Origin of the sequence: Actinoplanes sp. NPDC051470, from assembly GCF_040682035.1 — a bacterium.
In the GTDB taxonomy this organism is placed as follows: domain Bacteria; phylum Actinomycetota; class Actinomycetes; order Mycobacteriales; family Micromonosporaceae; genus Actinoplanes.
In genome coordinates this window covers 228,048-325,789 of record NZ_JBFBAA010000001.1, presented here as the reverse complement: position 1 = coordinate 325,789, position 97,742 = coordinate 228,048, and the positions used below count along the sequence as shown (strand labels likewise).

The 97,742-nt window shown below is 71.0% G+C and carries 98 protein-coding genes (1 of these 98 only partly in view); 61 read left to right on the top strand and 37 right to left on the bottom strand.

Annotation, left to right across the window (positions count from 1 at the left end):
- Together rsgA and aroA are read right to left on the bottom strand one after the other, a co-directional pair.
- The coding region (gene rsgA, locus AB0M54_RS01560) for a ribosome small subunit-dependent GTPase A (protein WP_364469168.1) at nucleotides 1-1,029 on the bottom strand (1,029 nt) is incomplete at its 3' end.
- Between the two features lie 3 nt (nucleotides 1,030-1,032).
- Nucleotides 1,033-2,355, bottom strand: a complete 1,323-nt coding sequence (gene aroA / locus AB0M54_RS01555) for a 3-phosphoshikimate 1-carboxyvinyltransferase (RefSeq protein WP_364468547.1) — start codon at nucleotides 2,353-2,355, stop codon at nucleotides 1,033-1,035.
- Nucleotides 2,356-3,408: 1,053 nt separating this feature from the next.
- Here aroA and AB0M54_RS01550 point away from each other — a divergent pair.
- The 6 genes from AB0M54_RS01550 to AB0M54_RS01525 all read left to right on the top strand — a co-directional run bounded on the left by AB0M54_RS01550 (nucleotide 3,409) and on the right by AB0M54_RS01525 (nucleotide 6,878).
- Complete coding sequence (locus AB0M54_RS01550) at nucleotides 3,409-4,080, top strand: SOS response-associated peptidase (RefSeq protein ID WP_364468545.1); 672 nt, start codon at nucleotides 3,409-3,411, stop codon at nucleotides 4,078-4,080.
- 232 nt (nucleotides 4,081-4,312) lie between these two features.
- Nucleotides 4,313-4,708, top strand: coding sequence for a WhiB family transcriptional regulator (locus AB0M54_RS01545; protein WP_364314521.1), 396 nt, complete (start codon nucleotides 4,313-4,315; stop codon nucleotides 4,706-4,708).
- A gap of 4 nt (nucleotides 4,709-4,712) precedes the next feature.
- Entirely contained in the window at nucleotides 4,713-5,321 is a 609-nt protein-coding gene (locus tag AB0M54_RS01540; RefSeq protein WP_364469166.1) for an alpha/beta family hydrolase, read from the top strand.
- 78 nt (nucleotides 5,322-5,399) lie between these two features.
- On the top strand, nucleotides 5,400-6,173 hold the full coding sequence (locus AB0M54_RS01535) for a sigma-70 family RNA polymerase sigma factor (protein WP_364469164.1): 774 nt from the start codon (nucleotides 5,400-5,402) through the stop codon (nucleotides 6,171-6,173).
- 5 nt (nucleotides 6,174-6,178) lie between these two features.
- On the top strand, nucleotides 6,179-6,436 hold the full coding sequence (rsrA, locus tag AB0M54_RS01530; protein ID WP_364317087.1) for a mycothiol system anti-sigma-R factor: 258 nt from the start codon (nucleotides 6,179-6,181) through the stop codon (nucleotides 6,434-6,436).
- Nucleotides 6,437-6,659: 223 nt separating this feature from the next.
- Nucleotides 6,660-6,878: a biotin/lipoyl-binding carrier protein gene (locus tag AB0M54_RS01525; protein ID WP_364314523.1), complete on the top strand. Its 219-nt coding sequence runs from the start codon at nucleotides 6,660-6,662 to the stop codon at nucleotides 6,876-6,878.
- Nucleotides 6,879-6,882: 4 nt separating this feature from the next.
- Here the strand turns inward: AB0M54_RS01525 and AB0M54_RS01520 are convergent, their stop codons facing one another.
- The gene (locus tag AB0M54_RS01520) at nucleotides 6,883-8,487 is read right to left on the bottom strand and encodes a tetratricopeptide repeat protein (protein ID WP_364468543.1); all 1,605 of its coding nucleotides are present in this window, start codon (nucleotides 8,485-8,487) and stop codon (nucleotides 6,883-6,885) included.
- A 222-nt stretch (nucleotides 8,488-8,709) separates the two neighbouring features.
- On the opposite strand from AB0M54_RS01520, the gene AB0M54_RS01515 reads away from it, so the two are divergent.
- From AB0M54_RS01515 to AB0M54_RS01490, 6 genes are all read left to right on the top strand, one after another.
- On the top strand, nucleotides 8,710-9,744 hold the full coding sequence (locus AB0M54_RS01515; protein ID WP_364469162.1) for an SIS domain-containing protein: 1,035 nt from the start codon (nucleotides 8,710-8,712) through the stop codon (nucleotides 9,742-9,744).
- A 26-nt stretch (nucleotides 9,745-9,770) separates the two neighbouring features.
- Complete coding sequence (locus AB0M54_RS01510; RefSeq protein WP_364468541.1) at nucleotides 9,771-11,300, top strand: histidine kinase N-terminal domain-containing protein; 1,530 nt, start codon at nucleotides 9,771-9,773, stop codon at nucleotides 11,298-11,300.
- Nucleotides 11,301-11,596: 296 nt separating this feature from the next.
- Nucleotides 11,597-13,291 carry a nitrite/sulfite reductase gene (locus AB0M54_RS01505; RefSeq protein WP_364468539.1) on the top strand — a complete coding sequence of 565 codons (1,695 nt, stop codon included), beginning with the start codon at nucleotides 11,597-11,599 and terminating at the stop codon, nucleotides 13,289-13,291.
- 151 nt (nucleotides 13,292-13,442) lie between these two features.
- Nucleotides 13,443-14,180 carry a phosphoadenylyl-sulfate reductase gene (locus tag AB0M54_RS01500; RefSeq protein WP_364468537.1) on the top strand — a complete coding sequence of 246 codons (738 nt, stop codon included), beginning with the start codon at nucleotides 13,443-13,445 and terminating at the stop codon, nucleotides 14,178-14,180.
- Entirely contained in the window at nucleotides 14,162-14,914 is a 753-nt protein-coding gene (locus AB0M54_RS01495; protein ID WP_364468535.1) for a CbiX/SirB N-terminal domain-containing protein, read from the top strand. The genes AB0M54_RS01500 and AB0M54_RS01495 overlap by 19 nt, the downstream gene beginning before the upstream one ends.
- Before the next feature lie 10 nt (nucleotides 14,915-14,924).
- Nucleotides 14,925-15,839: an LLM class flavin-dependent oxidoreductase gene (locus tag AB0M54_RS01490; protein ID WP_364468533.1), complete on the top strand. Its 915-nt coding sequence runs from the start codon at nucleotides 14,925-14,927 to the stop codon at nucleotides 15,837-15,839.
- On the opposite strand, the gene AB0M54_RS01485 is transcribed toward AB0M54_RS01490, so the two are convergent.
- The 3 genes from AB0M54_RS01485 to AB0M54_RS01475 all read right to left on the bottom strand — a co-directional run bounded on the left by AB0M54_RS01485 (nucleotide 15,836) and on the right by AB0M54_RS01475 (nucleotide 18,054).
- Complete coding sequence (locus tag AB0M54_RS01485) at nucleotides 15,836-16,216, bottom strand: MerR family transcriptional regulator (RefSeq protein ID WP_364314542.1); 381 nt, start codon at nucleotides 16,214-16,216, stop codon at nucleotides 15,836-15,838. The two genes, AB0M54_RS01490 and AB0M54_RS01485, sit on opposite strands and share 4 nt — an antisense overlap.
- 204 nt (nucleotides 16,217-16,420) lie before the next feature.
- Nucleotides 16,421-16,675 carry a WhiB family transcriptional regulator gene (locus AB0M54_RS01480; protein WP_364314545.1) on the bottom strand — a complete coding sequence of 85 codons (255 nt, stop codon included), beginning with the start codon at nucleotides 16,673-16,675 and terminating at the stop codon, nucleotides 16,421-16,423.
- Between the two features lie 428 nt (nucleotides 16,676-17,103).
- The gene (locus AB0M54_RS01475) at nucleotides 17,104-18,054 is read right to left on the bottom strand and encodes a diacylglycerol kinase family protein (protein ID WP_364468531.1); all 951 of its coding nucleotides are present in this window, start codon (nucleotides 18,052-18,054) and stop codon (nucleotides 17,104-17,106) included.
- A gap of 52 nt (nucleotides 18,055-18,106) precedes the next feature.
- On the opposite strand from AB0M54_RS01475, the gene AB0M54_RS01470 reads away from it, so the two are divergent.
- The gene (locus AB0M54_RS01470) at nucleotides 18,107-18,496 is read left to right on the top strand and encodes a hypothetical protein (protein WP_364468529.1); all 390 of its coding nucleotides are present in this window, start codon (nucleotides 18,107-18,109) and stop codon (nucleotides 18,494-18,496) included.
- A 70-nt stretch (nucleotides 18,497-18,566) separates the two neighbouring features.
- Nucleotides 18,567-19,253: a FadR/GntR family transcriptional regulator gene (locus tag AB0M54_RS01465; protein WP_364314554.1), complete on the top strand. Its 687-nt coding sequence runs from the start codon at nucleotides 18,567-18,569 to the stop codon at nucleotides 19,251-19,253.
- Between the two features lie 2 nt (nucleotides 19,254-19,255).
- Here the strand turns inward: AB0M54_RS01465 and AB0M54_RS01460 are convergent, their stop codons facing one another.
- Together AB0M54_RS01460 and sodN are read right to left on the bottom strand one after the other, a co-directional pair.
- Nucleotides 19,256-19,669: an ATP-binding protein gene (locus AB0M54_RS01460; protein ID WP_364314556.1), complete on the bottom strand. Its 414-nt coding sequence runs from the start codon at nucleotides 19,667-19,669 to the stop codon at nucleotides 19,256-19,258.
- A 125-nt stretch (nucleotides 19,670-19,794) separates the two neighbouring features.
- Nucleotides 19,795-20,199: a superoxide dismutase, Ni gene (gene sodN, locus AB0M54_RS01455; RefSeq protein ID WP_364314559.1), complete on the bottom strand. Its 405-nt coding sequence runs from the start codon at nucleotides 20,197-20,199 to the stop codon at nucleotides 19,795-19,797.
- An 86-nt stretch (nucleotides 20,200-20,285) separates the two neighbouring features.
- Here sodN and AB0M54_RS01450 point away from each other — a divergent pair, with 86 nt between their 5' ends.
- The 3 genes from AB0M54_RS01450 (at nucleotide 20,286) to AB0M54_RS01440 (ending at nucleotide 22,891) form a co-directional block, all read left to right on the top strand.
- A complete protein-coding gene (locus tag AB0M54_RS01450) occupies nucleotides 20,286-20,594 on the top strand; it encodes a S26 family signal peptidase (protein WP_364314562.1) in 309 nt (102 codons plus the stop codon).
- Between the two features lie 178 nt (nucleotides 20,595-20,772).
- The gene (locus tag AB0M54_RS01445; RefSeq protein WP_364317091.1) at nucleotides 20,773-21,930 is read left to right on the top strand and encodes an NADP-dependent malic enzyme; all 1,158 of its coding nucleotides are present in this window, start codon (nucleotides 20,773-20,775) and stop codon (nucleotides 21,928-21,930) included.
- Between the two features lie 10 nt (nucleotides 21,931-21,940).
- Complete coding sequence (locus AB0M54_RS01440; protein WP_364468527.1) at nucleotides 21,941-22,891, top strand: zinc-binding dehydrogenase; 951 nt, start codon at nucleotides 21,941-21,943, stop codon at nucleotides 22,889-22,891.
- Here the strand turns inward: AB0M54_RS01440 and AB0M54_RS01435 are convergent, their stop codons facing one another.
- The 3 genes from AB0M54_RS01435 to AB0M54_RS01425 form a co-directional block, all read right to left on the bottom strand.
- Nucleotides 22,892-23,815, bottom strand: coding sequence for a chlorophyllase (locus tag AB0M54_RS01435; RefSeq protein WP_364468526.1), 924 nt, complete (start codon nucleotides 23,813-23,815; stop codon nucleotides 22,892-22,894).
- A gap of 87 nt (nucleotides 23,816-23,902) precedes the next feature.
- Entirely contained in the window at nucleotides 23,903-24,484 is a 582-nt protein-coding gene (locus AB0M54_RS01430; protein ID WP_364468524.1) for an HD domain-containing protein, read from the bottom strand.
- 8 nt (nucleotides 24,485-24,492) lie between these two features.
- Nucleotides 24,493-25,419: a hypothetical protein gene (locus AB0M54_RS01425; RefSeq protein ID WP_364468522.1), complete on the bottom strand. Its 927-nt coding sequence runs from the start codon at nucleotides 25,417-25,419 to the stop codon at nucleotides 24,493-24,495.
- Nucleotides 25,420-25,527: 108 nt separating this feature from the next.
- On the opposite strand from AB0M54_RS01425, the gene AB0M54_RS01420 reads away from it, so the two are divergent.
- Together AB0M54_RS01420 and AB0M54_RS01415 are read left to right on the top strand one after the other, a co-directional pair.
- Nucleotides 25,528-25,692 (top strand): hypothetical protein, encoded by a 165-nt coding sequence (locus tag AB0M54_RS01420; protein WP_364314577.1) that lies wholly within the window; start codon nucleotides 25,528-25,530, stop codon nucleotides 25,690-25,692.
- A gap of 171 nt (nucleotides 25,693-25,863) precedes the next feature.
- Nucleotides 25,864-27,522, top strand: coding sequence for an FkbM family methyltransferase (locus AB0M54_RS01415; protein WP_364468521.1), 1,659 nt, complete (start codon nucleotides 25,864-25,866; stop codon nucleotides 27,520-27,522).
- On the opposite strand, the gene AB0M54_RS01410 is transcribed toward AB0M54_RS01415, so the two are convergent.
- The 9 genes from AB0M54_RS01410 to AB0M54_RS01370 all read right to left on the bottom strand — a co-directional run bounded on the left by AB0M54_RS01410 (nucleotide 27,519) and on the right by AB0M54_RS01370 (nucleotide 38,974).
- On the bottom strand, nucleotides 27,519-28,622 hold the full coding sequence (locus AB0M54_RS01410) for an acetate kinase (RefSeq protein ID WP_364468519.1): 1,104 nt from the start codon (nucleotides 28,620-28,622) through the stop codon (nucleotides 27,519-27,521). The two genes, AB0M54_RS01415 and AB0M54_RS01410, sit on opposite strands and share 4 nt — an antisense overlap.
- Complete coding sequence (gene pta, locus AB0M54_RS01405; RefSeq protein WP_364314587.1) at nucleotides 28,619-30,688, bottom strand: phosphate acetyltransferase; 2,070 nt, start codon at nucleotides 30,686-30,688, stop codon at nucleotides 28,619-28,621. The genes AB0M54_RS01410 and pta overlap by 4 nt, the downstream gene beginning before the upstream one ends.
- Nucleotides 30,689-30,697: 9 nt before the next feature.
- A complete protein-coding gene (locus AB0M54_RS01400; RefSeq protein WP_364468517.1) occupies nucleotides 30,698-31,831 on the bottom strand; it encodes a hypothetical protein in 1,134 nt (377 codons plus the stop codon).
- The gene (locus tag AB0M54_RS01395; protein WP_364314593.1) at nucleotides 31,828-32,334 is read right to left on the bottom strand and encodes a SigE family RNA polymerase sigma factor; all 507 of its coding nucleotides are present in this window, start codon (nucleotides 32,332-32,334) and stop codon (nucleotides 31,828-31,830) included. Before AB0M54_RS01395 ends, AB0M54_RS01400 begins: the two co-directional genes overlap by 4 nt.
- Before the next feature lie 54 nt (nucleotides 32,335-32,388).
- On the bottom strand, nucleotides 32,389-32,982 hold the full coding sequence (locus tag AB0M54_RS01390; RefSeq protein WP_364468515.1) for an AAA family ATPase: 594 nt from the start codon (nucleotides 32,980-32,982) through the stop codon (nucleotides 32,389-32,391).
- A gap of 118 nt (nucleotides 32,983-33,100) precedes the next feature.
- Nucleotides 33,101-33,280, bottom strand: a complete 180-nt coding sequence (locus AB0M54_RS01385; protein ID WP_364314598.1) for a DUF6104 family protein — start codon at nucleotides 33,278-33,280, stop codon at nucleotides 33,101-33,103.
- A gap of 124 nt (nucleotides 33,281-33,404) precedes the next feature.
- The gene (locus AB0M54_RS01380) at nucleotides 33,405-37,127 is read right to left on the bottom strand and encodes a multifunctional oxoglutarate decarboxylase/oxoglutarate dehydrogenase thiamine pyrophosphate-binding subunit/dihydrolipoyllysine-residue succinyltransferase subunit (protein ID WP_364468513.1); all 3,723 of its coding nucleotides are present in this window, start codon (nucleotides 37,125-37,127) and stop codon (nucleotides 33,405-33,407) included.
- 108 nt (nucleotides 37,128-37,235) lie between these two features.
- Nucleotides 37,236-38,063 (bottom strand): ABC transporter permease, encoded by an 828-nt coding sequence (locus tag AB0M54_RS01375; protein WP_364314603.1) that lies wholly within the window; start codon nucleotides 38,061-38,063, stop codon nucleotides 37,236-37,238.
- Nucleotides 38,060-38,974 (bottom strand): ABC transporter ATP-binding protein, encoded by a 915-nt coding sequence (locus AB0M54_RS01370; RefSeq protein ID WP_364468511.1) that lies wholly within the window; start codon nucleotides 38,972-38,974, stop codon nucleotides 38,060-38,062. The genes AB0M54_RS01375 and AB0M54_RS01370 overlap by 4 nt, the downstream gene beginning before the upstream one ends.
- Nucleotides 38,975-39,109: 135 nt before the next feature.
- Here AB0M54_RS01370 and AB0M54_RS01365 point away from each other — a divergent pair, with 135 nt between their 5' ends.
- From AB0M54_RS01365 to AB0M54_RS01320, 10 genes are all read left to right on the top strand, one after another.
- Nucleotides 39,110-39,871 (top strand): GNAT family N-acyltransferase, encoded by a 762-nt coding sequence (locus AB0M54_RS01365; RefSeq protein WP_364468509.1) that lies wholly within the window; start codon nucleotides 39,110-39,112, stop codon nucleotides 39,869-39,871.
- A complete protein-coding gene (locus tag AB0M54_RS01360; protein ID WP_364468507.1) occupies nucleotides 39,868-40,641 on the top strand; it encodes a lysophospholipid acyltransferase family protein in 774 nt (257 codons plus the stop codon). Before AB0M54_RS01365 ends, AB0M54_RS01360 begins: the two co-directional genes overlap by 4 nt.
- 121 nt (nucleotides 40,642-40,762) lie before the next feature.
- The gene (locus AB0M54_RS01355; protein ID WP_364314615.1) at nucleotides 40,763-41,476 is read left to right on the top strand and encodes a response regulator transcription factor; all 714 of its coding nucleotides are present in this window, start codon (nucleotides 40,763-40,765) and stop codon (nucleotides 41,474-41,476) included.
- Nucleotides 41,477-41,486: 10 nt separating this feature from the next.
- Nucleotides 41,487-43,106 (top strand): HAMP domain-containing sensor histidine kinase, encoded by a 1,620-nt coding sequence (locus AB0M54_RS01350; RefSeq protein ID WP_364314617.1) that lies wholly within the window; start codon nucleotides 41,487-41,489, stop codon nucleotides 43,104-43,106.
- Between the two features lie 72 nt (nucleotides 43,107-43,178).
- Nucleotides 43,179-44,813, top strand: a complete 1,635-nt coding sequence (locus AB0M54_RS01345; protein WP_364468505.1) for a trypsin-like peptidase domain-containing protein — start codon at nucleotides 43,179-43,181, stop codon at nucleotides 44,811-44,813.
- 222 nt (nucleotides 44,814-45,035) lie between these two features.
- Nucleotides 45,036-48,251 (top strand): M50 family metallopeptidase, encoded by a 3,216-nt coding sequence (locus AB0M54_RS01340; protein ID WP_364468503.1) that lies wholly within the window; start codon nucleotides 45,036-45,038, stop codon nucleotides 48,249-48,251.
- A gap of 27 nt (nucleotides 48,252-48,278) precedes the next feature.
- Nucleotides 48,279-48,494, top strand: a complete 216-nt coding sequence (locus AB0M54_RS01335) for a hypothetical protein (RefSeq protein WP_364314624.1) — start codon at nucleotides 48,279-48,281, stop codon at nucleotides 48,492-48,494.
- A 43-nt stretch (nucleotides 48,495-48,537) separates the two neighbouring features.
- Complete coding sequence (locus AB0M54_RS01330; RefSeq protein ID WP_364314626.1) at nucleotides 48,538-49,290, top strand: hypothetical protein; 753 nt, start codon at nucleotides 48,538-48,540, stop codon at nucleotides 49,288-49,290.
- A 20-nt stretch (nucleotides 49,291-49,310) separates the two neighbouring features.
- A complete protein-coding gene (locus AB0M54_RS01325) occupies nucleotides 49,311-49,988 on the top strand; it encodes an ATP-binding cassette domain-containing protein (RefSeq protein ID WP_364468501.1) in 678 nt (225 codons plus the stop codon).
- Between the two features lie 18 nt (nucleotides 49,989-50,006).
- Nucleotides 50,007-51,359 carry a glycosyl hydrolase family 18 protein gene (locus AB0M54_RS01320; protein ID WP_364468499.1) on the top strand — a complete coding sequence of 451 codons (1,353 nt, stop codon included), beginning with the start codon at nucleotides 50,007-50,009 and terminating at the stop codon, nucleotides 51,357-51,359.
- Here AB0M54_RS01320 and AB0M54_RS01315 read toward each other — a convergent pair.
- Complete coding sequence (locus tag AB0M54_RS01315) at nucleotides 51,356-52,609, bottom strand: serine hydrolase domain-containing protein (RefSeq protein WP_364468497.1); 1,254 nt, start codon at nucleotides 52,607-52,609, stop codon at nucleotides 51,356-51,358. The genes AB0M54_RS01320 and AB0M54_RS01315 overlap by 4 nt on opposite strands.
- 252 nt (nucleotides 52,610-52,861) lie before the next feature.
- Between AB0M54_RS01315 and AB0M54_RS01310 the strand changes: the two genes are divergently transcribed.
- From AB0M54_RS01310 to rocD, 3 genes are all read left to right on the top strand, one after another.
- Nucleotides 52,862-53,476, top strand: a complete 615-nt coding sequence (locus AB0M54_RS01310) for an ATP-dependent Clp protease proteolytic subunit (protein WP_364314636.1) — start codon at nucleotides 52,862-52,864, stop codon at nucleotides 53,474-53,476.
- 109 nt (nucleotides 53,477-53,585) lie between these two features.
- Nucleotides 53,586-54,176, top strand: a complete 591-nt coding sequence (locus AB0M54_RS01305; RefSeq protein ID WP_364468495.1) for a hypothetical protein — start codon at nucleotides 53,586-53,588, stop codon at nucleotides 54,174-54,176.
- Between the two features lie 282 nt (nucleotides 54,177-54,458).
- Nucleotides 54,459-55,661 carry an ornithine--oxo-acid transaminase gene (gene rocD, locus AB0M54_RS01300; RefSeq protein ID WP_364468493.1) on the top strand — a complete coding sequence of 401 codons (1,203 nt, stop codon included), beginning with the start codon at nucleotides 54,459-54,461 and terminating at the stop codon, nucleotides 55,659-55,661.
- Here rocD and AB0M54_RS01295 read toward each other — a convergent pair.
- Nucleotides 55,658-56,803, bottom strand: a complete 1,146-nt coding sequence (locus tag AB0M54_RS01295; protein WP_364314643.1) for an FHA domain-containing protein — start codon at nucleotides 56,801-56,803, stop codon at nucleotides 55,658-55,660. The genes rocD and AB0M54_RS01295 overlap by 4 nt on opposite strands.
- A 154-nt stretch (nucleotides 56,804-56,957) precedes the next feature.
- Between AB0M54_RS01295 and AB0M54_RS01290 the strand changes: the two genes are divergently transcribed.
- Complete coding sequence (locus AB0M54_RS01290; protein WP_364468491.1) at nucleotides 56,958-57,746, top strand: hypothetical protein; 789 nt, start codon at nucleotides 56,958-56,960, stop codon at nucleotides 57,744-57,746.
- Here AB0M54_RS01290 and AB0M54_RS01285 read toward each other — a convergent pair.
- Nucleotides 57,722-58,762, bottom strand: a complete 1,041-nt coding sequence (locus tag AB0M54_RS01285; protein ID WP_364314647.1) for a 1-acyl-sn-glycerol-3-phosphate acyltransferase — start codon at nucleotides 58,760-58,762, stop codon at nucleotides 57,722-57,724. The two genes, AB0M54_RS01290 and AB0M54_RS01285, sit on opposite strands and share 25 nt — an antisense overlap.
- Nucleotides 58,762-59,601: a patatin-like phospholipase family protein gene (locus AB0M54_RS01280; protein WP_364314649.1), complete on the bottom strand. Its 840-nt coding sequence runs from the start codon at nucleotides 59,599-59,601 to the stop codon at nucleotides 58,762-58,764. Before AB0M54_RS01280 ends, AB0M54_RS01285 begins: the two co-directional genes overlap by 1 nt.
- A gap of 1,418 nt (nucleotides 59,602-61,019) precedes the next feature.
- Here AB0M54_RS01280 and AB0M54_RS01275 point away from each other — a divergent pair.
- Complete coding sequence (locus AB0M54_RS01275) at nucleotides 61,020-62,279, top strand: polysaccharide deacetylase family protein (protein ID WP_364468490.1); 1,260 nt, start codon at nucleotides 61,020-61,022, stop codon at nucleotides 62,277-62,279.
- On the opposite strand, the gene AB0M54_RS01270 is transcribed toward AB0M54_RS01275, so the two are convergent.
- Entirely contained in the window at nucleotides 62,209-63,063 is an 855-nt protein-coding gene (locus AB0M54_RS01270) for a DNA-formamidopyrimidine glycosylase family protein (protein ID WP_364468488.1), read from the bottom strand. The genes AB0M54_RS01275 and AB0M54_RS01270 overlap by 71 nt on opposite strands.
- Nucleotides 63,064-63,212: 149 nt before the next feature.
- On the opposite strand from AB0M54_RS01270, the gene AB0M54_RS01265 reads away from it, so the two are divergent.
- The gene (locus AB0M54_RS01265) at nucleotides 63,213-63,500 is read left to right on the top strand and encodes a hypothetical protein (RefSeq protein ID WP_364468486.1); all 288 of its coding nucleotides are present in this window, start codon (nucleotides 63,213-63,215) and stop codon (nucleotides 63,498-63,500) included.
- A 270-nt stretch (nucleotides 63,501-63,770) separates the two neighbouring features.
- Here AB0M54_RS01265 and AB0M54_RS01260 read toward each other — a convergent pair whose 3' ends face one another.
- The 4 genes from AB0M54_RS01260 to AB0M54_RS01245 all read right to left on the bottom strand — a co-directional run bounded on the left by AB0M54_RS01260 (nucleotide 63,771) and on the right by AB0M54_RS01245 (nucleotide 67,672).
- Entirely contained in the window at nucleotides 63,771-64,295 is a 525-nt protein-coding gene (locus AB0M54_RS01260; protein ID WP_364314659.1) for a GNAT family protein, read from the bottom strand.
- Nucleotides 64,296-64,306: 11 nt separating this feature from the next.
- Nucleotides 64,307-65,080 (bottom strand): alpha/beta hydrolase-fold protein, encoded by a 774-nt coding sequence (locus AB0M54_RS01255; protein WP_364468485.1) that lies wholly within the window; start codon nucleotides 65,078-65,080, stop codon nucleotides 64,307-64,309.
- Nucleotides 65,081-65,156: 76 nt separating this feature from the next.
- Nucleotides 65,157-66,521: an FAD-dependent oxidoreductase gene (locus tag AB0M54_RS01250; RefSeq protein ID WP_364468483.1), complete on the bottom strand. Its 1,365-nt coding sequence runs from the start codon at nucleotides 66,519-66,521 to the stop codon at nucleotides 65,157-65,159.
- Complete coding sequence (locus tag AB0M54_RS01245; protein WP_364468481.1) at nucleotides 66,518-67,672, bottom strand: glutamate--cysteine ligase; 1,155 nt, start codon at nucleotides 67,670-67,672, stop codon at nucleotides 66,518-66,520. Before AB0M54_RS01245 ends, AB0M54_RS01250 begins: the two co-directional genes overlap by 4 nt.
- Nucleotides 67,673-67,784: 112 nt before the next feature.
- Here AB0M54_RS01245 and AB0M54_RS01240 point away from each other — a divergent pair, with 112 nt between their 5' ends.
- From AB0M54_RS01240 to AB0M54_RS01230, 3 genes are all read left to right on the top strand, one after another.
- Nucleotides 67,785-69,161 (top strand): carbohydrate-binding protein, encoded by a 1,377-nt coding sequence (locus AB0M54_RS01240; protein ID WP_364468479.1) that lies wholly within the window; start codon nucleotides 67,785-67,787, stop codon nucleotides 69,159-69,161.
- Between the two features lie 81 nt (nucleotides 69,162-69,242).
- Nucleotides 69,243-70,475, top strand: coding sequence for a glycosyl hydrolase family 18 protein (locus AB0M54_RS01235; RefSeq protein ID WP_364468477.1), 1,233 nt, complete (start codon nucleotides 69,243-69,245; stop codon nucleotides 70,473-70,475).
- A gap of 93 nt (nucleotides 70,476-70,568) precedes the next feature.
- Nucleotides 70,569-71,771: a chitinase gene (locus tag AB0M54_RS01230; RefSeq protein ID WP_364468475.1), complete on the top strand. Its 1,203-nt coding sequence runs from the start codon at nucleotides 70,569-70,571 to the stop codon at nucleotides 71,769-71,771.
- A 20-nt stretch (nucleotides 71,772-71,791) separates the two neighbouring features.
- On the opposite strand, the gene AB0M54_RS01225 is transcribed toward AB0M54_RS01230, so the two are convergent.
- On the bottom strand, nucleotides 71,792-72,439 hold the full coding sequence (locus AB0M54_RS01225; RefSeq protein WP_364314677.1) for a DedA family protein: 648 nt from the start codon (nucleotides 72,437-72,439) through the stop codon (nucleotides 71,792-71,794).
- A gap of 76 nt (nucleotides 72,440-72,515) precedes the next feature.
- On the opposite strand from AB0M54_RS01225, the gene AB0M54_RS01220 reads away from it, so the two are divergent.
- The 6 genes from AB0M54_RS01220 (at nucleotide 72,516) to AB0M54_RS01195 (ending at nucleotide 77,755) form a co-directional block, all read left to right on the top strand.
- Nucleotides 72,516-72,866, top strand: coding sequence for a PadR family transcriptional regulator (locus tag AB0M54_RS01220; protein ID WP_364314680.1), 351 nt, complete (start codon nucleotides 72,516-72,518; stop codon nucleotides 72,864-72,866).
- A 7-nt stretch (nucleotides 72,867-72,873) separates the two neighbouring features.
- A complete protein-coding gene (locus AB0M54_RS01215) occupies nucleotides 72,874-74,520 on the top strand; it encodes an alpha-amylase family protein (protein WP_364314683.1) in 1,647 nt (548 codons plus the stop codon).
- A 16-nt stretch (nucleotides 74,521-74,536) separates the two neighbouring features.
- Complete coding sequence (gene fabG, locus AB0M54_RS01210) at nucleotides 74,537-75,286, top strand: 3-oxoacyl-ACP reductase FabG (protein WP_364314686.1); 750 nt, start codon at nucleotides 74,537-74,539, stop codon at nucleotides 75,284-75,286.
- Between the two features lie 108 nt (nucleotides 75,287-75,394).
- A complete protein-coding gene (locus AB0M54_RS01205; protein WP_364468473.1) occupies nucleotides 75,395-75,814 on the top strand; it encodes a hypothetical protein in 420 nt (139 codons plus the stop codon).
- Between the two features lies 1 nt (nucleotide 75,815).
- Nucleotides 75,816-77,270: a glutathionylspermidine synthase family protein gene (locus AB0M54_RS01200; protein ID WP_364314691.1), complete on the top strand. Its 1,455-nt coding sequence runs from the start codon at nucleotides 75,816-75,818 to the stop codon at nucleotides 77,268-77,270.
- Nucleotides 77,271-77,281: 11 nt separating this feature from the next.
- Nucleotides 77,282-77,755, top strand: coding sequence for a pyridoxamine 5'-phosphate oxidase family protein (locus tag AB0M54_RS01195; RefSeq protein ID WP_364314693.1), 474 nt, complete (start codon nucleotides 77,282-77,284; stop codon nucleotides 77,753-77,755).
- A 60-nt stretch (nucleotides 77,756-77,815) separates the two neighbouring features.
- Here AB0M54_RS01195 and AB0M54_RS01190 read toward each other — a convergent pair whose 3' ends face one another.
- Together AB0M54_RS01190 and AB0M54_RS01185 are read right to left on the bottom strand one after the other, a co-directional pair.
- Nucleotides 77,816-78,238 (bottom strand): hypothetical protein, encoded by a 423-nt coding sequence (locus AB0M54_RS01190; protein WP_364468471.1) that lies wholly within the window; start codon nucleotides 78,236-78,238, stop codon nucleotides 77,816-77,818.
- Entirely contained in the window at nucleotides 78,231-78,596 is a 366-nt protein-coding gene (locus tag AB0M54_RS01185; RefSeq protein WP_364314697.1) for a hypothetical protein, read from the bottom strand. The genes AB0M54_RS01190 and AB0M54_RS01185 overlap by 8 nt, the downstream gene beginning before the upstream one ends.
- A 43-nt stretch (nucleotides 78,597-78,639) precedes the next feature.
- Here AB0M54_RS01185 and AB0M54_RS01180 point away from each other — a divergent pair, with 43 nt between their 5' ends.
- From AB0M54_RS01180 to AB0M54_RS01160, 5 genes are all read left to right on the top strand, one after another.
- The gene (locus AB0M54_RS01180) at nucleotides 78,640-79,527 is read left to right on the top strand and encodes a Gfo/Idh/MocA family oxidoreductase (RefSeq protein WP_364468469.1); all 888 of its coding nucleotides are present in this window, start codon (nucleotides 78,640-78,642) and stop codon (nucleotides 79,525-79,527) included.
- A 238-nt stretch (nucleotides 79,528-79,765) separates the two neighbouring features.
- On the top strand, nucleotides 79,766-80,362 hold the full coding sequence (sigK, locus tag AB0M54_RS01175) for an ECF RNA polymerase sigma factor SigK (protein ID WP_364314703.1): 597 nt from the start codon (nucleotides 79,766-79,768) through the stop codon (nucleotides 80,360-80,362).
- Complete coding sequence (locus AB0M54_RS01170; RefSeq protein WP_364314705.1) at nucleotides 80,359-81,099, top strand: anti-sigma factor; 741 nt, start codon at nucleotides 80,359-80,361, stop codon at nucleotides 81,097-81,099. The genes sigK and AB0M54_RS01170 overlap by 4 nt, the downstream gene beginning before the upstream one ends.
- A 3-nt stretch (nucleotides 81,100-81,102) precedes the next feature.
- The gene (locus tag AB0M54_RS01165; protein ID WP_364468467.1) at nucleotides 81,103-81,699 is read left to right on the top strand and encodes a cadmium resistance transporter; all 597 of its coding nucleotides are present in this window, start codon (nucleotides 81,103-81,105) and stop codon (nucleotides 81,697-81,699) included.
- Nucleotides 81,700-82,441: 742 nt separating this feature from the next.
- On the top strand, nucleotides 82,442-83,617 hold the full coding sequence (locus AB0M54_RS01160; protein WP_364468465.1) for a cytochrome P450: 1,176 nt from the start codon (nucleotides 82,442-82,444) through the stop codon (nucleotides 83,615-83,617).
- Here the strand turns inward: AB0M54_RS01160 and AB0M54_RS01155 are convergent.
- A complete protein-coding gene (locus AB0M54_RS01155; RefSeq protein WP_364468464.1) occupies nucleotides 83,594-84,136 on the bottom strand; it encodes a TetR family transcriptional regulator in 543 nt (180 codons plus the stop codon). The two genes, AB0M54_RS01160 and AB0M54_RS01155, sit on opposite strands and share 24 nt — an antisense overlap.
- A gap of 52 nt (nucleotides 84,137-84,188) precedes the next feature.
- Between AB0M54_RS01155 and AB0M54_RS01150 the strand changes: the two genes are divergently transcribed.
- The 3 genes from AB0M54_RS01150 to AB0M54_RS01140 are packed head-to-tail and all read left to right on the top strand — an operon-like array spanning nucleotide 84,189 to nucleotide 85,469.
- Nucleotides 84,189-84,674, top strand: a complete 486-nt coding sequence (locus AB0M54_RS01150) for a GNAT family N-acetyltransferase (protein ID WP_364468462.1) — start codon at nucleotides 84,189-84,191, stop codon at nucleotides 84,672-84,674.
- 40 nt (nucleotides 84,675-84,714) lie between these two features.
- Nucleotides 84,715-85,113, top strand: a complete 399-nt coding sequence (locus tag AB0M54_RS01145) for a helix-turn-helix domain-containing protein (protein WP_364314718.1) — start codon at nucleotides 84,715-84,717, stop codon at nucleotides 85,111-85,113.
- Entirely contained in the window at nucleotides 85,110-85,469 is a 360-nt protein-coding gene (locus tag AB0M54_RS01140; RefSeq protein WP_364314720.1) for a DUF4180 domain-containing protein, read from the top strand. Before AB0M54_RS01145 ends, AB0M54_RS01140 begins: the two co-directional genes overlap by 4 nt.
- Nucleotides 85,470-85,516: 47 nt before the next feature.
- Here the strand turns inward: AB0M54_RS01140 and AB0M54_RS01135 are convergent, their stop codons facing one another.
- Nucleotides 85,517-85,807 carry a hypothetical protein gene (locus tag AB0M54_RS01135; protein ID WP_364314722.1) on the bottom strand — a complete coding sequence of 97 codons (291 nt, stop codon included), beginning with the start codon at nucleotides 85,805-85,807 and terminating at the stop codon, nucleotides 85,517-85,519.
- A gap of 423 nt (nucleotides 85,808-86,230) precedes the next feature.
- On the opposite strand from AB0M54_RS01135, the gene AB0M54_RS01130 reads away from it, so the two are divergent.
- Nucleotides 86,231-86,575, top strand: coding sequence for a hypothetical protein (locus tag AB0M54_RS01130; protein ID WP_364468460.1), 345 nt, complete (start codon nucleotides 86,231-86,233; stop codon nucleotides 86,573-86,575).
- Nucleotides 86,576-86,579: 4 nt separating this feature from the next.
- Here the strand turns inward: AB0M54_RS01130 and AB0M54_RS01125 are convergent, their stop codons facing one another.
- Nucleotides 86,580-87,485, bottom strand: coding sequence for an AraC family transcriptional regulator (locus tag AB0M54_RS01125; protein ID WP_364314728.1), 906 nt, complete (start codon nucleotides 87,483-87,485; stop codon nucleotides 86,580-86,582).
- Between the two features lie 337 nt (nucleotides 87,486-87,822).
- On the opposite strand from AB0M54_RS01125, the gene AB0M54_RS01120 reads away from it, so the two are divergent.
- Together AB0M54_RS01120 and AB0M54_RS01115 are read left to right on the top strand one after the other, a co-directional pair.
- Nucleotides 87,823-88,179, top strand: a complete 357-nt coding sequence (locus AB0M54_RS01120; RefSeq protein ID WP_364314730.1) for an STAS domain-containing protein — start codon at nucleotides 87,823-87,825, stop codon at nucleotides 88,177-88,179.
- 18 nt (nucleotides 88,180-88,197) lie between these two features.
- Complete coding sequence (locus AB0M54_RS01115; protein ID WP_364468458.1) at nucleotides 88,198-88,530, top strand: YnfA family protein; 333 nt, start codon at nucleotides 88,198-88,200, stop codon at nucleotides 88,528-88,530.
- A gap of 1,180 nt (nucleotides 88,531-89,710) precedes the next feature.
- On the opposite strand, the gene AB0M54_RS01110 is transcribed toward AB0M54_RS01115, so the two are convergent.
- Nucleotides 89,711-91,279, bottom strand: a complete 1,569-nt coding sequence (locus tag AB0M54_RS01110) for an MDR family MFS transporter (RefSeq protein ID WP_364468456.1) — start codon at nucleotides 91,277-91,279, stop codon at nucleotides 89,711-89,713.
- The gene (locus tag AB0M54_RS01105) at nucleotides 91,276-91,899 is read right to left on the bottom strand and encodes a TetR/AcrR family transcriptional regulator (RefSeq protein ID WP_364468454.1); all 624 of its coding nucleotides are present in this window, start codon (nucleotides 91,897-91,899) and stop codon (nucleotides 91,276-91,278) included. Before AB0M54_RS01105 ends, AB0M54_RS01110 begins: the two co-directional genes overlap by 4 nt.
- Before the next feature lie 60 nt (nucleotides 91,900-91,959).
- Here AB0M54_RS01105 and AB0M54_RS01100 point away from each other — a divergent pair, with 60 nt between their 5' ends.
- From AB0M54_RS01100 to AB0M54_RS01075, 6 genes are all read left to right on the top strand, one after another.
- Nucleotides 91,960-92,382, top strand: a complete 423-nt coding sequence (locus AB0M54_RS01100; RefSeq protein ID WP_364468452.1) for a VanZ family protein — start codon at nucleotides 91,960-91,962, stop codon at nucleotides 92,380-92,382.
- A gap of 34 nt (nucleotides 92,383-92,416) precedes the next feature.
- On the top strand, nucleotides 92,417-93,544 hold the full coding sequence (locus tag AB0M54_RS01095; protein WP_364468450.1) for a serine hydrolase domain-containing protein: 1,128 nt from the start codon (nucleotides 92,417-92,419) through the stop codon (nucleotides 93,542-93,544).
- Nucleotides 93,541-93,903: a nuclear transport factor 2 family protein gene (locus AB0M54_RS01090; protein ID WP_364314743.1), complete on the top strand. Its 363-nt coding sequence runs from the start codon at nucleotides 93,541-93,543 to the stop codon at nucleotides 93,901-93,903. Before AB0M54_RS01095 ends, AB0M54_RS01090 begins: the two co-directional genes overlap by 4 nt.
- Nucleotides 93,904-94,071: 168 nt before the next feature.
- Nucleotides 94,072-95,640, top strand: coding sequence for a protein kinase (locus AB0M54_RS01085; RefSeq protein ID WP_364468448.1), 1,569 nt, complete (start codon nucleotides 94,072-94,074; stop codon nucleotides 95,638-95,640).
- 67 nt (nucleotides 95,641-95,707) lie between these two features.
- The gene (locus tag AB0M54_RS01080; protein ID WP_364468446.1) at nucleotides 95,708-96,733 is read left to right on the top strand and encodes a LacI family DNA-binding transcriptional regulator; all 1,026 of its coding nucleotides are present in this window, start codon (nucleotides 95,708-95,710) and stop codon (nucleotides 96,731-96,733) included.
- A 167-nt stretch (nucleotides 96,734-96,900) separates the two neighbouring features.
- A protein-coding gene (locus AB0M54_RS01075; protein WP_364468444.1) for a sigma-70 family RNA polymerase sigma factor crosses the window boundary here: on the top strand, nucleotides 96,901-97,742 show its 5' portion. Its footprint extends 91 nt past the window's final position; the window shows 842 of its 933 coding nt (coding positions 1-842); the start codon lies at nucleotides 96,901-96,903; its stop codon lies off the right edge, out of view.

Sequence of the window (97,742 nt, the reverse complement as noted above, 5' to 3'; positions counted from 1 at the left end):
CGAACCGGCCGGCTCACCCGCTCGCGACGACAGGAGGCGGCGGTAGGAGGCCAGCCGCCGAGGGTCGGCGTTACCCGCGGCCACCCACTTCTCCAACGTGCAGTCGGCGCTCATGTGGTCGCAGTGCGGCTGGTCGTCGAGGGTGCCTTCGACCAGGTCGGGGAAGCCGTGCAGGAGGCTCTCGGCGCTCACATGGGCCAGGCCGAAGCTGCGGATGCCCGGGGTGTCGATGATCCAGCCCGGGTCGTCCTTGCGGCGGCCGACCCGGGGGAGCCGGAGCGCCACCGCGCTGGTCGACGTGTGCCGGCCCTTGCCGATCGCGCTGACCACGCCGACCGCCCGCAGCGCGGCCGGCACCAGCCGGTTGACCAGGGTGGACTTGCCCACACCGGAGTGGCCGACGAGCACCGACATCCGTCCCGCGAGGCGGGCGCGCAGGTCGTCCAGGTCGCTGTCCGGCCGCAGCAGCACGTAGGGCAGATCGAGCTCGGCGTAGTAGTCCAGCACCTGCTCCGGCCCGGCCAGGTCGTTCTTGGTCAGGCACAGCAGCGGTTCGATGCCGGCGTCGTACGCGGCGACCAGGCACCGATCGATGAACCCGGTCCGCGGCGGCGGGTCGGCCAGCGCGCTGACGATGACCAGCTGCTCGGCGTTGGCGACGACGACCCGTTCCAGCCGCCCCTCGGGCGTGGTGTCGTCATCGTCGGCGGTGCGCCGCAGCACCGACGTGCGCTCGGCGATCCGCACGATCCGGGCCAGCGCTCCCGCCGCGCCCGAGGTGTCGCCCACCAGCGCCACCCGGTCGCCCACGACGACCGACTTGCGCCCCAGCTCCCGGGCCCGCATGGCGACGACGATGTCGTCGTCCCCGCCTTCACGCACACACCCGTAGCGCCCGCGGTCCACGGTGATCACCAGGGCGTCCACCGCGTCCTCGTGCTTCGGCCGGGTCCGGGTGCGTGGGCGCGACGACCGCCCCGGGCGCACCCGGACGTCGTCCTCGTCGTACTCCCGCTTACGTGCCGGCAGGGTTCAGCTCCTCGCGTTCACGACATCGGCCCAGAGTTCCGGGAACTCCGGCAGCGTCTTCGCGGTACAACCTACGTCGTCCAGGCTGATCCCCTCGACGGCGAGCCCGAGCACCGCCGCCGCGTGCGCCATCCGGTGATCGTCGTACGTGGCCCAGGCCACCGCCCGCAGCGGCCCCGGCGTGATGTCCAACCCGTCGTGGTGCTCGGTGACCCCGGCGCCGGCCTTGCCGAGCTCGGTGGCCAGCGCCGCCACCCGATCAGTCTCGTGCGACCGGATATGCGCCACCCCGCGCAACCGCGACGGCGAGTCGGCCAGCGCGGCCAACGCGGCCAGCACCGGCGTCAACTCACCCACCTCGGACAGGTCGGCATCGATCCCGTGCAGCGACCCCGTCCCGCGTACGGTCAGCCCTTCGGAGCCGCTGACCACCGCCCCGCCGAGCTGACCCACCAGCTCAGCCAACCGCTCCACCGGCTGCCAGCTCTCCGCCGGGAATCCCCGCAACGTCACCGACCCGCCGGTGACCAGCGCCGCCGCGAAGAACGGCGCCGCACCGGACAGATCCGGCTCGATCACCCATTCCCGCCCGCGCAGCTCACCCGGCTCGACCGCCCACACATCCGGAACACTCTCATCCACGACGCCCCCCGCGGCCCGCACCATGTGCGTGGTCATCCGCAGATGAGGCGCCGACGGAACCGGCGGCCCCTCATGCCGGAGCACCAGCCCCTTCTCGAACCGGGGCGCCACCAGCAGCAGCCCCGACACGAACTGACTGGACCCCGAAGCGTCGATCACGGCCTCGCCGCCCTCGACATGCCCCGTCCCCCGAACCGTCAACGGCAGCCCGCCCGTACCCGAGGCATCAAGATCAACCCCCAGCGCCCGCAACGTGTCGACAATCGGCCGCAACGGCCGCCGCCGGGCCTGCGGATCCCCGTCAACAGTCACCGTGCCCTCAGCCAGAGCAGCCAACGGCGTCCCGAACCGCATGACCGTCCCCGCCTGCCCCACATCAATGGTCGCCGGCCCCCGCAGCCGCCCAGGCGTCACCGTCCACACCTCGTCATCCGTGGTGTCGACCCGAGCCCCCAGCGCGGTCAGCCCCGCCGCCATCCGCATCGTGTCATTGGCCCGCAGCGGCCGCACAACGCGAGACTCCCCGCCGGCCAGCGCACTGAGCACCAGAGCCCGAGCAGTCATCGACTTCGACCCCGGCAGCCGCACCGAAGCAGAAACAGGCCCAGTCCCCACCGGAGCATCCCAAGACGTCACCCACCCATTCTGCCGTCCCCCACCGCAGCGCCCGCGAGAGGCGGCCATCTCCCGCGGGTCGGGACCGGGGCGACCGCCGACGGAGTGGCAGGCGCCCCCCGGCGGCGGCCTGCCGCCAAGCGCAAGACGCCCTGACACCGCCGGCGGTCGTCATCGAGGACGAAAACGATCTTGAGCAGGTCGCGGCCACCGCCACCGCCCCCACCCCTCTGGGCGGGCAGGAATGTAGCTCGGGGATCTGGCCGGGCGCCGTCGCTGTCCACAAGACGTGTGTGCTGTGGAAAAGCGAGGCCAGGTCGGAGCCGAGATCAGCACCCGAGAACGGCCGGCCGCTGGCTGGGCGCTGGGAGTTGCCACGGCCCGGTCGGGGGCGAAGGTCAACACATGAGGACACCGGGCCGTCGGTGAGGGGGCCGTCCGAGCCGTCAGGCCGCCCACGCCGGCGCTGGGCGTTGCGGTGAGGTCAAGGGCTTCACCGGCGGGAGGGGAGGGTGCAGGCGCGGGGCTGGGCTTTGACTCCCGCCGGTGGGTCGTTTGCGTTGCGGTTCAGGTCAAGCCCGGGGCACTGCGACGGCTTCCAATGGTGGGGCGCGGCGGCATTCGCAGTGCGGGTTTGTGGTGGGGCGCGGGGGCAAGCCAATCGCCCTAGCTGCTTTGGAGTCCTGCCGTTGTCGGGTACGGCCCTCGGCCTTGAGGTGGTGGGTTGGCTGCGCTGCGGTGGCGGGTCGCGCCGGAGAGGTGGCGGTTGGTTGCGGCCGGAGGAGGCGGGAGGAGGCGGGAGGAGGCGGGAGGAGGCGGGAGGAGGCGGGGCCGCAGAGGAAGGGTCGCAACGGCCTGACGCGAATGCCCGGTCCTCCGAGCCGCGCGGCATGTCACCCGAGGCGCGCGGCATAACACCCAGGGCGCGGCGGCGTGTCGCGCGGGAAGACGTGCCGACCGCGTCGGTCGGCATCACGGGAGCGCCGGCGAGCCGCCCGAACCGACACGAAAGACGCCCTGACGCACCCACCCAGACGTCGCGCGGAGGGTCGTCGCCAGCCCGGAACCGGGGAGCGTGGGCATGCCCCCACGGAGCGTCGTCAACGGCGTACTGTCCACGGCATGTGCGGCCGGTACGCGACAACCAGGAGCGAGACCGACCTGACCCTGCTCTTCGAAGCCGACGACGTGACCGACGGCTTCGCCCCGAGCTGGAACGTGGCCCCCACCGACCCCGTCCCGGTGATCCGGCTGTCGGCGAGACGAAACAATGCCCGGGTGCTGGATCGCGCAAAATGGGGCCTCATCCCCGCCTGGTCGGACGATCCGCGGGCCGGATCCAAGATGATCAACGCTCGGGCCGAGACGGTGGCCACCTCGCCGGTGTTCGGGCCGGCCTTTGCCAAGCGGCGCTGTCTGGTGCCGGCTGACGGCTGGTTCGAGTGGGTGCGGGACGGGAAGCGTAAGCAGCCCTATTTCATGGCGCCCGCGGACGGTTCGGTGCTGGCCTTCGCGGGGCTCTGGAGCATGTGGCGCAAGGACACCCTGACCAGCACGATCATTACCACCGAGGCCACGGGTGAGCTGGCCCGCGTCCATCATCGGATGCCGTTGATCCTGCCTCGCGACCGCTGGCGGGAATGGCTCGGGTCGGAGAGTCCGCGGCTTGATCCGGTGGATGCCGCCGAGATCGAGATTCGGCCGGTGGGGTCGGAAGTCGGGAAGGTTCAGAACAATGGGCCTGGATTGATTGAGCGGCACGTGCAAGAAGTGGAAATTCAGACACTCTTCTGACTCCCGATTCGCGACGTTGATCGGGATATGTCGTGACTGCTGACTGTGAAGTTTGTTTCGAGATCGACACGAACCCTTGCCTGGATCTTGTGTCTCGGGATAGAAACCACCGCCGGTTGTGGTGCCGTCTGCACGGGGTGGATGGCGCAAGAGTCGGTCCGCCGCGCCCGAGAGGGGGCGGGGGACGGGCGCTGACCACGGGTTAAACCGGTCCCACGGGGGAGGTGGGCTGATGACACGGGCACGTATGCCGCGTCCGCACGAGGTCGCCATTGCACGAAGCGATCCGAGGCTGCTTGGGGCGATCGACCAGCGCAGGTCCGACGAGGCCTGGCGCGTTCGCGGCGCCTGCCGCACGGTCGATCCGGAAACGTTCTTCCCGGCTCCGAACGAGCCGACCGAAAGCGCCGTCACGCTGTGTGGCTCCTGCGTTGTGCAGGGGCCGTGCCTGGCGTGGGCGCTCCAGGTGGGCGACTGCCACGGCGTCTGGGGCGGCACCACGCCGCGCGAGCGCCGGGCGATGCTGGTGGCCTGGCGCGAGCGCGTCCAGCCCAACGGCGAGGCGGTCGACGACGGAGCGGACGAGGAGGATCGCAAGCTTCTGACGCTGATTCCGATCAGCAGGTAGCAGGATTGGGGCTGTGAAAAGCCTCGTCATAGATACGCCGCGCGGGCCGGCGGAGGTCGAGATCAGCGACCCCGCCGGCCCGCCCGTCTCCCTGCTGGTCCTCGGCCATGGCGCGGGCGGCGGAGTGCATGCGCCCGACCTGACCAAGGTGCACGACGTCGCGGTCGCCGCGGGTGTTCGGGTCGCGCTGGTCACTCAGCCCTATCGGGTGGCCGGGCGGCGCGCGCCGGCGCCGGCCGATCAGTTGGACGAGGCTTGGGTCCATTGCGTACGCGAGCTGGCCGACGGCCTTCCGCTGGTGGTGGGCGGCCGGTCGAGCGGGGCCCGGGTCGCCTGCCGGACGGCCGGCGATCTCGGCGCGGCGGGCGTGCTGTGCCTGGCGTTCCCGCTGCATCCGCCGGGGAAGCCGGACCGGACCCGGGCGGGTGAATTGCCCGTGGACCTGCCGACCCTGGTCGTCAACGGGGATCGCGATCCGTTCGGCGTACCTTCGCCCGAGGGTTTGATCGAGGTTGTCGTGCGGCCGGGGGCAACCCATGACCTGCGCAAAGACCTCGTGGGCACGGGCGCCGTGGTGTCTGCCTGGCTGGCCCGCAACGGCTGGGCCGGCTAGCGGAATGCCGACCGGTGTCCCGCCGTTACACCACCCGGACGACCCTACGTCGGAAGAGGTGGAAGAGTGCCAGCCGGAATGGTGGAACTCGATCGGGACGGCCGGCAAGTGAACCGGGTGCGTAATCTTCTGAGATCCCCGGAGTGGCCGGCCGCGGAGCAGACGGTGAGCGTCAGCACACCCGCGGTTTTCGAGCCGGTTCCCGGGGCACTAGCCGTATCCTCGGCGCAGCGGTCGAGGGGAGAGGAACGCGTGGCCCAGAGAGAACGTACTGACGAGCGCCGCACCCGCTTCGAGCGGGACGCGCTGCCGTTCGTTGACCAGCTCTACGCCGCCGGCCTGCGGATGACCCGCAACCCGGCCGACGCGGAAGACCTGGTGCAGGAGACGTTCCTGAAGGCATATGCGGCATTCCACCAGTTCGAAGAGGGCACGAACCTCAAGGCGTGGCTGTACCGCATTCTGACCAACACCTACATCAACTCGTACCGGAAGAAGCAGCGCCAGCCCGTGCAGGCGCCGACCGAGGAGATCACCGACTGGCAGCTCGCGTCGAGCGAGTCGCACACGTCGGTGGGTCTGCGCTCGGCCGAGACCGAGGCGCTCGACCGCCTTCCGGACAGCGACATCAAGGAAGCGCTGCAGGCGCTGCCGGAAGACTTCCGGCTCGCCGTCTACCTCGCCGATGTCGAGGGGTTCTCCTACAAGGAGATCGCCGACATCATGGGTACGCCGATCGGCACGGTCATGTCCCGTTTGCACCGTGGCCGGCGTAGCCTTCGCAGGCTGTTGGAGAACTACGCCGTGGACCGGGGTATCACCCGGACCGCGACGGAACCCCAGGAGGCGTGAGCGGGATGGGCGACGAGGAGAAGAAGGCCGACTGCGGCACCGTTCTCTCCGAGGTGTATCTCTACCTCGACCTGGAGTGCAGCGAGACCCGGCGGACTCTGATCAAGCAGCACATCGACGACTGCACCGACTGCTTCCACGAGTACGACATCGAGTACGAGGTGAAGGCCCTGGTCGGCCGGTGCTGCGGCGAGGAGACCGCCCCGGCCGAGCTGCGCGCCCGCCTCCGCGCGAAGCTGCTGGAAGTGTCGAAGGAAGTCTGAGGCGATACCGAAGAAGCGAGCCCGGTCCGATCGGACCGGGCTCGCTCTGTGTCTAGCTGTTCGGACGCTTGCCGTGGTTGGCGCTGCTCTTCTTACGAGCCTTCTTCTTGCGTGCCTTCTTAGCCATAAGTGACTCCTCTCGACGCGACGATGGTAGTCGCCCCGTTCGCTCAGATCATGATGGGATACTCACCGACGGTTGGGTCGGACGAAGGGGAGTGCCATGGCTGAGGAAGTCCGCGCCGAGATGGTGGCGAACGTGTGGAAGGTCGTGGCCGCCACCGGGGACACCGTCGCCGAGGGTGACACGCTGGTGATCCTCGAGTCGATGAAGATGGAGATCCCGGTTCTGGCCGAGTCCGACGGCACGGTTTCCCAGCTCGCGGTGAACGAGGGCGACGTGGTGCAGGAGGGCGACCTGATCGCCGTCATCGACGGCTAGGTCGCTAGCGGGTCAGCCAGCGCAGCAGCAGGCGGCGGTCCCGCTTCGGCTTGCGGGAACGCTGACGGGGGATGCGCGGGCGGCTGCGCTCCTCTTCGGCGCGGGCCACGGCGGTGGCCAGCTCGCGGGTGTCGTCGCGCAGGTCGGGCGTGGCGAGCGCGAGCCGCGCGACCGACCAGGCGATCGGCGGCCGGTTCTTGCGGGCCGGCCCGGCCAGGTTCATCAGGCGGCCGGTGACCAGGCCGGTCACATCGGTCCGGGCGGCGGGATCGACCCAGGCGTACGCGATCAGCGCGAACATCGCCGCCTCGGTGATCGCGTCGGCGCCGCCCACGGCCAGTTCGACCAGCCGGCGGCGGCGCACGGAGGTCATCCAGGGCTCGTCGGTGTCGTGATGGAGCAGCCCGAGGCAGGCCCAGACCCGGGACGCGCGGCGTTCGTCCTCGGTGCTGCCGGGCGGGTCGGTGAGCAGGGCCATGAGCTGCTCGGGCGGGACCAGCACCAGGCCCAGCGCGGCGTCGTAGGCGGCCGGCGGGTGGGGCCAGTTGACCCGGGCGATGCGCAGCAGCCGTTCCACCGACACGGCGGTCGCCGGCTCGGTCGACGGTGGCCGGCGGCGCGGGTCGTCGTCGCCGCGGGCGGCCTCGGGCACCCCGCCCAGCCACGGCGTGTTCACGCAGCACTCGGCCAGGTCGGTGTGCTCGTGGGTGTCGTCGGGGTGGTCGGCGGCGAAATCGGCCAGGGCGACCAGGTGGCTGAGCTTGCCGTCGGCGCGGAACCGCAGCCGGTGGGCAGTGTGCACGGCGCAGTCGAAGTCGGGGTCCTTGGCCAGCGCGCGCTCGACCCAGGCCAGGGCGTCCTCCATGCGGCCGGCGTCGGCCAGGGTGGCTGCGATGTCGGCGTACACCGACAGGTCTTCGGGGTCGTGGGTGACGGCCCGGCGCAGCGCCGCCAGGGCCTCACCGACGCGGCCCGCGCTGCGATAGGCGTAGCCGAGCCAGATCTCGGCGAGCTTGGACGGCCTGGCCCGCGCGCCGCGCTGGGCCCACTCGACCGCGGTCTCGGGTTCGCCGACCCGGCGGGCCAGCGCCGACCCGGCGCCCAGCAGCAGCGCGTGTTCGGGGTGGGCGGCGATCGCGTGCCGGAGCACGGTCAGGTAGGGGCGCAGCATCGAGCGGGTGTTCCCGGCGTCGGGGTCGCCGATCGCGGTGCACAGCTGCATGACGTTGCGGGCGAGCAGGCCGGGCTCGACCCGGACGCCGAGCGAGGGCTCGGTGACCCAGGGGACGCCGGCCCAGTCGCGACCGGGGGTGTGTCCGCTCGCGGCGAAGAGCAGCGGGAGGCCGTCTTCCGGGCGGCCGGCGGCGGCCAGCAGGTGGGCGCGGGCCACGACGGTGCCGACGAACGCGTTCTGCTCCAGCGGGAAGAGCTCGAGCGCGCCCCCGGACCGGGCAGCCAGGCGGCTCAGCAGCTCGTGGGTCTCCGGCAGCGTGGGCGCGAGTGCGATGGCCCCGGCCAGGTGGTCGGCGGCATGACGCATCTCACCGCGCTCGATCGCCGCACGCGCCTGCTCGAGGTCGCGGTCGGCGGAACGCCGGGGCTCCTCCATGTCGGTCGTGGGCCTTTCCCTCCGAAGATGTGCCAACGCGTGCAATTTGCGCGCCGCCACGCGCCCGAGCGAAGCCTAGGCGACGATCGTGAATATGTCAGTCCCTGACCGGTGCGCAGAGATGCTCGAAACATTGCGGCCAGATGCTCTTTCGTGCAGGATTGCGCATGGACTGAGCAGGATATGCGCGAGGAGGACGTTGTGGCGGATCTTGGCGCGGGCATGGCCGCGGACATCGCGGAGCAGCCCGAGGGGTACGCACGGCTCCTCGAAGGCGAGCACGCGGCGGCGATCGCCGAGGTCGCGAGGCGGGTGGCCGAGCGCCGCCCGAGACACGTCGTCTTCGTCGGCCGGGGCACCTCCGACCACGCCGCGCTGTACGGCGCCTACCTGACCGAGATCCGGCTGGGAATTCCGGTCGGGCTCGCCTCGCCGAGCGCGATCACCCTCTACGGCGCACGGCCCAACTTCTCCGACGCGCTGGTGGTCGGGGTCAGCCAGAGCGGCGGCTCGCCCGACCTGACCGGGGTGCTCAAGGTGGCCCGCGAGAGCGGCGCGCTGACCCTGGCGGTCACCAACAACCCCGATTCGGTGCTGGCCACCGCGGCCGAGCTGTCCCTCGACGTGGCGGCCGGCCACGAGCGGGCGGTCGCCGCGACCAAGACCTACACGGCCGAGCTGCTGGCCCTGCTGCTGCTCGTCGAGGGGGTCCGCAACGGCGACGGCACGCTGCCGGCCGAGGAGCGGGCGGCGCTGGGCGAGCTGCCGGGGCTGGCCGAGCAGGTGCTGGCCGACCGGGGCGCCGACGACCTGGCGCAGCGGTACCGGTTCGCGTCGCGGATGGTCACGACCGGGCGGGGGTACGCGTACCCGACCGCCCGCGAGACCGCCCTCAAGCTGATGGAGACGTCGTACCTGCCGGCCCTCGCCTTCTCCGGCGCCGACCTGCTGCACGGGCCGCTCGCGATGACCGACCCGGACGTGCCGGTTCTGGCCGTGGTCGGCGCCGGGCCGGGCGGGCAGGCGATGAGCGACGTGGTGCACCGGCTGGGCGAGCGGCGGGCCGACGTGGTCACCATCGGGCCGGCGGACGCCATCGGCGCCTCCGGGCGGCTGGCCGTGCCCCCGGTCGACGAGCGGTACGCGCCGCTGCTCGACATCCTGCCGCTGCAGCGCCTGGCCATGGCCCTGGCGCTGGCCCGCGGCGGCGACCCGGACGCCCCGCGCGGCCTCAAGAAGGTCACCACAACGCTCTAGAAACAAGACCATGGCAGGCTTGGTGCGTGTCCACCCTGCGTGATCTGGCCGAGGAGCACACCGGCCTGGGCCCGGCCGACATCGATCAGCTGCACCGGCTGGCCGGCGACTGGCAGCTGCTGTCCGACCTGTCCTTCGCCGACCTGCTGCTGTGGGTGCCGGTGCGGTCGGACGGCGGGCCGCGCTCGTTCCTCTGCGTGGCTCAGGTGCGGCCGGTCACGGCGCCGACCGCCTATCAGGACGACCAGGTCGGCAAGATCGTCGGCGGGCCCGAGGTCGCCCACCTGGACGTGGCGTTCGCGCAGGGGCGGATCTGGCGGGAGGGCGACCCGGTCTGGTACGGCGACACCCCGGCCCGGCACGAGGCGATCCCGGTACGCCGGCACGAACCGCCCGCCCCGGACACGTACCCCGAGGTGATCGCCGTCATCGGGCGGGACACCAACCTGTCCACCGCGCGTACTCCCAGCCAGCTCGAACTCAACTACCTGACCACGGCCGACGACCTGGCCCAGATGGTCACCGACGGCACGTTCCCGCCGCCGCGGGTGCCCGGCGAGACCACGTCCGCGCCCCGGGTCGGCGACGGCCTGATCCGGCTGGACGCGGCCGGCAAGGTCACCTACGCCAGCCCGAACGCGCAGTCCGCGTACCGCCGCCTGGGTTTCAACGCCCATCTGGTCGGTGAGGAGATGTCGGCGCTGTTCACCCGGCTGGCCGCCGACCCGCTGGAGGGCACCGACGCGGCCGAGCGGATCCTGGCCGCGCTGCGCGGTGAGTCACCACCCCGGCAGGAGGTGGAGGCGCGCGGCGCGACCGTGCTGATGCGGGCGCTGCCGCTGCTGCCGGCCGGGGTGCCGATCGGCGCGCTGGTGCTGGTCCGGGACGTCACCGAGGTACGCCGCCGGGACCGCGCGCTGATGACCAAGGACGCCACCATCCGGGAGATCCACCATCGGGTGAAGAACAACCTGCAGACCGTGGCCGCGCTGCTCCGCCTGCAGGCCCGCCGGGTCGACGTGCCCGAGGCCAAGAACGCGCTGGAGGAATCGGTACGCCGGGTCGCCTCGATCGCGCTGGTCCACGAGACGCTGTCGATGTCCAGCGACGAGGCGGTCGAGTTCGACGGCATCGTGGACCGGGTCGCCACCGCGGCCATGGAGGTCGCGTCGACCGAGGTCTCGGTGAAGATGCGCCGCGAGGGCTCGTTCGGCGTGCTGCCCGCCGAGATCGCCACGTCGCTGGTCATGGTGCTCAACGAACTGCTGATCAACGCGGTCGAGCACGGCTTCAACGACGAGGGCGAGGGCGCGCGGCCCGAGGCCGGCGCCGAGGTGGTGGTCACCGCACATCGGTTCCGCAAGCAGCTGCACGTGACCGTGGCCGACAACGGCCGGGGGCTCCCGGACGACTTCCAGCCGGACGCCGGCGGGCGGCTCGGCCTGCAGATCGTGCGCGCGCTCGCCACCGGTGAGCTGCGCGGAACCATCGAGCTGCGCAACCGGTCCGACAGCGGAACCGAAGCCGTGCTGGTGGTGCCGCTGGGGAAGCGGTGAGTACCTGTGCCGTGACGCACACTCCCGGAATCTGGACTGCTCTGGCCGAGATTGGTTCGGCGTGGCAGGCTAGGCCGCATGACCGCTGCAGTTGACCGCCGCTTCGTGGCTCGACGCCACGTCGACTACGGCCGCGTCCGCAGCGCCATCTGTCCGGCTTCCTGACGCCCCGACCTTTTTCGTCGGGCGCGAATGACGCGCCGGCCTTCTCCTGACACTGAAGTCACGAGCCTCCCACCTGAGAGTGGCCGTGCAGCGATCCGCCGCGCCCACCACCAGCAGGAGGAACGCCAAGCATGGCGATCGACAGCACCCCGGCACGACCCGCCGCCCGGCCGCGCAAGGCCCGGGGCGAGGGGCAGTGGGCGCTCGGTCACCGCGAGCCGCTGAACCCCAACGAGCGGATCAAGAAGGACGACAACCCGCTCAACGTGCGCGCCCGCATCGAGAATATCTACGCCCACGCCGGGTTCGCCTCGATCGACCCGCAGGACCTGCGGGGCCGGTTCCGCTGGTGGGGCCTCTACACCCAGCGCAAGGCCGGGATCGACGGGGGCCGCACGGCCGTCCTGGAGCCGCACGAGCTCGAGGACGAATACTTCATGCTCCGCGTCCGCATCGACGGCGGCGCGCTGAACCTCGACCAGCTGCGGACCATCGGCGGGATCGCCACCGAGTTCGCCCGCGGGTCGGCCGACGTGACCGACCGCCAGAACATCCAGCTGCACTGGATCCGGGTCGAGGACATGCCGGAGATCTGGCGCCGGCTCGAGGCGGTCGGGCTGCAGACCACCGAGGCCTGCGGCGACTGCCCCCGGGTGGTGCTGGGCAGCCCGGTCGCCGGTGTCTCGGCCGACGAGGTGCTCGACGCGACCCCGGCCATCGACGAGATCCTGCGGCGCTACGTCGGCGACCCGCGATACTCGAACCTGCCGCGCAAGTTCAAGACGTCGATCGGCTGGCTGGCCGACAGCCCGTACGAGTCGAACGACTTCTCGCTGGTCGGCGTGGTCCACCCTCAACACGGCCCGGGCTTCGACCTGTGGGTCGGCGGCGGGCTGTCGACCAACCCGCGGCTGGCCGAGCGGCTCGGCGTGTGGGTGCCGATGGACGACATCCCGGACGTCTGGGAGGGCGTGGTCGGGATCTTCCGCGACTACGGCTACCGGCGGCTGCGCAACCGGGCCCGGCTGAAGTTCCTGCTCGCCGACTGGGGCGTGGCCAAGTTCCGCGAGGTGCTCGAGAAGGAATACCTGGGCCGGGCGCTGATCGACGGGCCGCCGCCGGAACTGCCGGCCAAGCCGCTCGACCACATCGGCGTCCACAAGCAGCAGGACGGTCGCAACTACGTGGGCGCGGCGCCGGTCGTGGGCCGGTCGTCCGGCAAACAACTGACCGAGCTGGCCGACCTGGTCGAGGCGGCCGGCTCCGATCGGGTACGCCTCACCGCGTACCAGAAGCTTCTCGTCCTTGACGTGGCCGACGAGAACGTGGAGGGGCTGATCCGCGGGATGCGCCAGATCGGCCTGGAGGCGCGGCCCTCGGCGTGGCGGCGCGGCACCATGGCCTGCACCGGCATCGAGTACTGCAAGCTCGCGATCGTCGAGACCAAGGCCCGCGGCGAGGAACTGGTCGCGCGGCTCGAGGAGCGGCTGGCCGACTTCGACGCGGACATCTCGATCCACATCAACGGCTGCCCCAACGCCTGCGCGCGGACCCAGGTCGCGGACATCGGCCTCAAGGGCCAGCTGGTCATGAACGCGCACGGCGAGCAGGTGGAGGGCTTCCAGGTCCACCTCGGCGGCGGCCTCGGCATGGCGCAGGGCCAGACCGCCGGTTTCGGCCGCAAGGTGCGCGGCCTCAAGACCACGGCCGAAGAGCTTCCCGCGTACGTCGAGAAGCTCGCCCGCCACTACCTGGACGGCCGGTCGTCGAAGGACGAAACCTTCGCCACCTGGGTCGTCCGCGCCGACGAGGGGCTGCTGACATGAGCGACGCGCGATCGGCCCCGCTGTACTGCCCCTACTGCGGGGAAGAGGATCTGCGGCCCAACGAGGCGTCGCACGGCGCGTGGGAGTGCCACTCCTGCGCCCGAGTTTTCACGGTCAAGTTCAACGGGTTGCTATCTAAGGGTGTGAACCGATGACGGTCGTGACCGCCACTTCTCTCGGTCTGGTGTCCCTGGGGGCGCCGGCCGCCCCCTCGTTCGAAGCGATCGCTCTGGAGGCGGCGGCCAAGCTCGAAGGCGCGCCCGCCGAGGAGATCGCCAAGTGGGCGACCGACACCTTCGGCGCGCGCTTCTGTGTGACCAGCTCGATGGCCGACGCCGTGGTGGCGCACCTGTTCTCCCGGGTCTCGCCCGGCGTCGACGTGGTCTTCCTCGACACCGGCCTGCACTTCCCCGAGACGCTGAAGGTGCGTGACACGGTCGCCCGCACGATGAACGTGAACGTGCGGTCGATCCGGCCGCTGCGCACCGTCGGGCAGCAGGACGGCGAGTACGGCCCCCGGCTGTTCGCCCGCAACCCCGACGAGTGCTGCTTCATGCGCAAGGTCGAGCCACTGGAGCGGGCCCTCAGCGACTACGACGCCTGGGCCACCGGGCTGCGCCGGGACGAGTCGCCGACCCGGGCCAACACGCCGGTCGTCACCTTCGACGCCCGCAAGGGCAAGGTGAAGGTCAACCCGATCGCGGCCTGGAACCAGCAGGACGTGGACAGCTACATCTCGCGCTGGGACGTGCCGGTCAACGAGCTGTTCAAGAAGGGGTACGGGTCGATCGGCTGCTGGCCGTGCACCCGCCGCACCAAGGCCGGCGAAGATCCGCGGGCCGGCCGCTGGGCGATGTTCGAGAAGACCGAATGCGGCCTTCACGTCTAGGGCGCCTGCCGTCGAACTCTCCTGTCGCCACGCCGGGGGTCATCCTCGTCGCGCACGGCAGCCGGGATCCGCGGGCGGCGGCGGCGACCACGGCTCTGGCTTCGGCGGTGGCGGCCGCGCACCCCTCGTGGGCGGTGCACGCCTCCTATCTGGACCACGCCGGGCCCCGGCCGCTCGACGTGCTGCGCCGGCTGTCCCGGTCGGGGTGCCGCCAGGCGGTCGTGGTGCCGCTGTTGCTGACCGCGGCCTACCACGGCAAGGTGGACATCCCGGCGGTCCTCGACGAGGCCGCCTCGCTCGATCTGGACGTCGCCCTGACCGACGTCCTCGGACCGGTGTCCGATCTGCTCGTTGATGGTCTGGTCCGGCGGTTGCCGTCGACGGAACTGGACGCGGTAGTGCTGGCGGCGGCGGGAACTCGCGACGCCGCCGCCCGCACGACCGTCGCCGACGCGGCGGACGCCCTGGGTGCCCGGCTCGGCCTCCCGTCCGCCGTGGCGTACGCTTCGGCGGCCCCGCCCACGGCCGGCGAGGCGGTCCGGTCCCTGCCCGGCCGGGTCGGCGTGGCCTCGTACTTCCTGGCCCCCGGCCTGCTCTACGACAAGGCCGTCGAGTCGGCGCTGGAGGCCGGCGCGGTCGCTGTGGCCCCGCCCCTGACCGACGCGCCGGAAGTGGTGTCACTCATCGAAGGCCGCGTCCGAGCGGCCCTCAACGTGGGGCTGCTCGCCGCTTAGGGTTGGTGGCATGACCGTTGGCGTGATGCTGCCCCGCGACCTGCCCGCCTCCTCCGTGCTCGACTATGCGCGGCGGGCCGAGGAGCTCGGGTTCGAGTCGTTGTGGGTGGTCGAGGATCTCGGCTTCCGGGGCGGCGTGGCCCAGGCCGGCGCGGTGCTGGCGGTCACCTCGCGGATCACCGTCGGCATCGGCATCCTGCCCGCCGGGGCGCGGAACGCGGCGTTCGCGGCCATGGAGCTGGCGACGCTGGCGCAGCTGTTCCCGGGGCGGCTGATCGCGGGCCTGGGGCACGGGATGCCGGGGTGGATGCGGTCGGTGGGGGCCTGGCCGGGTTCGCCGCTCACGCTTCTGCGGGAGTACGCCGTCGCGGTGCGGACGCTGCTGCGGGGCGAGCCCGGGCCGGCCGCGGGACGGTACGTCTCGGTGCCGGACGTGGTGATCGCGGAGAGCCCGTCGGTCGTCCCGCCGGTGGTCCTGGGCGTACGCGGCCCGAAATCGCTCGCCCTGGCCGCTGAGGTGGCCGACGGGGTGCTTCTGGCCGAGCCGGCCACGCCGGCCTACATCGCGGCTTCGGCGACCGGGCCGGCGGTCATCACCTACGACGCGGCCATCGTGGACGGCGACGGCCGGGCGGCGCGGGAGCGGGCCCGGCCGGGACTCGCCTGGGTCGGTGAGCCGGACTGGGCGCCCCACCTCGCGCCGCTGCCGTTCGCGTCGGAGATCGCCGAGTTCCGCGCGCGATGCGCATCGCGCGACGAGTTCGCCGCCACCATGCCGGCCGAGTGGGTGGACGCGCTGGCGCTGGCCGGCACGCCGGACGAGGTGGGCGCGAAGATCGCCGCCCGGCACGCGGCCGGCGCCACCGGCGTGGTGCTGATCCCGGCCGACCCCGGCCGTCTCGACGACCTGGCCCGAGTTCTCTAGGCCGAGGCCTGCTGGCGCTCGGGGATGGCGACGTCGCGGTACCAGGCGATCTTGTTGCGGATGTACTGGCGCTGGTCCTCCAGCTCGGCGATGCGCCGGGTGACCTCCTCGTCGTGCTCCTGGAGGATGCGCATGCGTTCGTCCTCGGTGTCGGCCACCCGGGTCAGCTCGGCGTAGCGCTGCATCCGGGAGATCGGCATGCCGGTGTCGCGGAGGCAGCGGAGCGTGCCCAGCCACTCCACGTCGTTGTCGGTGAAGGCCCGCCGGCCGCCGGCCGTCCGCCCGATGTGGGCGAGCAGCCCGATGCGCTCGTAGTAGCGGAGGGTGTCGATGCTGAAACCGGTTTTCTCGGCCACCTCGCCGGGGGAGTAGGTCATGCTCCCATCTTCCTCTCAGGATCCACTGCGGACGGTGCGCGGATCGAAACTAAACGCTGTCGCGAGCATTTTCGAGATCATTTCGCGAACGTATAGGTGATCGAATTTCTCCGCAGTCGCGCTGTCACGCACAGCAGGGATCCCTAAACAGCAAGCGGCCCCGGAACCGATGGGTCCGGGGCGCAAATGCTGTGTAGTTGGGAATCAGGCGGTAGGAGCGCCGACCCGAAGGCCACCGCGACGCTTCACGGCACGCCGTTCGTCCTCGCTCATACCGCCCCAAACGCCGGCGTCCTGACCGGACTCGAGGGCCCAAGCCAGGCACGCCTCGGTCACGGTGCACCGCCGGCAGACGGCCTTGGCCTGCTCGACCTGCAGGAGTGCGGGGCCAGACGTCCCGATCGGGAAGAACAGCTCCGGGTCCTCGTCGCGGCAGATCGCATGGTGACGCCAGTCCATGGCGGCAACACTCCTTGTTTCGGGTGGGTGATAAACAATTGCCGTGCGGTCTTACTCATATGCGTACGCGATTGGCGACCCGACGGACTGCATCCGCCCCATCACCCATGCGTTAGCAAGCTTTGGGTTCGGCTTCCGTTGCTGCGCTTCTTGATTAGGAACGCGCGCGAGCGGTTGCCGGTTACTTCTTATCGCTTGTGAATGCTTTCACGAACTCTCGCGATGTCAAGGGTAGCGCCGGAAGTTTCTCCGAGTGGGTGAGCTGGCCCACAGCCCCTATGTCCGGTTCTGCCCGCTATCCGCAGGACCGGATGACCAACGCCTCCATCAATGTAGTACGGTCCCGGCCCTAAAGCCGAGTGTTCGACCGAATTTTTGTAACGGATCGTGATGATCGCTCGATCTCGTTACTCCCCGGTACCCCGTACTCAGCAGATCACACGCAGGGCTTCCGGAACGGACACGAAGTGCACCTTCTGGCGCTCACCCAGGTAGTCACCGTCCAGCTGGAACGGTTGGGGGCGGCTGGACAGCACGGTGAACTCGTCCTGGTCGTGCAGCTTGAGCACCTGCTTGCCATGCGGATCGCCCTTGCGGGAGGCCATCTGCGTCACTGTCCGTATCGTGCTCGGGACATAGAGCTGCCGGGTGGCCAGCACGTCAAGCCCCCGGTCGAAGGATGCGTCCGGGTTGGGGTTGATCGGGCGATCGCCCAGGTATGTCCACGGTGCTGTGTTCTGCACGATGACCATGCTGAGTTCGGGCTGGGTGTCCTCGCCCGGGCGCTCCACCGCCAGGGGCGGCGTCCGGCGGTCCTCGCCGCTGAGGAACTGCGCCACGATGGAGCGGACGTAGAGACCGTGCGTCGAGGTGCGGCCGCGGCGGCGGGCCTGCTCGACCCGGCGGACCACGGCGGCGTCCAGGCCCATGCCCGCGCAGAAGGTGAAATAGCGGTCGTCGGCCCGGCCGAGCCCGATGGTGCGGTGCCGGCCGTCGCGCAGCCCGTCGAGGATCACGCTGGTGCCGTCGGCCCAGTCGTGCGGCAGGCCCAGCGCGCGGGCGAAGACGTTGGTCGAGCCGCCCGGGACCACGCCCAGGGCGGGCAGCCGGTAGCAGGACGCGGCATCCGGATCGCCCAGCGCGGGGTCGGCGGTCATCAGCCCGTTCACGACCTCGTTCACGGTGCCGTCCCCGCCGAGCGTGACCACCACATCGACGCCGCTCTCGGCGGCCGCGCGCGCGAGGGCGGTGGCGTGACCCCGGCGCAGGGTGTATTGCACCTCGAGGTCGACCGCGCTGCGCAACGCCCGGACCAGCACGTCGCGGCCGCGTTCACTGGTCGTGGTGGCTTTGGGGTTAACCACCAGTAACGCACGCATGGGCGGCACTGTACATCGCGAGCGCCTACGGGGCTGTCGGTATGGTGCTCCGGTGACCGGTGCCGAATCCGACATTCCCGGGGCGTTGACCTGGGCCATCCGGCTGCTCTATGTGCAGGCGGCCGGACTCGCCGTGCTCACCGCGTACCTCATCGTCGAGCTGGTGACGACCGACGACGTGCAGGTGGGTGTGGCGATCTCCCTGATCGTGCTGGCCGCCCTGGGCGCCGCGGCGATCGTCGTGGTGGCGCGTGCGCTGGGCCGGCGGGCGCGCGGGGCTCGGGGACCGGCCATCGTGGTCCAACTCTTCGTGATCGCCTCGGGCGGCTTTCTGGTACAGACCGGTCCGGCCTGGGCCGGCTGGGCGCTGATCGCCTGGGGGCTGCTGATCGGCGTGCTGATCATCCTGCCGGCGAGCACCCGGGCCCTGGGCGTCGACTGAGCCGGCCAGGTTCCCGAGTTGGCCTGCGCTAAAGGCATCCCAACTGCGGTTTTCGCCTTACCCTGAGCCTGTGACCGGATCAACGGTACGGCCGCCGGCGTACCAGCTCCTGGCCGACGAGCTCCGCAACGAGATCACCTCGGGCCGGCTGCAGCCCGGCGAACGGCTCCCGCCCGAGCCGGAGTTGTGCGTGCGCACCGGGGTGAGCCGCAGCACCGTCCGTGAGGCTCTGCGCCTCCTGGCCAGCCAGCACCTGATCGTGACGACCCGCGGGGTGACCGGCGGCAGCTTCGTCGCCCACCCGGACACCACACAGATCGCCGAGGCGCTGACCACCGGGTTGACGCTGCTCAACAACTCGGCCGAGATCGGCCTGGCCGACCTGCTGGAGCTGCGCCGGGCGCTCGAGGTGCCGGCCGCCGGACTGGCCGCGGCCCGCCGCACCGACCAGCACCTGTGCGAGATCCGCGCGGCGCTGTTCGACCCGGACCTCGACGAGCCGGGCGTGATGCTCCGGGCGCACGGCGACTTCCACGGCGCCGTCGCCAAGGCCACCGCGAACCCGCTCTTCGAACTGGTCACACGGCCGCTCTACCAGGTGTCCTTCGGGACCGAGCTGATCGAGACGGCGCCGCTGGGCTATTGGCAGCGGATCGACGCCGACCACCGGGAACTGCTGGCGATGATCGAGGCGCGCGACCCGGCCGGGGCCACCGAAGCGGCCCGGCGCCACCTTGACTTCCTCGCGTCGCTCTAGGCCTAGTTCTCGGTGCGTCGGGTCAGCAGCCGGATCGTCGCGGTCTGACCGTTGGTCTCGGCCTCGGCCGAGGTGGTGAGCGCGGTCAGCACCTTCCAGGCGAAGGACGACTCGGACGGCAGCCGCGCCCCGCGCACCGTGCTCACCGCCACCTCGACGGTCAGCGCGTCGTCGGTCACCGCGAACCGGCATTCCAGCTCGGCGCCGCGGGTGGCGATCGCCAGCAGCATGGCGCAGGCCTCGTCGACCGCGATGCGCAGGTCTTCGATCTCGTCGAGCGCGAAATGGAGCCGCGCGGCCAGACCGGCCGTCGCCGTGCGGAGCACACCGAGGTAGCCCCCGTCGGCGGGCACCGTGAGCAGCACAACATCGTCGCCGATGGTCGGCTCCTGATGGGCCTGAGTCGCTTGAGTCACCGTTGCCATCCTCCCGATGGACGAGACTCTAGCCGCTGATCGTCCGATGCGGGGAGGCCCACAAAGGTGGGCGCGCCCCCACACGGAGGCGCGCCCACCTTCAGGACCTATGTCCGTCTTGTGACTCAGGCCTGCTTGGTCTCCCAGAAGATCTTGGAGATCTCCTCGATCTTGCCCAGCAGCTGGTCGGCCACGGCCGGGTCGAGCGAGCCCTTCACGCCGGAGGCGCCGGCCAGCTTGGTGGCCTCGTTGAAGAGCTGGTTGAGGTTCGGGTACTTCTCGAAGTGCGGCGCCTTGAAGTAGTCGGTCCAGAGCACCCACAGGTGGTGCTTGACCAGCTCGGCCCGCTGCTCCTTGATGAAGATCGCCCGGGTCCGGAACTCCGGGTCGGTGTTGGCCTGGTACTTCTCGGCGATCGCCTTGACCGACTCGGCCTCGATCCGGGCCTGGGCCGGGTCGTAGACCCCGCACGGCAGGTCACAGTGGGCGCTGACCACGGTGCTAGGCATGAGGAAACGCGGAAGTCGCATCAGGACCCCTCCATTGGAATTTGCGATGATCCGTGGACGACAGTACCCCTTACCGAACGCGCGTAACGCAACGGAAGACTGATGCCGTGAGGTTGCAACTGCCACTGTTCGCGGCACTGGTCCGCGGCCCGTCCATGACGCCGGCGCTGCGCGACGGAGACGCGATTCTGGTCCGTCGCGGCGGACGCATAAACGCAGGTGATGTGGTCGTGGCCCGATTCCGTTCCGGTCCCGGCCTGCTCGTCGTCAAACGGGCCGCGCACGAGCAGGACGGTGGCTGGTGGGTAAGGGGCGACAACGAGTTCGTGACCGACGACTCCCGCGCGTTCGGAGTGGCGGATGTCATCGGGAGGGTTTTGTGGCGTTACTGGCCGCGACCGGGACGGCTCCAGTAAGGTCCTTTGAATCCGGGTGACCCCCGCATCGCATGCCGCCGCCGCGCAGACTCGCGCCGCCGACCGGCTGCCTTCTTCCACAGATGCCTTTCCGGGAGTCACCGTGTCCTACTTCAGTTTTGAACTCGATCCTGCCCTGGCCGCCGATCCCGTCTTCGACCTGCACCAACGCGGCAAGATGGCGATCACGGCGACCGTCCCGCTGGAGAGCCGCGACGATCTGTCGCTGGCCTACACGCCGGGCGTGGCCCGGGTCTGCGAGGCGATCGCCGCCGACCCCGGCCTGGCCGCCGACTACACCTGGACCAGCAACGCCGTCGCGGTCGTCACCGACGGCTCGGCCGTGCTGGGCCTCGGCAACATCGGCCCGCGGGCCGCGATGCCCGTGATGGAGGGCAAGGCGGTGCTGTTCAAGCAGTTCGGCGGCGTCGACGCGGTGCCGATCTGCCTGGACACCCAGGACACCGACGAGCTGATCGCCATCGTCAAGGCGCTGGCCCCGTCGTTCGGCGGCATCAACCTCGAGGACATCAGCGCGCCCCGCTGCTTCGAGATCGAGCGCCGGCTCGACGCGGCGCTGGACATCCCGGTCTTCCACGACGACCAGCACGGCACCGCGGTCGTGGTGCTGGCCGCGCTGCGCAACGCCACCAAGCTGCTCGGGCGGCGGTTCGCCGACCTGCGGGTGGTCATCAGCGGCGCGGGCGCGGCCGGGGTGGCCATCGCCAAGGTGCTGGTGGCGGCCGGGGTGGCGGGGGCGAACATGATCGTCTGTGACTCGCGCGGCATCGTGCACGCGGAGCGTGCCGACCTGAACCCGGCCAAGGCCGAGCTCGCCGCCTTGACCAACTTCTCCGGGCGCACCGGCGGCGTCACCGAGGCCCTGATCGGCGCCGATGTGCTGGTCGGCGTCTCCGGCGGCACGATCGGCGAGGACGCGCTGGCCGGCATGGCCCCGGGCGGGATCATCTTCGGCCTGGCCAACCCGACGCCCGAGGTGATGCCGCACGTCGCCCACCGGTACGCCGCGATCGTCGCCACCGGGCGCAGCGACTTCCCCAACCAGATCAACAACGTGCTCGCCTTCCCGGGCATCTTCCGGGGCGCGCTCGACGCCCGGGCGACCACGGTCACCGAGGGCATGAAGGTGGCCGCGGCCGAGGCGATCGCCGAGGTGGTCGCCGACGACCTGCGGCCCGAGGCGATCGTGCCGTCGCCGCTCGACCCGCGGGTGGCGCCGGCCGTGGCCGCCGCGGTGGCCGCGGCCGCCGAGCGCGAGGGGGTGGCCCGGCGGTTGTCCACAGGCTCCACAGCCGTCGCCGCCCAACCGGTCTAAGTTCGAAGGCATGCGAGCTGCGTACGCCACGAAGGCGAATCCTGAGGACCCGCTGTCCGCGCTGACCGTCGGCGACCTGCCGGAGGCCACGCCACCAGAGGGCTGGGTGACCGTCGACGTGCGGGCCAGCTCGCTCAACCACCACGACCTCTGGTCGCTGCGCGGGGTCGGCCTGCCCGCCGACCGGCTGCCGATGGTGCTGGGCTGCGACGCCGTGGGTGTCGACCCGGCGGGCGACGAGGTGGTCGTCTACGCCGTCGTTCCCGACCGGGCCGACCCCCGGGGCATCTCGCTGCTCTCCGAGCACTTCCCGGGCACGCTGGCCGAGCGGGTGTCGGTGCCGGCCGAGAACCTGATCCGCAAACCGGCGGGCATGTCGGCGCTCGAGGCGGCCTGCCTGCCGACCGCCTGGCTCACCGCGTGGAACATGCTGACCACGCGGGGCCGGGCCGCCGAGGCCGAGGCGGTGCTGGTGCAGGGCGCCGGCGGCGGGGTGGCGACGGCCGCGGTGGTGCTCGCGGTGGCGATGGGCAAGCGGGTCTACGCGACCAGCCGCGAGGAATGGAAGCGCGAGCGGGTGACGGCGCTCGGGGCCACGGCCGTCGAGCCTGGGGCGCGGCTGCCCGAGCGGGTCGACCTGGTGATCGAGTCGGTCGGCGCGCCGACGTTCGACCACTCGATGAAGAGCTCCAAGCCCGGGGCGCGCATCGTGGTGTGCGGGGCGACCGGCGGCCACCAGGCCACGATCGACCTGCGCCGGGTCTTCGCCATGCGGCTCGAGATCCTGGGCGCGACGATGGGCTCGGCCGACGAGATGCGGTCGCTGCTGGCGTTCCTCGACGAGCAGGGGGTGCGCCCGGTGATCGACGCGACCTACGGCTTCGCCGAGGCGGCGGCGGCCTTCGAACACCTGCACTCGGGCAAGATCTTCGGCAAGGTGGTGCTCGACCACTCCCGCTAGCTAGAGCTTGTCGGTCAGCGTGGCCAGGCCGCCCTTGGTGGCGTCCCGCTTGAGGCGGCCACGGGCGGTCGCGTCGCCGTAGAGGGTATAGCGCAGGAAGTCGGTCGTCGTGGCGATCACCGGGGCGAAGTCCTTGGTGAGGGCCACGTGGCCGCCCTCGGTGACGGTGAGCAGCGCTTTCGGCCAGCGCACGGCGTCGTAGGCGGCCTTGCCGTCGGCGTAGGGCACGGTCTTGTCGAGCTTGCCGTGCACGAAGAGCATCGGGGCGGCCCTGCCCTGGAACGGCACCGGCAACACCTGGCGGCCGGAGAGCACGACGCCCGCGACCAGCCGGGCGTCGCGGGTGCCGCTGAACAGGCCGACGGTCGTGATGCCGCCGGCCGAGTGGCCCGCGGCGGCGATCCGGGCCGGGTCGATCAGGTCGCCGTGCTCCTTGCCGTAGGCCAGCATCCGGGTGATCACCTCGGAGACGTCGGCCGGCTGGTTGATCACGTCCAGCGGGTCGTAGTCGCGGGCCCGGTACCTGGTGTGCGGGAAGGCCGGCGCGGCCACCACGAAGCCGGCCTTGGCCCAGGCTCTGAGGATGGTGGCGTAGGCCTCCGGCTCGGAGGTGAGGCCGTGGCTGAAGACGATCAGAGGGAACGGCTTCTCGCCCGAGGTCGGATACCAGACCGTGGTGGGGAGCGGGCGGTCCTTACCGCGCTGGAGGTCGAGTTCCCTCGTGGTGATCGGCAGCGTCTCGGCCGGCGCCCGGCGCGGTGCGTCTGATTTGTCGGGTAGGGCGGGCGCCGAGGATGGCGCGACGGGGGCTGACGTGGCCCGAGTTGGTGGGTCGGTGGGCCCGTCGGCGGGCTGGTCGCCCGGTGAACAAGCCGCGGTCAGCGCGAGCAGGACGATCAAGATCAGGTGGGTACGCCTCGGCACGCGGCAATTGTGCCTGGTCGCCGGAGGTGGATGCCGTAGTCGGGCGCGCCCGGGGAACAAGGGCGGCCGGCGGTCAGGCGGGGCGTGTCAGGCGGCGGGGCGGGAGCGGATGACGGCCAAGCGGCGTTCGACGCGGTCGACGGCGGCGCGGAGCAGTGGGGCCCGGCGGGTGTGGGCCTCGGCGTTGGGTGAGTCGGGACCGTGCCGGTCGAGCATGTCGGCCAGGCGCTGGTCGAAGCTCATGGTGCGGCCGTTGGGGCCGACGGTCTGGTCGGCGTAGGTCAGGACGTCGCTCACCACCGACGTCTCGCGCGGGAACCGGCCCAGTTCCTCGGCGAGGCCCCGCACCTCGGCGACGCAGAACGCGCCGGAGTGGTGCCCGACCAGCCCGGCGATCCGGTCCGACCAGCCGGTGGAGCGGAGGTGGCGGGCGCCGTCGAGCGGGTGGAAGCCGGAATCGAGCAGCTCAGGGGCGTACCCGATGTCGTGCAACCAGGCCGCGGCCTCGAGCACCTCGCTCTCGGCGGGGCCGACCGTGGCGCCGATCTGCTCGGCCCGGCGGGCCACGCCGATCGTGTGCCGCCAGCGCTCCGGGAGGCCGGTGAGCAGGATCTGGGCGACATCGCGCGCCTTAAGGACCAGCCGGGCCGGCCCGGGGATGGTGCTCATGGCATGGATCATCTCCCGGTGAGTGTCAATGGGGAAGGACTGTTCAGGGTCCTGCGAAGGAACGCCGTCACGGTCCGGTCCATCGCGGCGTACCCGGGTTTGTCCGGGCGCATGAAGGCGGCGTGGGTGGCGCCGGGCAGCACGACGAAGCGTTTCGGCCACGGCGCCTCGGCGTACGCGGCCCGGCCGTCCGCGATCGGGATGACCTTGTCGTTGTCGGCGTGCAGGAAGAGCAGCCGGGCGGGCGGGCCGCCGAACCGGCCGGGCGCCATCCAGCCCGCGATCACCACGCCGGCCACCAGGCGCCGGTCGTGGCCCGGGCGGAACAGCCCGGTCGTGGTGAAGCCGCCCGCCGAGTGGCCGACCGCGGCGATCCGGGACGTGTTGATGTGCCCGTACAGCGGGTCGCTCCGGGTGCCGGCCAGCGCGATCACCTTCCGGAGCAGGTAGGCCGCGTCCGCGGGCTGGTTGACCATGTCGGTGCGGACGTACGGGTCGGCCTTCCGGTTCGTGTACGGGTACGCCGGCGCCGCCACCACGAAGCCCGCCGCGGCCCAGCTGGCCACCGCGGGGGTGTTGCCCTCCGGCGACCCGTGCAGCCCGTGGCTGAACAGCACCAGCGGGAAACGGCCCGGCCGTGGGCGGGCGTCGCGACGAACGGTGATCCAGGCGGGCGCCGGGGCCGGGTCGGGGTTGTCGGCGGTGGTCACGGCCGGGAAGAACAGCACTGTTCGCAGCGGCCGATCCCGACCGCGGGCCCAGGTCACCTCCCGGGTGCCGACCGGGTAGCGGGCCGGCGCGAGCGAGGCCGTGGCCGCCGGCGGAGGCGAGGGGGTGGCCGAGGGCGCCGGCGGCGTGCCGGTGGGGGGCGGTGAGTCGCACGACGCCAGCCCCAGAACTGCGCAGAGTGCCACGGCGATCACAGCCCGTCCCATGAGTAAACGGTAGGCCGACACGCCCACGAACGAGGGAAAATGTCCATCTGACCGGTATCACCTGGGACTTCGTGACGCGGGATGCGCAGCTTCGCTAGGGTGTCGCGCATGTCTGACGAGACCGTTGATCCCAGTGGTAACACCGAGGCGTTCCGCGCCTTCTCCAACACCCCGCCCGAGCCGGAGCCGGCCGCGAGCAAACTCCCGCTGATCATCGGCGGCATCGTGGCCGCCGTCATCGTGGTCGGCCTGGTCGTCTGGCTCGCCCTCTAGGGCGTAGTCGGGCTCGCCCTCGCCGCTGTGGCAGCGCTCCACAGAGGATCTTTTCCCGAGTTGTTTCTTGATCTGTAACGTGACCGGTGCCACATTGATGCGGCACCTCTGCGGTTCGGCGGGGGTCGATCCAACGTTCCCGCCCTGCCGCAGAGAAGGACCGGTCGTCAGATGCTCGTGCGTAACCTGTTATCCCAGGTCAAGGGCGTGACCGGGGTCGTCGACGCCACCGCCGGGGCCGAGGACCTGCGCCGGCACCTGATGGTCCCCGACGACCTGCCGTTCTCGGCCGACGTCGCCGATGCCACCCCGGACAGCCTGCTGGTCTGCATGCTCGGCCCGCAGGGCGGCACGCACACCGCGCCCGAGGACCTGGCCCGGACGCTGCGGGCGGTTCCGGCCGGTGTCACGGTGCTGATCCTCGCCGGGTGGCCGCCCGACGCGTTCCCCGACAACGTGGCGCTGGCGACGTTGGCCGACGGCCACTGCCAGCTCACCGACGCCGTGACGCTGACCTCGACCGGCCGCTACGGCATGCACGTCGCCCTGCTCGCCGAGCGGGTCGAGACCGTGCGGCCGCGCCGGGCGCAGCTGTCCGCGGTCCCCGACGCCGAGCCGCCGACCCTGCCGGACGGGTCGCTGGCGACCCGGCTGTGGCTGGTCAACCAGCCGGTGCTGGCCGAGCGGACCACCGGCCCGCTGCGCCGGCAGGTCCGTGCGCTCACCGACCGGGTCACCCAGCTGTCGGCCGAGCTGACCGACGCGCAGAAGGACACCGGCGAAGCGCGGGCCGAGCTGAAGGCGCGGGGCAAGGAGCTGGCCCGGGCCGAGAAGCGCATCACCGCGCTGGAGCGCTCGGTGTCGTTCCGGCTGGGCAAGACGCTGGTGGACGGCGCCCGGCACCCGGGCAAGGGCGTGCTGGCCGTGCCGATGACCGTGGCGAGCATCTGGCGGGACCGCCGGGCCCGGGTCAGCGTCGTCGCCGCGCCGCGACCGGAGCCGGCCACGCCGCCGGTCGAGGCCACCCACCGGGCGGTGCCCATCCCGGTGCCCGGTTCGCCGGGACGGGTCGTCACGATGACCGCGCCGAGCGCGTTGATGGTGCCGCGCTACCTCGACCAGGACGGGCTGGCCGGGTACGAGCCGACGTCGATCCCGTGCTTCCTGGCGGCGATCGAGACCGCCGGGCCGGGCGCGGTGCTCGACATCGGCGCGAACGTCGGGCTCTACGCCGCCCTGGCCGCGGCCGTCTCCGACCGGGACGTGGTGGCCTTCGAGCCGTTCCCGACGCTGGCCGAGGTGGCCGAGCGGCTCACCGCCGACAACGACCTGAAGATCCAGGTCGAGCGGATCGCCCTGAGCGACCACATCGGCACGGCCGCCTTCTACCTGTCGGACTCGTCGGACAGCTCCAACTCGCTGGCGGCCGGCTTCCGCGACTCGACCCGGCAGATCGACGTCGCGGTCGAGACGCTGGACGCGTACGTGCGGCGGACCGGCATCGTCCCGGCCGTACTCAAGATCGACACCGAGAGCACGGAACCGGACGTGCTGCTCGGCGCGGCCGAGACGCTGCGCGAGCACCGGCCCTGGGTGCTCTGCGAGGTGCTGCACCGCCGCGGCGAGGACCGGCTGATGGAGGCGATGGCCCCGCACGGCTACCGCTGGTACCACATCACCGATCGGCTGCCGTACGCCGAAGCGCAGGTCATCGCCGGCGACCGCACCTATCAGGACCTGATGTGGCTGTTCGCGCCGGAGGAGCCGGACGACTCGTTCTGGGCCCGCGTCGCGGCCCAGCGCACCGCGGTCGAGAAGACCCGGGGTTAGCCGAGCGCCGTCCAGGTCTGGGTGGCGATCTCGCGTTCCTCGTCGGTGGGCACCACGCAGATCGCGGTCGGCGACGCGTCGGTCGAGATGATCGGGTCGCCGGCCGCGTTGCGGGTCTCGTCCAGGGTCAGGCCCAGGGCGGTCAGGCCGGCGACGGCGGCGGCGCGCACGGCGGGGCTGTTCTCGCCGACGCCGCCGGTGAAGGTGACCGCGTCCACCCGGCCGAGCACGGCCGCGTAGGCGCCGACGTATTCGCGGATGCGCCGGGCGTAGACGTCGAAGGCCAGGGTCGCCTGCTCGTCACCGTCGGCGCGGCGGCGCAGGATCGTCCGGACGTCGTTGTCGCCGGTCAGGCCGAGCAGACCGGCGCCGCGGGTCAGCGAGCGTTCGATCTCGTCCAGCGGCATCCCGGCCACCCGGTGCAGGTGGAAGACCACCGTGGGGTCGAGGTCGCCGCTGCGCGTACCCATCACCAGGCCGCCCTGCGGCGACATGCCCATCGACGTGGCGACGCTGCGGCCGGCCTCGACCGCACAGGCGGAGGCGCCGTTACCGAGGTGGAGCGTGATCACGTTGACCTGGTCGGGGCGCTTGCTCAGCAGGGCGGCGGTCTGCCGGGACACGTAGGCGTGCGACGTGCCGTGGAACCCGTACCGCCGGATCTGCCACCGCGAGGCCAGCTCGGCGTCGATCGCCCAGGTCACGCCCTCGGGCGGGATCGTCGCGTGGAAGGCGGTGTCGAAGACCGCGACCTGCGGTACGCCGGGCAGCAGCTTGCGGGCCACCGCGATCCCGGCCAGCGCCGGCGGGTTGTGCAGCGGCGCCAGCGGCACCAACCGCTCGATGGCCGCGACCACCTCGTCGTCCAGCCGCGTTGCCGCGGAGAAGTCGGGCCCGCCGTGCACGACCCGGTGCCCGACCGCGTCGAGACCGTCCAGGTCGAGGTCGGACATGATCGACCGCAGCGCCGACTCGTGGTCGGGCGCGTCACCGTCGGCCTCGCCGATCCGTTCGACCAGCCCCTTGGCGACCGTGCCGAGGTCGTGGGAGAACAGCCGATATTTCACCGACGACGAGCCGGTGTTCAGCACGAGAATCATGAGGCCGCCTGGATCGCGGTGATCGCCACCGTGTTGATGATGTCCTTGACGGTCGCGCCGCGGGAGAGGTCGTTCACCGGGCGGCGCAGGCCCTGCATGACCGGGCCGACCGCGACCGCGTTGGCCGACCGCTGCACGGCCTTGTAGGTGTTGTTGCCGGTGTTCAGGTCGGGGAAGACGAACACCGTCGCCTGGCCGGCGACCGTGCTGCCGGGCAGCTTGGTCGCCGCCACCGCCGGGTCGATCGCCGCGTCGTACTGGATCGGGCCCTCCACCGGCAGGTCGGGCCGGCGTTCCCGGACCAGCTTGGTGGCCGCCGCCACCTTCTCGACGTCGGCGCCCGCGCCCGAGCTGCCGGTCGAGTAGGACAGCATCGCGACCCGGGGCTCGATGCCGAACGCGGCCGCGGTCTGCGCCGACGACAACGCGATGTCGGCGAGCTGGGCGGCGTCCGGGTCGGGGTTGACCGCGCAGTCGCCGTAGACCAGCACCCGGTCGGCCAGCAGCATGAAGAACACACTGGAGGCCACCGTCACGTCGGGCACGGTCTTGATGATCTCGAAGGCGGGCCGGATCGTCGCCGCGGTCGTGTGGTTGGCCCCGGACACCATCCCGTCGGCCAGCCCGGCGGCGACCATCATCGTGCCGAAGTAGTTGACGTCGCGGACCACGTCATAGGCCAGGTCGAGGGTCACGGCCCGGTGTTTGCGCAGCTCGGCGTAGCGCGAGGCGAAGTCGTCGCGCCACTGCGAGGTCTCCGGGTCGACCAGCCGGGCCGCGCCGATCTCCACGCCCAGCTCGCGGGCCCGCCGGGTGATCTCGTCCGGGTGGCCGAGCAGGGTCAGGTCGGCCACCCCTCGGCGCAGCAGGCTCTCGGTGGCGCGCAGGATCCGTTCCTCGGCGCCCTCCGGCAGCACCAGGTGGCGCCGGTCGGCGCGGGCGCGGTCGATCAGGTCGTTCTCGAACATCAGCGGCGTCACCCGGGACGACCGTGCCACCTCGAGCACCTCGGCCAGCGCGGTCGTGTCCACATGCTGCTCGAAGGCGCCCAGCGCGGCGTCGATCTTGCGCGGGGTGGTCGCGGTCAGCCGCGCCTCGATCCGGGCGGCGGCGGCAATGGTGTGGTAGCTGTCGGTCGGCACGACCAGCATGGCCAGCCCGGTGTTCAGCCGCTCGATCACCCGGACCGCGCGCGGGTCGGGGTGTTCGCCGATGGTCAGCACCAGGCCGGCCAGGGTGACGTTGCCGGCCGCGTGCGCCGCGCTGACCGCCACCAGCACATCGGCCCGGTCGCCCGGGGTGATCACCAGCGCGCCGTCGACCAGGTGGTCGAGCACGGCCGGCACGTGCGCGCCACCGACCACGTAGTCGAGCACGTCCCGGTCGAGCGCCGCGTCGCCGCCGCTGACCACGGTCGCGTCGAGGGCGGCGGCCACCTCGGCCACGGTCGGGGCGGCCACGGCCGGCACCTCGGGGATGGCCCAGGCCGGCACGTCGAGTCCGGCCGGCGCTTCGACGCCGACGGGCACACGGTTGGCGATCAGCGCGATCACCGTCGCGTTCAGATCGGTGATCGAGTGGTACGCGCTCCGCGCGGCCGCCGCCAGCGCCTCGGTGCTCCGGTGCTCGCCGCTGATCACCGGGATCACCACGCTGCCGAACTCGGTGGCCAGCCGCGCGTTGAAGGCCAGCTCGCGGGGGAGTTCGTCGCGCCCGTCGTCGTGGTGCCCGTCGGCGAAGTCGCTGCCGATCACCACCACCGAGGCGCAGCGCCGCTCGACCTCGCGGTAACGCTCGACGATCCGGCTGATCAGCTCTTCCCGCTTGCCGTCGGCGACCAGCGCGGCCGCCTCGGCGTAGGTCACGCCGTAGGCCTCCGCGTAGGGCGCGACCAGGGGGTAGCGCGTGGTCAGCAGGGTGAGGAGCGGATCCTCGCGATCCGGCACGAGGGGCCGGAACACCCCGATCCGGGCCACCTGCCGGGACAACAGCTCGACGAGTCCGAGTGCGACCGTGCCCTTGCCGACCCCGGGCCCCAGCCCGGCCACGTACACGCTGCTCGCCACGCCCCCAACCTAGTCGGTGTCCCGGAGGTAGGCGTGGTGAGCAGCGCCGTTGCACCCGGCGCCGGTCTTCTCCCGCCAGCCGTAGTGCAGCTCGCCGGCGAGACGGGTCGGCGTCTCACCGCACAGCGGGTCACGGGAGGCGACGCCGAGCTTGCCGCGGAGCGGGTCGAGCAGCGTTCCCGGCCGGAGCAGCAGCAGGTCGCCGACCAGCCGGGGGGCGCCGGGATAGGGCAGGGCGGTCCGGGCCGAGCCGTCGGGGCGTTGCAGGAACCAGCCGGCCGGGTCGTGACCGAGGCAGTACGCCGCCACGCAGTCCAGCTTGTCCGCGCCGGCCGGCCGGATCACCTGCCGTTCCTCGCCGGTGACGAGGTTGCGGAACCGGGTCCGATCGGCGCTGTGGGCCCACACCGTCCCGTCGATCTGCATCCGGTCGTACACCCGCAGGATCGTCGAGGAGGAGGAGGTCGCGCCGGTGAACCGGATGACGAAGTCCTGGTCCGACATGTATACGGCGTCCGCGGTGGCGTACACGCCGGTGATTCCCGGTGGGCCGGTGGTGTCGCCGGCGAGCTGTTGGAACAGTCCACCGGCCGCCGGCGAGGTCATCAGCTCGGCGTTGTCCTTCTCCCGCTGGACCCAGGCGATCGTGGTCGAGGAGATGGAGGCCGCGGTGACGGAGGCGCGGCCGCGGAGCGAGTCGACCAGCAACCGGTACGTCCTGTCGGCCACCGCATAGCTCCAGAACGCCGTCGAGGCGTCGTCGGTCCCGGGCAACGGCCGGCCGAACACCAGCAGGTGCCCCTGGTCGATCCGGCCGACGACGGTGGCCGCACGACCCGGCGCCGGATCCGGCGGGTTGCCGGTCACGGTCGCGCCCGGCCAGGTCTCGGTGATCAGCGGCGGCCTCGCGGGCAGTGCCGGGAGGAGGAAATCGGTGGTCGGCAGCGCCCGCTCGACCGGTGGCCGCAGTACCACCCACCCGCCGACGGCCAGCACCAGCACGGCCGCGAAGGCCGCGGTGATCGTCTGCGTGCGCCGCTGCCGCCGGTGTCCGGCTTCGACCCGCTCCAGCAGATCGGCCGGGGGTACGGGTGCCCGCTGGGCGATGTCGCGCATCGCCTCGTGCAGATCGGTGTTCGTCATGAGGTCACCTCTTCCAGGGCCGCGATGCCGGTCTCGCGAAGCTTGGCCAGGGCCCGGGAGGCCTGGCTGCGCACGGTCCCGTGGCTGATGCCGAGCACCGCCCCGATCTCCAGGTCGGTGAGGTGCTCGTAGTAGCGCAGGACGAGGACCGCGCGCTGCCGTGACGGCAGGGTGGCGAGCGCGGCCCAGATCTGCCGGGCCTGGCCCGACGCCTCGGCCCGATCGAGCCCGCCGTCGCTGAACGGGAGGTCGGGCAGGACCGCGCTAGGCGTCTCCCGCCGCCTGCGCCAGCGGGCTATCTGCAACCGAGCCATGGTCGTGCGCACGTACCCCGTGGGGTCGTCCTTGCGCACCACCCGCGACCACTTCGCCCGCAGTTTGATCAGCGCTTCCTGCACCAGATCGTCCGCGTCGTGGTGGTTGCCGCTCAGCAGGTAGCCGTACCGGTACAGCGCCGGCCCCCGATTGCGGACGAAGTCCGCGAAGAGCCTCTCGTCCCCCATGGGCCCGCCCTCCCTCCGATCCAGGACGCCGAATCGGCCGGAGGTGTTGCACGGTCAGTCGGCGACAAGCGCCCGGAGGTAACCATCGGGCCGGGCCAGGAATGATCGCCAGTGCGTGACCAGCTCCAGTTCCTCCCACGCCACACGCCGGATCCCATGCGCGCCGAGCTCCAGAATGGTCGCTCCCGGCAGCGCCGTCAGCACCGGCGAGTGCGTGGCCACCACCACCTGCGCGCCGCTCATCCGCAACACGTCGAGATGCGCCACCAGCCGCAGCGTCGAGGTGAACGACAGCGGCGCCTCGGGCTCGTCCATCAGATAGAAGCCGTACCCCCGGAACTTCCGTTCCAGCAGCTCCAGAAACCCTTCGCCATGACTTCGGTCATGCAGATCGGCGTCGACCGGCGAAGGCAGATTCTCCAGGTACGTGTACAGGCCGTGCATGGTTTCGGCCCGAAGAAAGTACGAGTTCACGCGGCGCCCAGGCGTCCGGATCACGCGTAGTGAGGCGCCCAGTGGGGACTCGGAGCTTCGGGTGCTGTGCATGGCCCCTTTGGAGCCGCCCTCAACGTTCAGCCCATGCGCCTGAGCCAGCGCCTCGACCAGCGTCGACTTCCCCGACCCGTTCTCACCGACCAGAAACGTCACGCCGGCCGGAATGTTCAGCCCGCTCTCCAGGATCGCCGCGACAGCCGGGATCTTGGCCCACCAGGCGTCACGATCAACCTCGGCCCCGGCCTCCAGCTCAACCCGCCGAACAGGCCGATCAGTCCTCATCATCCTCTTCGCCGCGAGCCAGGAACGTGGCGAACCGCTCGATGGCCGTCTCGAACTCCGGATTGATGTCGACGAAGCTCTGCAGCTGAGAGGCGACCCACTCGAGGGTGACGCTCTCCTCGCCGCGCCTCTCGACCAGCTCTTCGATCCCGCGATCGGTGAAGTACATGGCCCGAATCCTAGGCACCGAGAAAAAGCACAACGGGCTCTGGGGCGGGGATGGACCACGGAGGGACCAAGCCTGACCGCCCGGAGTGGATCATCCCCGCCCCAGAGCCCTACAGCGCAACCAACTACGGCCTGGGCAGAGCCGCTTCGGCCAGAGCCGACTGCTCGGCCTCGTGCATCTTGGCCGACCCGACGGCCGGAGCCGCCGCAGCCGGACGGGAGATGCGGCGGAGCCGGACCCCTTCGAGGTGCTCCAGCAGGTTCAGGGCCACGAACGACCAGGCCCCCTGATTGGCCGGCTCCTCCTGCACCCACGCGAAGTCCTCCGCGTTCGGGTACTGGCTGAGCACCGCCTTCAGCTCCTCCACCGGCAACGGATAGATCTGCTCCATCCGGATCACCGCCGTGTCGGTGATGCCACGCTCGGCCCGCGCCTGGAACAGGTCGTAGTAGACCTTGCCCGAGCACAGCAGCACCCGCTTGACGTCGGCCGGGTTCAGCGGCGTGCCGTTGACCCCCGCGTCACCCATCACCGGCTGGAACGTGCCCTCGGTGAAGTCGGCGACCGACGACACCGCCAGCTTGTGCCGGAGCAGCGACTTCGGCGAGAACACCACCAGCGGCTTGCGCTTCGGCGACAGGGCCTGGCGGCGCAGCAGGTGGAAGTAGTTGGCCGGGGTCGTCGGGTTGGCCACCCGCATGTTGTCCTGCGCGCACATCTGCAGGAACCGCTCGGGCCGGCCGGAGGAGTGGTCGGGTCCCTGGCCCTCCTGGCCGTGCGGGAGCAGCAGCACCAGCGACGACTGCTGGCCCCACTTGACCTCGCCCGAGCTGATGAACTCGTCCACGATCGACTGGGCGCCGTTGACGAAGTCGCCGAACTGCGCCTCCCAGAGGACCAGCGCGTCCGGGTTCTCCACCGAGTAGCCGTACTCGAAGCCCATCGCGGCGTACTCGCTGAGCAGCGAGTCGTGCACGAAGAACCGGGCGTTGCCGCTGGTCAGCGAGCTCAGCGGGAGGAAGTCCTTGCCGGTCTTGTTGTCGACCAGGGACGCGTGCCGGGAGACGAACGTGCCGCGCCGCGAGTCCTGGCCGGCCAGCCGTACGGTCACGCCCTGGGCCAGCAGCGAGCCGAACGCGACCAGCTCGCCGAAGGCCCAGTCGATGCCGCCCTCGGCCGCCATCTTGGCCCGCCGCTCGAGCAGTTGCTGGACGCGCTTGTGCGGGGTGAAGCCCTCGGGCAGGTCGATGTGGGCCTGGCCGACCGACTGCACGGTGGCCGCGTCGACCGCGGTCTGCACCTCGGGTTCGGGCTCGTCGGCGGCCGGGCGGGACCGGTTGGTCGAGCCGGCCGCGTCGCGGGTCGCCTTGAACACCTGCTCGAGCTGCTGCTGGTAGTCGCGCAGCTGTTCCTGGGCGTCGTCCACGGTGATGTCGCCGCGGCCGATCAGCTCCTCGGTGTACAGCTTCCGGACGCTGCGCTTGGTGTCGATGATCTCGTACATCCGCGGGTTGGTCATCGACGGGTCGTCGCCCTCGTTGTGGCCGCGGCGGCGATAGCAGACCAGGTCGATGACCACGTCCTTGTTGAACGCCTGGCGGTACTCGAAGGCCAGCCGGGCGACCCGGACGACGGCCTCGGGGTCGTCGCCGTTCACGTGGAAGATCGGCGCCTGGATCATCCGGGCCACGTCGGTGGAGTAGAGCGACGAGCGGCTGTACTCCGGCGCGGTGGTGAAGCCGACCTGGTTGTTGACGACCACGTGCACGGTGCCGCCGGTGCGGTAGCCGCGCAGCTGGGACAGGTTGAGCGTCTCGGCGACCACACCCTGGCCGGCGAACGCGGCGTCGCCGTGCACCAGCACCGGCAGCACGGTGTAGCCGTGCAGGCCCAGGTCGAGGCGGTCCTGCTTGGCCCGGACGATGCCCTCGAGCACCGGGTCGACGGCCTCCAGGTGGGACGGGTTGGCGACGACGCTGACCGTGGTCGAGTGTTCGCCGTCGGGCGTCGTGTACTTCCCGGTCTGACCCAGGTGGTACTTGACGTCGCCGGAACCATGCGACGACCGCGGGTCCATCTGACCCTCGAACTCGTTGAAGACCTTCTCGTACGGCTTGCCGACGATGTTGACCAGCACGTTGAGCCGGCCGCGGTGGGCCATGCCGATGACCATCTCGTCGAGCCCGCCCTCGGCCGACGCCTTGAGCACCTCGTCCAGCAGCGGGATCAGCGACTCGCCGCCCTCCAGCGAGAACCGCTTCTGCCCGACGTACTTGGTCTGCAGGAAGGTCTCGAACGCCTCGGCCGCGTTCAGCCGGTTGAGCACGTGCTTCTGCTCGTCGGTGTCGGGTTTGGCGTACTTGATCTCGATGCGGTCCTGGATCCAGCGCCGTTCCTCGGGGCCCTGGATGTGCATGTACTCGATGCCGATCCGGCGGCAGTAGGTGTCACGCAGCACGCCGAGCACGTCGCGCAGCTTCATCCGCTGCTTGCCGGCGAAACCGCCGACCGGGAACACCCGGTCGAGATCCCACAGGGTCAGCCCGTGTTGCAGCACGTCGAGGTCGGGGTGCCGGCGGATCTCGAACTCGAGCGGGTCGGTGTCGGCCATCAGGTGACCGCGCACCCGGTAGGCGTGGATCAGCTCGACCACCCGGGCGGCCTTGTCGATCTGGCCCTCGGAGGTGCGGGCGACGTCGCGCACCCAGCGCACCGGCTCGTACGGGATCCGCAGTGAGGTGAAGATGTCGTCGTAGAAGCTGTGGTCGCCGAGCAGCAGCTCGTGCATCACCTTGAGGAACTCGCCGGACTGGGCGCCCTGGATGACCCGGTGGTCGTAGGTGCTGGTCAGCGTGGTGACCTTGCTGACGCCATGCTCGGCCAGCGTCTCGTCGGACATGCCGGAGTACGGCGCCGGGAACTCCATCGCGCCGACGCCGACGATGGCGCTCTGGCCGGTCATCAGCCGCGGGATCGAGTGCACGGTGCCGATGCCGCCGGGGTTGGTCAGCGAGATCGTCGTGCCGGCGTAGTCGTCCATGGTCAGCTCGTTGCGCCGGGCCCGCCGCACGACGTCCTCGTACGCCTGCCAGAACTTGCGGAAGTCGAGCTTCTCGCAGTTCTTGATCGACGGCACGACCAGGGTCCGGGTGCCGTCCTTCTTCTGCAGGTCGATCGCGATGCCCAGGTTGATGTGCTCGGGCTGGACCAGGGCCGGCTTGCCGTCGATCTGGGCGAACGAGTTGTTCATCTCGGGGTGTTCGCGCACCGCCCGGACCAGCGCCCAGCCGATCAGGTGGGTGAAGCTGACCTTGCCACCGCGGCCACGGGCGAGGTGGTTGTTGATCACGATGCGGTTGTCGACCATGAGCTTGGCGGGGATCGCGCGCACCGAGGTGGCGGTGGGCACCTCGAGCGAGGCGTCCATGTTCTGCACGATCCGGGCGGCGACACCACGGAGCGTGGTGACCGCGGCCCCCTCGGGCGCCTTGCCGTTCGAGGCGGCCTTCGGGGTGGGCGCGGCCTTCTCGACCGGCGCCGCCTTGGCCTGGGGTGCGGGTGCGGGCTTCGCGGGCACGGTCGGCTTCGCCGCCGCCATCGTCTTCGCGGCCGGCGCGTCCGTGCCCGCCTTGGCCGCCGAGGCGGTGGCGTTGGCCGCGGTCGCCTCGTCCGGCGAGACGATCGACCCGGTGGCGGACGCCGGCTTGTAGTCGGCGAAGAAATCGTGCCAGGCGGGGTCGACGCTGGAGGGATCGGCGAGGTAGCGCTGGTACATCTCGTCGACGATCCACTCATTGGGGCCGAAGTCGGCGAGCGGGTTGTCCTGCGAAGTCTGCTGGGTCGACACTTGCGTGTTCGCCTCTTTCACCGTTTGTCAGCACGCGCGTCCGTCATCGCGCGGACGGGAATGAACGGTGTCAAGGTTACGCTGCGCGTGAACCTTGGGGGGCTCGGCCTAGCTGACGTCCCGGCGGCGCATGATCAATGTCCCGATCAGGCCGGTCACCAGGGCATAGCCGATCAGCACGACGGCGCCTACCCAGCGTGGTGGGTTACCGGGGAGGTCGGTCCCCGAGATCATCAGTTGTGACGCGGTGGTCGGCTCGATCACCCGCAGCTTCTCGAACACCTGGGCGACGTACTCGGTCAGCAGGAAGAACACCGCCTGCGCGCCGAGCGGGCCGATCAGATAGCCGATCGAGAGGGTCAGGGTGGCGGCGATCTGGCTGCGGATCAGCACGCCGGCGCCGACGCCGAGCACCGCCCACAGCACGAAGGCCAGCGCGTTCAGCCCGATCGCCCGCCACACGCCGGCCTCGCCCAGCTGCACCGGCAGGTCGAGCTGGCCCAGGAAGAACGGCACCACGGCCAGGTTGAGCAGTGTGGTGATCAGCCAGAACCCCAGGGCCAGGAGCATCGCGGCGGCCAGCTTGGCCAGGATCACCCGTTCGCGGTGGGGAGTGACCAGGAACGTGGTGGTCGCGGTCAGGTGGAAGAACTCGTTGGTCACCAGGATCGCGCTGAGCAGCACGACCAGGAGCACGCCGAAGAACTGCCCACTGGTGTAGAGGCTGGTGGCGACATTGATCGCCTGATTGGTGGCGTCCAGCAGCGCGGCCGACTCGGGGTCGACGTTCGCGTCGGCGGGCAGATTGCTGGTGACGTTGGTGGTCCCCCAGTTGAAGAGGACCGACATCGCCCACAGCGGTACGAGGATGACGGTGAAGATCCACCACAGCGAGGTGGTGAAGATCTTGGTGAGCTCGGCCTGGATGAGCCTCATCGAATTCCCGCCTGTCCGGCCGTGAGCTGCAGGAACACCTGTTCCAGGTCGGCGCGTTCGCTGGTCAGCTCATGCAGCTCGACCTGCGCGGTGAACGCGGCGTGCCCGATCTGGGCCGCGTCCAGCCCGGTCACCATCAGCGCGCCGTCCGGCAGCGGGGTGATCGCGGGATGGAGTGCGGCCAGCGCGGTGGTCAGTTTCGCCGGTTCGGGGGTCCGCACCCGCACCTGCACGGCGGCGCCCATCGAGCCGAGCACGTCCTCGACCGGGCCCTGCCGGATCAGCTTGCCGGCCGCCACGATCACCACGTCGTCGGCGAGCTGTTGCATCTCGCTCAGCAGGTGGCTGGAGACCAGCACCGTGCGGCCCTCGCCGGCGAGCGTCTTGAGCAGGTCGCGCATCCACCGGATGCCCTCCGGGTCGAGACCATTGGCCGGTTCGTCGAGGATCAGCACCCGGGGGTCGCCCAGCATGGCCGCGGCGATGCCCAGCCGCTGCCGCATGCCCAGCGAGTAGCCCTTGAACTTGCGCTTGGCGGCCGGGGTGAGCCCGACCAGGGCCAGCGCCTCGTCGGCCCGGGAGGCCGGCAGGCCCGCCGCCCGGCAGATGACCCGGAGGTGGTTGCGGCCGGTGCGCCCGCGGTGGGCGCTGGACGCCTCCAGCACCGCGCCGACATGGCGGATCGGGTCGGTCAGGTCGGCGTAGCGCTGCCCGCCGATGGTGGCCGTGCCGGCCGTCGGCGCGACCAGGCCGAGCAGCATCCGCAACGTGGTGGTCTTGCCCGCGCCGTTGGGACCGAGGAACCCGGTCACCCGGCCCGAGCGCACCGTGAACGACAGGTCGTCGACGGCTCTCAGCCGCTTGTACTGCTTCGACAACCCTTGGACTGCGATCTCCACGCCCCCGGTCACCGCGCCAACATACTGGTTCGCCGCCCGCCGTGGTGCCCACGCTCCGGCGCCACCTTCCACGTGTTCACTTCGTGGACACATCAGATCACCGGATCGGTCATTCCATCGGAAGTTGTGGCCCTTACACAGAGGGGTATGACAGTACTTCTGACCGCCGACGCATCCACCGGGACCAGTGGGTACACCCTGCTGATCGCGGACAGCGCGGATCAGGTGGAGGCGGCACAGCGCCTCCGGCACGACGTCTTCGCCGGTGAGCTCGGCGCCACGCTGCACGGAGCGGTGGACGGGCGGGACATCGACGATATCGACGACTACTGCGACCACCTGATCGTCCGCGAGGACGGGACGGGCACGGTGGTCGGCACCTACCGGATGCTGCCCCCGGCCGCCGCCGACCGGGCCGGGCGGCGCTACGCCGACGGCGAGTTCGACATGAGCCGCCTGCACCCGCTGCGCGACCAGCTGGTCGAGACCGGCCGGTCCTGCGTGCACCCCGACCACCGCGGCGGCGCCGTGGTCAACCTGATGTGGGCCGGCATCGCCCGCTACCTGCATCTGAAGAACCTGCGCTGGCTGGGCGGCTGCGCCTCGATCCCGCTGGACGACGGCGGCGACCTCGCGGCCGGGGTCTGGGCCCGGGTATCCGGCAAGCACATGTCACCGCCGGCGCTGCGGGTCACGCCGCGCACCCCATGGCTGAACCCGGAGCGGCCGGCCGGCGACAAGTCGATCGCGGTGCCCCCGCTGCTGCGCGGCTACCTGCGCCTCGGCAGCTGGGTGTGCGGCGAGCCGGCCTACGACGCCGACTTCCACTGCGCCGACCTGTACGTGCTGTTCTCGCTCGACCGGATGGACCCGCGGTACCGCCGGCACTTCTTGGGCGGGGCGCGATGACCTTCTGGCAGCCGACCTCCACCTGCGGCGACGAGTGCCGGCTGGGCGGCGACCACCGGGTCGCCGGGATCCGCGTGGTGCTCCGGATGACCGCCCTGTTCGGGGTGCTCCTGGCCGCGCTGGTGGTGGTGGTGCCGATCCGCCGCGGCGGCTCGGTCCAGCTGATCGCCCGCGGCATGCTCGGCGCCCTCGGCGTACGCATGAGGTGGCGCGGCCCGGCCCACCGCCCCGGCAGCCTGCTGGTCGCCAACCACGTCTCCTGGCTGGACATCCTGGTGCTGCTCGCGCTCGAGCCGGTGCGCCTGGTGGCCAAGCACGACGTCGAGGCGTGGCCCGGCATCGGCGGCCTGGCCTCGATGCTCGGCGCGATCTTCGTGGACCGGACCAGGCCCAAGCGGCTGCCCGGGACGGTGGACGAGGTCACCGGCGCGCTGCGGGCCGGGCGGTCGGTCGCGGTGTTCCCGGAGGGTACGACGTTCTGCGGCCCGGAACGCGGCCGGTTCCGCCCGGCGATGTTCCAGGCGGCGGTGGACGCGGGCGCTCCGGTCGTACCCATCACGATCCACTACGGGACGACGGCCGCCGCCTTCATCGGGGACGAGACGCTGTTCTCCTCGGTCCGCCGGGTGGCGGCGCTGCGCGGGCTGACCGTGACCGTGGTCGGCGCGCCCGCCCTGCGGCCCGACATCGGCGCCGACCGTCGTACCCTGGCCCGGGCCGCCCAGGCCTCGGTCGGCACCAACCCGATGGCCTTGGGGCTGGCGGCCTGAGCTCAGCCTTTAGTCCGTTTTAGGGTGGCGGGTGGGGCGGCGGACGTCAATCACGCGGCTCACAGAAAACTTTCAGCGTCCATGCAGGCAGAGTGCAGTCGCTGGGAGAAAGATGTGGGGCATGGCCACTCAGACCCAGCCCAAGCAGAGCGAGGCGAAGCTGCTCGTCGTCGAGGACGATGCGAACATTCTCGAGCTGCTCTCCGCCAGCCTGCGGTTCGCCGGGTTCGATGTGAGCACGGCGACCAGCGGCAGCGCCGCGGTGACCGCCGCCAAGAGCGCGAACCCCGACCTGGTCGTCCTCGACGTGATGCTGCCCGACCTCGACGGCTTCGAGGTGATCCGGCTGATGCGCGAGGGCGGCGCGCGTACCCCCGTGGTGTTCCTCACCGCGCGGGACGGCACCGACGACAAGATCCGCGGCCTCACCCTGGGCGGCGACGACTACGTCACCAAGCCGTTCAGCCTGGAAGAGCTCACCGCCCGGATCCGCGCGGTGCTGCGCCGTACGACGGCCGGCGACGAGGCCCCGTCCCGGCTCACCTTCGCCGACCTCGAGCTCGACGAGGAGACCCACGAGGTCTACCGGGCCGGCCAGCGGGTGCAGCTGTCGCCGACCGAGTTCAAGCTCCTGCGCTACCTGATGCTGAACGCCAACCGGGTGCTCTCCAAGGCGCAGATCCTCGACCACGTGTGGAAGTACGACTTCCGCGGTGACGACAACATCGTCGAGTCGTACATCTCCTACCTGCGGCGCAAGGTCGACAACGTCCAGCCCCGCCTGATCCACACCCTCCGGGGGGTGGGTTACGTCCTCCGTAAGCCCGCGGCCTGACGATTCCCCGGTGTCCGTCACCGTTGTTCCCCAGTCACCGGCGCCCGAGACGCCACCGCCCTCGCCGCGGAGCGCGAGCCGGCTCCGCACCACGCCGCTCCGGATCAAGCTGATCGCCTCGGTGCTGGCGCTGGTGTTCGCCGCGCTCACCCTGATCAGCGTGTCCAGCACGTTCGCGCTGAAGTCCTACCTCGTCGGCCGGATGGACGACGAGCTCGCGGCGTACACCGAGCAGACCCGGATGGACTTCCGCGACATCACCTTCGCCCAGATCGGCACGCTGCAGACGGACACCAGCTTCCCCAGCGACTACATGCTGTCCATCCGCTCGACCTCGGGCATCGGGCGGACGTTCTACAACAACGACAAGCTGTCCGACGACGACATGCCGCCGTTCCTCACCAACGCCGAGGACATCGAGGGCCGGTTCGAGGAGCAGCCGTACACGGTGACCTCGCTGAACAAGCGGGAACACTGGCGGATGCGGATCACCTTCACCGACTCCGGCCAGGTGATCTACGTCGGGCGGAACATGGGCGAGATCGACTTCGCGATGACCCGGCTGGTCTGGATCGACTCGCTGGTCGGCTTCGGGGTGCTGATCGCGCTGGCCGCGGTGGGCGCGGCGATCGTACGCACCAGCCTGCGCCCGCTGGTCGAGATCGAGCAGACGGCCGGGGCGATCGCCGCCGGTGACCTGAGCCGGCGGGTGCCCGACCCCGAGCCGGACAGCCCCGAGCCGATGACCGAGCTGGGCCGGCTGTCCCGCGCGCTGAACGCGATGCTCACCCAGATCGAGGCGGCCTTCACCGCCCGCGCCCAGTCCGAGACGGCGGCCCGTGCGGCCGAGTCGGCGGCCCGGGACGCGGCCGACTCGGCCCAGGCCTCCGAGTCGCGGGCGTTGCGGTCCGAGGGCAAGATGCGGCAGTTCGTCGCGGACGCCTCACACGAGCTGCGTACGCCGCTGACCACCATCCGCGGGTTCGCCGAGCTGTACCGGCAGGGCGCGGTGGCCGAGGGCGAGGACGTCGTCCGGCTGATGCGCCGGATCGAGGACGAGGCCTCCCGGATGGGCCTGCTGGTCGAAGACCTGCTGCTGCTGGCCCGGCTCGACCGGGAACGCCCGCTGACGCTGGCCCCGGTCGAGCTGCCGGTGCTGGCCATGGACGCGGTGCAGGCGGCGCAGGCGATCGCGCCCGAGCGCCGGATCGACCTCGACGTCCGCGACGAGCCGGACAAGCTGGTGGCGTACGGCGACGACGCCCGGCTGCGGCAGGTGATCGGCAACCTGATGACCAACGCGCTGGTGCACACCCCGGCCGATGCACAGGTGACGCTCAGGCTCTACGCCGAATCGGGCAACCGCGCTGTGATAGAGGTGGCGGACACCGGGCCGGGGCTGAACGCGGAACAGCGCGAGCACGTGTTCGAGCGGTTCTTCGTGGTCGACGAGGCGCGCACCCGGCGGGCCGACCGGGCGGCCACCGGCACCGGCCTGGGGCTGGCCATCGTGGCGGCCATCGTGCGGGCCCACCACGGCACCGTCGACGTGCTCGGTGAGCCGGGCCAGGGCGCCACCTTCCGGGTCGCTTTGCCCGCAGTCGATGGGGAAAGTCACCCCACGGCATAGGTGTCACCATTCACAGAAAACATCCAGCCGTAACACAGTCTCGTCGGAGACCGAGTGGGCAAGGTTGGACCCATGAACGAGCACGAGACCAACCCGCAGCGGCACGAGACTCCGGCTACTCCGGAGCCGTCGCACCTGCCCGCGGCTTCCTCACCCGCGGATGCTCCCGTCACCGGCGCTCCGGTGTCCGGTGCCGCTCCGGAGCGGGGAGAGTCCGAGCCGACGGCCGCGCAGCCCACCGTCCAGCAACCGGCCGCCCAGCCCACGGCCCAGCAGCCGGTCGTGCACCCGGCGGCCGGGCCGCTGCCGCCCGCGTCGCCGTGGTCCTCGCCAGGTCAGCCGGGTCAGCCGGGCCACCCCGGTCAGGCCGGCCAGCCCTACGGCCATCCTCAGCAGCCGCATCAGCCCGTGTGGGCCGGCGCGGCGCAGCACCCCGGTCAGCAGCACCCCGGTCAGCCGCACGCCGGCCAGCCCCATCCTGGTCAGCCGCACGCCGGCTATCCCGGTCCGGCTCCCTACCCGGGCGCCTACCAGCCCGGCGGGCAGCAGGCGCCCTGGGCGGCGCCGGTGGCCACCGAGACGGCGACCCGGCCGGCCTCCTCGGGCCGGGGCCGGAGGGTCTTCGTGGCGGGCGCCGCGGCCGTGCTGATCGCGCTGGCCGGCGGTGGCATCGGCGCCGCGACCGTGCTGGCCATGGACGACAACGACGGCTCGTCGACCGTGCAGACCGGCAACTCGTCGGTGACCCGGGTGGTCGACCGCTCCTCGCTGGCCCAGATCGCCTCCGCCGTGCAGGACAGCGTCGTCTCGATCACCACGGGCAGCGGCGAGGGGTCCGGCGTCGTGCTCAACTCCAACGGCGACATCGTCACCAACAACCACGTGGTGTCGACCGCGCAGGGCGGCAAGGTCAACGTGATCTTCGCCGACGGCAAGAAGGCGACGGCCACGATCGTCGGCACCGACGAGCGGACCGACCTCGCGGTGATCCGGGCCACCGGGGTCTCCGACCTCAAGCCCGCCACCCTCGGCGACAGCGCCCAGATGCAGGTCGGCGACACCGTGCTCGCCCTGGGCAGCCCGCTCGGCCTGGAGGGCTCGGTCACGGCCGGCATCATCAGCGCCAAGGACCGCACCATCAAGTCGGAGGGCAGCGAGCCGAGCCCGCAGGATCAGCAGCCGAACCCGTTCGGCGGCCAGGAGCAGCAGCAACAGCAGCCGTCGGGCGGTGCCCAGTCGATGTCCGGCCTGCTGCAGACCGACGCCCCGATCAACCCCGGCAACTCGGGCGGCGCGCTGGTCAACACCAACGGCCAGGTGATCGGCATCAACTCCGCGATCTATACCTCGGGCGGCAGCCAGGGCAACATCGGGCTGGGCTTCGCCATCCCGTCCAACAAGGTCAAGCAGGTCGTCGACGCGCTCATCGCGGGCAAGAAGGTCAGCCACCCGGCGCTCGGCGTCAGCGTCGCCGAGGCCGAGAACGGCGGGGCGCTGGTGCGCTCGGTCACCGCGGCCAGTGCCGCGGCCGGCGCCGGCATCCAGCAGGGCGACGTGATCATCTCGGTCAACGGCAAGACGGTCAACGACTCCGACGACCTGATCGGCGTGATCCAGGGCGCCTCGGTCGGCTCCAAGGTGTCGATCGTCTTCAGCCGGGACGGTGCACAGAAGACGGTCACCGCCACCCTGAAAGAGGCGAGCTGATCTAAGCGCGGCTCCGCCCGGGGCCATTCGGGCGGCGCCACCTCCCCATGCGGTGGGTGATCTCGGTCAAGGGGGTTGACCGGGATCACCCACCGCTCCTGTTTGCGCTGTTTGTGTTCGTATCGGTACCCGTTCTCGCTCAGGGGCTCGCTTTGCCAGGTCCCGACCGCTTACCCTCGCCTCCGGCGTGGGCGCGCGGCGCGCGGAGCGAGAGGCAGCACAGTGACGTACGTCGAGACCCGGATGAACGTCTGGGAGGCGTTGGCGGGTCGGCCGCCGGGCGAGCCGATCGGACCGGCCGACCCTGGACTGTGGGCGGCCATCGTCGACCGGCTCAACCCGGCCCGGGCCCGCCCGGTGCTGCGGGCCGGCGTCGAGGCGGTCGCACTGGCCAGCGTGCGCGGCCCGGCGTACATCATGGTTCGCTCTCCCGACGACGGCTCCCGCGCCTGTTATCTGCGGCTCACGCCGGAGGAGTGGGAGCTCGCCCAGATCATGGACGGGACGCTCACCGTGGCCCGGCTGGTCGCCGAGTTCGCCCGGATCGCCGGCCGGCTCGCGCCCGACCAGGTCAAACGGGTGGTCGCCGACCTGGCCGGCAACCGGATGCTCGAGGAGCTGCCGCTCGACGCCTTCCGCCCGCTCGAGTCGGTCGTCCGCAAGCCGCTGCCCGCCCGCGTGGGCCGTGGCCTGCTCAACGCCGCCCGCGGCCGGCGCATGCTGGTCACCGACATCGACGGCCTGGTCACCGCGCTCTACCGCGGCGGCGCCCGCTTCCTCTTCACCAAGCCCGCCGCGATCGTGCTCGCGCTGATCGCCGTCGCCGGGCTGGGCGTCTTCGGCTGGACCTGGATCAGCGGCTCCGAGGCGCTGTTCCTGACCAACGGCTCCTACCTGCTCGGCGCGGTCATCCTGCTGCTGCTCAACGTGGTGGCGCTGGCCTGTCACGAGCTGGGGCACGCGCTCGCCACCAAACACGCCGGGCGGGAGGTGCCGGCGGCCGGTCTGCTGGTCTACTTCGGCATCCCGTCGGTGTTCGTCGACACGACCGACGTGTGGATGGCCGGTCGGAAGGCCCGCCTGCTGGTCACCGCGGTCGGCCCGCTCACCGGCCTGGTGCTGGCCGGCGGCATGCAGGTGGTCGGCCTGTTCGTGCCCGCGGTCGCCGGGCTGGCCTTCAAGCTGGCCTTCGCCTGGTACATCAACGTGCTGTTCAACCTCAACCCGTTCATCGCGCTGGACGGCTACTACCTGCTGATGGACTGGCTGGAGATCCCCAACCTGCGGGCCCGCGGCCTGTCCTGGGTGGCGAGCCGGCTGCGCGGCCGGCCGCCGCGCTGGGCGTCGCTCGACCGCGAGGGGCGGATCATCGCGCTGTACGGGGTGCTCGCCCTGCTCTGGCTGGCGGTGGCCGCGAACCTGGCCTACCGGATGTGGTCGGACCGGGTCAGCGGGGTGGCCACCGGCCTGTGGCACAGCGGACCGGCGGCCAAGCTGCTGCTGGTCGCGATCGTGCTCGGCCTGTGCGCCCCGCTCATCCACCTCGGGCTGCGCCGGTTGGGCCGCTGGTGGCGCAAGTCCCGGGCCCGCAACGCCGAGAAGCACCGCGAGGCCGACCTGCCGCGCCGGCTCGACGCGCTGCGCAACTCCGACCTGGGCGGGCTGCCCGAGCACGCGCTGCACGGGCTGGCCGTCCGGGCCCGCTGGGAGCGCCCGTCGCAGGGCAAGCAGGTCGTGATGGCCGGCGGCCCGCAGACCGCGGTCTTCGTCGTGGTCGACGGCGCGCTGCAGGGACGACGGCCCGGCGACCCCGGCGGCACGATCCGCCACCACGTCGGCCGCGGCGGCGTGGTCGGTCTGGGCAACGCGCTGACCGGCCGGGCCACCTCGCTCGACTGGCACACCGCCGGCACCACGCTGCTGAGCGTCCCGACCGCGACCGTGGCGACCGTGATCGGCCCGCTGCCCGGCCCGCCCCCGGTGGACCGGGCCGAGGCCGAGGCGCTGTTCGCGGACACCCCGGCGCTGGCCGCGCTGGCCGGTGACGAGCAGCTGGCCCTGATCGCCTCGGCCCACCCGGTCGACCTGGAGCCGGGCGCGCCGGTGATGCTGGTCAGCCCGACCCAGGCGGTCGTCGTCGAGTCGGGCGTGATCGCCATGGCCGACGGGACCGAGCTGCGCCGGGGGACCCTGGTCGGCCCGGTCGGCGACGGCAGTCCCGGGATGGTCGCTCAGTCGCGTACCCCCGTGCGGTTGTGGGTCATGCCGGACGCCTCGAGCCTTCCGCCCCTGGTCGGCGGCAACCCACTCGCCGGGGCGACGGTCGTCCAGGGGCACGGCGCGCCGAAGTTCGGCAAGAACCCGGACGACTACCCGCCGCTGATCGTCCCGCCCGGCCCGCCGGACGGCACCGAGGACCCGGAGGTCGACAAGCGCTTCCTGCGCCGGATGTGGTGGCTCGTCCTGCTCGTGCTGCTGCTCGCCCTGCTGCTCACCACGGCCAACCTCGCGCCCGGGCCGGCCTGGGCCGAGATGCCGACCAGCCGCGCGCTGCTCACGTCGGAGCGGGGCCGGCTGACCCTCACGGTCGGCGACCAGGTGACCGTGCTGAACCCGGGGGAGCGGCGGTTCGTGGCGGCCGGCGCCAAGATCGAGGTGAACGACAACGCGACCGGGCTGGTCACCTTCACCGGCGGCGCGGCCGCGCTGCTCTGCGGCGGGTCGACCACCGAGGTCGGCGCGCTGACCACCGGCCTGGGCCGGGACCGGCGGCCGAGCGGGGTGCTCACCCTGGACGGCGGTCGCCTGCTGGCCGACACGACCAGCACCAGCGGCGCGTACCGGCCGCTCGACCTGACGGTGAACCGGCCGCTGGGCGGGGTGACGAACACGGGCCAGGCGTGGTTCTCGGTCGACCCCGCCGCGGTCACCGTGTCCACCGGCAAGGTGACCGTGGACGGGCAGCCGTCCTCGCCGACGAACGGCAGTCTGTCGTGCGGTGACGGCGTGACCGTCGAGCCGCCGGCGGCCGGGCCGAGCGAGGAGCCGCCGTCCGAGCTCCCGTCGGAGCCGGCGACCACGCCGTCCGAGCTCCCGTCGAGCACGCCCCCGGTCGAGGAGCCCGACCCGGATCCGCTCCCGCGGCCGAACGGGAACAACAACCCGGGCAACAACGACGACGATGACGACGACAATCCGCCGGCGAACAACCCGAATCCGGGCAATCCCCGGCCGGGCAACCCGAACCCCGGCAACCCGAACCCGGGCACGTCGTCCAACCCGCCGGACCCGGAACCATCCGACTCGGAGGAGCCGGAGCCGAACCCGTCGCAGTCGTCCGGCAATCCGAGTCCGTCGCAGAGCAGCCAGCAGCCTCCGGTCATCTCGATCCGGCCGGAGAACCTGCCGACCGGGCCGATTATCGTGATCCCCGGCTGATGATGATCACGATGGAGGAGTGCTGACGTGCTCTGCTGGTTCTGCGCGAAGGCGGCGCGGGCGACCTGCCGGTTCTGTGGCCGAGGCGTGTGCGAGGACCACGCGCGCTTCGGTCCCTACCTGCTGCAGGTGAGCCGCTCGGAAATCCGGCAACGGGCGGAGGCGCTGGTGGTCGAGGACGCCGTCCAGTGCGGCACCTGCCGCCCCAGACCCCAACCGGTGGCCATGCCGGAAATGGACTGATGGGGCGATATTTTCGCTGGACCGGCTCGTCTATGTTGACCACATGAGCGACTTCGACGACGTGCTCGAGCGGCTGCTCACCGACCAGTCGTTCGCCGCCGCGCTGGCTGAGGACCCGGACAAGACGCTGTCCGGGTACCGGCTCGACGAGGACGAGATCGAACTGCTGCGCAGCCAGGTCTGCGCGGACACCGGCGGCGCGGCCGCGGTGGTCGAGGGGCGTACGACGAAGTCGAGCACCTTCGGGCTGTTCTCGTCGCTCGGTGATTGGTCCGAGTTCGGCTCGGCGGCCGGTGTCGCCGCGCGCGCCACCGGGGACGCCGTCGGGCCGGGCGGCAGCGGCGGCATGGTCCAGGCCCATTCCGCCCTGGGCGACGCGCCGCCCGCGCACGACCTCGACGACGTGCCCGCCACGGCCAAGATGGGCGACGCCGCCTCGGTCGCGCACGCCGAGGTGGTCAAGGCCACCCAGGTCGAGCACGAGCCGCTGGCCCAGCCGGCGAAGGCGCCCGAGCCCAAGGTCGAGGCCGTCGGCGACTACCGCAACAAGGTCGACGCGAACGGCGACGGCCACTGGGACAAGGCCACCTACTCGGCCCGCGAGGACGGCGGGGTGGACATCATGGTCGACGTGAACCACGACGGGAAGGTCGACTTCGTCGGGCGCGACTTCGACCGCGACTGGAAGGTGGACGAGGCCACCATCGACCGCGACAAGGACGGCGTGTTCGAGAAGACCATGTACGACGACAACAACGACGGCTGGCTCGACCGCACCGTGTGGCAGAACGACTGATCAAGCCGCACCATGTGGTGATGGTCGCCGTTAGTGTCGACGCGCTCACCAAGATCTTCGATCCCGGGGTCGTGGCCGTCCAGGATGTCACCCTGGAGGTCGCCTCGGGCGAGTTCCTGGTGCTGCTCGGCGCGCCCGGCAGCGGCAAGACCACGTTGCTGCGGCTGATCGCCGGGCTGGAGGCGCCGACCACCGGCGAGATCCTGATCGGCGGCGTGCCGCTGGCCGAGCGGCCCGACCGGGAGGCGGCGGTCGCGGTGGTCTTCCAGAGCTACTCGGTCTACCAGCACCTGACCGTGGCTCAGAACATCGGCTTCCCGCTGCGCGGCGGCCGGCCGGACGTCGGGGAGCGGGTGACCGAGGCGGCCCGGCACCTCGGCATCGACGACCTGCTCGGGCGGCTGCCCGCTCACCTGTCCCGCGGCCAGCGCCAGCGGGTGGCGATGGCCCGGGCGATCGTCCGCCGCCCGGAACTGCTGCTGCTGGACGAGCCGCTGTCCAACGTCGACCCGCGGATCTGGGCCGAGTTGCGCGGTGACATCGTCGCGCTGACCAAACGCCTGGGAATCACCACGATCTATGTCACGCACGACCGGGCCGAGGCCGTCTCGATGGCCGACCGGATCGCGGTGCTCGATCACGGCAAGGTCGTGTGGGAAGGATTTTCGCCGTTCACAGGGCTGGACATGATTGGTTAACAGTCCTAATAATTAGCCATGCGTCGATCCCTTGTGATGGCTACGGCCGCCTTGCTGGCGGCGGCCGGGTCAGTGGTCTCTATGGCGTCCAGCGCCGGCGCCGCGGTCGCCTGTGCGGCGCCGTGGAGCGCGACCCAGGTCTACGTGGGCGGCAACAACGCCTCCCAGTCCGGGCACAACTACCGGGCCAAGTGGTGGACCCAGAACGAGAGCCCCTCCTCGCACAGCGGGCAGTGGGACGTCTGGGCCGACGAGGGTGTGTGCGACGGCGGCACCACCCCGCCGACCGATCCGCCGACCGATCCGCCCACGGATCCCCCCACCGACCCGCCTCCCTCGAGCACCCTGCCCAAGCACGCGCTGATCGGCTACCTGCACGCCAGCTTCGCCAACGGCTCCGGCTACCTGCGGATGTCCGACGTGCCCGCCGACTGGGACATCATCAACCTGGCCTTCGGTGAGCCGACCACCCCGACCTCGGGTGACATCCGGTTCACCCTGTGCCCGGCCGCCGAGTGTCCCGGCGTCGAGACCGAGGCGCAGTTCATCGCGGCGATCCGCGCCAAGCGCACGGCCGGCAAGAAGGTGCTGCTGTCCATCGGCGGCCAGAACGGCCAGGTGCAGCTGACCACCACGGCGGCCCGGGACAAGTTCGTCCAGACGGTCGGCGGCATCATCGACAAGTACGGCCTGGACGGGGTCGACGTCGACTTCGAGGGCCACTCGCTGTCGCTGAACACCGGCGACACCGACTTCAAGAACCCGACCAGCCCGGTGATCGTCAACCTGATCTCGGCGCTGCGCTCGCTGAAGACCCGCTACGGCGCCGGGTTCGTGCTGACCATGGCCCCCGAGACGTTCTTCGTGCAGCTCGGCTACCAGTACTACGGCTCCGGGCCGTGGGGCGGGCAGGACCCGCGGGCGGGCTCCTACCTGCCGGTCATCTACGCGATGCGCAACGACCTCACGGTGCTGCACGTCCAGGACTACAACTCCGGGCCGATCATGGGGCTGGACAACCAGTACCACAACATGGGCGGCGCCGACTTCCACATCGCGATGACCGACATGCTGCTGGCCGGCTTCCCGGTGGCCGGCAACGCGGCCAACCAGTTCCCGGCGCTGCGTGAAGATCAGATCGCGTTCGGCGCGCCGTCGTCGGTCAGCGCCGGCAACGGCTACGTCGGCCCGGCCGGGGTCCAGCAGGCGGTCACCTGTCTGGTCCGGGGTCAGAACTGCGGCGGGTACGCGCCCCGCAGCGGCACGAACCCCAGCTTCCGCGGCCTGATGACCTGGTCGATCAACTGGGACAAGTACTACAGCTGGGAGTTCCGGACCAACCACGAACCGTTCCTGAACGCCCTGCCCTAGCCGCTCTTCGCGATGGCGTTGGCGACCGCGACCCGGTGCACGTCCGGGTCGGACCAGCTCCAGTTCGGATGCGCGCGGTTGGTCAGCAGCACCACGACCAGCCCGCGCTCCGGCGCGATCAGCAGCGACGTGCCGGTGAACCCGGTGTGCCCGAAGCTGCTCGGCGAGGCCAGCTCGCCCATGAACCAGGGCTGGTTGATCTCGACGCCCAGCCCGTGGTCGGCCGACCGGTCCGGACGCTCCTGGTCGATCGCCGGTTTGCCCCGGTTCACGTTGGTCAGGGCGCGTTTCACGATCTCGGCGGAGAGGATCCGCTTCCCCTGGTACGCCCCACCGTCCAGCAGCATCCGGCCGATGACGGCGACGTCCCGGGCCGTACCGAAGATCCCGGCGTGCCCGGCCACCCCGCCGAGCCGCGCGCAGACGTCGTCGTGCACCACGCCGCGCAACAACCCGCGTGAGGTGCGGGCGTCGGTCGCCACCAGCCGGCCCTTCGCCGCCCAGCCGAGCGGCTCGAACCCGGTGTCCCGCAGCCCGAGCGGCCCGGTGATCTGCTCCCGCAGCGCCTTGTCCAGGGTCCGGCCGGTGAGCTTCTCGACCAGCCGGCCGAGCACCATCAGCCCGACGCTGGAGTAGCGGAAGGTCCGGCCCGGCACCGCGCCGTCGACCAGCGGGATCCGCGGCACCTGGGCCCAGCTCGCCCTACCCGCCCCGACCGGCAGCCCGCCGGTGTGCGCGAGCAGCATCGCCACGGTCACGTCGTCCTTGCCGAACTCGGGCAGATAGCGGCTGACCGGCGCGTCGAGGTCGAGCTTTTTCTGGTCGACGAGCCGCAGCGTCATCAAAGCCGTGTAGACCTTGGTGATCGAGGCAAGATCGAAGATCGCGTCGGTCCGCATGGGCACGCGCTTGTTCTTCGGCAGCTCCACCGGCCCCGCGGCGTACCGGACCGCGTCACCGGCCGCGACCTCGACCCGGGTCGCGCCGTCGGCCACGACCAGGGCGACGGCGCCGGCATAGCCCGGGTGGGCCGGGTTGTCCTTGGTCGGGCGCAGGTACTTGTGCAGCACCGCCTCGACGTCGGCGGCGTAGGGCGCCTTCTTGGCGGGCGCTTTCGTCACCTTCGGTGGCGCTGACGGCGTGGCCGACGGGCTGTCCACCCATGACGAGCCGGGGCGGGCGGACGGGCCGCAGCCGCTCAGCGTGGCGGCCACTCCGGCGCCGAGGAGGACGCGTCGGGCTAGAGGCACGGCGACGATGGTTGCACCGGGGTGGGTTGCAGGACAACCCGGCGCGGGGGCAGCGGGGGTGACCACCTACGGCCTGGCGTGTGTGCCACGCCCGGGTTGCGTCGCGCGTACCTCAGCCTGGTGTTGATCTTGATCGGCGGCGAGTTCGCTGGTTATGCCGAGAGCGGACTTCGCCCAGAGGTGAATCGCTGGGCTGGGTGGCCTGGGGCGGGGGAAGGTGGAGGGGATCCGAATAGGTGAGAGGGTTGGTCCATGAACGTTGACGAGATTTCCATGCGGGCGGGCGGCGCCTCCTTCGATGACCAGGTCTTCGAGCGGCTGCTCCGGGAGCGGATCATCTTCCTCGGCTCCGAGGTGAACGACGAGGTGACCAACCGCATCTGTGCCCAGCTCCTGCTGCTGGCGTCGGCCGACAGTGAGAAGGACATCGCGCTGTACATCAACTCGCCGGGCGGGTCGATCAGCGCGGGCATGGCCGTCTACGACACCATGCAGTACATCAAGAACGACGTCGCCACGATCGCGATGGGCATGGCCGCCTCGATGGGGCAGTTCCTGCTCTGCGCGGGCACGGCCGGCAAGCGGTACGCGCTGCCGCACGCCCGGGTGATGATGCACCAGCTCTCCGGCGGCATCGGCGGCACCGCGGCCGACATCGCCATCCAGGCCGAGAGCATGCTCCACATCAAGACCGTGATGAACGAGCGGATCGCCTTCCACAGCGGTCACACGCCCGAGGAGATCGAGCGCGACTCCGACCGCGACCGCTGGTTCACGGCTCAGGAGGCCAAGGAGTACGGCCTGATCGACCACGTGATCCGCAGCGCCAGCGACGTCGGCTCGACCCCGGCGCCGATGCCGGCCTGACCGATACGCACCACCGCGAGACGGGCACCGCACCTGGTGCCCGTTTTGCGTTTGGTGGTTCGGGGTAGGTGGTGGGGCAACCCCGACTCGCTGAGGAGGTGTGCTGACGATGAGGCTCCCTACGTTCTCCCGCCAGTCCGCTACCGATACACCGACCGAAGAGCGGCCCGCCGCCGGCACGAGCACGGTGGCCAAGCCCGACGAGACCACCACCCGCCACTTCCGGACGCCGGGCGGGGCGGCGACACGTGAGCAGGACGGTGGCCGGGCCAAGGTCGCGCCCCGCGACACGACGACCACCACCGACAGCGACACCACGGCCACCACGCTCGAACAAGATCGCGTACGCGAGGACCGGGTCGCTCCGGCCGGTCCCAAGCCCCGCGCCAGCCTGCTGGCCACGCTCGGCCTGGTCCTGGGCGTCGTCGGCGCGCTCCTGGTGCTCTCCGGCCCGCTGCTGGGCTACGGCCTCGGCGTCGCCGTGCTCGCCCTGATGCTCTCGCTGAGCGGCATCCACGCCACCGGCCGCCGGCACGTCGCCGGCAAGTCCGACGCCCTGCTCGGCATGGTGCTGTCGCTGGCCGCGATCGTCGTCGGCATCCTCGCCCTGACCGGCTCGCTCAGCTGGCTCGGCACCGACATGCAGCCTGTCAATACCGCTCGCGAGTGGCTTGACGCACAGTTTGTTAACCGTTTCTAGGGGTATAGCACCATTACGGAACCGGGACGGCCTTGGCCGGACCCGCCCCGAAATGTTCCGGCGATGCGCTGGAAAGACTGGACAGGGCCGACACCCGATGCGGGGTGTCGGCCCTTCCGCGCAATGAATCGCTGGTCGCATGGGCGGCAACGCAATGAACTGATCGTGGCGAGCAAGGTTGATCTGCGGCGCCGGCCGGGGTTTCCCGCATACCGTTGCGGTCATGGCCACCCGCCGTCTCCGGAGCGCGCGGTTCGAGGCGCCGCACTCTTGGAGGTTCGGATGACGACAGTGGATCTGCGTACGCCGGGGGAGCTCGCCGACGCCGAGCGCTGGACCGCCCACAACTACCACCCGCTGCCCGTGGTGATCGCCGAGGCCGAGGGCGCCTGGGTCACCGACGTCGACGGCCGCCGCTACCTCGACTTCCTGGCCGGCTACTCGGCCCTGAACTTCGGCCACCGCCACCCGGGGCTGATCGCCGCCGCGCACGCCCAGCTCGATCGGGTCACGCTGACCAGCCGCGCCTTCGTGCACGACCGGTTCGCCGGCTTCTGCCGCGGGCTGGCCGAGCTGTGCGGCAAAGACCTGGTGCTGCCGATGAACACCGGGGCCGAGGCGGTGGAGACCGCGATCAAGGTGGCCCGCAAGTGGGGTTACCAGGTCAAGGGCGTGCCCGACGGCCGGGCGAACATCATCGTGGCCGAGAACAACTTCCACGGGCGGACGACGACGATCGTCAGCTTCTCGACCGACGCCGACGCGCGGGACGACTTCGGGCCGTACACGCCGGGCTTCACGATCGTGCCCTACGGCGACCTGGACGCGCTGACCGCGGCGATCGACGACCACACCGTGGCCGTGCTGCTGGAGCCGATCCAGGGCGAGGCCGGCGTGCTCGTGCCGCCGGCCGGCTACCTGGCCGGCGTACGCGCGGCCTGCACCGACCGCAACGTGCTGATGATCGCCGACGAGATCCAGTCCGGGCTGGGCCGCACCGGCCGCACCTTCGCGATCGAGCACGAGGACGTCGTGCCCGACATGTACGTGCTGGGCAAGGCGCTGGGCGGCGGCATCGTGCCGGTGTCGGCGGTGGCCGCGAACCGGGACGTGCTGGGTGTGCTGAAGCCGGGCGAACACGGCTCCACGTTCGGCGGCAACCCGCTGGCCTGCGCGGTCGGCGCCGAGGTGGTCAAGCTGCTGGGGACCGGCGAGTTCCAGGAGCGGTCGGAGCGGCTCGGCCGCCGCCTGCACGAGGGCCTGGCCGCGCTGACCGGGGTCGTCGCCGTGCGCGGCCGCGGGCTCTGGGCCGGCGTCGACATCGACCCGGCCCTGATGACCGGGCGTGAGGCGTGCGAGCGGCTCGCGGCCAAGGGTGTCCTGGTGAAGGACACCCACGGCTCGACCATCCGCCTCGCGCCGCCGCTGGTGATCACCGAGGCGGAGATCGACCTCGCGCTGGCGAAGATGCGCGAGATTCTCTAGCGCTCGAACTTGCGGATGGCCATGGTCGGCGCGTCGGACATGACCGAGGTCGGCTGGCTCACGCCGCCGTTCGCCCACAGCTTGGCCCGGCCCACGTTGACACCGGCGTAGAGCTCGACGACATCATCGGGGGCCAGCACCCGCACCTCATCGCGGGCCAGGGTGACCCGGTCGTCGTCGTCCCCCGACCCGCCGGGCCGCACGCCGGTGCCGTTGGTGGAGACGTCCTGGACGGTCAGGTCCTCGCCGTTCAGGGAGAACTTGGCGTGGCCGCGGCTGATCCACTTGCGGGCGTCCTCGGTCAGCCACTGGCCGAGCATCACGCCGTCGTTGCCGTCGGGGGCGCGGCCGACCACGACCGGCTGGCCGTCGGCGACCACGAACCGGCGCCGGTTGACGTCGTCGATGCGGACCGAGAGCACCTCGACCCGCGGGCGCGGGCCGGCGTCGGTGAGCCGGGTGCCGTGCCGCGGGCAGGACGGGGCGCCCGCCTTGATCGCCGGCGGCGGCTGGGCCACCGGGTTGGCCGTCTTGCGCATGTCGGCGAACGGGCTGTCCGAGTCGCCGCCGCCGAAGTTGGAACAGTTCGGCTCGGCGCAGCGCCACACCCGGGCCAGCAGCTTCGCGCCCATCGGGGACGGCTCGCCGACGGCCGGGATCTCGCCGCGGCCGACCCGGGCCACCAGCACCGGGCCACCGGCGCCGGGCACCGCGGCCAGCAGCCGGCCCGGCTCGTCGACCCACGGGCGACGGTCGCGGAACTGCTCGGCGCGGTTGCGGGTGAGCACCGGCAGGCCGATCAGCTCGGCCACCTCGAGCACCCGGTCGCCCATCTCGGGCACCACCTCGATGACGCCGTCGTCGGCCCAGCGGCGGATCACCATGCGCTCGTTCGACGTGAGGTCGGCGTCGGAGAGCAGGCCGCGCGGCGCCACCGCGTACACCGGGACGCTCTCCTCGGCCACGTGCCGGCCGAGCGCGTCGATGACCAGGCCGAGTCGCAGCATGCTGGCGGGACGGCCGCCGTCGAGATCGGCGTACCGGACCACCTCGGACAGATCGACCACGGCGCGGGCCAGCGCCGGGTCGGTGGTGAGCCGGGCCTCGATGGCGTCGAGGACCTTGCTGACCTCGAATCTCACTGATGACTCCCTGGGCGCGCGCGATTACCTCGGGCCATCATGCCGCCTGCCTGCGAGCAGGCGAAATCGGGGCTCGTTTGTTCCGCCGCCGTTTTGGGCACATCCGTGCCGCGCCGGTGTCAAACGGACGCCGGCATTCCTGGGGAGGACCGATATGCGGACCCGATCCGTGCTGGCTCTTTTGGCCGCCACCGCACTCGTGGCGGGATGTGATCCGGCGAGCCCCACGGACCCCGGCACACCTTCTTCGTCCACGCCGACCGGGAGCGCGTCCACCGCCGCCGACCCGGCCGCCGCCCAGGCCCTCGGCCAGGCCACGGCCGCTCTCGGCAACACCAGCTTCAAGGTCACCATGACCTCGGGGCCGGGCTTCAAGCTGACCGGCCAGATGGACGCACCCGGCGGCAAGGCCTCGGCCGAGATGAAGGCGACCGGCAGCAACACCGAGATCACGGTGCAGACCCGGCTGATCGGGCAGGATCTGTACGTGCAGGTCCCCGGCGTGACCAAGGCCGGCACCTGGACCCGGATCGACATGTCCCGGCTGCCCGAGGGCGCCAACCTGGGCCTCAAGCCGGGCCAGATCGACCCGGCCAACACCGCCCAGCTGCTGTCCTCGACCACCGACGTGACGCAGTCCTCGCCGCGTGAGTTCAAGGGCACACTCGACCTGACCAAGGCGAGCGGGCTGGCCGGCGTCGACCAGCTGACCATCCAGAAGTACGGCTCGACGGCGCAGAAGGTGCCGTTCACGGCCGGGCTGGACGAGCAGGGCCGGCTGTCCGCGCTGACCATCCAGCTGCCGGCGGTCAACGGCCAGCAGGTGGAGCCGCTCGAGGTGCTCTACACCGACTACGGCGTGACCGTGCCCGAGCTGAAGCCGGCCGCCGCCGAGGTCGTCGAGGCCCCGGCCGACCTCTACTCGACCTTGGGTGGCAAGTAGCGGTAGGCGAGGGGCGACGGCTGGTTCGCACTGATCCACTCGTCGATCCTCGCCCACCAGTCGTACAGCCAGGTGATGCGCTCCTGCTCGGTCGCCGGGATCTCCTCCGGCGGCACGCTCCAGAAGCGCATCACCAGCTTCTTGTCCATGGGCAGCTCACGCCAGATGTCGGCGACGGTGACCATCCGGTCGAGTCCGGTGTGCGCGACGAAGACAACACCGGAGTCGGGGGCGGCGTCGATCGCGGCGAGCAGCCCGCCCGGCTTCGGCGGCAGCAGGTGTCGCAGGTCCTCGGCCCGCTCGGCCAGGTCGGGCAGGCCGCGGGCGCGCAGCCGCTCGATCGCCCGGACCCGCCGCCGCGGCGTGAAGTTGCCGCCTTCCGGGAAGATCACGAACGCGTCGTTGTCGTCCAGCCCGTCGGCCAGCGCGCCGACCTCCTGCTCCAGCGTGTCCGAGGCGACCTTGCCGGGCAGGATGAAGCGGTTGGGCAGCCGGTTCAGCAGCACGTCGACGGCTGGGTCCCACTGCAGGGTCGCCTTCAGCACGATCCGTGGCTCGCGGGCGAACCAGTTGACCAGGGCGTGGATCAGGATGAACGAGTCGCCCGGCCCCGCGTGCCGGCTGGCCACGATCTCCGGCCGGCCCGGCAGCGCGGTGTCCGGGTCGGTGCCGACCACGTCCACCTTCAGGTGCAGCGACCAGCGCGCGATCCAGAACAGGAACCGCAGGAAGGCGCCGGTCACCGCGTAGTGGGCGCGCTGGAAGCCCGGTGAGCGGATGGCCGCGCCGAAGCCGGACGCCACCCAGAGCACGAACAGGGTCACCAGGGCGGCCGCATCCCACACCACGTAGACGACGGCCAGCCAGACCAGCCGCGGCACCCGCAGATGCCCCGGCATGAACGGTGACAGGGCCAGCGCCACGATCAGCCAGATCGGCAGCGTGGCCAGCAGCGCGACGGCGACCACGACCAGGACCGGCGCGAAGACCACGCGGCGAACCCAGATCGGCGGCATCAGTCGCCGCCCGCGGTCAGGTGCTCGTCCAGGTAGCGGCGCGACGCCGTGTAGGCCCGGCTGATCCGGCGCCCGACGGCGGCCATGTCACGGTAGGCCCAGGGCGAGTCGTCCCGGCTCTCCCCGCCGCCGGTCGGCAGCACATGCACGGCCACATCGTCGGGCAGCGCCGCAACCTCACGCGCGAACCGGTGTCGCCGCGCGATCTCGAACGCCACCTGAGCCACCTCCCACGGCCGTTTCGGCACGGCCAGCGGGCGCTCGATCCGCCCCACCTGAAGGACGAAGATCAGCTTGGCCCCGACCCGCACGGCCTCACCGATCGGGACCGAGTTGACGATGCCGCCGTCCACGAAGTGTTCGCCGTTCAACTCCATCGGCGGCAGCAGCCCCGGCACGGCCGACGAGGCCAGCACGGCGTCGACCAGCGGCCCACTGTCGAACCAGTGTTCGGCGGCCCGCTCGATGCTGGCGGCGCAGCACCGGAACGGGATCTTCAGGTCGGCGAACACCGAGTTCTCGCCGAGCTCACTCTCCAGCAGCTTGCGCAGCGGCAGCGGCGAGTGCAGATGGGTCCGGGCCGCGAACCGCCGCATCTGCCGCCCGATCGAATCCCCATAGACGGCCGCGGCCTCCGGCGACGTCCACAGCCGCACCAGCCGATCCGTCGACCCTTCACTGGGTTCGGCCGCGACCAGCGCCCCGTTCACCGCCCCGATCGACGTCCCGACCACCACATCAGGCCGAAACCCACCCCGGAACAGCGCCCGCAACATCCCCACCTCAACGGCGCCGAGCACACCCCCGCCCCCAAGCACAAACGCCACCGACCCACCCATGGCCCCCATCCTGCCCCACCCCCCAGCCCCAAGGTCAAAACCTCACCCCGCGCCGCTTCCTCAGCCCCTCGGTTCTTCAGATAGCTCTCGGTTCTTCAGATCCAAAGCCCTTTTCCGGTACGCCGGGCCCAACCCCGCCGTGGCCCACCCGCCGGCCAGTCGATGGTCACCCTCCCTGCCCACCCGCCGGGTTGTCCCGGGTGGTCAACGTCCCTGCCCTCGACTCTCACCACCTGATCGACGTGTTCGACCAAGCTCCACACCCGCTCGTGTTTCACGCTCGTGTTTCACGCTCGCGCTTAACGCTCGCGCCTCACGCCCCGCGCCGACGTTTACGGCCAGTCGCTGGAGCTCGAGATCCGCGCGATTCTGATCGAGCCGGCCGTTCGTGGTGGGCGGTACGGGCCGGTCGGCGGGTCCACGTCGGCACCGTCACGGTCGTCGAGATCTGTTCTGGCCGGCTCAGGGCTGGCGGTGGTCGGCCAAGACACCTCTGATCGCGCCGTGGGGCGTCATCGGGCCGGCGCTGCCGTATCCCCGCGACACCCGCGCGATCGCACTCGCACCCGGTCGACCAGGGGCCTGTTATCCACAGCGGCACTCCCCTGTGGACGACGGGCCGAAATCGTCGTACCGCCGCGCTACGTTCCACCCACCCATGACAGGGGTGGGGGAGGTGGCGGCGCCGCGGCCGATTTTCGACCGCGGCCTGAGAAGCGACAGCCCGGGGCGGTGGCCGCAGGTTCGCCGGTTGCTGATCGTCGGGCCTGGCGCTGCGGAGACGTTCTTGCTGACCGCCGGCTACCTGACCGATCGGCTGCCCGCCTTGGTGCTGACCGGCGTCGGCTTCGGTCTGTGCGGATCCGGCCACCCGGATCGGTGCCCCTGGCCGACGTTTCTCGCGCGCAGGCCGGCCCGGCTTCGGGCCCCGCGAGACGATGCGCGAGATCGGCGGCGCGGCCGCGGCCCGGTGCCGCCTGCCGATGGTCGAGGTGGACGCCACGCTCACGCTGACCGGTCCGGATGGGTGGGCCGCCACCGGGCTGATGGCCTTACTACTCCATGTGGGGGCCCCGGCCTCGGAGCGGTGCGAGGGTTGCGCCTGGTGCGACACGCATGTGGCGGAACTGTCCTATCGGCAGGGCTTCCGCCTGGAGGACGGCTTCATCCTGCGATCGACAGTGGTCGCGGGTGACCACCCGGGACAACCTGGAACGGGGGCAAAGGGGGTGACCGCCGACTGCCTTGCGCGTGGGCCACGGTCGATTTAAGTCGTGCGTAACCATTAAATGGGTTTGAAGGGTAGGGCTCTGACCGGGGAAGATCACGCGCGGTGAGTCGATGATCACCGATGCGGTATGGCGGCTGGCCAGGGGGCACGGTAGTCATTACGGATGCTGCCGACGCCATCCCCCCAAATGGCGGCTACCCACCTGCCCAGACACTCGCTCGATGGTGAGCCCGGCGGTCGGCACCGGCGGCCCGAGACGCTGGCCGACACCATGCCGCGCCGGCCCACGACGCGTGCGGCCACCGAGACGACCTCGGGGCCGAAGCGCCGGCGACGCGGCCGCCATGTGCGCCCGGGCGACCCGTTCTCGATCACCGTGCGGTCGCTGACCACCCGCGACGCCGACGGTGAGCGGCCGGTCATGGGCTCCCACCGCGCGCCGGGCACGCTGCCGCTCGAGGCGTGGGTGCTGGCCGGTCGGCCGAAGCAGCAGGCGCTGCTGGCCGGCCTGGTCGCGGTCGGCCTGACGCTGGTGATGATCCCGGTCGCGCGAACCGCGAGCCCAAGCGATCCGGTGACCGTCGCCGGCCGGTCGACGGTGGCCGAGCAGGCGGCCCGCACGCCACAGACCGGCGGCGCGGCCCCCGACGCGGGCGGCGCCAAGCCGGGCCGGCCCGAACAGCACGACCAGCCGGCCAAGGCCAAGCCGCCCGGCGGCGCCCCCGGGGCCAAGCAGCCGGTCACCCCGCCACAGAGCGCGCCCCCGTCCTCGGAGGCGCCGCTCGTCGAGGTGCCGCCCGGCGACGGCCCGAACCGGTCGCTGCGCACCACCGGGTCCCGCACGGTGGCGCTGACCTTCGACGACGGTCCCGACCCGGTGCAGACGCCGCTGATCCTGTCGATGCTGGCCGAGTACGACGTGAAGGCCACGTTCTGCCTGGTCGGCGAGCAGGTCGAGAAGCACCCCGAGATCGTCCGCCAGATCGTCGCGGCGGGACATACGCTGTGCAACCACACGTGGGACCACGACCTGAAGATCGGCAAGAAGAAGCCCGACCAGATCCGCGCCGACCTCGAGCGCACCAACGCCGCGATCCAGGCCGCCGCGCCCGGCTCCGAGGTGCCGTTCTTCCGGGCGCCCGGCGGCAACTTCTCCGACCGCCTGGTGCAGGTGGCCTACCAGGAGCGGATGCGTTCGCTCTACTGGGAGGTCGACCCGCGCGACTGGGAACACGGCAAGGGTGAGAACGACGAGGCGCACGTCAAGCGGGTGGTGACCGAGGTTCAGAAGTCGGTCAAGCCCGGCGCGATCGTGCTGTCACACGACTTCAACCAGCCCGACACGATCATGGCGTACGCCCAGCTGTTGCCGTGGCTCAGCGCGAACTTCGAGCTGGGCGTGCCGCCCGTCGGGGCCTCGCTGCCGCCGGTGGCCGCTGACAGCTAGGACACCAGTAGAGGTTGCGCGCCGCCAGCTCGCTGCGCGCGATCGGCGTCCCGCACACCAGGCACGGCTGCCCCGCCCGGTGATAGACGTAGACCTCACCGCCATGCCGATCGACCCTCGGCGCCCGCCGCATCACCTCCGGCGTGTGCGCGGGGTGCACGGTGTCGATCCGCCCCTTGACCACGCCCTCGCTCATCAGCGCGCGCAGATCCGTCCACATCGCATCCCACAACTCGGGCGCCACTTCCCGCCCCTTGGTCGTTGGCTCGACCCCGGCCCGGAACAGCACCTCATTGGCATAGATCAGCCCACACCCCGCCACAATCGACTGATCCATCAACAGCGCGAACACCGGCCGCCCACTGCCGAGCACCACCTTGCCCGGATTCTCGGACCCCTCCCGCAGCGGGTCTTCCCCCAGCCGCGCGATCAGCCCGCCGACCTGCCCTTCGTCGAACACCTCACACGCCGTGGGCCCCCGCAGATCCAGCCAGTGGCGATCACTGCCCATCCGCATCCGCACCTGCCCCACCGGCGCCGGCGCGGGCAGTTCCCCGTCGCTGACCTTCCCGTACAGCCCCAGATGCACATGCACCCACAGCCCGCCGTCATACCGATGCAACAAGTGCTTGCCGTAGGCCTCGGCCGCCTCCAACACCCGCCCGTCGACCAGCGCGGCCCCCGCGGTGAAGCGCCCCTGCGGACTGGAGACGGCAACGGTCGCCCCGGCGAAAAGCTCCCGATGGCGCGCGGCGAGCCGATGAATCGTGTGACCTTCAGGCACGCCCTCACGGTACCCATTCGATGGGTACGCTCACCGCACGGCCGCCGTGGCCCACACGCGGGCTGGTCGCAGGGTCACCCTCCCTGCCCCCGTTCCGGGTTGTCCTGCGTGGTCACCCCGGCCACCACCTCGCCGACACCGGCACTCCCTTGTTCGCAGAGCCCCTCCAGGCCACCCCCGACGGCGTGCGGGTCGAACTCGACCAGAACGAGCCCGCCGAACCGATGAACGACCGGCTCCTCGGCACTATCGGCGCCGTCCTGCACCGCTACGCCGACATGACCACCGCCGACCTGCGTTCCCTGGTGCGGATCTCCAGCGCCTGGCCGCTCGCCCGACAGCCTCGCGCCGAGACCGGGCACATCGCCTGGTCGTGGCTGTCCGACTGGTTCGGCCGGCCGGACGAATGCGAGGCGGAAACGACCGCCGCGGGGTGACATCCCCTTCGAGGGAGCGCGTATGCCCGCCTGGCCCGGCAAGCCGGCAGGTGACGTGCACGTACCAGATCCGCGAGAACGATTGTTTGTGACTTCATCGGCGATCTGTGAGCGACTCGGTAACCCTTGACCGTCCAATTCCGTTTGCGCGAGTCAGGAGCACACCGCGTTCCAGCGGTTTGGCGCAGGTCGGTGAGGTCAACGAACACGGCGAGCGAGTCGCGGACGGTCGGCGCGCGGCGTCCGAAGGCCGCCGGTTGACCGGCCGTCTCACCACGGGGACGGGTCGGTGCGGAGGCGGCTGTAGAGGTGGCCGTCGCGCCAATCGCCGGCTCGGAACTCGCAGGAACGGACGACGCCCTCGAGGTGGAAGCCGGCCTTCGTCAAGGACTTCTGCTCGGCGATGTTCTCCGCGTGGGTCCCGGCCTGGATGCGTTGCACCGGCGTGTGGGTGAACAGGTAGTCGCACAGCATGGCCTGCGCTCGCCAGCCGAAACCCCGGCCCCGCCACTCGGGGAGCAGGGCGATGCCGATCTCCCAGTGGCGGGTCAGCCCGTCGAAGGTCCCGGCCGTCCAGGTCACGTAGCCGGCCGCCACGGTCTCGCCGGGTTCGACGATCAGGCGGCCGCCGTCGGGGCCGAGGAAGCCGTCCTCGGCGAAGCGGCGGGCCACGGCCCGGGGGTCACGGAAACCTTTCCAGTCCAGGCCGATCAGCCCGGGCTCGACCGCGAAGCGTTGCAGCATCGGCAGATCACGTTCATCGACGGGACGCAGGCGGACCGTGGCCTCATTCATGGCAGCCGATGCTAGACGCTGTTGAGGGTGGCGGCGATGAAGTCGAAGGCGGCGGGGATGGCCGTGCTCCAGTAGGCGAAGTTGTGGTTGCCGTCGCCGTAGCTGCCCGCGGCGCGCCTCACCGGCAGGGCCCGGACGTTGTCGTAGAGGTTGTCGTCTCGGCCGCACCACAGGCCGATGGGGGTCGGCCGGAGATTGGGAGCGGCCCGGAAGACGGCGTCGCCGGGTGCGACGGCGGGGGAGAAGGCGGCGACCGCGCGTACGAACGACGGGAACGTCGCCGCCAGCAGCAGGGCCCCGGAGCCGCCCATGGACCATCCCCAGGCGGCCAGCCGGGTGGTGTCGAAGTCGCGGGCCGCACACCAGGCGGGGATCTCCTCGTGCGCCATGCGTTGCGGGTCGTCGTCGCCGTGCGGCTTCCAGGCGAGCTGGTCGCCGGTGGCCCCGGCCAGCACGAACGGCGCCGCGCCGCGCTGGACCGCCTCGGTGAGGAAGCGGCCCAGCCCGAGCCCGGCGAAGTCGGCCGGGCGTTTCGAGCCGCCGTGCAGGATCAGGCACACCGGCAGGCCGCGGCCGTCGCCGTAGCCGTCGGGGACCGCGGTGTAGAAGTCGACCGTCCGGCCGCGGGCCTCGGAGTGTTCCTGGGTGAGGCGTTCGTCGCCGGCCGGCGCGGTCGGCATCACCTGGGCCGGGCCGCGGTTCTCGCGGAGGTAGAGGCCGGCCGCGGCCGCGGTGACCGCGACCGATCCGGCGGTGAGCAGGGTCCGTCGGCTGATACGTCGCACGACGGGTACAACGGGTGTCAGGAGATCCAGGTCGTGGCCGGCCCGGCGGCCGCGACGGCGGCGATCAGCAGAAGAGCTAGAGGGCGTCGGCGGCCTTGCGCGCGGCGATCAGCACCGGGTCCCAGACCGGCGCGAACGGCGGCGCGTAGCCGAGGTCGAGGGCGGTCATCTCCTCGACGGTCATCCGGTTCCAGACCGCGATGGCCAGGGCGTCGATGCGTTTCGCGGCCTCGGAACGCCCGACGATCTGGGCGCCGAGCAGCAGGCCGGTGCGCTTCTCGGCGATCAGCTTGATCGTCATCGGCGCCGCGCCGGGGTAGTAGCCGGCCCGGCTGGTCGACTCGACCGACGCCGTGACGAAGGCGTACCCGGCGGAGGAAGCCTCGGCCGACGACAAGCCGGTGCGGGCCACCTCGAGCTCGCACACCTTGGTCACCGCCGTGCCGATCACGCCGGGGAAGGTGGCGTACCCGCCGCCGATGTTGATGCCGGCCACGCGGCCCTGCTTGTTGGCGTGGGTGCCGAGCGGCACGTGCACGGGACGTTTGCTGACCCGGTGGATGGTCTGCACGCAGTCGCCGGCCGCCCAGATCCCGTCGAGCGGGCCGTCCTCGCCACGCACCCGCATCCGCAGGTCGGTCATCAGCCCGCCGGTCACGCCGAGGGGGAGGCCGGCGCGGGCGGCGAGATCGGTGTTCGGGCGTACGCCGAGACCGAGCACCACGATGTCGGCCGGCAGGGTGCCTTCGGGCGTGACGACGCCACGCACCCGCCCGTCCCGCAGGGCGAGGCCGCTCACGTGGGCGTCCGTGCGTACGTCGATGCCCTGCTTCTCGATCGCGTCGTGCACCAGCGCGCCCATGTCGGGGTCCACGGTGGCCTTCATCGGCTGTGGCGACTTCTCCAGCAGCGTCACTTCGAGCCCGCGCTGCACCATCGCCTCGGCCATCTCGACGCCGATGTAGCCGCCGCCGATGACGACCGCGTGGTGGGCCTCGTGCGTGGACAGCCAGCGATGGATCGCGTCGCCGTCGTCCAGCGTCTGCACGCCGAAGACGCCGGGAGCCAGCGCCCACGGCGGTGTCTTCGGGACCGCGCCGGTCGCGTACATCAGATGGTCGAAGCCCTCCCGGACCTCGCCGCCGCCTTCGAGGTCGTGGGCGACGACCTCGCGCCGGTCGAGGTCGAGGCCGACGACCTCGTGCCGGAGCCGGACGTCGAGGCCGTTGGCCCGATGTTGCTCCGGCGTCCGGGCCACCAGCGAGTCACGCTCCGCGACCGCGCCGCCGATCCAGTACGGAATGCCACACGCCGAATACGACGTGAAGTGACCGCGCTCGAACACCACCGCGTCGAGGTCGTCCTTGAGCAGTTTGCGCGCCTGCGACGCCGCGGACATGCCGGCCGCGTCACCCCCGATGACGACGAGCTTGGTCGTCATGGAGACGTGCGTCCGCGCGTTGTCGCCGCCAGCCAGTTCACCACGTCGTCGACGCTACCCCGGGCGGCGAACACCGCGCGTTGTCTTGCCGCGCCCGTGCCGTGCTCGCGCAGCCGCGCCACCAACTCGTCGACCGTGTCCAGGTCGCCGTGCCGGTCCAGTTCGGGCTTGGCCAGCTCGTACAGCTCGTCCATCAGCGCCCAGGCGGGCCGGACGCGCTGGGTGACCGGGTCGATGTTGTCGCCCTCGAGCCCGTCGTGCGCGGCCCGCCAGTGTGCGGCGGCGAGCAGCGGCTGGGGCACGTCCGGGGCGCGGAGGCCGTCGCCGACCTTGCGCACGAACGACGAGACCAGGCCGCGGGTGAGCGCGGCGAGCAGCATCGCGTCGTCGAGGGTGGGGCAGACGTCGCCCATCCGGATCTCCACGGTCGGGTAGCTCGCGGAGAGCCGGGCGTACCAGTAGAGCATCCCCTCGTCGAGCATCGCGCCGGTCGCCTCGAGCGCCTCGACCAGCTCGAGGTACTGCTGGTGGGAGTGCAGGTAGGGGGTGGGGCCGACGGTGGGCCAGCGCTCCCACATCATCGAGCGCCAGCTGGCGTAGCCGGTGTCCTGGCCGTCGGAGAGCGGCGAGTTCGCGGTGGCCGCCTGGAGCACCGGCAGCCACGGCCGCAGGAAGTTGAGCACCTGCACGCCGGTCTCCGGGTCGGGCACCGAGACGTGCACGTGCATGCCGTTCATGCCCTGGCCGGGGGAGAGGTTGCCGAAGCGCTCACGCATCCGGTCGTAGCGGGGCTTGTCGGTGGTCCGGGCCGGTTCGCCGGGCGCCGGCGCGGATCCGATCGCGATCAGGCGTACGCCGGCCCGCTCGGCCGCCTCGGCCACGCCGCCGCGGAGGCCGCGCATCGCCTCGTGCAGGGCCGGCAGGGCGAGCTGGGGCGGGCTGGCCACCTCGATCTGGCTGCGCTGGAACTCGTGCTGCACCGACTCCCGGATCGCGTCCGGCACCTGGTCGAAGACGTCCTCGACGGCCTCCACGGCGTGCGGCTCGGTCGCGTGGACGAGCAGGTATTCCTCCTCGACCCCCAGGGTCAGCAGGTCCTGCGACTCGGCCCGGTCGGCCAGCTCGTCGGAGATCGTCGTGGCGTCGCTCATGCGGGCTCGGTTACCCGAACGCCTGGGCATAGACACATATGCATATTGACAACGGCTCGTAACGCGGCTGAAACTCCCGTGAGAGCGCTCTCACATCCCCGAAGGAATCCCCATGAGTAGAAGAAGACGGCTACTCGCCGTAGCCGCGACCACCCTCGCCCTCGGTGCCGGTTCCCTCGTCGCCGCCGCGACCGCCGACGCCGCCCTGCCACCGCCACCGTCCGGCTGGTCGCAGGTCTGGGCCGACGACTTCACCGGCTCGGCGAACACCCTGCCGAACTCCTCCGACTGGATCATCGACACCGGTACGGCGTATCCCGGCGGTCCCGCGCAGTGGGGCACCGGCGAGATACAGACGTACACCAACTCGACCGCCAACCTGGCCCACGACGGCTCCGGCAACCTGCGGATCACGCCGATCAAGGGCAGTAACGGTCAGTGGACCTCGGGCCGCATCGAGACCACGCGCAGCAACTTCAAGCCCCCGTCCGGCGGGGTGCTGCGCATCGAGAGCCGGCTCCAGATGCCGAACGTGACCGGCGCCGAGGCGGCCGGCTACTGGCCGGCGTTCTGGGCCCTCGGCGCGCCCTACCGCGGCAACTACCAGAACTGGCCGGGCATCGGCGAGCTCGACGTGATGGAGAACGTCAACGGGATCAACGCGGTCTGGAACGCCCTGCACTGCGGCGTCAACCCGGGCGGCCCATGCAACGAGACGCTCGGCCTGGGCACCAACCGGCCCTGCCCGAACAGCACCTGCCAGGGCAACTTCCACACCTACTCGATCGAGTGGGACACCAGCGTCTCGCCCAATCAGCTGCGCTGGTACGTCGACGGAGTGCAGTCCCACACCGTGACGCAGAGTCAGGTCGGCGAGCCGTACTGGTCGAACATGACCTCGCACGCCGGCTACTTCATCCTCTTCAACGTGGCCATGGGCGGCGCTTTCCCGAACGGCGTCGCGGGGTCCTCCACACCGACCGCGGCGACCGTCTCCGGCCGCTCGATGCTGGTCGACTACGTCGCGGTCTACAGCCGCGGCGGTGGCTCGACGCCGCCCACCGACCCGCCGCCGGGTGGTTCGCGCGACGCGTTCGCGCGGATCGAGGCCGAGTCGGCCAACGCCTCGGCCGGCACCCAGACCGAGACCTGCTCCGAGGGCGGTCAGGACGTCGGCTGGATCGGCAACGGCGACTGGCTCCAGTTCAACAACGTCAACTTCGGCTCGGGCGGGGTACGCGACTTCGTCGCCCGGGTGGCCTCCGGCGCCGGCAGCGGGGTCAGTGGCCTGATCGAGGTCAGGGTCGACAGCCGGAGCAACGCGCCGATCGGCAGCTTCGCCCTCGGCAACACCGGCGGCTGGCAGAACTGGACCTCGATTCCGGGCAACGTCGGCAACGTCTCGGGCGCACACACCGTGTACCTGACCTTCGCCAGCGGTCAGCCGGCCGACTTCGTGAACGTCAACTGGATCCAATTCCGTAGGTAGATATCGAAGGGTGCCTCTTGCCAGGATCAGTTAACAGTCCTAATAATTACGGGACCTCTGATCCTGGAAGGGGCACCCCCCATGCGCCGTTCCCTCGCTCTAGGTCTGGCCGCCGCGCTCCTCGCCGGCGGCTCGGCCGTCTATCTGGCCTCGGCCGCGAACGCCGCGGTCGCTTGTGAACCCGCGTGGAGCGCCACGCAGGTGTACGTCGGCGGCAACCTCGCCTCGCAGAACGGTCACAACTACCGCGCCAAGTGGTGGACCCAGAACGAGAGCCCGTCCAGCCACAGCGGACAGTGGGACGTCTGGGCCGACCAGGGCGCCTGTGGCGGCGGAACGACCCCGCCGACCGACCCGCCGACCGATCCGCCCACCGACCCGCCCACCGACCCGCCGCCCGGCAACCCCGGCGACCCGCTGCCCAAGCACTTCCTGACGGGTTACTGGCACAACTTCGACAACCCGGCCAACGAGTACCGGCTGAGCGCCGTGCCGGCCGGCTACGACCTGATCGCGGTGGCCTTCGCGGACGCCACCGGCACGCCGGGCGCGGTGTCGTTCAACGTCGACGCCGGCCTGAGCGCGGCCCTCGGCGGCTACACCAACGCCAACGTCAAGGCCGACATCGCCACGCTGCACTCGCGCGGCAAGAAGGTGATCATCTCGGTCGGCGGCGAGCGTGGCACGGTCAGCGTGGGCGACGCGGGCGCGGCCACCACCTTCGCCAACTCGATCGTCAACCTGATCAACGAGTACGGCTTCGACGGCGTCGACATCGACCTGGAGAACGGGCTCAACCCGACCTACATGGCCCAGGCGCTGCGCAGCGTCCGCAGCCGGGTCGGCGCGAACCTGATCATCACGATGGCGCCGCAGACCATCGACATGCAGAACCCGGCCGGGTCGTACTTCAAGCTGGCGCTGGACATCAAGGACATCCTCACCGTCGTCCACACCCAGTTCTACAACTCCGGCGCGATGCTCGGCTGCGACAACAACGCCGCCTACGGCCAGGGCACGGTGAACTTCATCGTGGCGCTCGCCTGCATCCAGACCGAGAAGGGGCTGCGGCCCGACCAGGTCTCGGTCGGCCTCCCGGCCAGCCCGGGCGCGGCCGGTGGCGGCTACGTCTCGCCCGGCGTCGTCAACCAGGCGCTGGACTGCCTCGCCAGGGCCACCAACTGCGGCTCCTTCAAGCCCCCGCGGACCTACCCGGGCATCCGCGGCGCCATGACCTGGTCGATCAACTGGGACATGACGACGGGCAACACCTTCGCCAACACCGTTCGCCCCCACCTCAACACCCTGCCCTAGGACTCGTTCCACATTCGCCTTCGAGGCAGTTCCGCCGGCGGCGAATGTGGAACGGGTCCTGCCCACCACCCCCCGTACGAAGGGCCCATCCCCATGAAACTCCGCAGCAAACTGCTCACGGTCGCGGCCGTGGCAGTGGCGGGCTCGGCGCTGGCCGTGCTCCCGATGGCGGCGTCCAACGCGGCCGAGGCGTGCGCCCCGGCCTGGACCGCCTCCCAGGTCTACGTCGGCGGCAACACCGCCTCCCAGTCGGGCCACAACTACCGCGCCAAGTGGTGGAGCCAGAACGACAGCCCCGCCACCCACAGTGGACAGTGGGACGTCTGGGCCGACCAGGGTGTCTGCGGCGGAACCACGCCGCCCACCGACCCGCCGACCACGCCGCCGCCGGACAACCCGCCGCCCGGCGGCACCAAGATGGCGTCCGCGCCCTACCTCTACCCGGGCTGGGGCAGCCCGCCGACCGACATCTCGGGCTTCATGCGTGAGACCAACATCCGCGCCTTCACCATCGCCTTCGTGCTGGCCAACGGCTGCAACCCGGTGTGGGACGGCGGCGGCAGCCTGACCAGCGCGCCGCACTTCACCACGGTCAGCGCGATCAAGGCGGCCGGCGGCAGCGTGGTCCCGTCGATCGGCGGCTGGCAGGGCAACAAGCTCGGCCCGAACTGCTCGACCCCGCAGGCCCTGGCCGGCGCGTACCAGAAGGTGATCGACACGCTCGGCCTGAGCGCGATCGACATCGACATCGAGAACACCGACGAGTTCGAGAACTACACGGTGGCCGACCGGATCGTCGACGCGCTGGCCATCATCAAGCGCAACAACCCGAACGTGAAGACGATCCTCACCTTCGGCACCACGCCGACCGGGCCGAACGCGCACGGCATCCGGCTGATCCAGCAGGCCAAGGCCAAGAACGCGAACATCGACATCTTCACCCAGATGCCGTTCGACTTCGGCGTCGGTGGCGGCGACATGTACAACGCCACCGTGGGGGCCACCGAGGGCCTGAAGAACCAGCTCCGGTCCACGTTCGGCTGGAGCGACCAGCAGGCGTACGCGCACATGGGCATCTCCGGCATGAACGGTGTGTCCGACCAGAGCGAGATCACCACGCCGCAGACCTGGACGCGGATCCGCGACTACGCCAAGGGCAAGGGCCTGGCCCGCTTCACCTTCTGGGCGGTCAACCGGGACCGGAAGTGCACCGACGGCAGCACCGGCGCCGTCTCGCACTGCTCCAGCATCAACCAGGAGCCGTGGGAGTTCACCAAGATCAGCGCCGGCTTCTGAGGCGCCTCCGGCCGCGGCCGTCAGTCCACCGGACTGGCGGCCGCTCGCCGTTGCCGCACCTTCTTGGTCACCCACCAGACGATCGCGACACCCAGGAAGGCGTAGACCGCGTAGTCGATCCAGTGGCTGTACTGCTCGACCCGCTGCCAGCGGGAGCCCAGCAGGTAGCCGCCCCCGACGAAGAGCAGGTTCCACACGCCGCTGCCGATCGCGGTCAGCATCGTGAAGATCCCCAGCGGCATCTTGTTGGCGCCGGCCGGGATGGAGACCAGGCTGCGCACGACCGGCGCGCAGCGGCCGAACAGCACCGAACTCCTCGCGTGCCGCTCGAACCACCGGTCCGCCTTGTTCAGGTCGCTCAGGTCGACCAGGGGCACGTGGTCCAGCCAGCGTTTCAGGCGGTCCTCGCCGAGCGCGTACCCGAGCCAGTAGAGCGCGAGCGCGCCGATCACCGACCCGGCCGTGGCCGCGATCCAGACCAGCACCACGTTGACGCTGCCCTCGCCGGCCAGATAACCCGCCATGGAGAGCACGATCTCGCTGGGGATGGGCGGGATCAGATTTTCCAGGGCGACGAGCAGGCCGACGCCGGCCTCGCCCAGTGACTCGATCACGGACGCCACCCACCCGGTGAGCCCGCCCGCCTGACTGAGGTCTGTTTCCGCCATAGATCTCGAACGTACCCACGAAACCTGGAAGGATTCTGATCGTCGATATGCCGATCATCGGTATATGCTCATCGGCATGACCGACACGCCGATGCGGGAGCCCACGTTCCTGGTCCTGACCGCGCTCGCCGCCGGCCCCCAGCATGGTTACGCGGTGATCGAAGACGTGGCGACGATGACCGGTGGCCGGGTCAAGCTGCGCGCCGGCACCCTCTACGCCGCCCTCGACCGGCTGCGCGGCGACGGTCTGATCGAGGTCGACCGGGAAGAGATCGTGCAGTCCCGGCTGCGCCGCTACTACCGGCTCAGCGCGCGTGGCGCGCAGGCGCTGGCCACCGAGTCGGTCCGGCTCCGCGAGCAGGCGGCGATCGCCGAGAAGCGGTTGCGCGCCCGCGGCGTTTCAGGGGCGGCCGCTCCGGTCACTTAAGGGCGGCATGAGCGACCGGTGGTACGAGAAGGCCGTCATCTATTGCCTCGATGTGGACACGTTCGCCGATTCGAACGGCGACGGCTGCGGTGACTTCCGCGGGTTGATGGGCCGGCTCGATTATCTGGCCCGGCTCGGCGTCACGTGCATCTGGCTCAACCCGATCCACCCGACCCCCAACCGCGACGACGGGTACGACGTCTCCGACTTCTACAACGTCGACCCGCGCTTCGGGAACCTGGGCGACTTCGCCGAACTGCTGCACCAGGCCGGCAACCGCGGCATCAAGGTGATCATCGACCTGGTCGTGAACCACACCTCCGACCAGCACCCGTGGTTCCAGTCGGCCCGCGAGTCGCCCGATTCGCCGTACCGCGACTGGTTCGTCTGGTCCGAGACCGCGCCGTCCGACCGCCACCAGGGCATGGTCTTCCCCGGTGAGCAGGCGACCACCTGGACCAAGGACCGCAAGGCCGGCCTCTGGTACTACCACCGCTTCTACAAGTTCCAGCCCGACCTCAACATCAACAATCCCGAGGTACGCGAGGAGATCAAGAAGATCTGCTCGTTCTGGCTCCAGCTCGGGGTGGCCGGGTTCCGGATGGACGCGGTGCCGTTCATCATCGAGCAGACCGAGCCGGGCAACCCCGACTCGCCCAAGGACCTCGACTTCCTCAGCGATCTGCGCCAGCACGTGCAGTGGCGCAAGGGCGACACGGTGCTGCTGGCCGAGGCCAACGTCGAGCCGGCCGAGCTGACCAAGTTCTTCAGCGACGCCGGCGGCTCGTCCAGCCGCATCCACATGCTCTTCGACTTCATGCTGAACACCCGCCTGATGCTGGCGCTGGCCCGGGAGAACCCGGAGGGCATCGTCGACGCGCTCCAGGACACCCCGAAGCTGCCGGACGGCGGCCAGTGGGCCACCTTCCTGCGCAACCACGACGAGGTCGACCTTTCCCGGCTCACCGCCGACCAGCGGGCCGAGGTGTTCGCCAAGTTCGGGCCGGACGAGAACATGCAGCTGTACGGCCGGGGCATCCGGCGGCGGCTGGCCCCGATGCTCGGCGGCGACCGGCGGCATCTGGAACTGGCGTACTCGTTGCAGTTCAGCCTCCGCGGCACCCCGGTGCTGCGTTACGGCGACGAGATCGGGATGGGCGACGACCTGGCCCAGGACGGGCGCAATGCGATCCGTACGCCGATGCAGTGGAACCTGCTCGCCAACGGCGGGTTCTCGACCGCCCAGCCCAAGGATCTCGTCCGTCCGGTGATCTCCGGCGGCGACTACGGGTTCGAGACGGTCAACGTGACCCTCCAGCGGCACGACCCGCAGTCGCTGCTGTCGTGGTTCGAGCGGATGATCCGCACCCTGCGCGAGTGTCCCGAGGTCGGCAGCGGCAGCTGCAAGCACGTCGACGTGCCGGTGCCGGAGGGCGTGCTGGTGCATCGCGCCGACGACGCGACCGGCACCATGGTGTTTGTGCACAACCTGTGCAACAATCCTGGCGTCGTCGATCTGAGTAGCCTCGCCGAGGACGCGGAGTCCCCCAACGACGTGCTGGCCGATCAGGAGTACTCGGATCCCGGCGCGCTGGATAAGTTGGACATCGCGGGATACGGCTACCGCTGGATCCGGCTCCGTCGTCACTTGTGAGTCTGGGAGGACATCCATGTCGCGTGTAGCGATCGTCACCGGTGGTGGGCGGGGCATCGGCGCCGCCACGGCCCGGAAGCTGGCCGCCGACGGGCTGACCGTGGCCGTCGTCGACCTCGACGAGGCCACCGCCGGTGAGACCGCGGACGCGATCAAGCAGGCCGGTGGCACGGCCGTCGCGGTCGGCGCCGACGTCTCCGACGCCGCACAGGTGACCGCGGCAGTGGAGCGGGTCGCCGCCGAGCTCGGCGGCCCGACCGTGCTGGTCAACAACGCCGGGGTGCTGCGCGACAACCTGCTCTTCAAGATGAGCGACGACGACTGGGAAACCGTGATGGGCGTCCACCTGCGCGGCGCCTTCCTGTTCACCCGGGCCGTGCAGAAGCACATGGTGGACGCCGGCTGGGGCCGCATCGTCAGCCTCTCCAGCACCTCCGCGCTCGGCAACCGCGGCCAGGCCAACTACGCGACGGCCAAGGCCGGCCTGCAGGGCTTCACCAAGACGCTGGCGATCGAGCTGGGCCGCTTCGGGGTGACCGCCAACGCGGTCGCCCCCGGTTTCATCGCGACCGACATGACCCAGGCGACCGCGGCGCGGGTGGGTGTGGATTGGGACGATTTCGTGAAGAACGCCGTGAGTCAGATTCCGGTCGGCCGGGCCGGGCGCCCCGAAGACGTCGCGAACACCGTATCCTTCCTGGTCAGCGAGGGCGCCGGTTTCGTGTCCGGTCAGGTGATCTACGTGGCCGGCGGTCCCCGCGGGTAGACCTGTTTCAGATTCACATCCGAGGCGATGAATCCGAGGCGAATCTGGACCAGGTCTCAACGCCCGGTTGCTCTCGGGCGCTACAAAAGACCTGTGGAGAAGCGGACTGTGAAACGACGGATGACCTCCCGCAGCGTGTCGCTGACCAGCACCTTCCTCCTGCTCGCGGCAGGCGGGACGGCCGCGTGCGACAACGGCAACGACAGCCAGGACGAGGGCTTCTACTGCGCCGACGAGAACGGCACGATCGTCGACGAGGACCACTGCGACGACGACGGCAACGGCGGCGGCGGGGGCGGATTCTTCATCTGGCACTCGTCGGGCTACCGGTCCGGCTACCCGGTGGGTTCCCGGCTCCCCTCCGGCGGCAGCAAGTTCGCCTACAACGACCGGGCCGCGCGCTCGTCGTTCGGCCTGCCGTCGAGCGGCCGGATCAGCAACGGCACGATCAAGACCGGCTCGGTGGGCAAGGGCGGCAGCGGCTCGTCCAGCAAGTCCGGATCGTCCGGCTCCAAGTCCGGCAGCTGAGGTGAAACGGGTTCCCTACGGTCCGGTCCGCGACGGCTGGCGGCTGACCAACTACAGCCTCGGTCTCACCTACAACGACACCGAGCTCCCCGACGGCTCGATGATCTCGTACTGGCAGGAAGGGCCGTACTACGACTTCTCGGCGGCCGAGATCGAGGAGCTGGAGACGGCCACCACCACGCTGTACGCGATGTGCCTGGAAGCGGGCGACTGGATCGTGCAGCAGTGCCCGCGGCGCACGGTCGAGGGCCGCAAGCAGGGCTACTTCACGTCGGTGTGTACGCCGGAGACCTGCTTCATGGCCCGGATCGGCATCCCCGAGTACGCCCACGAGCAGATCATCCGGACCTGGTTCGACGGCGACGCGGAAACGTGGACGCACTACGACAAAGATCCGGACATGCGCTTCCCGATGGAGACGCCGGACTTCTCGCCGACCATCTACGGGCGGTTCGACCTCTGGTACAACGGCGCCGGCAGCGTGCCGCGACTGCTCGAGTTCAACGCGCAGACGCCGACGTCGCTGGTCGAGGCGTCGGTCATCCAGTGGCACTGGGCCGACCAGACCAACCTGACCCAGCACCCGTGGCGGCAGTGGAACTCGATCCACGACCGCCTGGTCGGCTGGGAGGCGGCCGACGGCGAGCCGGCCGACCCGGGCGCGTGGCGGCGCAACATCAACAAGCTGCGTGAGGCGCGCACCTGGCTCCCCGAGAAGCCCAAGATCTTCTTCGCGTACGAGACGTCGGAGACCACCGGCGAGGACCGGATGAACGTGGCCTACCTGATGGCCACGGCCGAGGAAGCCGGTTATCCGGTCGAGCTGATCGCGATGAGCCAGATCGGCTGGGACGTGGCCGGCGACCGGGTGCTCTTCGTCCCCGCGCCGGGCCAGGAGAGCAAGGCCGAGCCGATCAACATCATCTTCATGCTCTACCCGTGGGAGTGGTTCTGGAACGAGGAGGGCGGCAAGGCCTTCTTCCGGAACATGGCCGACCCCTCGAAACGGGGCACGGTGTGGATCGAGCCGCCGTACAAGGCCGCGCTGCTCGGCAACAAGGCGCTGCTGCCGGTGCTGTGGAAGCTGTTCGGCGACGACCCGGTGCGCGGCAAGTACCTGCTGCCGGCGTACTTCGCCGAGTCCAAGGCGGCCGGCACGCTGAAGAACTACGCCCGCAAACCCATCTGGGGCCGGGAAGGCGGTTCGGTCACGCTGGTCCGCGAGGACGGAACCTCGACCGACAACCCCAGCGAGTACGGGGCGGACGGGCGTTTTGTCGTCCAGGAGTTGTGCGAGCTGCCGTCCTTCGACGGGCTCGAGGGCACCGTGCACCCGGTCATCGGCTCGTGGCTGATCGACGGCGAACCGGCCGGGATGGGCATCCGCGAGGGCCTCGGCGAGGAGGGCCTGATCACCAAGGACCAGTGCAACTTCGTGCCGCACATCATCACCTAGGGAGAGCGCTCGTGGACCTGGCCGGGATGGCGCGGGACGTCATCGACAGCAACCGCTACATGGTGCTGGGCACGACCGAGCCGGACGGGCGGCCGCGGGTGTCGCCCGTCTACTTCACGCACAACGGCTACCGCGACTTCTACTGGGTCTCCGGGCCGGACGCGCACCACTCGCACAACGTCCGCGAGCGCTCCGACGTCGCGATCGTCATCTACGACTCGACCGCGGCCGTCGGTGAGGGCCGCGCGGTCTACCTGACCGCCCGCGCGCACGAGGTGCCCGAGGAGGATCTGCCGGCCCGGGTCGCGGTGGCGTGGGCGACCATCCCGCCCGGCGGCGCCCGCGCGTTCGACCCCGAAGAGCTGCGGGGCGAGGCCGACCTGCGGCTCTACGTGGCCCGGGCGACCCGGCACGAGGTGCACATCCGGGGCGGCGACCCGACCTACGGCACCGGCATCGACACCCGGCGCGAGGTCATCGTCTGACCGTGGTAGCCCAGGGCGGCATCCGGGCACCGGATGCCGCTCCTGGCCGCCACTGCGGAGTCAGCGGGTGGCCGGGCGGTGGCGCCAGACCCACCACAGGCCGATGAACGGCAGCACCAGCGGGACGTAGCCGTAGCCCTGGCCGAACCTCGACCAGACCGTGGCGTCCGGGAAGGCCACCGCGTCGACGATGGTCAGCGTGCCCACCACGAGCACGCCCAGCAGCTCGATCGAGCACGAGGTCAGGGCGAGCGCCCGGCCGCGCGGGCCGCCGACGGCCAGACCCACGGTGGCCGCGATGTAGACCAGGCCGGCCAGGCCCGACAGCAGGTAGGCCAGCGGCGCCTCGGAGAAATGGGTGCTGATCTGCACCAGCGCGCGGGCGCTGGCGGACAGCGCGAAGATGCCGTAGACGAGCAGCAGCACCCGGCCCAGGCCGGAGTTGAGCGCCGCGTCCCGCGGGCGGGTCCTCGGTTCAGCCACCGGTCACCGACGCAATCTGCTGCAGCCGCAGCACCAGCACGGGCATGACCAGCGCGGCCACGCCCAGGATCAGAGTGCCCCACCGCGTCGGCTCCATCCGGGCCAGCACGAACGCCGTGGGCATGAACGCCACCGCGGTGAAGAGATAGCCGACGAACGTCGCGACCTCGGCGGGCCGGGTGCCGCCGAAGAGACCGACGACGGCCACCAGGCAGAGCACGGTCACCAGGGCGCCGAGGGCCAGGGCGGCGTACAGGTCGAGCCGGCTCGGGGCCCGGTCCATGGCACTGCGGATCAGGAACCAGACCGCGAACACCAGCGCCACCACGATGGTCGCCACCGACAGAGGACCGTTCACGCGGGACAGCGTAGCCACCTCGCGGCCCGTGTTAGCTTGCGCCATGCGCTTCGGACTTCTCGGCACCGGGCCCTGGGCCCGGCTGGCTCACGCCCCGGGTCTCGCCGCCCACGACGAGGTCGACTTCGCCGGCGTCTGGGGACGCGACCCATCGAAGGCGGCCGCGCTAGCGTCGGAGCACGGCGTCGCGACCTATCCGGATCTCGAGGACCTCCTGGCCGACGTCGACGCGGTGGCGATCGCGCTGCCGCCCCACATCCAGGGAGACCTCGCGTTGCGGGCGGCTCACGCCGGTAAGCACCTCTTCCTCGACAAACCGGTCGCCATGACCGCGGCCCAAGCCGGTCAGATCGCCCAGGTCGTCCACGACAAGGGCCTCAAGTCGGTGGTGTACTTCACCCGCCGGTTCCTGCCCACGCTCGCGGACTTCATCGACTCCGCGGCGGCCGAGGGCGGCTGGATCGAGGCCCGGGTCGACCACGTCGGCACGATCTACGACGAGGGGAACCCGTTCGGCGAGTCCAAGTGGCGGCGGGAGATGGGCGGGCTCTGGGACGTCGGACCGCATGCGACCGCGCTCGTGGTGCCGATCCTCGGGGCGGTCACCGAGGTGTCGGCCATCCTCGCGCCCCGGGACATGACCTACCTGACGTTGCGCCACACGACCGGAGCGGTCAGCAGGATCACACTGTCCGTGGACGTGCCGCCGGCCGCCGCGCGCGAGGAGGCGGTCCTCTTCGGCGAGGCCGGGATCCGGCCGGTGCCCGACCCCGCGTGGGACCCGATCCTCGCCTTCGGCAACGCGCTCGACGCCCTGCTGGCCGGGGACACCCGGATGGACGTGGCCTTCGGGACGTCGATCACGGCGGTGCTTGAGGCGGCCGCCGAGTCGGCTTCCAGCGGACGCGTTGTCACGGTCACGACGGCCTAGAACAGTGGTAGGCCGTGGCGGTGTCCGGGCGGGAAATGGCGCCATGGGCCACCACTGGCGGGACCGCCGGGACAACCCGGCGGTGGGGCACCGGGGGTGACCCACCGGGCGGCCCGCGGGTGGGCCACGCCGGCGATGGGTCGGGCGTACCCATAAAGGGTTTTTGTCGTAGACCCATCCGGCGCGCTGCCCGCGCCGAAGAACGGTTGTGACGATCGATGCGGCGAAAGGGCCATTCATGACGGAGCGTGCCCGGAATCTCTCCGCCGTGCCCGAGCCACCGCCGACCGACGCCGGAACGCTGCTGCGTGAGGTCGCGCAGGGTGACGAGAAGGCCTTCACCCGGCTGTACGACATGGTCGCGCCGCGGGTGTACGGGCTGATCCGTCGGGTGCTCCGTGACCCGGCGCAGACCGAAGAGGTGACGCAGGAGGTCATGGTCGAGGTGTGGCGCACGGCGGCCCGCTTCGACACGTCGCGTGGATCGGCCACCTCCTGGATCTTCACGATCGCCCATCGGCGGGCGGTCGACCGGGTGCGCTCCGAGCAGTCCGCGGCCGACCGGGTGATGAAGGTCGGCGTGGGGCAGGTCGAGATCCCGCACGACGAGGTGGTCGACGAGGTGACCGGGCGGCTGGAACGCCAGCAGGTGCGGCGCTGCCTCGACGACCTGACCGGCCTGCAGCGCCAGGCCGTGACGCTGGCCTACTACCAGGGCCACTCCTACCGTGAGGTGGCCGAACTGCTGTCCACCTCGCTGCCGACGATCAAGACGCGGATGCGCGACGGCCTGATCCGCCTGCGCGACTGCCTTGGGGTGGAGTTGACGGCATGATCACTACTGACATCCACGCCTTGGTCGGGGCGTATGCGCTGGACGCGGTCGATGACCTCGAGCGGGCCGCGTTCGAACGGCACCTGCGTGACTGCGAGAGCTGCCGCACCGAGCTGGACGAACTGCGCGAGACGGCCGCGCGCCTGGCCGACAGCACGTGGTCGGTCCCGCCGCCGCGCCTGCGGACCTCGGTGCTGGCGGCGGTCGCGCAGACCCGTCAGGTGCCGCCCGCCCCCGCGGTGGTCACCCCGGCCGCCCGCCCGGCCCGTCGCCGCTGGCTCGTCGCCGCGGCCGCCGCGGTGGTCCTGGCCGGTGGGACCGGCACGGCCGTCTATCAGGTTCAGGAGCAGCGGGTACGCGACAAGACGGCGATCGCCGCGGCGGCCGCCCGGCAGGAGGCCCGCACCCGGGACATCCTGGCCGCCCCCGACCTGGTCGTCCGGACCGCCCCGATGATCGGCGGCGGCAAGGTGACCGTGGCCCAGTCCACGGCCCGGAACGCCGGCGTCATCCTGCTGGGCGCGGACGCGGCCCCGGCCGGCGGCAAGGTCTTCCAGCTCTGGACCATCCGCGGCACCGCGCCCACCTCGGCCGGCGCCCTGCGGGTCGGCCAGACCAGCGCGGTCCAGATCGTCGACGGCCTCCCCGGCGCCGACATGGTCGGCGTCACCGCCGAACCGCCCGGCGGCTCGAAGACCCCGACCGTGCCCCTGGTGTCCCAGGTCCCGCTGGTCTGATCGGTGGACCTGGGCATCATCGGCCCGGCGGCCGGTCTGTTCGCGGTGACGAACATCGACGACATCGTGATCCTCGCGCTGTTCTTCGCCCGGGGCGCCGGACACCGCGCGACCACCCGCAACATCGCCGCCGGCCGGTATCTCGGCTTCACCGGGATCCTGGCCGCCGCGGTCGCCGCTGCCTTCGGGGCGACGTTCCTGCCCGCCGCGGCCATCCCCTACCTCGGCCTGCTGCCACTGGCGCTGGGCGTCAAGGCGGCAATCCAGTCGTGGCGGCACCGCGACGGCCCCGCCGAGGAGGCCGCGGACCGCTCGACCGCGCCGCGGATCCTCGAGGTCGCCGCGGTCACGTTCGCCAACGGCGGCGACAACATCGGCGTCTACGTGCCGGTCTTCGCGACCGCCGGCGCCGGCGGCATGGCCGGCTACGCGGTCGTTTTCCTGATCCTGGTGGCCGCCTGGGTGGCGGCGGGCCGGTTCTTCGCGACGCGGCCCGTGATCGCGAGGGCGCTCAGCCGCTGGGGGCATGTCCTGCTGCCCGTCGTCCTGATCGGCCTCGGGCTGCTGATCCTCATCGAGGGCGGGGCGTTCGGCCTCTAGCCGTTCCGGGGCAGCCGTTTCCCCGGGCCTTTCCTCCCCCACCGCGACCGCCGCCCGCCGTCACGATCACCGACGCCCGCCAACGCGCCCGCCGCCCGCCGTCACGATCACCGACGCCCGCCAACGCGACCACCGCCCGCCAACGCGACCACCGCCCGCCATCGCGACCACCGACGCCCGCCTCGGCCGCTCTGCTCGTCATCGTGCGATAGCGCCGTGCTGCCCGTTGCCCGGACGAGGGCAGTAGTCCCTGACGCGCTTTTGCTCTGCGCACTCATACGCACCCCCTTGTCGTGCGCCAAGTGTCGCCAGAGGACGCGCAGGTCACCGACCCTGAGGGCTTGCGCGCACCCGACGATGTGCCGGGTGCGCGGGGGCGAGAGTGATGACCCCGCCGCCGCCGGCGTGCACGAAAGCGCTGTTCAGCGCGAGGAATGCGGGTGACTCGCGACTAGAGGTGAGTATTTGTGCGCAGAGCAAAGCGGTGGGGAAGGCAGGTGTGGCCAGCGCGGACGGGCGGCGGGGGCGGTGTGGCGGTTGCCGGGGTGGAGGTGGAGGGGGTGGTTGCGCGAGAGGCGCGTTCACGGCCTTGCCTGGCAGGGGGTCGCGGAGTGGGGACGGAGCTCGGTGGTGCGGTTGGGGCCTTGCCTGTGCGTACGTTGCGTATTGGGGGTTGTGCATTGCGTTCTTGGCGGGTGGCGGACCATCATCTCGAAGGGTGTCGATGGATGGGAGTCTCCGGGTGACCGCTTCGCAGAGCAGGGCTTCGCAGCGCAAGGTGGGGCGGGGCGAGTTGAGCCCGGGGTGCCCGGTGCGGGTGGACGAGGACGGCGTGTGGCAGGTGCGAGATTTCGCCACGGCGCGGGAGGTGCTGCGGAACACGGCTACGCGGCAGGCCGGGTTCGCGGCTGAGCATGCGACCCGGGCTGAGGGGCGGATGCGGGTGCCGGTGCTCTATCGGGACGGGCCGGAGCATCGGGAGCATCGGCGCCAGACGGCGCGGTTCTTCACGCCCAAACGGGTTGACGCTTCGTACCGGTTGTTGATGGAGCGGCTGGCCGACGATCAGATCGCGACGCTCCGGCGGGAGGGTGAGACCGATCTGACCAAGCTGTCGTTCGCGCTGGCGGTCGCCGTCACGGCCGAGGTGATCGGGCTGACCGAAGCCGGGGCGGGGATGGCGAAGCGGCTGGAGAATTTCTACAAGAAGCACGCCTCGGCCAACCGCGTGACGGCGTTCGCCCGGCGGCGGCGCAACGACTTCCACCTGGGCCAGTTCTACTGGTACGACGTCCGGCCGACGGTGCGGGCGCGCCGCGCGGAACGGCGGGACGACCTGATCTCGCACCTGCTCGACGAGGGTTGCAACAGCGGCGAGATCCTCGGCGAATGCGTGACGTTCATGGCGGCCGGCATGGTGACGACCCGCGAGTTCATCATCGTCGCGGCCTGGCATCTGTTCACCGACGACGCACTCCGCGCGGACTACCTGGCGGGGGACGAGAAGCGGCGGGTGGCCGTTCTGCACGAGATCCTGCGGCTCGAGCCGGTGGTGTTCGACCTGTTCCGGCGGGCCACCGAGGACATCGTGGTGCCGGGGGCGGTGATCCCGGCCGGCGCGCTCGTCGACGTGAGCCTGGCCGCGGCCAACGTCGACCCGTCGGCGGTCGGCGCGGACGGCGACCGGGTGTGCCCGGCCCGGCCGCTCGGTGAGGGGGTACGGGACGAGGTGCTGGCCTTCGGCGAGGGACCGCACCGCTGCCCGGGGTCGTACGTCGCGATCCAGGAGACCGACATCTTCCTCACCCGGCTGTTCGCCGAGCCGGGACTGCGCATGGTCTCGTCGCCGGTGGTGGGCGCCCGCGAGGAGATCTCCTCGTACGAGCTGACGAACCTACGGGTCGCCGTCACGACGTAGCACCGCCGCCGTCGTCCGGGTCAGGTCGCCGGTGGCCAGCAGGTCGAGCAAAGCGCCGCGGAGCAGGGCCAGGGTCGCGGTGCGCTCGGCCTCGCCCGCGGGGGTGTCGCGGATGGACTCCGCCTGGGCCGCGGCCAACAGGTCGAGCCAGTCACGGACGGTTTCGGCGGCGAAGGACGACCACGGACCGTCCGGTTCGATGAGTGACCGGGCGTAGGCCTCCGTCCACAGGGTCAGCAGCGCGCGGAGGGCCGGGTCGGAGATCCAGCCCCACACCAGCCGGGTGGTCGCGGCCAGGTCGCCGGGTGGCGCCGAGCGCAGCAGCGCGATCTCGTCGGCCCGGGCCCGGGCCAGCAGCTCGCGGATCAGGCCGTCCTTCGAGCCGAAGAGGTACAGCAGCACGCGCGGGCTCGACCCGATCGCCGCCGCCAGCGGGCGCAGCGACAGGTCGGCCAGGCCGTGCGCCAGCGCGTAGCGGTACGCGGCCTCCAGCAGCTCTTCCCGGCGCGGGCTTCCCATGGCGGCCAGTCTACTGAAACACTCGTTTCAGTCCTCGCGCGGGAGGTTCGTTATGTCGGTGCTGGTCAGACCCCTCGGTGAGCCGGGCGACCTGGGCTGGGTGGTGATGGCGCACGGTGAGATCTATGCGGCCGAGTACGGCTGGGGCACCACGTTCGAAGAGCTGGTGGCCGGGATCGTGGCGGAGTTCGCGGAGAAGCGGGACCCGGCTCGCGAGGCCGCGTGGATCGCCGAGGTCGACGGGCAGCGGGCCGGGTGCGTCTTCTGTGTCACGGCCGACGAACACACCGCCAAGCTGCGGACCCTGCTGGTCGATCCGGCGTTCCGCGGGCACGGGCTGGGCGCCCGGCTGGTCGGCGAGTGCGTGTCCTTCGCGGCGGCGGCCGGCTACCGGCGCCTGACCCTGTGGACCAACGACGTGCTCACCTCGGCCCGCAAGATCTATCAGGCGGCGGGCTTCACGCTGGACGACGAAGGTCCCGAACACCGGTTCGGCGCGGACCTCACGTTCCAGAACTGGTCCCGTACCCTTCCCTGAAGTTCCTTAAAAGCATGTGTTGAGCGTACGATAGGGAATCATGGAGTGGCACTCACCCGAGCAGGTCGCCGACCTTCTGGGCCTGCATGTGCGGACGGTGCGGGGCTACATCCGTGACGGCCGGCTGCCCGCGGTCCGCATCGGCAAGCAGTACCGCATCGCCCAGAGTGACCTCGACGCGTTCACCGGCCGTCCTGCTCCGGCCGGGCCGGCGGTGAGTGTGACGGCGGTGGTCGAGTTCGACGACGTGCCGGCGGCCCTGGCCGACCGGATCGCCACCCTCGTCGTGGCCGGCGTGCAGGGGGTCGACGGGCTGCGCGTGCAGGCCGTCCACGACGCCTCGCGCGCTCATCTCAAGCTCATCGTCCTCGGTCCGCCGGGCGTCACGGGCGACGTGCTGCACACCATCGACGGGCTTCTCGAAGGGGAGACACGATGACCGACCAGGTGATCGAGCGGCGCAACGGTACACCGGTGCTGGTGTGCGCGGCCGAGGGGCCACGCATCAGCACGCCACAGGACGCGCTCGACGTCATCGGCGGCGCGTTCGGGCAGGCCGACGTGGTCGCGATCCCGGCCGGGCGGCTCGACGACAGCTTCTTCCAGCTGCGGAGCGGGCTGGCCGGCGAGATCATGCAGAAGTTCGTCAACTACCACATCCGGCTGGCCGTGCTCGGCGACATCGGCGCGCACGTCGCGGCCAGCGACGCGCTGCGTGACCTGGTGCGCGAGTCGAACCGTGGCCGGCACATCTGGTTCGTCACCGACCTGGACGAGCTGGATTCCCACCTGTAGAACGCCCGCGGGGCGGACCGGTGGGAAGGGCCGCCCCGCGGACGGGATCAGGGAACGGTGCGCTCGATCGCGGCCGGCCCGTCACGTTCGAGCTCGACCCGGGCGGCCTCGACGTTCGCCGGTGTCGGGTCCTTGCCCTCGGCGACGGCCAGGTCTTCCGGGTCCCACGGCTGGTCCGCGCCGGTCCGGATCTCGGGCTGCGCGCCCGGCGCCACGAACTGCGGGTTGTCGTCGTCGGGGCCGCCCCCGGTGATGAACGCCTCCACCGCGACGTCGTCCTCGACCGCGGCCGCGACCTCGGGCGTCTCCTCGAGCGGCGGCTGATTCGGTTCGACCATTCTTCCTCCCCTGGGAACGCTCCTCCGGGTCCCTTACCCCTGTGCGGGGCCCGCTACCCGCGATCTTCCCCCGGCGCAGCCGTACCCCGTCCGGGTGGTTGTCGCATTTCATCATCGACGCACCGGCCGGGGCGGCGTCCACTCGGACCTGCCGTCCGCCGCCGCCCCTGCTAGAAGCGGCCGCGACCTGCGTCGATTAGCCCTTGCCGGCGCCCTACACCATGCCGCTCGGTGCGAAACGGACGATCAGTGAGTCCGGGGGCGAACCGAGCGTGAAGCGGACAGCGACTGCGCTCTTCGGATGGACGCTGAGTAGCCGGGCGAATACGTTCTCGCTTGTTACATGTGCACAAACCCTGGCTGGAGCACATGCGTGGGTGAGGAGAACTTGAGCGTAATGACCGATCGTGAGGAACCCCGGCGGTGACGAACCTGCCGGATACCGAACGCGACGCCTGCGACGTGGTGCAGGCGTTGGGCGGTCTCGCTGCTCTGCTGGCCCGGCTCCAGCCCGACGACCCGGCGTTCGACGAGGCCGTTCGCGTGCTGCGGAACCTCGCCGACGACGGGTCGGTCGCGGCGCAACGCGTCGTCACCTACCTGCAGACCCTTCGCGGAGCCGGCGACGGCGAGGCCGCGGCCGTGCCGCCCCGCCTCGCACCCTGGCGCGACTGGGTCCCCCCGCGTGGCCACCTGCTCGGCGAGCCCGGCCCGATCCAGCACATCGGCGAGCTCCCCCAGCCCCGCCGCACCGATCCCGGCGAATAGCCCCTCACCGGCGCAGCGTCGCCGACGGCGATTCGCCGTAGGAAGCGCGGTAGGCCGATGCGAACCGCCCCAGATGCGCGAACCCCCAGCGGTGGGCGACCGCGGCCACCGTGTCCTTGGCCGGGTCGGCGTGCCGCAGGTCGTCGAACGCGCGCTGCAGACGCACCTGCTGCAGGTAGCTCATCGGCGATCGGCCGGTGTGCTTGCGGAAGCCGTCCTGCAGCGACCGCACGCTCACCCGGGCCAGCACGGCCAGATCGGCCACCGTGAACGCCCGCTCCGGCTCGGCCTCGATCGCGTCCTGGGCGCGGCGCACCGCCCGCGGCGGGCTCGGGCGGGGCGGGGCGGTCAGCTCGTCGTAGTAGCGATGGGGCAGGGCGTAGAGCAGGCCGCTGAGGATGAGCCGGCGCATCCGGCCGGCGATCGGCGGCAGGGTGACCAGGCTGTCCGGGTGCCCGCACTCGTCATGCATGAACCGGACCAACTGGCACCAGCTCTGCCCCGCGCCGTCGCCGAGGTCGATCTCGGACGGGAGGTTCAAGGGTCCCTCGATCGGGTGACCCAGCAGGACGGCCAGTTCCGCCTCGAGGGCGATGCGTTCTATCTTCACATCGATCTCGGCCGAATCGGCGCTGTGCAGCGTGTAGACCGGGTTGCCGGGCCCGAAGACGGCGCCGGTGGACGCGTGCGCCAGCACCTCACGTCCGGCGTGCCGCGACTGCATGCTGCCGGCCGTGGGCATCGTGACGTGATAAGCGTCCAATTCCGACGCTATGAGGGTCACCGGGGCCCCGAAACTGAGGTGCCCGATCGTCACGGGTCCGAGTTGGATCACTTCGGCGGCCACCTTGAAGCTGCCGTGACCCTCGGGCGCACCCACCGAGATCGGGTAGTAGTACCGATTGAGCATGCTCCGTACCTGATCGACATCCGCGCTGTTGAACAGCGACATTACCGGGCGATCAGACATGGCTGAAGGCGATCCACCGCATACCCAGAGTAAAGGGGAAGCGGGCGCCAGGCGTCAACGTTCATGACTGCCCCTGACCGTTCCAGCACATTCAGGCCATATGAACTACTCTGGCGTTCCACGCCTACGTGGCGTAACTTGCAGACCAGCGGAACGTTGTTGGAACGCGGTCCCGAGGCGCCAAGGGCAGGGCGCCGACATGCGCCGCAGGTCAGCGCATCGGGACCCCCGCGGGAGAGGTTGGCGTCGGCCGTACGACGCCAGAAAGAGGGCTGCCGTGTATCTGCCGATCACCACGCGCCAGCTGGCCGACGGCACCGTCGAGATCGCGCCGAGCGGCGAGATCGACCTCGACAACGCCCACGTGATGCGAGACGCCGTCAACGACGTGCTCACCTCCTCGACGCCAGTCAAGATCTGCCTGGATCTCCAACGCGTGATGCTGATCGACAGCATCGGCATCGGCATCCTCGTCGCGTGCTTCCACGCGGCCGCCGCCAGCAACGTCAAACTCGTGGTCAGCCACCCGAGCCCGACGGTCTACCGGCAGCTCTGGGTCTCCGGCCTGGTCGGCCTCCTGGGCTGCGCCGAGCCGCCGTCCCCCCGCACGTCGGTGGGCCTCCGCCCGGCCTGATCAGGTTGACTGCAGGGCATGAACGTCCTGCGGTCGATCGCCCTCTTCATCGTGGCCGCCCTGGCCGAGATCGGCGGCGCCTGGCTCGTCTGGCAGGGCATCCGCGAACACCGCGGCCTGCTCTTCGCCGGCCTGGGCGTCCTGGCCCTCGGCGCCTACGGCTTCGTCGCCACCCTCCAGCCCGACCCCCATTTCGGCCGCATCCTGGCCGCGTACGGCGGGGTGTTCGTCGCGGGCTCCCTGCTCTGGGGCGTGGTGGTGGACGGCTTCCGGCCTGATCGCTGGGATCTCATCGGCGCGGGCCTCTGCCTGGGCGGCGTGGTGGTCATCATGTATGGGCCGCGGGGGTGAGGGAAGGTGAGTACACCGACGCGTGGGAAGAGGACGCCGGTCTTTCTTTCTTGGGTACGGCTGGGTGGTTGGCCAAACGCAATGGCCGGTGCTGTTCCCGCTCCGCGGCCGGGGGCGCGGCGCCGGGCCGTGAACGCGTGTCTCGCGTGAGGATGTTGGTCGCGCGGCGGGGGTTCTCAATGGCGCGGCGTTCCGTTTGTGGGCTCACGTAGTTGTCCGCTGCGGTAGGCATTGATTCGGCGGGGTCTTGCGATGTCCGGGCGCGCGCTCGGGTTGGGTGCTTTGGCTGTCCACTTTCGACATTGGGCGTGGGGGCGGGCGCCGACTGATTCGGTGTGGAGCCTTTTGCGCTGGTCGTCGAATGTGTTGGTTTTCCACAGTGGTGGTGTCCTGTGGATAGCCGCGGCGAAATGTCATGCGTTGCGGCTACGTTTGCGCCCACCCAGTGGCTGGGTGGGGGAGGTGGCGGTGCGCCGGATTGAAGTCGATCTTGGGGAGATGCTGCTTTCTTGTGGCGGTGGGGCGGCGCTGTGGTGTTTGCGGTGCGGGAACCTGAGGGGAGCTCGGCGGGGAACTTCGCTTGGTCAGGGACGGTGGCTTGGTGATGGCGAGTGGGTGCCTGGGGTGCGGAGGGGCGGCGGATGACGTCTGGGGCTTTGCTGCTTTGAGTCGTGCGGACAGCTGGGAGCGAGGTCGGACCGTGGCGGCTCAGCCTGGGGCGGTGTGATGCGCCGGGCGGTGTAATGCGCGTTGAGGCGTGCGGTGCGCGGCGATGCGTGCGCGGCGCCGCGATGCGGTGATGTGCGGGGCGGCGATGCGGGGCGGTGCGCGGCGATGCGGGGCGATGCGGGGCGGTGGGCGGCGGTGCAGGGGGCGGCGCGCCATGGTGGTGTTCGGCGGGATGGCTTGAGGGTTGTTGCGCGGCGCGATCGGGAAGGCGGCGCCGGCGGCGGGTGCGTGGTGGTGTGACGGCGGGACTGGCCTGGGCGGATCGGTCACGCGAGAGGCGCGTTCACGGCCTTGCGCTGCACCCCGGCCGCGGAGGGGGAACAGGACTCGGTGTTGCGGTTGGGGGCCTCGGCTGGGCGTACCTGAGCGGTTTGATCTTGAGGTGGATTCGCTGGAAAGGGAAGGGCGAGGCGGGCCACGTGCGATGCGGCCCGCCTCGGAAGGAGGGAGATCAGTGGGAGAGCATGCGCTCCTGGGCGGCTCGTTCGTCGCCGCTCAGGGTGTGCAAGGGCTTTTCCTTGATGAAGAGGACGGCTACTACGGCCAGGGCCGCGATGGGGGCGCCGACCAGGAAGAGGTCGGCGGTGGCCTGGCCGTAGATGTCGGCGATCACGGACCTGATCTCGGGTGGGAGTTTGGTGATGTCGGGGACCTCGGTGGAACCGCCGGTTGCGGGCAGGGTAGGGAACTTCTCCTGGAAGAGGGTCGTCACCCGGCTGGCCAGGACGGCGCCCAGGGCGCTCACGCCGATGGCGCCGCCCAGGCTGCGGAAGAACGTCACCGAGGAGGTTGAGGCGCCCAGCTCGGCGGCGGGCACGTCGTTCTGCGCGGCCAGCACCAGGTTCTGCATGAGCATGCCGACGCCGATGCCCAGGACGGCCATGTAGATCGAGACCGTGACGACGCTGGTGCCGGCGCCGATCCGGGAGAGCAGGAGCATGCCGGCGACCATGATGACGGCGCCGGCCACCAGGTAGGCCTTCCAGCGGCCGTACTTGGTGATCAGCTGGCCGGCGACGGTGGACGAGACGAGCAGGCCGAAGATCATCGGCAGGCTCATCAGGCCGGCGATCGTCGGGGTCTTGCCCAGGGAGAACTGGAAGTACTGGGACAGGAAGACCGTGCCGCCGAACAGGGCCACGCCGACCAGGGTGCTGGCCACGATGGCCAGGGTGACGGTGCGGTTGCGGAAGATGCTGAGCGGGATGATCGGCTCGGCCGCGCGGGACTCGACCAGGACGGCCAGGCCGAGCAGGAGGACGCCGCCGGTCACGAACGCGGCCGTGGTCCAGGAGGCCCAGGCGAACCGGTTGCCCGCAAGGGTCGACCAGATCAGCAGGTCGGAGACGCCGGCGGTGATCAGGAACGCGCCCAGCCAGTCGATCGAGACCCGTTTGCGCGGGGTCCGCGGCAGGTGCAGCGTGCGCTGGAGCAGGAAGATCGCGGCCAGGGTGAACGGCACGCCGATCAGGAACGTCCAGCGCCAGCCGAGCCAGCTGGTGTCGACCAGGACGCCGCCGATCAGCGGGCCGGCGATGGTGGCGACGCCGAAGACCGCGCCGAAGAGGCCGGAGTAGCGGCCCAGTTCGCGCGGCGGGATCATGGCCGCCATCACGATCAGCGCGAGCGCGGTCATGCCGCCGGCGCCGACGCCCTGCACCACGCGGCTGACGATCAGGACGCCGACGTTCGGGGTGAAGCCGGCGATCAAGGAGCCGGCCACGAACAGCGACAACGAGAGCTGGATCAGCAGCTTCTTGTTGTAGAGGTCGGCCATCTTGCCCCAGAGCGGGACGGTGGCGGTCATCGCGAGCAACTCGGTGGTGACGATCCAGGTGTAGACGGACTGGGTGCCGCCCAGGTCGGCGATGATGCGCGGCAGGGCGTTGGCGACGATCGTGGACGCCAGGATCGACACGAACATGCCGAGCATCAGGCCGGACAGCGCCTGCAGCACTTCGCGCCGGGACATGCGGCCGGAGGACTCGGTGTCCTCCATGACCGCGGGCTCTGAGGTCATCTCACGTCCTTGGAAGGATCAGGCTTGGAAGGATCGGGCAAGCCCGCGGCGAGTGCGCCGAAGGCCTCGTGCACGTGATCGGCGAAGGTTCGAGGCGAGTCGGTCTTCGCCCAGGTGAGCAGCGCCGACCGGACGGCGGCGCCGGTGACGAACGCGGCGAGCAGCGGCCACCCGCTCTCGGGGGCGACTCCGACGCGTGAAGCGATCGCCACGATCAGGTCGTGTTCGGAACGCGCGCTGCGGGTCATCATCCCGGCCACCAGCTGCGGGTTGTCGGTCATGACGCGGATCCGACGGCGCCAGATCTCGCGGTCCTGCTCGATGGCGGCCACGACCGGTTCGGCGGCCAGGAGCAGCGCCTCGATCACGGACAGCGAAGGGTCGGCGGCCAGGAACCGGGCCCGCATGGCCGCGTCGTCGGCGGTGTGGTCGCCGATCAGCGCCTCGTCCTTGGTCGCGAAGTAGTTGAAGAACGTGCGCGGCGACACGTCGGCGGCGGCGCTGATGTCCTCGACCGTGACGGCGTCGAGCCCGCGCTCGTCGACCAGGCGCAGGGCGGCTTCGGTCAGGGCGGCCCTGGTCTGTTGTTTCTTGCGATCACGCAGGCCTGAATCGTTCACGCGGCCACAGTACGACCAACATGCAGTCGCTGCAAACTTTTATCGGCTGCATTGGCTAGCATGGCGGTTGTGCTGCGGCTCCGAGTCCTCTTCCTGGTGTACGCCTTCGGCGTGCTCGCCGTGACGGTGGTGCCGGTGCGCGCCTTCGACTACTGGGGCCACGTCCCGTGGCAGGCGATGATCCGCTGGGTCCCGTTCGTCGTCGACCCGGTGAGCATGGTCCTCAACGTGGTGATGTTCATGCCGTTCGGCGTCCTCGTGCCGCTGCTCTGGCAATGGGCCGGCGCCACCGCGCTCCGCCTCGGCCTGTGCGCGCTGGGCGCCTCGCTCAGCATCGAACTGACCCAGCTGCTGCTCGACATCACGCTCGGCGCGCGCCGCACGGTCGACATCAACGACCTGATCGCGAACACCGGCGGCGCCCTGATCGGGCTCTGGCTGCTGCGGCTGGCGCGCCGGGAGAGCAAGGCTCTGGCAGGCTGAGCGGCATGCCAACCGAAGAACCAGGCTGAGCCGCATGCCAACCGATGAGCTCCGGGCCGCGATGACGGACCGGGTCGAGCGGGGCGAGCTGCCCGGCCTCGTGACCCTGGTCGCCCGGGACGACGATGTGACGGTCGAGGAGATCGGCGTGACCGCGTTCGGCGGCGACGTGCCGATGCGGCGGGACACCCCGTTCCGGATCACCTCGATGACCAAGCCGATCGTGGCCGCCGCCGCGCTGACGCTGGCCGAGGACGGGCTGTTCGATCTGGAGGAGCCGGTCCGGCGACTGCTGCCGGAACTGGCCGGGCAGCGGGTGCTGCGGGCGTACGACGCCGAGCTGGACGACACGGTGCCCCTGTCGCGGCCGGTCACCGTGGATGACCTGCTCACCTTCCGGCTCGGGCACGGGATGATCGTGGAGCCCGAGATGGACCCGCCGGTGCCGGTGGTCCGCCGCGGCGAGGAGCTGCGCCTGATGTTCGGGCCGCCCGAGCCGCGGTCGCTGTTCGGGGTGGACGAGTGGATCGGGCGGTTCGGGAGCCTGCCGCTGATCCATCAGCCCGGCGAGAAGTGGATGTACAACACCGGGTCGCTGGTGCTGGGCGCCCTGATCGCGCGGGCCACCGGTCAGTCGCTGGGCGCCGTGCTGACCGAACGGATCTTCGAGCCGCTGGGGATGCGGGACACCGGCTTCTCGCTGCCCCGCGAGCGGGCCGAGCGGTTGCCGGCCCAGTACGGTCCCGAGCTCACCGAGACCGTCGCGACCCGGCCCGAGCACTGGGTCGAGGAGCCGCCGTTCCCGTCGGGCGCGGGTGGCCTGGCGTCGACCGCGGACGACTACCTGACCTTCGCGCGGCTGCTGCTGAACCGCGGCGTGCACGGCGGCACCCGGCTGCTGTCCGAGCACTCGATCGACCTGATGACCACCAACCACCTGACCCCGGAGCAGATCGCGGGCGGCGCCTTCCTGCTCAGCGGTCAGGGCTGGGGGATGGGTCTGGGTGTCGGGCCGACCCGGTACGGCTGGTCCGGCGGCTACGGGACCGACTTCTTCGTCGACCCGTCCCAGCGGCTGATCGCGATCGCCCTGACGCAGGTGTCGCCGTTCCTCTGGAACGGCGGGATGGAGGAGTTCATGAAGCTGGCGTACCGGCCATGACCAACCTGGACGCGGTCACCGCGTGGGTGGAGAACTACCGGCGGGCCTGGGAGAGCAACGACCCGGCCGAGATCGGCGCCCTCTTCGCCGAGGACGCCGCCTACTACCCGGAGCCGTGGGGCACGCCGTGGCGCGGCCGGGCCGAGATCGTCGCCCGGTGGCTGGAGCGGCGGGACGAGTCGCGCACGTGGAGTTTCACGTGGCATCCGCTGATCGTCACCGACGAGGTGGCAATGCTTGAAGGCGAGACCACCTACCCGGATCGTACGTATTCCAACCTGTGGGTGCTCCGGCTGGACAATGCCGGTCAGGCGCGGCAATTCACCGAGTGGTGGATGGACCAGTCCAAGAAAAGCTGACTGCATGGGACACGTAACTTTGCGTGATAGTGGCTCGTTGATCCGTGTGGATCAGTAGGATTTGACCTTGCAAAAGCGACATCGCCCACTACTCGATCCGTGAATGTGAATTGAATTCCCCGGGATCGGGGTTCGCGAATTCGGCATTTGGTTGGCAGACTGCCTCGGGTGGAGGTGCAGGAGAATCTGGGCGGCCGCTACAAACTGCTGAATGAGCTCGGCAGTGGCGGCATGGCCGTCGTGTGGAAAGCCCACGACGAGGTCCTGAACCGGCCGGTGGCGATCAAGGTGCTCGCCGGGCGGTACGCGGGCGACGACCAGTCACGGGCCCGCATCCAGGCCGAGGCGCGCGCCGCCGCCACCATCTCGCACCCGAACATCGCGCAGATCTACGACTACGGCGAGTCGGACGACGACGAGGCGAAGCTGCCGTACGTCGTGATGGAACTGATCAACGGACCGACGCTGGCCGAGCGGGTGAGGCAGGGCCCGATCCCGCCCCGGGCCGCGTTCCGGATCGGCGGCGAGGTGGCCGCCGCGCTGGCCGCCGCGCACGCGCACGGGCTGGTGCACCGCGACATCAAACCGGCCAACGTGATGGTCACGCCGGCCCGGGCCAAGGTGGTCGACTTCGGCATCGCGGCGTCGGCCGGCCCGGGGCGGCCGGACGACGAGCTGCTCGGCACCCCGGCCTACCTGGCGCCGGAGCGGCTGCTCAGCGACCGGATCGAGCCGGCCTCCGACGTGTACGCGCTGGGCGTCCTGCTCTACCGGATGCTGGCCAACAACTCGCCGTGGAGCGTGGACACCACCACGCAGATGCTGGACGCCCACGTCTACGTCGAGCCCGAGCCGCTGCCCGACCTGCCCGGCGTCCCGGCCGCCGTGACCGCCCTGGTCAACCGCTGCCTGCTCAAGGACCCGGCCGAGCGCCCGACCGCCGCCGAGGCGTCCGAGACCCTGCTCGAGGCGGCCGACGAGCCGATGGTGATGACGAACGCCGCCAAGGCGGGACCGGGCGCGAAGGCGGGCAACGCGGCCCGCGGCGGTGGCATCAAGACCGGCAACGTCCGTACCGGCGGATTCAAGGGCGCCAACGCGGCGCCGGTCGCCGCGGCCGCCACCCGGCCCGAGGCGCCGGCCGCGAGGACCGGCAACCGGCGGAAGTTCTTCGTGGCCGGGGGAATGGCCGTCGCCGTGATCGCGGCGCTGCTGGTGTGGACGTTCCTGCCGGAGACGGCCGAAGGCGGCAACGAGCCGGAGCAGGCCGGGCCGGCGCCGCCCGCACCGGTCTCGGCGGCGCCGGTGGCGACCCGCCCGGCGACCCGGCCGACCACCCCCGAGGGCGGGGGCGGGCAGGCGCCGCCACGAAAGGATGACTCGGCGGTCACACCGACGGCGGCCGGACCGTCCAGCCTGCTGCCGAGCACCAGCGCCGGCGGCGGCCCGCCGCCGAGCGCGGAGCCGAGCGACGAGCCGTCCACCACCGGCTCGGCCACGACCGCGCCGCGCACCAAGGTGCTCACCTCGAAGGCCGGCCGGGTGACGGCCCGGTGCACCGAGGCCGGCAAGGCCCACCTGCTGGCCTGGGAGGCACAGGACCCGTGGAAGGTCGATCGGGTCAACAGCGGCCCGGTGCTCGCCGCGAGCGCGATCTTCAAGTACAAGGCTCAGCGGTTCCGGATGACCGTGACCTGCGTGGCGGGCGTGCCGACGACGGTCAATCTGCCGCTCTAGATTTGAGCCGGAACCCGAGAATCCTACGTATCACTGTCGTGCGAATCGTCAGGAAAGCCAAGGGTTCATGAGGGAAGCGGCGGGCCGTCGGCAGGCCGTCCGGATCAGCGACGTGGCGCGGGCCGCCGGGGTCAGCAAGACCCTGGTCTCGTACGCGCTGAACGACCGCGCCGGGGTCAAGGAGTCGACGCGCGCCCACATCGTCGCTACCGCCAGGTCGATGGGCTGGACCCCGAGCTTCCGGGCTCGGGCGCTGTCCGCCTCCCGGGCGTACACCGTCGGACTGGTCCTCCGGATCCCGGCCGAGGGCCACTACTTCACGGGCCTGCTGGCCGGGCTGCAGAGCGTGCTCTCGACCTCGCAGTACTCGCTGCTCACCGAGGTGGTGGACGGTGACGAGGCGGAGGAGGACGCCTACCGGCGGCTGGCCCTGGGCGGCCGGGTCGACGGCCTGGTGCTGACCGACCCGCGCCACGACGATCCCCGGTTCCGGCTGGTGCGCGAGGCCGGCCTGGCCTTCGTGAGCGTGGGCCGCCCGCCCGAGCCGACCACCATGCCGGTGCTGATCCACGACGAGTCCCGGGCCATCGCCGACGCCGTGGCCCACCTGGCCGCGCTCGGGCACCGCCGGATCGCGCAGGTCGCCGGGCCGCAGACGGTCGCGGCGGCCGGCCGGCGTCGCCGGCTCTACCAGAAGGTCCTGCGCGAGCACGACCTCGACGACACGAGCTGGCTCGAGGCCGACCACACCGCGGCCGCCGGCCGGGCCGCGACCGTGAAGCTGCTGGACGAGGAGCCGCGGCCGACCGCGATCGTCTACGCCAACGACCTGATGGCGGTGGCCGGGATGAGCGCGATCCACGAGCGTGGCCTGCGCGTCCCGGCGGACGTGTCGGTCATCGGCTGGGACGACCTGGCCGTCGCGCCCCACCTGAATCCGCCGCTGTCCACGGTCGGCCGGCACCCGTTCGAGGACGGCCGGGCGGCCGCGCGGCTGCTGCTCGAGGCGATCGACGGCCAGGAGTTCGCCGAGCCGGTCCCGGCCGCCGACCCCACGTTCGTGGCCCGCGACTCGGTCGCCAGGCCAGCGTGACCATGTCGGCGTCGTAGCCGGCCGTCCACCGCACCGACAGAACTCCAGTGCAGCTCGACATGCAGCCCCGTCACGTCGTCCGCGAAGGTCGCTCAGAGCAAAAGGCGCGGGGGAGACGTCTACCGGTCGGAGGAAGAGCACGCCACCGGCCCCGTAGCATCGCCTCCGTGACCGACGCTGACCTGGTCCGGGCGGCTCGCGCCGGGGACGCCGCGAGCCTGGGTGTGCTGCTGGGTCGGCACCGCGCCGGGATGTACGCGGTCGCGCTCGGCATTCTCGGCGCGGGACCGGATGCCGAGGACGCCGTGCAGGACGCCGCGCTGATCGCCGTCGGTCGTCTCGGTGACCTGCGCGATCCGGCGGCCGCGGGCGCCTGGCTGCGCGGCATCGTCCGGAACACCAGCCGGGCGTTGCGCCGCCGCGACCGTTGCGTACCCACCGATCTGCCTGACCGGGCCGGTCCCGGCCCGGGGCCGGAGGAGCTGCTCGACCGCCTGGCCCTGCGGGACTGGGTCTGGCGGGCGCTGGACGAGTTGTCGCCGCCGCTGCGCCTGGTCACGATGTTGCGCTACTTCACCGGGTTCGATGATTACGAGACCATCGCGCAGGCCTGTGACGTGCCGGTCGGCACCGTGCGGAGCCGGCTCAGCCAGGCCCGGGTCAAGCTGACCGGCGCGTTGCGGGCGACCGCCGAGACGGCCGGCGCGGACGATCTGGCGGCGGTCACCGCGTCGCGCCGCAAGCAGGCGTACGACCTGGTCGACGGCCTGGAGCGGGGCGACTTCGCGGGGATGCCGGAGGTCTTCCACCCCGAGGTGGAGAGTCGCTGGCCGAGCGGCCGGACCGGGCGTGACATCGGTGACCTGGTGCACGTGATCACCAAGGACCTTTCCGAGGGGGTACGCCACCCGCTGCGTTCCGTCGTCGCCGGCCGGGACGTGCTGATCTGGGAGAACGACCTGATCAGCCCGCCCTGGGATCCGGAGCACTGCCCACCCGCGTCGGCCTG

Coding starts and splice junctions, on each gene's coding strand:
- AB0M54_RS01345 (WP_364468505.1), top strand. CDS start 43,179: ATGAACGAGCACGAGACCAACCCGCAGCGGCACGAGACTCCGGCTACT.
- AB0M54_RS01425 (WP_364468522.1), bottom strand. CDS start 25,419: ATGGGACGGGCTGTGATCGCCGTGGCACTCTGCGCAGTTCTGGGGCTG.
- AB0M54_RS01260 (WP_364314659.1), bottom strand. CDS start 64,295: ATGAATGAGGCCACGGTCCGCCTGCGTCCCGTCGATGAACGTGATCTG.
- AB0M54_RS01135 (WP_364314722.1), bottom strand. CDS start 85,807: ATGGTCGAACCGAATCAGCCGCCGCTCGAGGAGACGCCCGAGGTCGCG.
- AB0M54_RS01440 (WP_364468527.1), top strand. CDS start 21,941: ATGCGAGCTGCGTACGCCACGAAGGCGAATCCTGAGGACCCGCTGTCC.
- fabG (WP_364314686.1), top strand. CDS start 74,537: ATGTCGCGTGTAGCGATCGTCACCGGTGGTGGGCGGGGCATCGGCGCC.
- AB0M54_RS01095 (WP_364468450.1), top strand. CDS start 92,417: ATGCCAACCGATGAGCTCCGGGCCGCGATGACGGACCGGGTCGAGCGG.
- AB0M54_RS01155 (WP_364468464.1), bottom strand. CDS start 84,136: ATGGGAAGCCCGCGCCGGGAAGAGCTGCTGGAGGCCGCGTACCGCTAC.
- AB0M54_RS01225 (WP_364314677.1), bottom strand. CDS start 72,439: ATGGCGGAAACAGACCTCAGTCAGGCGGGCGGGCTCACCGGGTGGGTG.
- AB0M54_RS01110 (WP_364468456.1), bottom strand. CDS start 91,279: ATGACCTCAGAGCCCGCGGTCATGGAGGACACCGAGTCCTCCGGCCGC.
- AB0M54_RS01430 (WP_364468524.1), bottom strand. CDS start 24,484: ATGAGCACCATCCCCGGGCCGGCCCGGCTGGTCCTTAAGGCGCGCGAT.
- sigK (WP_364314703.1), top strand. CDS start 79,766: ATGACGGAGCGTGCCCGGAATCTCTCCGCCGTGCCCGAGCCACCGCCG.
- AB0M54_RS01400 (WP_364468517.1), bottom strand. CDS start 31,831: ATGACGAACACCGATCTGCACGAGGCGATGCGCGACATCGCCCAGCGG.
- AB0M54_RS01100 (WP_364468452.1), top strand. CDS start 91,960: ATGGCGGTTGTGCTGCGGCTCCGAGTCCTCTTCCTGGTGTACGCCTTC.
- AB0M54_RS01125 (WP_364314728.1), bottom strand. CDS start 87,485: ATGCTCAATCGGTACTACTACCCGATCTCGGTGGGTGCGCCCGAGGGT.
- AB0M54_RS01365 (WP_364468509.1), top strand. CDS start 39,110: ATGACAGTACTTCTGACCGCCGACGCATCCACCGGGACCAGTGGGTAC.
- AB0M54_RS01520 (WP_364468543.1), bottom strand. CDS start 8,487: ATGGAGGAGCCCCGGCGTTCCGCCGACCGCGACCTCGAGCAGGCGCGT.
- AB0M54_RS01275 (WP_364468490.1), top strand. CDS start 61,020: ATGGCGGCTACCCACCTGCCCAGACACTCGCTCGATGGTGAGCCCGGC.
- AB0M54_RS01495 (WP_364468535.1), top strand. CDS start 14,162: ATGCGGCCTTCACGTCTAGGGCGCCTGCCGTCGAACTCTCCTGTCGCC.
- AB0M54_RS01215 (WP_364314683.1), top strand. CDS start 72,874: ATGAGCGACCGGTGGTACGAGAAGGCCGTCATCTATTGCCTCGATGTG.
- AB0M54_RS01245 (WP_364468481.1), bottom strand. CDS start 67,672: ATGAGCGACGCCACGACGATCTCCGACGAGCTGGCCGACCGGGCCGAG.
- AB0M54_RS01420 (WP_364314577.1), top strand. CDS start 25,528: ATGTCTGACGAGACCGTTGATCCCAGTGGTAACACCGAGGCGTTCCGC.
- sodN (WP_364314559.1), bottom strand. CDS start 20,199: ATGCGACTTCCGCGTTTCCTCATGCCTAGCACCGTGGTCAGCGCCCAC.
- rsrA (WP_364317087.1), top strand. CDS start 6,179: ATGGGCGACGAGGAGAAGAAGGCCGACTGCGGCACCGTTCTCTCCGAG.
- AB0M54_RS01090 (WP_364314743.1), top strand. CDS start 93,541: ATGACCAACCTGGACGCGGTCACCGCGTGGGTGGAGAACTACCGGCGG.
- AB0M54_RS01445 (WP_364317091.1), top strand. CDS start 20,773: ATGGCGATCACGGCGACCGTCCCGCTGGAGAGCCGCGACGATCTGTCG.
- AB0M54_RS01480 (WP_364314545.1), bottom strand. CDS start 16,675: ATGGACTGGCGTCACCATGCGATCTGCCGCGACGAGGACCCGGAGCTG.
- AB0M54_RS01140 (WP_364314720.1), top strand. CDS start 85,110: ATGACCGACCAGGTGATCGAGCGGCGCAACGGTACACCGGTGCTGGTG.
- AB0M54_RS01310 (WP_364314636.1), top strand. CDS start 52,862: ATGAACGTTGACGAGATTTCCATGCGGGCGGGCGGCGCCTCCTTCGAT.
- AB0M54_RS01325 (WP_364468501.1), top strand. CDS start 49,311: ATGGTCGCCGTTAGTGTCGACGCGCTCACCAAGATCTTCGATCCCGGG.
- AB0M54_RS01410 (WP_364468519.1), bottom strand. CDS start 28,622: ATGATTCTCGTGCTGAACACCGGCTCGTCGTCGGTGAAATATCGGCTG.
- AB0M54_RS01180 (WP_364468469.1), top strand. CDS start 78,640: ATGCGCTTCGGACTTCTCGGCACCGGGCCCTGGGCCCGGCTGGCTCAC.
- AB0M54_RS01080 (WP_364468446.1), top strand. CDS start 95,708: ATGAGGGAAGCGGCGGGCCGTCGGCAGGCCGTCCGGATCAGCGACGTG.
- AB0M54_RS01305 (WP_364468495.1), top strand. CDS start 53,586: ATGAGGCTCCCTACGTTCTCCCGCCAGTCCGCTACCGATACACCGACC.
- AB0M54_RS01230 (WP_364468475.1), top strand. CDS start 70,569: ATGAAACTCCGCAGCAAACTGCTCACGGTCGCGGCCGTGGCAGTGGCG.
- AB0M54_RS01150 (WP_364468462.1), top strand. CDS start 84,189: ATGTCGGTGCTGGTCAGACCCCTCGGTGAGCCGGGCGACCTGGGCTGG.
- AB0M54_RS01385 (WP_364314598.1), bottom strand. CDS start 33,280: ATGTACTTCACCGATCGCGGGATCGAAGAGCTGGTCGAGAGGCGCGGC.
- AB0M54_RS01280 (WP_364314649.1), bottom strand. CDS start 59,601: ATGGGTGGGTCGGTGGCGTTTGTGCTTGGGGGCGGGGGTGTGCTCGGC.
- AB0M54_RS01475 (WP_364468531.1), bottom strand. CDS start 18,054: ATGCGTGCGTTACTGGTGGTTAACCCCAAAGCCACCACGACCAGTGAA.
- AB0M54_RS01330 (WP_364314626.1), top strand. CDS start 48,538: ATGAGCGACTTCGACGACGTGCTCGAGCGGCTGCTCACCGACCAGTCG.
- AB0M54_RS01395 (WP_364314593.1), bottom strand. CDS start 32,334: ATGGGGGACGAGAGGCTCTTCGCGGACTTCGTCCGCAATCGGGGGCCG.
- aroA (WP_364468547.1), bottom strand. CDS start 2,355: ATGGCCGCCTCTCGCGGGCGCTGCGGTGGGGGACGGCAGAATGGGTGG.
- AB0M54_RS01285 (WP_364314647.1), bottom strand. CDS start 58,762: ATGCCGCCGATCTGGGTTCGCCGCGTGGTCTTCGCGCCGGTCCTGGTC.
- AB0M54_RS01375 (WP_364314603.1), bottom strand. CDS start 38,063: ATGAGGCTCATCCAGGCCGAGCTCACCAAGATCTTCACCACCTCGCTG.
- AB0M54_RS01320 (WP_364468499.1), top strand. CDS start 50,007: ATGCGTCGATCCCTTGTGATGGCTACGGCCGCCTTGCTGGCGGCGGCC.
- AB0M54_RS01525 (WP_364314523.1), top strand. CDS start 6,660: ATGGCTGAGGAAGTCCGCGCCGAGATGGTGGCGAACGTGTGGAAGGTC.
- AB0M54_RS01145 (WP_364314718.1), top strand. CDS start 84,715: ATGGAGTGGCACTCACCCGAGCAGGTCGCCGACCTTCTGGGCCTGCAT.
- AB0M54_RS01515 (WP_364469162.1), top strand. CDS start 8,710: ATGGCCGCGGACATCGCGGAGCAGCCCGAGGGGTACGCACGGCTCCTC.
- AB0M54_RS01550 (WP_364468545.1), top strand. CDS start 3,409: ATGTGCGGCCGGTACGCGACAACCAGGAGCGAGACCGACCTGACCCTG.
- AB0M54_RS01505 (WP_364468539.1), top strand. CDS start 11,597: ATGGCGATCGACAGCACCCCGGCACGACCCGCCGCCCGGCCGCGCAAG.
- AB0M54_RS01355 (WP_364314615.1), top strand. CDS start 40,763: ATGGCCACTCAGACCCAGCCCAAGCAGAGCGAGGCGAAGCTGCTCGTC.
- AB0M54_RS01170 (WP_364314705.1), top strand. CDS start 80,359: ATGATCACTACTGACATCCACGCCTTGGTCGGGGCGTATGCGCTGGAC.
- AB0M54_RS01490 (WP_364468533.1), top strand. CDS start 14,925: ATGACCGTTGGCGTGATGCTGCCCCGCGACCTGCCCGCCTCCTCCGTG.
- AB0M54_RS01240 (WP_364468479.1), top strand. CDS start 67,785: ATGAGTAGAAGAAGACGGCTACTCGCCGTAGCCGCGACCACCCTCGCC.
- AB0M54_RS01360 (WP_364468507.1), top strand. CDS start 39,868: ATGACCTTCTGGCAGCCGACCTCCACCTGCGGCGACGAGTGCCGGCTG.
- AB0M54_RS01545 (WP_364314521.1), top strand. CDS start 4,313: ATGACACGGGCACGTATGCCGCGTCCGCACGAGGTCGCCATTGCACGA.
- AB0M54_RS01115 (WP_364468458.1), top strand. CDS start 88,198: ATGAACGTCCTGCGGTCGATCGCCCTCTTCATCGTGGCCGCCCTGGCC.
- rocD (WP_364468493.1), top strand. CDS start 54,459: ATGACGACAGTGGATCTGCGTACGCCGGGGGAGCTCGCCGACGCCGAG.
- AB0M54_RS01250 (WP_364468483.1), bottom strand. CDS start 66,521: ATGACGACCAAGCTCGTCGTCATCGGGGGTGACGCGGCCGGCATGTCC.
- AB0M54_RS01235 (WP_364468477.1), top strand. CDS start 69,243: ATGCGCCGTTCCCTCGCTCTAGGTCTGGCCGCCGCGCTCCTCGCCGGC.
- AB0M54_RS01500 (WP_364468537.1), top strand. CDS start 13,443: ATGACGGTCGTGACCGCCACTTCTCTCGGTCTGGTGTCCCTGGGGGCG.
- AB0M54_RS01290 (WP_364468491.1), top strand. CDS start 56,958: ATGCGGACCCGATCCGTGCTGGCTCTTTTGGCCGCCACCGCACTCGTG.
- AB0M54_RS01415 (WP_364468521.1), top strand. CDS start 25,864: ATGCTCGTGCGTAACCTGTTATCCCAGGTCAAGGGCGTGACCGGGGTC.
- AB0M54_RS01220 (WP_364314680.1), top strand. CDS start 72,516: ATGACCGACACGCCGATGCGGGAGCCCACGTTCCTGGTCCTGACCGCG.
- AB0M54_RS01535 (WP_364469164.1), top strand. CDS start 5,400: ATGGTGGAACTCGATCGGGACGGCCGGCAAGTGAACCGGGTGCGTAAT.
- AB0M54_RS01485 (WP_364314542.1), bottom strand. CDS start 16,216: ATGACCTACTCCCCCGGCGAGGTGGCCGAGAAAACCGGTTTCAGCATC.